Annotated in this window: 109 protein-coding genes and 1 tRNA gene (1 of these 110 only partly in view); 58 read left to right on the forward strand and 52 right to left on the reverse strand. The window is 61.8% G+C overall.

Annotated features, from left to right (window positions below; translation table 11 throughout):
* Positions 1-377: 377 nt before the first annotated feature.
* The 6 genes from AC3WP7_RS19320 to AC3WP7_RS19345 all read right to left on the reverse strand — a co-directional run bounded on the left by AC3WP7_RS19320 (position 378) and on the right by AC3WP7_RS19345 (position 9286).
* A complete protein-coding gene (locus AC3WP7_RS19320) occupies positions 378-3785 on the reverse strand; it encodes a YncE family protein (RefSeq protein ID WP_102592610.1) in 3408 nt (1135 codons plus the stop codon).
* A gap of 124 nt (positions 3786-3909) precedes the next feature.
* The gene (locus AC3WP7_RS19325) at positions 3910-4938 is read right to left on the reverse strand and encodes an AbrB family transcriptional regulator (RefSeq protein ID WP_092247189.1); all 1029 of its coding nucleotides are present in this window, start codon (positions 4936-4938) and stop codon (positions 3910-3912) included.
* Positions 4931-6445, reverse strand: coding sequence for a tripartite tricarboxylate transporter permease (locus AC3WP7_RS19330; protein WP_092247192.1), 1515 nt, complete (start codon positions 6443-6445; stop codon positions 4931-4933). The genes AC3WP7_RS19325 and AC3WP7_RS19330 overlap by 8 nt, the downstream gene beginning before the upstream one ends.
* Before the next feature lies 1 nt (position 6446).
* Positions 6447-6905 (reverse strand): tripartite tricarboxylate transporter TctB family protein, encoded by a 459-nt coding sequence (locus AC3WP7_RS19335; protein WP_071488927.1) that lies wholly within the window; start codon positions 6903-6905, stop codon positions 6447-6449.
* 59 nt (positions 6906-6964) lie between these two features.
* Positions 6965-7954, reverse strand: coding sequence for a Bug family tripartite tricarboxylate transporter substrate binding protein (locus AC3WP7_RS19340; RefSeq protein ID WP_172963340.1), 990 nt, complete (start codon positions 7952-7954; stop codon positions 6965-6967).
* 39 nt (positions 7955-7993) lie between these two features.
* The gene (locus tag AC3WP7_RS19345) at positions 7994-9286 is read right to left on the reverse strand and encodes an OprD family porin (RefSeq protein WP_093126040.1); all 1293 of its coding nucleotides are present in this window, start codon (positions 9284-9286) and stop codon (positions 7994-7996) included.
* Positions 9287-9521: 235 nt separating this feature from the next.
* Here AC3WP7_RS19345 and AC3WP7_RS19350 point away from each other — a divergent pair, with 235 nt between their 5' ends.
* Both AC3WP7_RS19350 and AC3WP7_RS19355 read left to right on the forward strand, forming a co-directional pair.
* Positions 9522-10193 carry a response regulator gene (locus AC3WP7_RS19350; protein WP_010212220.1) on the forward strand — a complete coding sequence of 224 codons (672 nt, stop codon included), beginning with the start codon at positions 9522-9524 and terminating at the stop codon, positions 10191-10193.
* Positions 10186-11571 (forward strand): sensor histidine kinase, encoded by a 1386-nt coding sequence (locus AC3WP7_RS19355; protein ID WP_102592612.1) that lies wholly within the window; start codon positions 10186-10188, stop codon positions 11569-11571. Before AC3WP7_RS19350 ends, AC3WP7_RS19355 begins: the two co-directional genes overlap by 8 nt.
* On the opposite strand, the gene AC3WP7_RS19360 is transcribed toward AC3WP7_RS19355, so the two are convergent.
* Both AC3WP7_RS19360 and ygfZ read right to left on the reverse strand, forming a co-directional pair.
* Positions 11572-12393 (reverse strand): HDOD domain-containing protein, encoded by an 822-nt coding sequence (locus tag AC3WP7_RS19360; protein ID WP_092247201.1) that lies wholly within the window; start codon positions 12391-12393, stop codon positions 11572-11574.
* A gap of 37 nt (positions 12394-12430) precedes the next feature.
* Complete coding sequence (gene ygfZ / locus AC3WP7_RS19365; protein ID WP_092247204.1) at positions 12431-13372, reverse strand: CAF17-like 4Fe-4S cluster assembly/insertion protein YgfZ; 942 nt, start codon at positions 13370-13372, stop codon at positions 12431-12433.
* A gap of 142 nt (positions 13373-13514) precedes the next feature.
* Between ygfZ and AC3WP7_RS19370 the strand changes: the two genes are divergently transcribed.
* Both AC3WP7_RS19370 and AC3WP7_RS19375 read left to right on the forward strand, forming a co-directional pair.
* Positions 13515-13769 (forward strand): FAD assembly factor SdhE, encoded by a 255-nt coding sequence (locus AC3WP7_RS19370; RefSeq protein WP_071488932.1) that lies wholly within the window; start codon positions 13515-13517, stop codon positions 13767-13769.
* Positions 13753-14199, forward strand: a complete 447-nt coding sequence (locus AC3WP7_RS19375; protein ID WP_102592613.1) for a hypothetical protein — start codon at positions 13753-13755, stop codon at positions 14197-14199. Before AC3WP7_RS19370 ends, AC3WP7_RS19375 begins: the two co-directional genes overlap by 17 nt.
* Here the strand turns inward: AC3WP7_RS19375 and nadB are convergent.
* A complete protein-coding gene (gene nadB, locus AC3WP7_RS19380; RefSeq protein ID WP_093126044.1) occupies positions 14168-15784 on the reverse strand; it encodes an L-aspartate oxidase in 1617 nt (538 codons plus the stop codon). The two genes, AC3WP7_RS19375 and nadB, sit on opposite strands and share 32 nt — an antisense overlap.
* A 462-nt stretch (positions 15785-16246) precedes the next feature.
* Here nadB and rpoE point away from each other — a divergent pair, with 462 nt between their 5' ends.
* The 3 genes from rpoE to AC3WP7_RS19395 are packed head-to-tail and all read left to right on the forward strand — an operon-like array spanning position 16247 to position 18426.
* Positions 16247-16828, forward strand: a complete 582-nt coding sequence (gene rpoE / locus AC3WP7_RS19385; protein WP_003172477.1) for an RNA polymerase sigma factor RpoE/AlgU — start codon at positions 16247-16249, stop codon at positions 16826-16828.
* 32 nt (positions 16829-16860) lie between these two features.
* Positions 16861-17448, forward strand: a complete 588-nt coding sequence (locus tag AC3WP7_RS19390) for a sigma-E factor negative regulatory protein (RefSeq protein WP_071488935.1) — start codon at positions 16861-16863, stop codon at positions 17446-17448.
* 15 nt (positions 17449-17463) lie between these two features.
* On the forward strand, positions 17464-18426 hold the full coding sequence (locus AC3WP7_RS19395; RefSeq protein ID WP_092247210.1) for a MucB/RseB C-terminal domain-containing protein: 963 nt from the start codon (positions 17464-17466) through the stop codon (positions 18424-18426).
* A gap of 29 nt (positions 18427-18455) precedes the next feature.
* On the opposite strand, the gene AC3WP7_RS19400 is transcribed toward AC3WP7_RS19395, so the two are convergent.
* Positions 18456-18635, reverse strand: a complete 180-nt coding sequence (locus tag AC3WP7_RS19400) for a hypothetical protein (protein ID WP_102592614.1) — start codon at positions 18633-18635, stop codon at positions 18456-18458.
* Positions 18636-18660: 25 nt separating this feature from the next.
* On the opposite strand from AC3WP7_RS19400, the gene AC3WP7_RS19405 reads away from it, so the two are divergent.
* Positions 18661-20097, forward strand: coding sequence for a DegQ family serine endoprotease (locus AC3WP7_RS19405; protein WP_092247213.1), 1437 nt, complete (start codon positions 18661-18663; stop codon positions 20095-20097).
* A gap of 65 nt (positions 20098-20162) precedes the next feature.
* Here AC3WP7_RS19405 and AC3WP7_RS19410 read toward each other — a convergent pair whose 3' ends face one another.
* Positions 20163-21596: a M48 family metalloprotease gene (locus AC3WP7_RS19410; protein WP_092247216.1), complete on the reverse strand. Its 1434-nt coding sequence runs from the start codon at positions 21594-21596 to the stop codon at positions 20163-20165.
* 94 nt (positions 21597-21690) lie between these two features.
* Between AC3WP7_RS19410 and AC3WP7_RS19415 the strand changes: the two genes are divergently transcribed.
* Together AC3WP7_RS19415 and AC3WP7_RS19420 are read left to right on the forward strand one after the other, a co-directional pair.
* Complete coding sequence (locus AC3WP7_RS19415; RefSeq protein ID WP_092247220.1) at positions 21691-21930, forward strand: sulfurtransferase TusA family protein; 240 nt, start codon at positions 21691-21693, stop codon at positions 21928-21930.
* 30 nt (positions 21931-21960) lie between these two features.
* A complete protein-coding gene (locus AC3WP7_RS19420) occupies positions 21961-23031 on the forward strand; it encodes an AI-2E family transporter (RefSeq protein WP_092247223.1) in 1071 nt (356 codons plus the stop codon).
* Positions 23032-23071: 40 nt separating this feature from the next.
* On the opposite strand, the gene AC3WP7_RS19425 is transcribed toward AC3WP7_RS19420, so the two are convergent.
* Both AC3WP7_RS19425 and AC3WP7_RS19430 read right to left on the reverse strand, forming a co-directional pair.
* Entirely contained in the window at positions 23072-23545 is a 474-nt protein-coding gene (locus AC3WP7_RS19425; RefSeq protein ID WP_102592615.1) for a peroxiredoxin, read from the reverse strand.
* Between the two features lie 10 nt (positions 23546-23555).
* Positions 23556-24116: a glycine cleavage system transcriptional repressor gene (locus AC3WP7_RS19430; RefSeq protein ID WP_003172487.1), complete on the reverse strand. Its 561-nt coding sequence runs from the start codon at positions 24114-24116 to the stop codon at positions 23556-23558.
* A 273-nt stretch (positions 24117-24389) separates the two neighbouring features.
* Between AC3WP7_RS19430 and dapA the strand changes: the two genes are divergently transcribed.
* The 5 genes from dapA to AC3WP7_RS19455 all read left to right on the forward strand — a co-directional run bounded on the left by dapA (position 24390) and on the right by AC3WP7_RS19455 (position 28078).
* Entirely contained in the window at positions 24390-25268 is an 879-nt protein-coding gene (gene dapA, locus AC3WP7_RS19435; RefSeq protein WP_092247226.1) for a 4-hydroxy-tetrahydrodipicolinate synthase, read from the forward strand.
* Positions 25269-25285: 17 nt separating this feature from the next.
* On the forward strand, positions 25286-26401 hold the full coding sequence (gene bamC / locus AC3WP7_RS19440) for an NlpB/DapX family lipoprotein (protein WP_058425138.1): 1116 nt from the start codon (positions 25286-25288) through the stop codon (positions 26399-26401).
* 4 nt (positions 26402-26405) lie between these two features.
* A complete protein-coding gene (locus AC3WP7_RS19445) occupies positions 26406-27164 on the forward strand; it encodes an MBL fold metallo-hydrolase (protein ID WP_012722776.1) in 759 nt (252 codons plus the stop codon).
* 27 nt (positions 27165-27191) lie between these two features.
* Positions 27192-27905: a phosphoribosylaminoimidazolesuccinocarboxamide synthase gene (gene purC / locus AC3WP7_RS19450; RefSeq protein ID WP_010212191.1), complete on the forward strand. Its 714-nt coding sequence runs from the start codon at positions 27192-27194 to the stop codon at positions 27903-27905.
* 83 nt (positions 27906-27988) lie between these two features.
* A tRNA-Ser gene (locus AC3WP7_RS19455) sits at positions 27989-28078 on the forward strand.
* 88 nt (positions 28079-28166) lie between these two features.
* Here AC3WP7_RS19455 and AC3WP7_RS19460 read toward each other — a convergent pair.
* The 10 genes from AC3WP7_RS19460 to AC3WP7_RS19505 form a co-directional block, all read right to left on the reverse strand.
* Complete coding sequence (locus AC3WP7_RS19460) at positions 28167-28307, reverse strand: multidrug transporter (protein ID WP_102592616.1); 141 nt, start codon at positions 28305-28307, stop codon at positions 28167-28169.
* A gap of 193 nt (positions 28308-28500) precedes the next feature.
* Positions 28501-29727, reverse strand: a complete 1227-nt coding sequence (locus AC3WP7_RS19465; protein WP_071488945.1) for an MFS transporter — start codon at positions 29725-29727, stop codon at positions 28501-28503.
* Between the two features lie 255 nt (positions 29728-29982).
* The gene (locus AC3WP7_RS19470) at positions 29983-30195 is read right to left on the reverse strand and encodes a cold-shock protein (protein WP_092247232.1); all 213 of its coding nucleotides are present in this window, start codon (positions 30193-30195) and stop codon (positions 29983-29985) included.
* Positions 30196-30263: 68 nt separating this feature from the next.
* Positions 30264-30476, reverse strand: a complete 213-nt coding sequence (locus AC3WP7_RS19475; RefSeq protein ID WP_092247236.1) for a cold-shock protein — start codon at positions 30474-30476, stop codon at positions 30264-30266.
* Positions 30477-30760: 284 nt separating this feature from the next.
* A complete protein-coding gene (locus AC3WP7_RS19480) occupies positions 30761-32686 on the reverse strand; it encodes a response regulator (RefSeq protein ID WP_102592617.1) in 1926 nt (641 codons plus the stop codon).
* Entirely contained in the window at positions 32676-33539 is an 864-nt protein-coding gene (locus AC3WP7_RS19485; RefSeq protein ID WP_071488947.1) for a sensor histidine kinase, read from the reverse strand. The genes AC3WP7_RS19480 and AC3WP7_RS19485 overlap by 11 nt, the downstream gene beginning before the upstream one ends.
* Entirely contained in the window at positions 33532-34539 is a 1008-nt protein-coding gene (locus AC3WP7_RS19490) for an ATP-binding protein (RefSeq protein ID WP_102592618.1), read from the reverse strand. The genes AC3WP7_RS19485 and AC3WP7_RS19490 overlap by 8 nt, the downstream gene beginning before the upstream one ends.
* Positions 34530-34934, reverse strand: coding sequence for an ATP-binding protein (locus AC3WP7_RS19495; RefSeq protein ID WP_071488948.1), 405 nt, complete (start codon positions 34932-34934; stop codon positions 34530-34532). Before AC3WP7_RS19495 ends, AC3WP7_RS19490 begins: the two co-directional genes overlap by 10 nt.
* Positions 34931-35293, reverse strand: a complete 363-nt coding sequence (locus AC3WP7_RS19500) for an STAS domain-containing protein (RefSeq protein ID WP_017254285.1) — start codon at positions 35291-35293, stop codon at positions 34931-34933. The genes AC3WP7_RS19495 and AC3WP7_RS19500 overlap by 4 nt, the downstream gene beginning before the upstream one ends.
* A 2-nt stretch (positions 35294-35295) precedes the next feature.
* A complete protein-coding gene (locus AC3WP7_RS19505) occupies positions 35296-36147 on the reverse strand; it encodes an STAS domain-containing protein (RefSeq protein WP_102592638.1) in 852 nt (283 codons plus the stop codon).
* A gap of 245 nt (positions 36148-36392) precedes the next feature.
* On the opposite strand from AC3WP7_RS19505, the gene AC3WP7_RS19510 reads away from it, so the two are divergent.
* Positions 36393-37295 carry a LysR family transcriptional regulator gene (locus AC3WP7_RS19510; RefSeq protein WP_092247636.1) on the forward strand — a complete coding sequence of 301 codons (903 nt, stop codon included), beginning with the start codon at positions 36393-36395 and terminating at the stop codon, positions 37293-37295.
* Here AC3WP7_RS19510 and AC3WP7_RS19515 read toward each other — a convergent pair.
* Positions 37287-38045 carry a substrate-binding domain-containing protein gene (locus AC3WP7_RS19515; RefSeq protein ID WP_092247250.1) on the reverse strand — a complete coding sequence of 253 codons (759 nt, stop codon included), beginning with the start codon at positions 38043-38045 and terminating at the stop codon, positions 37287-37289. The two genes, AC3WP7_RS19510 and AC3WP7_RS19515, sit on opposite strands and share 9 nt — an antisense overlap.
* Positions 38042-39349, reverse strand: a complete 1308-nt coding sequence (locus AC3WP7_RS19520; protein WP_071488951.1) for an MFS transporter — start codon at positions 39347-39349, stop codon at positions 38042-38044. Before AC3WP7_RS19520 ends, AC3WP7_RS19515 begins: the two co-directional genes overlap by 4 nt.
* 489 nt (positions 39350-39838) lie before the next feature.
* On the opposite strand from AC3WP7_RS19520, the gene AC3WP7_RS19525 reads away from it, so the two are divergent.
* The 8 genes from AC3WP7_RS19525 (at position 39839) to AC3WP7_RS19560 (ending at position 47457) form a co-directional block, all read left to right on the forward strand.
* Positions 39839-40561 carry a GntR family transcriptional regulator gene (locus tag AC3WP7_RS19525; RefSeq protein ID WP_092247252.1) on the forward strand — a complete coding sequence of 241 codons (723 nt, stop codon included), beginning with the start codon at positions 39839-39841 and terminating at the stop codon, positions 40559-40561.
* The gene (locus AC3WP7_RS19530; RefSeq protein WP_071488952.1) at positions 40558-41346 is read left to right on the forward strand and encodes an SDR family oxidoreductase; all 789 of its coding nucleotides are present in this window, start codon (positions 40558-40560) and stop codon (positions 41344-41346) included. Before AC3WP7_RS19525 ends, AC3WP7_RS19530 begins: the two co-directional genes overlap by 4 nt.
* Positions 41347-41413: 67 nt before the next feature.
* A complete protein-coding gene (gene kce / locus AC3WP7_RS19535; protein ID WP_071488953.1) occupies positions 41414-42346 on the forward strand; it encodes a 3,5-dioxohexanoate:acetyl-CoA acetone transferase in 933 nt (310 codons plus the stop codon).
* Between the two features lie 65 nt (positions 42347-42411).
* Positions 42412-43290 carry an SMP-30/gluconolactonase/LRE family protein gene (locus AC3WP7_RS19540; protein ID WP_102592619.1) on the forward strand — a complete coding sequence of 293 codons (879 nt, stop codon included), beginning with the start codon at positions 42412-42414 and terminating at the stop codon, positions 43288-43290.
* A gap of 73 nt (positions 43291-43363) precedes the next feature.
* Positions 43364-44686: an MFS transporter gene (locus tag AC3WP7_RS19545; protein WP_102592620.1), complete on the forward strand. Its 1323-nt coding sequence runs from the start codon at positions 43364-43366 to the stop codon at positions 44684-44686.
* Between the two features lie 55 nt (positions 44687-44741).
* Entirely contained in the window at positions 44742-46058 is a 1317-nt protein-coding gene (locus tag AC3WP7_RS19550; RefSeq protein WP_092247639.1) for an MFS transporter, read from the forward strand.
* A gap of 57 nt (positions 46059-46115) precedes the next feature.
* Entirely contained in the window at positions 46116-47039 is a 924-nt protein-coding gene (locus tag AC3WP7_RS19555; protein ID WP_071488956.1) for a LysR substrate-binding domain-containing protein, read from the forward strand.
* 55 nt (positions 47040-47094) lie between these two features.
* A complete protein-coding gene (locus tag AC3WP7_RS19560; RefSeq protein WP_092247261.1) occupies positions 47095-47457 on the forward strand; it encodes a 5-carboxymethyl-2-hydroxymuconate Delta-isomerase in 363 nt (120 codons plus the stop codon).
* 3 nt (positions 47458-47460) lie between these two features.
* Here the strand turns inward: AC3WP7_RS19560 and AC3WP7_RS19565 are convergent, their stop codons facing one another.
* The 4 genes from AC3WP7_RS19565 to AC3WP7_RS19580 form a co-directional block, all read right to left on the reverse strand.
* Complete coding sequence (locus tag AC3WP7_RS19565; protein WP_093512064.1) at positions 47461-48396, reverse strand: LysR family transcriptional regulator; 936 nt, start codon at positions 48394-48396, stop codon at positions 47461-47463.
* 137 nt (positions 48397-48533) lie between these two features.
* Complete coding sequence (locus tag AC3WP7_RS19570) at positions 48534-49721, reverse strand: cyanate transporter (RefSeq protein WP_102592621.1); 1188 nt, start codon at positions 49719-49721, stop codon at positions 48534-48536.
* 127 nt (positions 49722-49848) lie between these two features.
* A complete protein-coding gene (locus AC3WP7_RS19575; RefSeq protein WP_093512061.1) occupies positions 49849-51291 on the reverse strand; it encodes an aldehyde dehydrogenase family protein in 1443 nt (480 codons plus the stop codon).
* Positions 51288-52913: a 5-guanidino-2-oxopentanoate decarboxylase gene (locus AC3WP7_RS19580; RefSeq protein ID WP_102592622.1), complete on the reverse strand. Its 1626-nt coding sequence runs from the start codon at positions 52911-52913 to the stop codon at positions 51288-51290. The genes AC3WP7_RS19575 and AC3WP7_RS19580 overlap by 4 nt, the downstream gene beginning before the upstream one ends.
* Positions 52914-53024: 111 nt before the next feature.
* On the opposite strand from AC3WP7_RS19580, the gene AC3WP7_RS19585 reads away from it, so the two are divergent.
* On the forward strand, positions 53025-53897 hold the full coding sequence (locus AC3WP7_RS19585) for a LysR substrate-binding domain-containing protein (protein WP_092247273.1): 873 nt from the start codon (positions 53025-53027) through the stop codon (positions 53895-53897).
* A 106-nt stretch (positions 53898-54003) separates the two neighbouring features.
* Here AC3WP7_RS19585 and AC3WP7_RS19590 read toward each other — a convergent pair whose 3' ends face one another.
* Together AC3WP7_RS19590 and AC3WP7_RS19595 are read right to left on the reverse strand one after the other, a co-directional pair.
* The gene (locus AC3WP7_RS19590; RefSeq protein WP_102592623.1) at positions 54004-54618 is read right to left on the reverse strand and encodes an NAD(P)-dependent oxidoreductase; all 615 of its coding nucleotides are present in this window, start codon (positions 54616-54618) and stop codon (positions 54004-54006) included.
* A 34-nt stretch (positions 54619-54652) separates the two neighbouring features.
* The gene (locus AC3WP7_RS19595; protein WP_102592624.1) at positions 54653-55519 is read right to left on the reverse strand and encodes an MBL fold metallo-hydrolase; all 867 of its coding nucleotides are present in this window, start codon (positions 55517-55519) and stop codon (positions 54653-54655) included.
* Positions 55520-55623: 104 nt separating this feature from the next.
* Between AC3WP7_RS19595 and AC3WP7_RS19600 the strand changes: the two genes are divergently transcribed.
* Together AC3WP7_RS19600 and AC3WP7_RS19605 are read left to right on the forward strand one after the other, a co-directional pair.
* Positions 55624-56529: a LysR family transcriptional regulator gene (locus tag AC3WP7_RS19600; RefSeq protein WP_102592625.1), complete on the forward strand. Its 906-nt coding sequence runs from the start codon at positions 55624-55626 to the stop codon at positions 56527-56529.
* Between the two features lie 98 nt (positions 56530-56627).
* Complete coding sequence (locus AC3WP7_RS19605; RefSeq protein ID WP_165447907.1) at positions 56628-56804, forward strand: hypothetical protein; 177 nt, start codon at positions 56628-56630, stop codon at positions 56802-56804.
* Here the strand turns inward: AC3WP7_RS19605 and AC3WP7_RS19610 are convergent.
* Entirely contained in the window at positions 56797-57675 is an 879-nt protein-coding gene (locus AC3WP7_RS19610; RefSeq protein ID WP_093512050.1) for a helix-turn-helix domain-containing protein, read from the reverse strand. The genes AC3WP7_RS19605 and AC3WP7_RS19610 overlap by 8 nt on opposite strands.
* A gap of 189 nt (positions 57676-57864) precedes the next feature.
* Here AC3WP7_RS19610 and pobA point away from each other — a divergent pair, with 189 nt between their 5' ends.
* Together pobA and AC3WP7_RS19620 are read left to right on the forward strand one after the other, a co-directional pair.
* The gene (gene pobA / locus AC3WP7_RS19615) at positions 57865-59049 is read left to right on the forward strand and encodes a 4-hydroxybenzoate 3-monooxygenase (protein ID WP_172963341.1); all 1185 of its coding nucleotides are present in this window, start codon (positions 57865-57867) and stop codon (positions 59047-59049) included.
* A gap of 66 nt (positions 59050-59115) precedes the next feature.
* Positions 59116-60633 carry an MDR family MFS transporter gene (locus AC3WP7_RS19620; RefSeq protein WP_102592627.1) on the forward strand — a complete coding sequence of 506 codons (1518 nt, stop codon included), beginning with the start codon at positions 59116-59118 and terminating at the stop codon, positions 60631-60633.
* A gap of 15 nt (positions 60634-60648) precedes the next feature.
* On the opposite strand, the gene AC3WP7_RS19625 is transcribed toward AC3WP7_RS19620, so the two are convergent.
* Genes AC3WP7_RS19625 through AC3WP7_RS19635 form a run of 3 tightly spaced genes read right to left on the reverse strand, consistent with a single transcriptional unit; the run spans position 60649 to position 62670 of the window.
* On the reverse strand, positions 60649-61488 hold the full coding sequence (locus AC3WP7_RS19625; RefSeq protein WP_093512043.1) for a cache domain-containing protein: 840 nt from the start codon (positions 61486-61488) through the stop codon (positions 60649-60651).
* A 54-nt stretch (positions 61489-61542) separates the two neighbouring features.
* The gene (gene cynS / locus AC3WP7_RS19630) at positions 61543-62013 is read right to left on the reverse strand and encodes a cyanase (RefSeq protein ID WP_071488970.1); all 471 of its coding nucleotides are present in this window, start codon (positions 62011-62013) and stop codon (positions 61543-61545) included.
* Positions 62014-62040: 27 nt separating this feature from the next.
* On the reverse strand, positions 62041-62670 hold the full coding sequence (locus tag AC3WP7_RS19635) for a carbonic anhydrase (protein ID WP_102592628.1): 630 nt from the start codon (positions 62668-62670) through the stop codon (positions 62041-62043).
* A gap of 111 nt (positions 62671-62781) precedes the next feature.
* On the opposite strand from AC3WP7_RS19635, the gene cynR reads away from it, so the two are divergent.
* Positions 62782-63648 carry a transcriptional regulator CynR gene (gene cynR / locus AC3WP7_RS19640; protein WP_093512039.1) on the forward strand — a complete coding sequence of 289 codons (867 nt, stop codon included), beginning with the start codon at positions 62782-62784 and terminating at the stop codon, positions 63646-63648.
* On the opposite strand, the gene AC3WP7_RS19645 is transcribed toward cynR, so the two are convergent.
* Positions 63623-64393 (reverse strand): transporter substrate-binding domain-containing protein, encoded by a 771-nt coding sequence (locus AC3WP7_RS19645; protein ID WP_071488973.1) that lies wholly within the window; start codon positions 64391-64393, stop codon positions 63623-63625. The genes cynR and AC3WP7_RS19645 overlap by 26 nt on opposite strands.
* 345 nt (positions 64394-64738) lie before the next feature.
* On the opposite strand from AC3WP7_RS19645, the gene AC3WP7_RS19650 reads away from it, so the two are divergent.
* The 6 genes from AC3WP7_RS19650 to AC3WP7_RS19675 all read left to right on the forward strand — a co-directional run bounded on the left by AC3WP7_RS19650 (position 64739) and on the right by AC3WP7_RS19675 (position 72555).
* A complete protein-coding gene (locus tag AC3WP7_RS19650) occupies positions 64739-66109 on the forward strand; it encodes a glutamine synthetase family protein (protein ID WP_092247308.1) in 1371 nt (456 codons plus the stop codon).
* A 101-nt stretch (positions 66110-66210) separates the two neighbouring features.
* Positions 66211-66810, forward strand: a complete 600-nt coding sequence (locus AC3WP7_RS19655; protein ID WP_092247311.1) for a class I SAM-dependent methyltransferase — start codon at positions 66211-66213, stop codon at positions 66808-66810.
* A gap of 122 nt (positions 66811-66932) precedes the next feature.
* Positions 66933-68066 carry a ribonuclease D gene (rnd, locus tag AC3WP7_RS19660; RefSeq protein WP_092247314.1) on the forward strand — a complete coding sequence of 378 codons (1134 nt, stop codon included), beginning with the start codon at positions 66933-66935 and terminating at the stop codon, positions 68064-68066.
* A complete protein-coding gene (locus AC3WP7_RS19665; RefSeq protein ID WP_071488977.1) occupies positions 68063-68356 on the forward strand; it encodes a YcgL domain-containing protein in 294 nt (97 codons plus the stop codon). Before rnd ends, AC3WP7_RS19665 begins: the two co-directional genes overlap by 4 nt.
* 107 nt (positions 68357-68463) lie before the next feature.
* The gene (locus tag AC3WP7_RS19670; RefSeq protein WP_092247317.1) at positions 68464-69396 is read left to right on the forward strand and encodes a D-2-hydroxyacid dehydrogenase; all 933 of its coding nucleotides are present in this window, start codon (positions 68464-68466) and stop codon (positions 69394-69396) included.
* Positions 69397-69477: 81 nt separating this feature from the next.
* Positions 69478-72555 (forward strand): OspG family effector kinase, encoded by a 3078-nt coding sequence (locus tag AC3WP7_RS19675; RefSeq protein WP_102668394.1) that lies wholly within the window; start codon positions 69478-69480, stop codon positions 72553-72555.
* A 40-nt stretch (positions 72556-72595) separates the two neighbouring features.
* Here the strand turns inward: AC3WP7_RS19675 and AC3WP7_RS19680 are convergent, their stop codons facing one another.
* Complete coding sequence (locus AC3WP7_RS19680; RefSeq protein ID WP_102592630.1) at positions 72596-73180, reverse strand: nitroreductase family protein; 585 nt, start codon at positions 73178-73180, stop codon at positions 72596-72598.
* 154 nt (positions 73181-73334) lie between these two features.
* Here AC3WP7_RS19680 and AC3WP7_RS19685 point away from each other — a divergent pair, with 154 nt between their 5' ends.
* Positions 73335-73784, forward strand: a complete 450-nt coding sequence (locus AC3WP7_RS19685; protein WP_003172524.1) for a YcgN family cysteine cluster protein — start codon at positions 73335-73337, stop codon at positions 73782-73784.
* A 13-nt stretch (positions 73785-73797) separates the two neighbouring features.
* Positions 73798-75018, forward strand: a complete 1221-nt coding sequence (locus AC3WP7_RS19690) for a hypothetical protein (protein ID WP_093126137.1) — start codon at positions 73798-73800, stop codon at positions 75016-75018.
* On the opposite strand, the gene AC3WP7_RS19695 is transcribed toward AC3WP7_RS19690, so the two are convergent.
* The 3 genes from AC3WP7_RS19695 to AC3WP7_RS19705 all read right to left on the reverse strand — a co-directional run bounded on the left by AC3WP7_RS19695 (position 75015) and on the right by AC3WP7_RS19705 (position 76447).
* Complete coding sequence (locus tag AC3WP7_RS19695) at positions 75015-75365, reverse strand: YgaP family membrane protein (protein ID WP_092247328.1); 351 nt, start codon at positions 75363-75365, stop codon at positions 75015-75017. The genes AC3WP7_RS19690 and AC3WP7_RS19695 overlap by 4 nt on opposite strands.
* 68 nt (positions 75366-75433) lie before the next feature.
* On the reverse strand, positions 75434-75901 hold the full coding sequence (locus AC3WP7_RS19700) for an RNA methyltransferase (protein WP_003189607.1): 468 nt from the start codon (positions 75899-75901) through the stop codon (positions 75434-75436).
* Positions 75902-76072: 171 nt separating this feature from the next.
* Positions 76073-76447, reverse strand: a complete 375-nt coding sequence (locus AC3WP7_RS19705) for a YajD family HNH nuclease (protein ID WP_025858458.1) — start codon at positions 76445-76447, stop codon at positions 76073-76075.
* 98 nt (positions 76448-76545) lie between these two features.
* Between AC3WP7_RS19705 and AC3WP7_RS19710 the strand changes: the two genes are divergently transcribed.
* Complete coding sequence (locus AC3WP7_RS19710; protein WP_102592632.1) at positions 76546-77466, forward strand: ParB/Srx family N-terminal domain-containing protein; 921 nt, start codon at positions 76546-76548, stop codon at positions 77464-77466.
* 4 nt (positions 77467-77470) lie between these two features.
* Here AC3WP7_RS19710 and AC3WP7_RS19715 read toward each other — a convergent pair whose 3' ends face one another.
* Positions 77471-78151 carry a spermidine synthase gene (locus tag AC3WP7_RS19715; protein WP_071488984.1) on the reverse strand — a complete coding sequence of 227 codons (681 nt, stop codon included), beginning with the start codon at positions 78149-78151 and terminating at the stop codon, positions 77471-77473.
* A 78-nt stretch (positions 78152-78229) separates the two neighbouring features.
* Here AC3WP7_RS19715 and AC3WP7_RS19720 point away from each other — a divergent pair, with 78 nt between their 5' ends.
* Positions 78230-78508, forward strand: coding sequence for a hypothetical protein (locus AC3WP7_RS19720; protein ID WP_071488985.1), 279 nt, complete (start codon positions 78230-78232; stop codon positions 78506-78508).
* Here AC3WP7_RS19720 and AC3WP7_RS19725 read toward each other — a convergent pair.
* Both AC3WP7_RS19725 and AC3WP7_RS19730 read right to left on the reverse strand, forming a co-directional pair.
* Complete coding sequence (locus AC3WP7_RS19725; protein WP_071488986.1) at positions 78505-78978, reverse strand: cyclic nucleotide-binding domain-containing protein; 474 nt, start codon at positions 78976-78978, stop codon at positions 78505-78507. The two genes, AC3WP7_RS19720 and AC3WP7_RS19725, sit on opposite strands and share 4 nt — an antisense overlap.
* 68 nt (positions 78979-79046) lie before the next feature.
* The gene (locus AC3WP7_RS19730) at positions 79047-81089 is read right to left on the reverse strand and encodes a S9 family peptidase (RefSeq protein WP_093126145.1); all 2043 of its coding nucleotides are present in this window, start codon (positions 81087-81089) and stop codon (positions 79047-79049) included.
* 25 nt (positions 81090-81114) lie between these two features.
* Here AC3WP7_RS19730 and AC3WP7_RS19735 point away from each other — a divergent pair, with 25 nt between their 5' ends.
* The 3 genes from AC3WP7_RS19735 to AC3WP7_RS19745 are packed head-to-tail and all read left to right on the forward strand — an operon-like array spanning position 81115 to position 83012.
* Complete coding sequence (locus tag AC3WP7_RS19735; protein ID WP_058425328.1) at positions 81115-81651, forward strand: hypothetical protein; 537 nt, start codon at positions 81115-81117, stop codon at positions 81649-81651.
* Positions 81652-81681: 30 nt separating this feature from the next.
* Positions 81682-82458, forward strand: coding sequence for a class II glutamine amidotransferase (locus AC3WP7_RS19740; protein WP_071488988.1), 777 nt, complete (start codon positions 81682-81684; stop codon positions 82456-82458).
* A gap of 11 nt (positions 82459-82469) precedes the next feature.
* Positions 82470-83012 (forward strand): DUF2937 family protein, encoded by a 543-nt coding sequence (locus tag AC3WP7_RS19745; RefSeq protein ID WP_071488989.1) that lies wholly within the window; start codon positions 82470-82472, stop codon positions 83010-83012.
* Positions 83013-83061: 49 nt separating this feature from the next.
* Here AC3WP7_RS19745 and AC3WP7_RS19750 read toward each other — a convergent pair whose 3' ends face one another.
* On the reverse strand, positions 83062-83985 hold the full coding sequence (locus AC3WP7_RS19750) for a LysR family transcriptional regulator (protein ID WP_093126149.1): 924 nt from the start codon (positions 83983-83985) through the stop codon (positions 83062-83064).
* A gap of 176 nt (positions 83986-84161) precedes the next feature.
* Here AC3WP7_RS19750 and AC3WP7_RS19755 point away from each other — a divergent pair, with 176 nt between their 5' ends.
* The 3 genes from AC3WP7_RS19755 to AC3WP7_RS19765 are packed head-to-tail and all read left to right on the forward strand — an operon-like array spanning position 84162 to position 86514.
* Positions 84162-84902, forward strand: coding sequence for a 5-oxoprolinase subunit PxpA (locus AC3WP7_RS19755; protein WP_093126152.1), 741 nt, complete (start codon positions 84162-84164; stop codon positions 84900-84902).
* Positions 84899-85603 carry a 5-oxoprolinase subunit B family protein gene (locus AC3WP7_RS19760; protein ID WP_102592633.1) on the forward strand — a complete coding sequence of 235 codons (705 nt, stop codon included), beginning with the start codon at positions 84899-84901 and terminating at the stop codon, positions 85601-85603. The genes AC3WP7_RS19755 and AC3WP7_RS19760 overlap by 4 nt, the downstream gene beginning before the upstream one ends.
* Entirely contained in the window at positions 85600-86514 is a 915-nt protein-coding gene (locus AC3WP7_RS19765; protein WP_093126158.1) for a 5-oxoprolinase subunit C family protein, read from the forward strand. Before AC3WP7_RS19760 ends, AC3WP7_RS19765 begins: the two co-directional genes overlap by 4 nt.
* 137 nt (positions 86515-86651) lie before the next feature.
* Here AC3WP7_RS19765 and AC3WP7_RS19770 read toward each other — a convergent pair whose 3' ends face one another.
* The 3 genes from AC3WP7_RS19770 to AC3WP7_RS19780 all read right to left on the reverse strand — a co-directional run bounded on the left by AC3WP7_RS19770 (position 86652) and on the right by AC3WP7_RS19780 (position 89851).
* The gene (locus AC3WP7_RS19770; protein ID WP_071488994.1) at positions 86652-87830 is read right to left on the reverse strand and encodes a vWA domain-containing protein; all 1179 of its coding nucleotides are present in this window, start codon (positions 87828-87830) and stop codon (positions 86652-86654) included.
* Positions 87830-88675, reverse strand: a complete 846-nt coding sequence (locus tag AC3WP7_RS19775) for an AAA family ATPase (RefSeq protein ID WP_003189627.1) — start codon at positions 88673-88675, stop codon at positions 87830-87832. The genes AC3WP7_RS19770 and AC3WP7_RS19775 overlap by 1 nt, the downstream gene beginning before the upstream one ends.
* A gap of 99 nt (positions 88676-88774) precedes the next feature.
* Positions 88775-89851, reverse strand: a complete 1077-nt coding sequence (locus AC3WP7_RS19780) for a DUF748 domain-containing protein (RefSeq protein WP_092247348.1) — start codon at positions 89849-89851, stop codon at positions 88775-88777.
* A gap of 126 nt (positions 89852-89977) precedes the next feature.
* On the opposite strand from AC3WP7_RS19780, the gene cysK reads away from it, so the two are divergent.
* Together cysK and AC3WP7_RS19790 are read left to right on the forward strand one after the other, a co-directional pair.
* Positions 89978-90952, forward strand: coding sequence for a cysteine synthase A (gene cysK / locus AC3WP7_RS19785; RefSeq protein WP_071488996.1), 975 nt, complete (start codon positions 89978-89980; stop codon positions 90950-90952).
* Between the two features lie 109 nt (positions 90953-91061).
* Positions 91062-92000 (forward strand): aspartyl/asparaginyl beta-hydroxylase domain-containing protein, encoded by a 939-nt coding sequence (locus AC3WP7_RS19790; RefSeq protein WP_102592634.1) that lies wholly within the window; start codon positions 91062-91064, stop codon positions 91998-92000.
* A 132-nt stretch (positions 92001-92132) separates the two neighbouring features.
* Here the strand turns inward: AC3WP7_RS19790 and acnA are convergent, their stop codons facing one another.
* Positions 92133-94874: an aconitate hydratase AcnA gene (gene acnA / locus AC3WP7_RS19795; RefSeq protein ID WP_092247351.1), complete on the reverse strand. Its 2742-nt coding sequence runs from the start codon at positions 94872-94874 to the stop codon at positions 92133-92135.
* Positions 94875-95064: 190 nt separating this feature from the next.
* Here acnA and rlmM point away from each other — a divergent pair, with 190 nt between their 5' ends.
* Together rlmM and tusA are read left to right on the forward strand one after the other, a co-directional pair.
* Complete coding sequence (gene rlmM / locus AC3WP7_RS19800; protein ID WP_071488999.1) at positions 95065-96141, forward strand: 23S rRNA (cytidine(2498)-2'-O)-methyltransferase RlmM; 1077 nt, start codon at positions 95065-95067, stop codon at positions 96139-96141.
* Between the two features lie 146 nt (positions 96142-96287).
* On the forward strand, positions 96288-96533 hold the full coding sequence (gene tusA, locus AC3WP7_RS19805) for a sulfurtransferase TusA (RefSeq protein ID WP_058425075.1): 246 nt from the start codon (positions 96288-96290) through the stop codon (positions 96531-96533).
* Here the strand turns inward: tusA and AC3WP7_RS19810 are convergent.
* A complete protein-coding gene (locus AC3WP7_RS19810; RefSeq protein WP_102630104.1) occupies positions 96530-97924 on the reverse strand; it encodes an MATE family efflux transporter in 1395 nt (464 codons plus the stop codon). The genes tusA and AC3WP7_RS19810 overlap by 4 nt on opposite strands.
* 139 nt (positions 97925-98063) lie before the next feature.
* On the opposite strand from AC3WP7_RS19810, the gene pdxB reads away from it, so the two are divergent.
* Complete coding sequence (pdxB, locus tag AC3WP7_RS19815; RefSeq protein ID WP_102592636.1) at positions 98064-99206, forward strand: 4-phosphoerythronate dehydrogenase PdxB; 1143 nt, start codon at positions 98064-98066, stop codon at positions 99204-99206.
* 54 nt (positions 99207-99260) lie between these two features.
* On the opposite strand, the gene AC3WP7_RS19820 is transcribed toward pdxB, so the two are convergent.
* The gene (locus tag AC3WP7_RS19820; protein ID WP_172963338.1) at positions 99261-99437 is read right to left on the reverse strand and encodes a PA1571 family protein; all 177 of its coding nucleotides are present in this window, start codon (positions 99435-99437) and stop codon (positions 99261-99263) included.
* Positions 99438-99673: 236 nt separating this feature from the next.
* Here AC3WP7_RS19820 and AC3WP7_RS19825 point away from each other — a divergent pair, with 236 nt between their 5' ends.
* Entirely contained in the window at positions 99674-101455 is a 1782-nt protein-coding gene (locus AC3WP7_RS19825) for an ABC transporter transmembrane domain-containing protein (protein ID WP_172963339.1), read from the forward strand.
* A gap of 197 nt (positions 101456-101652) precedes the next feature.
* On the opposite strand, the gene AC3WP7_RS19830 is transcribed toward AC3WP7_RS19825, so the two are convergent.
* Positions 101653-103581: a transglycosylase SLT domain-containing protein gene (locus AC3WP7_RS19830; protein ID WP_092247363.1), complete on the reverse strand. Its 1929-nt coding sequence runs from the start codon at positions 103579-103581 to the stop codon at positions 101653-101655.
* 212 nt (positions 103582-103793) lie between these two features.
* Between AC3WP7_RS19830 and AC3WP7_RS19835 the strand changes: the two genes are divergently transcribed.
* Positions 103794-105716: an ATP-binding cassette domain-containing protein gene (locus AC3WP7_RS19835; protein WP_102593050.1), complete on the forward strand. Its 1923-nt coding sequence runs from the start codon at positions 103794-103796 to the stop codon at positions 105714-105716.
* A 105-nt stretch (positions 105717-105821) separates the two neighbouring features.
* Here the strand turns inward: AC3WP7_RS19835 and AC3WP7_RS19840 are convergent, their stop codons facing one another.
* Positions 105822-106262 (reverse strand): universal stress protein, encoded by a 441-nt coding sequence (locus AC3WP7_RS19840; protein ID WP_092247369.1) that lies wholly within the window; start codon positions 106260-106262, stop codon positions 105822-105824.
* A 106-nt stretch (positions 106263-106368) separates the two neighbouring features.
* Here AC3WP7_RS19840 and AC3WP7_RS19845 point away from each other — a divergent pair, with 106 nt between their 5' ends.
* The 5 genes from AC3WP7_RS19845 to topA all read left to right on the forward strand — a co-directional run.
* Positions 106369-106806 (forward strand): hypothetical protein, encoded by a 438-nt coding sequence (locus tag AC3WP7_RS19845; protein WP_071489006.1) that lies wholly within the window; start codon positions 106369-106371, stop codon positions 106804-106806.
* A 448-nt stretch (positions 106807-107254) separates the two neighbouring features.
* The gene (gene fadB, locus AC3WP7_RS19850; protein ID WP_034102543.1) at positions 107255-109402 is read left to right on the forward strand and encodes a fatty acid oxidation complex subunit alpha FadB; all 2148 of its coding nucleotides are present in this window, start codon (positions 107255-107257) and stop codon (positions 109400-109402) included.
* Positions 109403-109431: 29 nt separating this feature from the next.
* Positions 109432-110607 (forward strand): acetyl-CoA C-acyltransferase FadA, encoded by a 1176-nt coding sequence (fadA, locus tag AC3WP7_RS19855; protein WP_016975260.1) that lies wholly within the window; start codon positions 109432-109434, stop codon positions 110605-110607.
* Between the two features lie 98 nt (positions 110608-110705).
* Entirely contained in the window at positions 110706-110942 is a 237-nt protein-coding gene (locus AC3WP7_RS19860) for a DUF1653 domain-containing protein (RefSeq protein ID WP_092247372.1), read from the forward strand.
* Between the two features lie 114 nt (positions 110943-111056).
* On the forward strand, positions 111057-111279 hold the 5' end (the start) of the coding sequence (topA, locus tag AC3WP7_RS19865) for a type I DNA topoisomerase (RefSeq protein WP_092247375.1). The gene runs 2399 nt beyond the window's last position; the window shows 223 of its 2622 coding nt (coding positions 1-223); its start codon is at positions 111057-111059; its stop codon lies off the right edge, out of view.

Below are 111279 nucleotides of genomic sequence, written 5' to 3' on the forward strand. Positions count from 1 at the left end.
ATATAGGGGATCAGATCCGCGAATGGCAGCTGAGTTGAAGGTAACCTTTGCGCCCCGGGAGGGCAGCCGCCCATCGGGCGGCGGTCAGGTAGGCGTCCTACAGGTGTTTTGTTGGGTTTTTTGCGCGGTACCGTTGCCACGCAGCCGTGGGGCAAGGCGGGGGGAGGGTTATGATCCTCTCCTGTAGGCAGGCAGTGATAGGGGAGGGACGACGGGGGATTTTGATCATAGGTCATGACGGGATACCTGTCTGGTTTTCAATCAAGGGTGCGACGCGTGATCCACTGTTGAATGAAGTCGCTGCCTCGATTCAACGCTCCCTCTCCCTCGGTGCCTAGCTGTGAGAAATGACAGTGCCGACCAGCGGTATTCTCGGCTCACAGCACCACCACCGACACCGTGTTATTACGCGCATTGGCCACATAGGCATAGGTGCCGTCCGGTGACACCACCACGTCTCGTGGCTGGCTGAACCCCGCATAGGTGCCGATCACGTTCTGGGCTCGCGTATCCATGAGGGTCAGCAAGTCGGCGCCGCTTTGTGTGATGTAGGCGCGCTCCAGTCTTGGGTGAAAGGCTACCCCATATGGTCGTTGCAGACCGCTCAAGGTCTGGCTGATTTGCAGCGTTGCGGTATTGCCGATCAATACTGTGCCTCGGTCGGGCTGGGTGATATAGATGCGTTGTAGCAGGGGGCTGTGGGCGATTTGCTGGGGATGCGAGACGGTGTTCACTTGGCTGAGCTGGGCGTTGTTTGCCAGGTTGATGGCCCGCCAGTCAAACGCGCCGGCGATATGCGCGCGGGTGCCATCCGGGCTGATGGCGATGGCGCTGGGCCGGGTGGTTGTCACGCGGCTTACCACGTCGTGGTTGGTCGTATCGAAAATCACCATCTCTGAGGCGCCGTTGTCCGCTACATACAGGCGTGTGCCCGTCTTGTTCAGCGTGAGCCCGTGCGCCGTGGTGAAGCCTGTGAGTGTGTGAATCGTCGAGTAGTCCTGCGTGCTGATCACGCGAACCGGTGTATTGGCTGCACTGCTGTTATCCGATACGTACAGGCGGCTGCCGTTGGGGTGCAGGGCCAGCCAGAGCGGTGAGCCCATGTTCGTAATCGTGTGGATGACCCGGTAGTTCTGTGTATCGATCACCGCCACGGATTTGGGTGTGGTGGCTTGGGTCACGTAAAGTCGCGTGCCGTCGGCACTGAGTGCCAGGTTTGTGGGCGTTCCGGCTGCGCGGATATTGGCCATGACCCCCTTGGTATTTTCGATGCGGTAGCTGACGGTTCCCAGCTTGACCGCGAAATCTTTATGCGCGCTGCCATTGAGTGAAACGCGGGTCTCCACTGTCAGCGTACTGCGGTTAGGGAGCGAGCGCAGATAGGCCGCGGGCAAGCTATGTTCCACGCGCTTGGCCGCGAACTCTGGCGCACTCAGTGGCGTGCCCTCCCGTAAAGGCAGGTTGGCGACGCCATTGATGTCTATCCACACCGGTTGCCCGCTGCGCATGAAGGGCCACTCCAGCACCCGCACGCTGTGGGCTTTGCTGACATCAATCGCACCCACCAGCGCCTGCGGCACGCTGACCCGGTCGAGGTGTTGAGCCGGCAGTGTTTCTACCGTGAGGCTCAAGATTTGCGATGAAGTGCTCGCACCGCCTCGAGTGACGATATAGGACACGCTGGCCTGCCGACCGAGGTTGGCGGCAATCACTTGGTTGGACAGTGAGAAGTCGACATGACCGAGCGCTGGGTCGGCAGGTTTTGGCGCGATCACCGGCGTGCCCAGGCCGAAGGTCCCCTTGAATATCGGCTGGATATCGTCTCCCGGCAACATCGGGTAGCGTACGCGCAGGGTGGCTATCGGTGCCAAGGGCGGTAGCACATGCAGGGGGTTTAACGTTGCTGTCGCGGGGCCGGTGACAGTGCTTTGCAGGATCAATGGCACGTCCAGTTGCAAAACGCTCCCGACCTTCATCACCAGCGGTTGTGAATACAGCGTGCGCAGCCCGGGCCGTTCGACGATGTAGTAGATCCGGGCAGAACGGTTGAGGTTGGCAAGTACGTAGATGCGCGGGACTACAAACATCAAATCCTCGCCGGGCCAGACGTCGGTGATCAGCCGCCGCATGGGGGGGGCACTGCCGCCCAGTGCGCTGCCTTCGAAGTACAGCACCACCGTTGCGCCCCGTACAAATGCCGCGTGCCACCTGACAGTGACATTGGCATTGGCGCGGAAGATCTCTGGGTCAAAGGTCGGGTCGGGTTCCGGCGCCTGGAGCACCTGGACCTTGGGCAACGCCACCATCGGCTCGCCGACAAGTAGGTTCAGGTCCTTTGAGGGTGGACGCTGTCCGGGCAGGTTAATGTAGTAATAGAGGCGCAGCGTGCCGCTTTCCAACTGGCGAATGTCACCGTCCTGACCGTTGGCAAGATCGAAACTGATGTCCCCTGTGCCCGCTGGCAGGCGATGTTCCTGATAATACCCGTGGCCGTTGGCATACTTGCCGTCCAATACCAGGGTTACGCAATCGTCAGGGTGCTGGCCCATGTAAGAGCGGATTATCACTCTGACGGGATCGGTCAGTGGGTTGAGGACGCCATCGTTGGCTGCCGGCACTTGAGGCGCGTCCAGCCCGCTATCAACCGGCGTACCCGTTACCTGGATGAAGGCGTTCTCCGAAGGTACGCCAGGTTGACCGGGGCGAAGGCGCTCATAACTGAGTTGAATCAAGGCGCCTATCAGTAAACTCAAGTCTGCGTTTGGCCATGCAATATCGAGGTACTGGATAGCGGTTGAACTAACCGGGGCGCTGTAGATTTGTTCCACTTCCACCCCGGTCAGGGTGCGCCCCCTGAGGCTGGCCCGAAGCGTGTCGCCGCTGGCCCAGCCTTTACCGGCAATGGGGAATCGCAAGGTTGCGCTCTTACCTGCGAGCTTGTCCGCATCCAGTGTGCCGCTGGGCGCCTCGACGATATGCCCTGAGTCCAGTAGTTTTTCGTTTGGATTAAGAAGTACCTCGAGCATTTGTGTCGGCGAGCGGCCGGGCGCGTAGTTACCCGCTTCGTCCAGTACGTCATAAGCGCAGGCATGGCGGCCGCTGCCAATCTTCAGCCAGGTGCCGTAATTCACCGTCAGCGTGATCGGGTTGCGATGGCTGGCCTGGCCTTCGGTGACAGGGTGCTCGACGATTTCACTGCCGATGATCAGCCGGATTCGATCGCGCACTGCGCGGTGGGTATTGGCGGGCAAGGTGGTGTCGAGCGGGTAAAAACCGATGCTGACCGCAACACCACGCTGGGCTGTCGTCGAATCAATGAAAGTCTGGGCGGGTTGTGGGCGCGGCAGGCGCTCGTTGACCCAGGGCGGTGCCACGATGGGTTCGTTACCGGTCGGTGCCACCCGGTCGACCTTGAGGTTCAGGCGCTGGGTTTCCTCGCGGCTTGAATCCAGGTGTGTGACAACAATGTAAACAGGCCCTACCGTTCCATCCGGCAGGCGTGCCAAGGGGGTGCGCAAGACAATCGCTTTCTCCTCACGGGCTTCCTGTGCCGTGACCGTATGGGTATCGACTGGTATGTCGGGGTTGGCGCAGATCAGCGCGATGAAGTCGCCTTCGGCCTGGCTGGCATAGCTTCTCAAGATGCAAATAAGTCCGTCGTTGCCATGGGACTCGAGCAAGGCTGTGTTGACGCCGCCGCTAAAGCCGACCACCGGGACTTTTAACCCGGGAATATACGGTGCCAGTTGAGCAACGCAAGGGCGGGCATTTCGTACTGGGCGCATGATGATTATCTCGGGCTAGAGGGCGCGAGATGAGTTAGAGCACGTAGGAGGGGAGCGCAACAACTGTGAGATTTGACAGTTCAGACCAGCGGCCGTCGCGCGTTGTCAGCCACGCTCGCCTCGGTCAGGGTTGACGGTTCCAATGTCGAAACAACGGTTCTGCCAGAAACAACACAAACAACAACCGCATCACCTGCATCGCCGTCACCAACGGTACCGACAGTTGCAGGGTCTCGGCCGTGAGACTCATCTCGGCAATGCCACCGGGCATCATGCCCAGGGTCAGCGAGCGTAAATCCAAGTGAGTCACTGCACTCAGCCCCACCGCCGCCAACGTCGCCAGCGCCATGGTCAACGCCGTGCCAATCAAGGTGCGCCCCATGAACGACGGCGCCCGACGAAAGAACTGCCGGTTGAAGTGGCAACCCAGGCCACTACCGATCAACCACTGGCCAATCTGGCTGCCGCCATCGGGCAGGCCGATATGCAGGTCCCAGACCACGCTGGCTGTGGCACTCACCAGCAACGGCCCGAACAACCAAGGGTTGGGCTGGCGCAAGCGCTGCCAACCCCAGGCGACCAAGGCGCCCAGCGGAAACAGCGCCAGCAGCCACGGCCAGCTCACCGGCGCCGGATGAAACTGCGGTGTACCGCCTTCCAGCAAGTACTTGAAAATCGCCGGCACACACAACACCACCATCAGCACCCGCAGACTCTGCCCCGCCGCAACACGGCTGAGCACCGCACCATTACGCGCGCCGAGGTTGACCATCTCACCGGAACCGCCCGGCATGCTCGAGAAGAACGCCGTGGCGCGGTCTTCACCGCTGCGGCGCATCAGCCACACACCCACCACGCTCGACAGGCTGGTGACCAGCGCGCCGAAGAAGATCAGCCCGAAGTGGCTCATCACCTGTTCGATCACCACCGGGGTGAAGTGCAGGCCGATGCCGATGCCCACCACCCATTGGCCGCATTTGCGCCCGCCGGGGATCTCCGCCAGCTGCCACGGCGTGAGGCAGCGCACCAGGATGATCGCCAGCAGCGAACCGACCATGTACGGCAAAGGCCAGCCAACCAGGCTGGCCAGGTAACCGCCGGCCAGGCCGACCAGCGGTGTCCCCCACCAATGTCTGAAGGTGACCTCAGACATCGGCCACGGCACGACGCTGCAGGGCACGTTTGCGGTAGATGCGCAGCAACGGGAAAGCCAGCATCAGCGCGGTCAGTACCCACACACCAAAGGTGATCGGGCTCGACCACAGGATCTGCAAGTCACCGTTGGAGATCGACAGCGCACGGCGCAGGTTCTGCTCCATCAGGCCGCCAAGGATAAAACCCAGCAGCACCGGCGACAGCGGGAAGTCGAGCTTGCGCAGGATGTAGCCGAAGATGCCGATACCGACCATCAGGAACAGGTCGAAGGTGGTGGCGTGCACCGCGTATACCCCGATGGCGGTGATGATTGCGATCACCGGTACCAGCGCCCAGTTCGGCACGGCGAGGATGCGCGTGAAGATGCGGATCATCGGGATGTTGAGGATCACCAGCATGATGTTGGCGATGAACAACGAGGCGATCAGGCCCCAGACGATGTCCGGTTGCTGTTGGAACAGCAGCGGGCCCGGGGTGATGTTGTACAGCGACAGCGCGCCGATCATCACCGCGGTGGTGCCCGAACCGGGGACGCCGAGGGTCAGCATCGGCACCAGGGCGCCGCAGGCGGACGCGCCGATGGCGGTTTCCGGAGCGGCGAGGCCGCGCATGTCGCCCTGGCCGAATTTACCGCTGGCACCGGCCAGGCGTTTTTCGGTCATGTAGGCAACGGCCGAGGCCAAGGTAGCGCCGGCACCCGGCAATACGCCCATGATGAAGCCGAGCAGGCCGCAGCGGATATTCACCACGAAGACCGCGCCCGCTTCTTTCAGGTTGAACATCATGCGCCCGGTGGCTTTGACTGCCTCCTGCCCACGGTGGGTTTTCTCCAGCAGCAACAGGATCTCGCTGATGGAGAACAGGCCCAGTACCAGCACGACGAACTGGATGCCGTCGGTGAGGTGGATGTTGTCGCCGGTGAAGCGATACACACCGCTGTTGGCGTCGATGCCGACCGCCGAGAGGAACAGGCCGATCAGTGCTGCCACAAAAGTCTTCAGCGGTTTGTCGCCAGCCATGCCGCCGAGACAGACAATTGCGAACACCATCAGTACGAAATATTCCGCCGGGCCGAAGGCAATCGCCCATTTGGCCAGCAACGGCGCAAACAGCACCATGCCGCAGGTGGCGATAAACGCGCCGATGAACGAACTCCAGGCCGACAGCGACAGCGCCACACCGGCGAGGCCTTTGCGGGCCATGGGGTAGCCGTCGAGAGTGGTCATCACGGTGGACGCTTCGCCCGGGATGTTCAGCAGGATCGAGCTGATGCGCCCACCGTATTCGCAGCCCAGGTACACGGCTGCCAGCAGGATCAGCGCCGATTCAGGCGGCAGGCCCAGGGCGAAGGCGATGGGGATCAACAGCGCCACGCCGTTGATCGGGCCCAGGCCCGGCAACAGGCCGACCACGGTGCCGATCAGGGTGCCGCACAACGCGGTCACCAGGTTGTAAGGGGACAGTGCAACGCCGAAGCCCTGGCCCAGGTAGCCGAAAGTATCCATGTCAGTTCTCCAGTACGTCGAGCAGGCCGAGGGGCAGCGGTACATCCATGGCTTTGTCGAACAGCAGGTACAAGCCGATGGCCATCAACGTGACGATCACCACGCTGGGCAACCAGCGACCACCGTACAAGCGCGCCATGGGAATGCCGATCAGCATGCTGCTGAGGATGAAGCCCAGGGGTTCGAAGGTGCCGGCGAACACGATCAACAGCGCGACGCACACGCCGATCTTGATCAGGGTTTCGCGGTCCAGCGCGGGTTCTTCTTCGGTGTGTTTGGTCGGCTGTGGACGAAACAGCATGTAGATCAGTGCCAGGCTCATCAGCCCGAGCATCAGCAGCGGGTAGGCGCGCGGCCCCACCGGCTCGTAGGAAAACGACGCCTGGTACGGCCAGGCCATCAGCGCGAGGCCGGCGCAGGCCAGCAGCAGCGCGGCGGCGAAAATGCGTTGTAAGAGCATGTGGAACTCCTGGGCCACGCCGCTTGGCTAAAGGGCGTGGCCACACAAAAGAGGGGCGATTACTGGATCAGGCCAAACTCTTTGGCCAGCACTTTGTAGTCAGCCACCTGTTTCTTCACGTAAGTGTCCAGTTCCGGCCCGGTCATGGCGAACGGGAACAGCTCGCGTTGGTCACGCAGCTTGGCGAACTCCTCGGAGGCCAGCAGTTTGTCGAACGCCTCTTTCCACCAGGCGTAGTCGGCATCGCTGACTTTTGGCCCGAGGTAGAAGCCACGCACCACTGGCCAGACGATGTCGTAGCCTTGCTCTTTGGCGGTCGGAATGTTCTTCATTTCCGGCTCGTCCAGGCGCTTTTCGGAGAACACCGCCAGCAGGCGCATATCGCCGCTCAGGATGTGCGGCATGGAGTCGGAAATATCGGTACTGCCCACCTGGATATGGCCGCCGAGCAGGGCGGTGGCAATTTCACCGCCGCCTTCAAGGGCGACATAACGCAGTTCGCGCGGGTTGATTCCGGCAGCCTTGGCGATCAGCGCGGTTTGCATCCAGTCCTGGCTGCCGACGGTGCCACCGGAACCGATTACCACGCTGCCCGGATCTTTCTTCAAGGCTTTGACCAGATCGTCGAGGGTTTTGTAGGGCGAATCGGCTTTCACCGCGATAGCCCCGTAGCTGGTGCCGACCGCCGCCAGCCAGCGCACGGCGCTTTCATCGAAGCGGCCGAACTTGCCCTGGGCCAGGTTCAACAGCGAACCGCTGGACCAGGCGACCAGCGTGCCGCCGTCCGCAGGACGCTGGGCGACCACGGCGTTGTAGGCCACCGCGCCCACCCCACCGGGCATGTAGGTCACGCGCATCGGCTTGCTCAGCAGCTTCTCGTTGACCAGCGCGCTTTGCGCCAGTTTGCAGGTCAGGTCAAAACCACCACCCGGCGAGGCCGGGGCGATGCACTCTGGGCGCTTGGGTTCGTCAGCGGCCAGCAGTTGGCCGGCGAACAGCATGCAGCCGGCGGCGAGGGCCAGTTTACGCAGTGAAAGGGTCATGGTTATCTCCGTCGTTGTTGTTATGAATGGCTTACCAGGCACTACTTACCAAAGTGCAACGCTGTAGCTGACCAGCAGACGCACTTCGTCCGCATCACGGGCCGAGTAGTTGGAGCGGTACGTGGCGTTGCGCAGGCGCACGGCCACGTCCTTGAACGTGCCGGCTTGCACCACATACTTGATCTCGGTGTTGCGCTCCCACTCCTTGCCGGTCTCGCCGTTCTTGAGCTTGATGTTGTCACCTGACAGGTAACGGCTCATGAAGCTCAGGCCGGGTATACCCAGCTTGGCGAAGTCGTAGTCGTAGCGTGCCTGCCAGGAACGCTCTTGGGCGCCGGCAAAGTCGTTGATCTGCACGAAGTTGACCAGGTACGGGTCGCTGCCATCCACATAGGGGAAGGCGCTATCACCGGACATGTGCTGGTAACCGGCGCTGAGCTTGTGGCCGTTGAGGGCATAGCTGAACAGGCCGTTGAGGGAGGTATTGTCGATCTTGCCGCCACGGGCGGCGCCAGTGTCATCGCTGATGGCCAAACGCAGGTCGGTGCCGAACGTACCGGGACCCATCGGGCGCGCAGCCACCAGGCCGAGGAAGTGCTGGCGGTACACATCGTCGAGTTGGGCGAAGTGGTAGCTGCCGGTGATCTTGTCGGCGAACTTGTAGTCGGCCCCGCCAAAATTGAAATGCTTGCCGGTGGCGCCGCTGACGAAGCGGCTGTTCTTGTTGTTGAGGGCAATGTCCTCGTAATTGGTGTCGTCACGGTCCTTGGCTTTGTCCAGGCGCCCGCCGGTGAACACCAGGTTCTTGAACTCCTTGGAGGTGATCAGGCCGCCGTTGAAGGTTTGCGGCAGGATGCGCCCGTCGTTGGGCTTGAGGATCGGCAGCTCGGGGATCAGCGAACCGATCTTCAGCTCGGTGGCCGAGATCTTCACTTTGCCGGTCAGGCCCAGCTTGGAATATTCGTCGGCGGCGCGGCCATCGTCATGGGTGGGCAGCAGGCCGGTGCCGGTGCGGTCGGGGCTGGAGTCGAGCTTGACCCCGAGCATGCCCAGCGCATCCACGCCGAAGCCCACGGTGCCGTCGGTGTAGCCCGATTGCAGGTTGAGCATGAAGCCCTGGGCCCACTCGTCGCGCTTGGATTGCTGCGCGCTGGTGCCATCGCGAAAGTCGCGGTTGAAGTACATGTTGCGGGTTTCCAGGGTCGCGCTACTGTCTTCGAAGAAGGCAGCCTGGCTAAGCGGCGAAAAGCCGGCAAGGGTAGCAGCACTGGCGAGGGCGGTCTGGGTCAGGCGAGAAAAACGAACAGGCGAGGAGGCCTGGGGCTGTGTCGACAGCATCGTTGTGTACTCCGTTATTGTTCTTATTTTGGCGAAAACGCTTCGAGGCGTTTTTCGGGCGCTGCGGATAAGGCAGCTTGGCGGGCATAGACCACCGAGACTGGATGCTAAAGGGCGAAGCTTTCACTAACCTTTCAGTCGGCTTTCAATGTTTTCGGGCTTCACAGGCCGGTCGGCGCCTGTAAACTGCCCGCCAAAGCGTGGCACCGACCACCCCTGAATGAGGTAGCAATCCATGCGTGTCTTGCTGGTTGAAGACCATCTGCAACTCGCCGAAAGTGTTGCGCAAGCGCTCAAGAGCACGGGTCTGACCGTTGACGTGCTGCACGATGGCGTGGCGGCGGACCTGGCCCTGAGCAGCGAGGAGTACGCGGCGGCGATCCTCGATGTGGGGCTGCCACGCATGGATGGTTTCGAGGTGCTCGCACGTCTGCGTGCCCGTGGGAAAAATCTGCCGGTGCTGATGCTGACGGCACGCAGTGATGTGAAAGACCGCGTGCACGGCCTCAATCTTGGGGCGGACGACTATCTCGCCAAACCGTTCGAACTCACGGAGTTGGAAGCGCGGGTCAAGGCGCTGCTGCGGCGTAGCGTGCTGGGCGGAGAGCGTCAGCAGGCCTGCGGCGTGCTGGTGTACGACCTCGACACCCGGCGCTTTACCGTAGGGGGTGAACTGATGACACTCACCTCCCGCGAGCAAGCCGTACTCGAAGCGCTGATTGCCCGCCCGGGCCGGGTGATGAGCAAGGAACAACTGGCTTCCCAGGTGTTCGGCCTGGACGAGGAGGCCAGCCCCGATGCCATCGAAATCTATGTGCATCGCCTGCGCAAGAAACTCGATGGCCAGCCCATCGCAATCGTGACCTTCCGTGGCCTCGGTTACCTGTTGGAAGCCCGCGATGCATAAGCCCAGCAGCCTGCGCTGGCGCTTGCTGTGGAACCTGGCGCTGTTGCTGGTGCTGTTGATGCTGGCCAGTGGCATGAGCGCCTACTGGAACGGTCGCGAGGCCGCCGATACCGCCTACGACCGCACGCTGCTGGCCTCTGCGCGTACCATCGCCGCCGGCTTGACCCAGGTGGATGGCACCCTGAGCGCCAACGTGCCCTACGTGGCCCTGGACACCTTTGCCTATGACAGTGCCGGGCGCATTTACTACCAGGTCAACGACATCGACCAGAAGCTGATCTCCGGCTACGAAAACCTTCCCGGCCCACCGCCGGATACGCCACGCACCGATGACTATCCGGCATTGGCGCGCTTCTACGACGCCATCTACCAGGGCCAGCAGGTACGCGTGGTGAGCCTGCTCAAGGCCGTTTCCGAACCGAACATGAACGGCATGGCCGAAATCCGCGTTGCCGAGACCGATGAAGCGCGCGTGAGCATGGCCCGCAGCCTCATGGCCGATACCCTGCTGCGCCTGGGCATGCTCGCCGTCGGCGCACTGTTGCTGGTGTGGTTTGCCGTGAGTGCGGCGTTGCGGCCGCTCGAGCGCCTGCGTACGGCAGTGGAGGAGCGTCAGCCTGACGACCTGCGGCCGTTGCCCCTGGTGGAAGTGCAGCATGAGTTCGGCCCATTGGTGCGTTCCCTCAACCATTTCACCGAACGCCTGCGCCGCCAGTTCGAACGCCAGGCGCAGTTCATTGCCGATGCGGCCCATGAACTGCGCACGCCACTGGCAGCCCTCAAGGCCCGGCTGGAACTGGGCTTGCGCGCCGAGGACCCCGCCACCTGGCGCAGCACCCTCGAAGCCTCCGCCCAGGGCACTGACCGCCTGACCCACCTGGCCAATCAACTGTTGTCCCTGGCGCGCATCGAAAATGGGGCGCGTGCCATTGCCGAAGGCGGCGCGCAGTTGCTCGACCTCAGCCAACTGGCCCGTGAGTTGGGCATGGCCATGGCACCGCTGGCCCATGCGCGCGGTGTGGCATTGGCGCTGGAAGCCGACGAGCCGGTGTGGCTGCGCGGCGAGCCTACCCTATTGAACGAGTTGTTGAGCAACCTGGTGGACAACGCCCTGGCCCACACGCCACCGGGCGGCAATGTGATCCTGCGGGTGACGGCGCCGGCGGTGCTGGAAGTGGAAGATGATGGGCCGGGCATCCCGCTGGATGAACGGGACCGGGTGTTCGAGCGTTTCTACCGGCGCAGCCAGCAGGGCATGGGCTCAGGCCTGGGGCTGGCGATCGTCGGCGAAATCTGCCGGGCGCACCTGGCGCAGATCAGCCTGCACGATGGTGACCACGCCGGCTTGAAGGTGCGCGTGAGTTTTATCGCGGGTTGATCAATAGAACATCGAGCGCGCTTCATCCAACTCGGCGCGCAAGGCGTCGCTGTAAGGGTCGACCCGCAGTTTCTTGATCGCCGGCAAGGTGGAGACCGCAACGTTTGCCAAAGGATGATCGGTGCCGCGATGGCAATACAGCACGGCGACCTGTACCAGGTCGATGTAGTCGAGGCGGGCTGAATCGCGCTCCAGGTCCAGGTATTGGCCCGGCAGTTTCGCCAGCATTTCCGGAAAGTCCCAGCCGCCCAGCAGTTTGTCGCCCAGCAGCGGGTGGATGCTCTCGATGACGTGGTTGAGGCTGACCGGGTCGGCGAGCAGCTCATAGTGGTCTTCGGCGTACGTCAGGATCGGCAGCACACCGATCTGGTGCACCAGGCCGCCAAGGGCCGCCTGGTCCGGCTTGAGTTGGGAATGGCTGCGACACAGGGCATAACTCACACCCGCGACCTCCAGGCTGCGGCGCCACACATCACGCATCTTTTGTTCGACCACGTCGGAGCGCGCGTGGAAGATCTGCTCCATGACCAGGCCGATCGCCAGGTTGCTACTGTAGTTGGTACCCAGCCGGGTGATGGCGGTGTGCAGGTCGGTGACTTCCTGGGTCGCGCGCAGCAACGGGCTGTTGACCACTTTGATCAGGCGTGCCGACAGTGCGGTGTCGCGACCGATTACTTTGCTCAAGTGGCTGATGCTGATCTCCGGGTCTTCGGCGGCCTGACGAATATTCAGGGCCACTTCCGGCAATGTCGGCAGAACCAGGTCATCGTTATCGATGGCCCTCACCAAAGCCTGTTGGACTTTTTCCGCCAGCTTGTTCATTCATGCTCTCTAGGGTGTTGCGACAAAGGTACGGCGATCAGCGCTGGATCTCTCGATCGCGGTCGAGCGTGTAAGGCAGGTCGAGCAGTTGCAAGCGGGGACCCTCCAGCGCGCCCAGGTGCACATCTTCACTATCGGCAGCTTCGGCTTGCAATACGGCCAGAAGTTCAACGGTCTGGTCAGCTTTTGCGGCGATCACCACTTCGCCGATCGAGCTGTTATGGCTGGGAGAAAACAACGGAGTGCCTGGCGCGGGCATTTCAGACGTATCGAGACTCAGGCGGTACAGGCGACGTTTGAGTTTGCCCAGGTACTGCATGCGCGCGACGATTTCCTGGCCGGTGTAGCAGCCTTTCTTGAAGCTGACGCCGCCCACGGCCTGCAGGTTGAGCATCTGTGGAATGAACAGTTCGCGGGTCTGGGGCATGACCTGGCCGATGCCGGCGCGGATCTGTCCCAGCAGCCATTCATTCAGATCGGTTTGTTCAAGGGTTGCAGCCAATTGACTGCGTACGGCGTCGCCTTGCTCGGCAGGTACCCAAAGTTCAGCGCGGCCAGGGGAGACGCGGATGGCGATCAACGTATCGTTGCGCACGACGCTGTCGGTCTCGGCAGGCAGCTCAAGGCCAAGACCCGTCAGGGCCGGGTCGGCATTCATCAGGCCGAAGCGCACCCAGGCGGCGCTTTCATCGGTGAGTTTGGACTTGGAAAACACGGCGTATTTTTTCAGGTCCGCCAGTTGCGGCTCCAGCAGCTCGCTGGCCATGGCCAGCAACACGCCGTCACCTTGCAGCAGGATGCGGAAGCTCGACTGCATGCGCCCTTTTTGCGTGCAGCGCGCGCCGAGGCTGGCCTGGGTGTCGCTCAGGTAATTGAGGTTGCAGGTCAGTTGGCCCTGAAGGAATTTGGCAGCGTCGGAACCGCGGACGGCGAGAACGCCTTCGTGGGACAGGGGGCAGAAGAAAGCAGAGTCGGCCATGGGTCATCGCAGGTCAAAAAAAGTCATGGGTGCATCATAGAGGGGCGCCCGGCAAATGGATAGTTTCCGTATGGGGCGACCAAAGCCGACTGTTCCGGTGCCGTCGGGTCTGTATACTTGCCGCCTATTTGAGGAGCGCTCCATGGTCGAAGATGTAGAAATCAATCGCCTCTACTGGCACAGCCGTCGCGGCATGCTGGAGTTGGATGTGTTGCTGGTACCTTTCACCAAAGAGGTCTACGCGACGCTCAATCAAGTGGATCGCGACCTCTATGTGCGGCTGCTGACGTGCGAAGACCAGGACATGTTCGGCTGGTTCATGGAGCGCGCCGAGTCGCAAGACCCGGAGCTGCAGCGCATGGTCCGCATGATCCTGGATCGTGTCCAGCCCAAGTAATAGCTTTGAATGCCGCTGGCAGGCCTCGCGGCTGTTGCTGGCGGCGTACCTGCTTGCCCAGCTGTTTGCGCTGGGCGCCTTGATGTTTATGCAACTTCCTTTTTCGAGCCTGGGCATGCTGGTGTGCCTGGCGCACGCCGCCTGGGTTTTGCCGCGTTCTATCTTGCTGACTCACCGTTCGTCGATTCGTGGCCTGCGACGCGATGAAGATAGTTGGCAGCTATGGAGCGCCGCACGGGGCTGGCACGCCGTGCAATTGCGTCCCGACAGCCTGGCGTTGCCGTTGATCGTGGTGCTGCGTTATCGGGTGCAGGGCGAATGGCGGGTACGTTCAGCCTGTGTGCCCAGGGACGCGCAGGCCGCCGATGTGCATCGGCGCCTGCGTGTGCGCCTGAAGTTCAGCCGCCGTAGGTGGTTGGCACCAGGATAGTGTCGCGGGCCTCGGGCAGCATCTGCGGGTAGTCGAGGGTGTAATGCAGGCCCCGGCTCTCCTTGCGTTCCATGGCCGAGCGGATCATCAGTTCGGCGACCTGGGCCAGGTTGCGCAGCTCGATCAGGTCGCGGCTGACTTTGTAGTTGCTGTAGAACTCATCGATCTCGTCCAGCAGCAGCCGCACCCGGTGCTGCGCCCGTTGCAGGCGCTTGTTGGTGCGCACGATCCCCACGTAGTCCCACATGAAACGGCGCAGCTCGTCCCAGTTGTGCGCGATGATCACATCTTCGTCCGAGTCGGTCACCTGGCTGGCGTCCCAGCGGGGCAGGGCGGCGGGCACCGGAATGCGCGGCAGTTGTTCAAGGATGTCCGCCGCTGCAGAGCGCGCATAGACGAAGCATTCGAGCAGCGAGTTGCTGGCCATGCGGTTGGCACCGTGCAGGCCGGTGAAGCTGGTTTCGCCAATCGCATAAAGGCCGGGTACGTCGGTACGTCCGTGCTGGTCGACCATCACGCCGCCGCAGGTGTAGTGCGCGGCCGGTACTACGGGGATTGGGCCTTTGGTGATGTCGATATTGAAGGCCAGGCAGCGCTCGTAGACGGTGGGGAAGTGGGTCTTGATGAAGGCTTCGGGCTTGTGGCTGATGTCGAGATACACGCAGTCGATGCCCAGGCGCTTCATTTCATGGTCGATCGCGCGGGCGACGATATCGCGCGGGGCCAGTTCGGCACGGGGGTCGAAACGCTGCATGAAGCGCTCGCCATTGGGCAGTTTCAGGAGCGCGCCTTCGCCACGCAGCGCTTCGGTGATCAGGAAACTCTTGGCCTGTGGGTGATACAGGCAGGTGGGGTGGAACTGGTTGAATTCCAGGTTGGCCACCCGGCAGCCGGAGCGCCAGGCCATGGCGATGCCATCACCGCAGGCGCCATCGGGGTTGCTGGTATAGAGGTAGACTTTGGCCGCGCCACCGGAGGCGAGGATGGTGAAGCGTGCGCCGTAGGTGTCCACCTCGCCGCTGCCGCGATTGAGCACGTAGGCGCCGAGGCAGCGCTCGCCGTCCAGGCCCAGGCGTTTTTCGGTGATCAGGTCGACGGCGACGCGTTGCTCCAGCAATTCGATGTTGGGGCGTTGGCGGGCCTGGTCGAGGAGTGTCCTGAAAATAGCCGCGCCGGTGGCATCGGCGGCATGGATGATGCGGCGGTGACTGTGGCCGCCCTCGCGGGTCAGGTGGAACTCGAAACCACCGTCGTCGCTGCCTGCGTGTTCATCGCGGGTAAAGGGGACGCCCTGGTCTATCAGCCATTGGATGGCCTCGCGGCTGTGCTCGACGGTGAAACGCACCGCTTCTTCATTGCACAGGCCGCCGCCGGCGTTGAGGGTGTCTTCGACGTGGGATTGCACGGTGTCGGTGTCGTCCAGCACCGCGGCGACACCGCCCTGGGCCCAGAACGTAGAGCCGTTGGCCAGGTCGCCTTTGCTCAGAACCGCAATGCGCAGGTGGCTGGGAAGGGTCAGCGCAAGGCTCAAGCCGGCCGCACCGCTGCCGATCACCAGGACATCGTGTTGAAACTGTTGGCTCATTTGAAGGATTCCGCAAAAAGCGATCCGAAGAGGTGGCGCAAACAGGACGCCTGGATCGGCGAATCAAAGGGTCACACGGGCTACTAGTATATAGAGGGGTGGAGCGGCACAATAGCCGGGCATTCGTGGCAATGTGAGATTACGGTGCACGGCTCGGGTAAAATCAGCTGGTTATTGAGGCGGGAACTTTTTGCATGGCCCCCGACTCAATAGCAGGTTGCCCGAAAGCTGGGAAAACGTTGAGTTTATTGGCCCGTCGGGAGCATTGGACGCGTCAGAAAACGACGACAAGATTATTCGCGCAGTCGGCGTTGCCCGTGCTGCGTTTTTCGTGTGTGCCAAATCAGTGCGTGCCGGAAACTTGCTTGAAGGGGGAGAACTTTTGCGAAAAGACCGAGTCTATGTTTGCAAGCCTGATCGTTTAGTTATGCAAGCCTCCTTCAAGTACTACGAGGAGTGTTCATGCTAACCCAGGAAGAGGATCAGCAGCTGGTCGAGCGCGTTCAACGCGGCGACAAGCGAGCTTTTGATCTGCTAGTGCTGAAATACCAGCACAAAATTCTCGGGTTGATCGTGCGGTTTGTGCACGACACCCATGAAGCGCAGGACGTTGCACAGGAAGCCTTTATCAAGGCGTACCGTGCACTTGGTAACTTTCGCGGTGATAGTGCGTTTTACACGTGGCTATACCGAATCGCCATCAACACGGCGAAGAACTATCTGGTGTCTCGCGGACGCCGCCCACCGGATAGCGATGTAAGTTCAGAAGATGCGGAATTTTACGATGGTGATCACGGCCTCAAGGATCTCGAGTCGCCGGAGCGTGCATTGCTGCGCGACGAGATCGAAGGCACCGTTCATCGCACAATTCAGCAACTGCCAGAAGATTTGCGTACGGCGTTAACTTTACGTGAATTCGATGGTCTGAGTTACGAAGACATTGCGAGCGTCATGCAGTGTCCGGTGGGGACTGTAAGGTCACGGATTTTCCGGGCCCGGGAAGCCATCGATAAAGCCTTGCAACCGTTGTTGCAAGAGAACTAAAGACAGCGGCGACAGCCAAGAGAGGAACCGCCATGAGTCGTGATGCCCTGCAGGAATCGCTGTCCGCAGTGATGGATAACGAAGCGGATGAACTGGAACTTCGTCGAGTGCTCAACGCATTTGATGACGCCGAAACCCGTGATACCTGGTCTCGTTACCAAGTCGCTCGGGCGGTGATGCACAAGGATCTTCTAATCCCTCGTCTGGATATTGCTGCGGCCGTTTCTGCTGCACTGGCTGATGAAGCCGTTCCGGCAAAGGCTGCTCGTGGTCCATGGCGTAGCCTGGGTCGCCTGGCGGTTGCTGCCTCGGTGACTGTCGCCGTGCTGGCGGGTGTTCGCCTGTACAACCAGGACGAGATCGCCGGTGCCGAACTGGCTCAGCAGACCCAGCAGCCGGTAATGGCGGGTCCGCAGGTCAAAGGCCCAGCGGTATTGGCCGGCTACAAGGAAAGCGCTGACACCACCGGCCCGATGGCCAACGGTGTACTGCAAGGGCAATCCGGCTGGCAAGACCAGCGTCTTCCAGGCTACCTGCGCCAACACGCACAGGAATCGGCTCTGAAGGGCACTGAAAGCGCTCTGCCTTATGCTCGTGCAGCAAGCCTGGAAAACCGCTAATCCGTAAGGAGCTCTATGCGAGCCATACCGCTCCTTACGCTTTTGCTCAGTGGTTGGTTTGCACTCCCCGCCCACGCCGATGAAGCCCAAGACTGGCTGACTCGACTTGGGCGTGCTGAGCAACAGCAAAGCTTTCAAGGTACGTTCGTCTACGAACGCAACGGTAGTTTTTCTACTCATGACATCTGGCATCGTGTCCAGGACGGTCAGGTCCGTGAGCGGCTCTTGCAGCTCGATGGTTCTGCCCAGGAAGTCGTGCGGTTGAATGGCCGGACGCAATGCGTCAGCGGCACTCTTGTCGCAGGCCTTGGCAATTCGCGTGATGCACCATCACGTGCGCTTGATCCGCAAAAACTCAATCAATTCTACGAACTGGCCGTCATTGGCAAGTCCCGCGTGGCCGGTCGAAATGCGGTCATCGTATCGATCACGCCGCGTGACCAGTACCGTTATGGCTTTGAACTGCACCTGGATCGGGAAACCGCGCTGCCGCTCAAGTCCCTGTTGCTCAATGATCAAGGGCAATTGCTGGAGCGCTTCCAGTTCACGCGGTTGAATACTTCCGTCGTGCCTGATGACCGGGAACTGCAACCCAGCAACGACTGCACACCTATCGCCGTCGTTAATAGCAAAGCGCCCGAGGTGCAATCTACCGAGACTTGGCATATGGAATGGTTGCCACCGGGTTTTCAATTGACCAACACCAGTGCCCGCAAAGATACCCAAACCAAGGCGACCGTCGACAGCCTGATGTATGAAGACGGGCTGGCGCGGTTCTCGGTATTCCTGGAGCCGATCAGCGATGCAAGCATGACGGAGACCCGCACTCAGTTGGGCCCTACAGTCGCGGTATCGCGTCGGCTGAATACGGTAGACGGTGAGATGATGGTAACGGTGGTGGGTGAAATACCCATCGGCACCGCAGAGCGTATCGCCCTGTCGGTGCGCGGTGAAAAAAAGCCAGCCGCCCAACCGTGAGTCGTTAATCCTATGTTCATCCTGACGTTTCACTGTATTCCCATGCCAGGTTGGCTGCCGAGAGCATGAAATGTCTGGATCAGCATTTTCACTTGCAAAAATCCCCCATGTTTTTTATAGGTCAGGGCTTGTCGGCTCTGGCCTTGTTTTATTCGCGGAACAAAGATGTCGGTCGCGGTTTCCGGCGTTTCTTGAACCCTGTCGCTCAACCCTGCTCGTCGTAACGGGAGCTGTATGTCGATACCACGTTTGAAGTCTTACCTATCCATAGTCGCCACGGTGTTGGTGCTGGGTCAGGCCCTGCCTGCGCAAGCAGTCGAGCTGCCTGACTTCACCCAATTGGTCGAGCAAGCCTCACCTGCCGTGGTGAACATCAGTACCACGCAGAAACTGCCGGATCGCAAAGTCTCCAACCAGCAGATGCCGGACCTGGAAGGCCTGCCGCCGATGCTGCGCGAGTTCTTCGAGCGCGGCATGCCGCAACAGCGCGCACCCCGTGGTGGCGGTGGTCAGCGCGAGGCCCAGTCCCTGGGCTCGGGTTTCATCATTTCGTCGGACGGCTACATCCTTACCAACAACCACGTGATTGCCGACGCTGACGAGATTCTCGTGCGCCTGGCCGATCGCAGTGAGCTGAAAGCCAAGCTCGTCGGTACCGACCCACGTTCCGACGTGGCCTTGCTGAAGATCGACGGCAAGGACCTGCCTGTGCTCAAGCTGGGCAAATCCCAGGACCTGAAAGCCGGCCAGTGGGTGGTCGCCATCGGTTCGCCGTTTGGTTTTGACCATACCGTGACCCAAGGCATCGTCAGCGCCATCGGCCGCAGCCTGCCGAACGAAAACTACGTACCGTTCATCCAGACCGACGTGCCGATCAACCCGGGTAACTCCGGTGGTCCGCTGTTCAACCTGGCGGGCGAAGTGGTCGGCATCAACTCGCAGATCTACACCCGTTCCGGTGGCTTCATGGGGGTGTCGTTCGCGATCCCGATCGACGTGGCCATGGACGTTTCCAACCAGTTGAAAAGCGGTGGCAAGGTCAGCCGCGGCTGGTTGGGTGTAGTGATCCAGGAAGTGAATAAAGACCTGGCTGAGTCCTTCGGCCTCGACAAGCCGGCCGGCGCACTGGTTGCACAGATCCAGGACGACGGCCCGGCTGCCAAAGGCGGCCTGCAAGTTGGCGATGTGATCCTGAGCATGAACGGCCAGCCAATCGTCATGTCGGCCGACCTGCCGCATCTCGTAGGTGCGCTCAAGGCGGGTAGCAAAGCCAAGCTGGAAGTGATCCGCGAAGGCAAGCGCCAGACTGTTGAGCTGACCGTGGGCGCAATCCCTGAAGAAGGCGCCACCCTGGATGCCCTGGGCAATACCAAGCCGGGCGCCGAGCGCAGCAGCAACCGCCTGGGCATCGCCGTGGCCGAGCTGACCGCTGAGCAGAAAAAGAGCTTTGACCTCAAGAGCGGCGTCGTGATCAAGGAAGTGCAGGATGGCCCGGCGTCTCTGATCGGCCTACAGCCGGGTGACGTCATCACCCACCTGAACAACCAGGCGATCGAGACCACCAAGCAGTTCACCGACATCGCCAAGGCGTTGCCGAAGAACCGCTCGGTGTCGATGCGTGTGTTGCGTCAGGGCCGCGCCAGCTTCATTACCTTCAAACTGGCTGAGTAATTCGGTAATAACAAAAAGCCCCGTCTTCGTTTAACGAGGGCGGGGCTTTTTTGTGCCTGATCGGTTTAGCTCATCATCCCTTTGACCAGGCGTTCCTGTTCGATCAACTCACGCTGGCGTGCATCGATGCGCGACGACAGCGGGAAGTTGCTGCCGGCGCGACGCTTGGCAAAATCCAATTGCTGGATGGCCTGCTGGAAATCACCGACCAGCGCAAAGTACTCGGCGCGGGCCTGATGCAAACCGATGATGTTGCCCGACAAACCGCGTGTCTCAGCGACCTGGTACCACACGTCCGGGTCATCCGGGCGAGACTTGAGCAAACCGTCCAGTGCCTTTTCTGCATCCGCCGTGCGGTTCTGCTTGAGCAGCAGGTCCACGCGCACCTGATTCAACGGATAGTTGCCTGGGTACTGGGTGAGCATCCGATCCGTGCGTTGCTGGGCATCCGGCAGGCGGCTGTTGTCGATGTCCAGCTGGATCTGCGCCAGGTTGTAGGTGATGTCGTTGGGCGCCTTGGCCAGCAGCGGCGAGAGGTTTTCCCGAGCCTGCTTGAATTGGGAGCCTTTGATCTGGGCGATAGCCAAGCCGTAGCGCGCCACATCGTTCTTCGGGTTTTCGTCCAACTGCGCCTGGAAACGCTTGGCGGCGAGGCCAGGGGTGTCTTCGTATTGCAATTGCACCCGCGCGCGGATGAGCTGATAACGCAGGCTGTCTTCCTTGCCGCCAGGCTTGGATTGCTCGGCGCGGTTGCGGGTGTCGGCGATCCGCGATTCGGTGACCGGGTGCGTCAACAGGAACTCCGGCGGTTTGGCGTCGAAGCGGTATTGGCGCATCAGGCGTTCGAACATGGTCGGCATGGAGCGCGGGTCATATCCGGCTTTTTCCAGGTTGAGGATGCCGATACGGTCTGCCTCTTGTTCGTTCTGGCGAGAGAACCGACGTTGTTCCTGGATCGCCGCGGCCTGGGTGCCGGCAATCGCGGCAATGCCTGCATCGCCTGCACCCGCCGCAGCAGCAATGATGCCGCCGAGCAGGGCGGCCATCATCGGAATCTGCATGCGCTGTTGCGCTTCAACGCCACGGGCGAAGTGGCGTTGGGACAAATGCGCCAGTTCGTGAGCCAGTACCGAGGCATATTCCCCTTCGGTCTGGGCGTTGAGGAACAGGCCGCCGTTGACCCCGACGATGCCACCCGGTGCGGCAAAAGCGTTCAGTTGCGGGCTGTTGATCAGGATGAATTCCAGCCGCCGGTCATTGACCTGGCTGGTCTCCACCAGCTTGTACACGCTGGTTTCGACGTAGTCCTTGAGCTGCGGGTCGTTGAGTTGCGAGACCTGGCCCCGCAGGTAGGCCAGCCACGCGCGGCCCAGTTGGTATTCCTGTTGCGGCGAGACAATGGCAGAACTGGCGTCGCCAAGTGACGGCAGGTCGTCGGCGAAGCCTGGGGAGGCCAGCAGGCAAGCCAGCGTCAGCAGGGTGGGGCGCAAAAAAGTCATGCACAGAGCCTTTCGACAAAGAGCTTACTGTAGCCGGACACTGAGCTTCGGACCAGATATTCTAAGCACTCTCAACGCTTGCCCGGAGTAAACCATGACCAACGCTGTAGCCTTTGATGCCGAACTCGATGCCAGCGGCCTCAATTGCCCGCTGCCTTTGCTCAAGGCCAAGCTGGAACTCAACCGTCTGAGCAGTGGCGCAGTGCTCAAGGTGATCGCTACGGACGCCGGCTCCCAGCGTGATTTCCGTACGTTTGCCAAGCTGGCCGGCCACACGCTGCTGCATGAAGAAGACGCCGCCGGTGTGTACCGTTACTGGTTGCGCAAGGCCTGAATCGTTTGCCCTATCACCCGAGGTTGATTGATGTTCAAAGTGTTACGAGACTGGATCCAGCGCTACTTCTCCGATGAGGAGGCGGTGGTGCTGGCAGTCCTGCTGTTTCTGGCCTTTACGGCCGTACTCACCTTGGGCGGCATGCTGGCGCCGGTATTGGCGGGGATGGTGCTGGCTTACCTGATGCAGGGCCTGGTCACTACGCTAGAGCGCCTGCACCTGCCGGGTGGGGCGGCGGTAGGGCTGGTGTTCGCCTTGTTCATGAGCTTGTTGGTGCTGTTTATCGTGGTGGTATTGCCGTTGCTATGGCATCAGTTGATCACCCTGTTCAATGAACTGCCCGGCATGCTCGCCAAGTGGCAGTCGCTGTTGCTGTTGTTGCCGGAGCGCTACCCGCATTTGGTGTCGGACGAACAGGTGCTGCAAGCCATCGAAGTGGCGCGCGGCGAGATCGGAAAGTTCGGGCAATGGGCGCTGACCTTTTCTCTGTCCAGCCTGCCGCTGCTGGTCAACATCATGATCTACCTGGTGCTGGTGCCGATCCTGGTGTTCTTCTTCCTCAAGGACCGCGCCATGATCGGTCGCTGGGTGCGAGGCTACCTGCCGCGCGAGCGCGCGCTGATCACCCGGGTGGCGGAGGAAATGAACCGGCAGATCGCCAACTACATTCGCGGCAAGGTCATCGAGATCATTATCTGCGGGGGCGTGACCTACATCGCCTTCATCGCCCTGGACCTGAACTACGCAGCCTTGTTGGCCTTGCTGGTGGGGATTTCGGTGGTAGTGCCCTACGTCGGCGCCGTGGTGGTGACGGTGCCCGTGACCTTGATCGCCTTGTTCCAGTGGGGCTGGAGCGACCAGTTCATCTACCTGATGGCGGTTTACGGGATTATCCAGACCCTGGATGGCAATGTGCTGGTGCCGCTGTTGTTCTCAGAGGCAGTCAACCTGCACCCGGTGGCGATCATCTGCGCGGTGCTGTTGTTCGGTGGGTTATGGGGATTCTGGGGCGTGTTTTTTGCGATCCCGCTGGCAACGCTGTTCAAGGCGGTGCTGGACGCGTGGCCGCGGCAGGAGCCTGTCGTGGCGCCGCTTCTGTAGTGAGCGGGACAAGCCCGCTCATACAAAAGTCTGCTGCGTCTCAGGCTTTGTTCAAGGCCTGCGCCGCCGCCAGCACGGCATCCACATGGCCCGGCACCTTCACACCACGCCATTCCTGGCGCAGCACGCCATCCTTGTCGATCAGGAAGGTGCTGCGATCCACGCCGAGGTATTCCTTGCCGTACAGCTTCTTCAACTTGATCACATCAAACAGCTGGCAAACCGCTTCATCCTTGTCACTGATCAGCTCGAAGGGAAACTCCTGTTTGCCCTTGAAGTTCTCGTGGGACTTCACGTTGTCACGCGACACGCCAAACACCTCGGTATTGGCCGCCTTGAACGCTGCGTACTGATCACGAAAGCCCTGGCCTTCGGTGGTGCAGCCCGGCGTGCTGTCCTTCGGGTAGAAGTAGATCACCACTTGCCTGCCCTTGAGGGCGGCGAGGCTGAAGGTCTGGCCGCTGGTGGCCTGGGCTTCGAAATCGGCTACGGGTTTGTCGATGACTACCGCCATGAAAACTTCCTTACATTGGGTTCTGTGGGCGCCATGGCTCGATCAAGGCGTCGAGGTTCAAGGCATCGGCGAAATCCAGGAACTGGTCGCGCAACCAGCTGATCTGCACGCCGGCCGGCAGGGTCACGGTAAACGTGGCGTTCAGCATGGTGCCGCCGGTTTGCGGGGCCTGGTAGGTGTCGCAGGTCAGGTTCTCCAGCTCGACGTTGTGGTCGATGAAGAACTGGCACAGCTCATTGACGATGTCCGAGCGGTAGGCGGAGCTGACGTAAGCCACATACGGCAGGGCCTGGGGACGATTCTCCAGGGCTGCGCTGCGCACCACGTTGACGGTGAAGTCATGCTTCTTGGCCAGGCCTGGCAGGCCGGTCTCCAGGCGCGCCAGGGCATCCCAGGTGCCGGAGATCTGCAGGACCAGCGCGCTGCACTCGCCGTGGCGGGTCAGGCGGGAGGTCACGACGGCGCAGCGGTTTTCATGGCTGGCGCGGCACAGGACGTTGGTCAGCTCCATGGGGTTGGCGCCGAGGGCACTGATAACAAGGAATTGTTCGCGAACTGTGGGGGTGGACATGCAGCCTTCCTAAAACGATGAGCGGTCGATACCGTGTGGGCTGTATCGATCAAAGGATGAAGGGTAGCGAAAACCGTCGCCAAGGGATAGGAGGTGGCGTTTTCATTGCGTGATCAGTCCGATTTCAGCGTGCTTCAGGGCATGCTTTCGTCCAATGATGGCATTGCCCGTCGTTTAGTTGCGGCAGAACGCATCCTCAGGCGGTACTTCGCTTGTGCAAGCATCTTGGCGCCAGTACCATTACGGCTCTCTTTTTCCGGCAGGAGCGGTTGCATGATTGCGGGCAGTATGGTGGCACTGGTCACACCCATGGATGCACAAGGTCATCTCGACTGGGACAGCCTGGGCAAACTGGTGGACTTCCACCTGCAAGAAGGCACCAATGCCATCGTGGCGGTCGGCACCACCGGTGAATCGGCTACCCTCGACGTGGAAGAACATATCCAGGTCATCGAATTCGTGGTCAAGCGTGTTGCCGGCCGTATTGCCGTGATCGCCGGTACGGGCGCCAACTCGACGCGTGAAGCCATCGAGCTGACCAAAAACGCCAAGAAGGCCGGCGCCGACGCCTGCCTGCTGGTGACCCCGTACTACAACAAGCCGACCCAGGAAGGCCTGTACCAGCATTTCCGCGCCATTGCCGAAGCGGTCGATATCCCGCAGATCCTCTATAACGTACCGGGTCGCACCGCGTGCGACATGAAGGCCGAGACCGTGATCCGCCTGTCGACCGTGCCGAACATCATCGGTATCAAGGAAGCCACCGGTGACCTGCAGCGCGCCAAGGACATCCTGGCCGGCGTGAGCAGCGATTTCCTGGTGTATTCCGGTGACGACGCCACCGCTGTCGAGCTGATCCTGCTGGGCGGCAAGGGCAACATCTCCGTGACCGCCAACGTGGCCCCCCGCGCCATGAGCGAAATGTGTGCCGCCGCCATCGCAGGCGACGCCGTGACCGCCCGCGCGATCCACGAGAAGCTGATGCCGCTCAACAAGACACTGTTTATCGAATCCAACCCTATTCCCGTGAAATGGGCACTGACTGAAATGGGCATGATGCCGGGCGGTATACGTCTGCCGCTCACCCGTCTCAGCGAAGCCTGTCACGAACCGCTGCGACAGGCCCTGCGCCAGTCCGGCGTCCTGGTTTAATTGAGGAAGCACTACGCATGAAGCGATTGGCCGGACTTTCCGCACTTGCCTTGATTATCTCCAGCACCAGTGGCTGCGGTTGGATCTGGGGCCCGGAAGGCTACTTCCGTGACCGCGGCAGCGATTACCTGGAAGCACAACCCACCAAACCGATGGAATTGCCGCCGGGCGTCAACGTCGCCAAGCGCCTTGACCCGTTGCTGCCGATCCCGCGCAACGTCGCCGACGACACCACCAAGGGTGAATACGTGGTGCCGCGTCCACAGCCGATCTCGGCGGTGGCGGATGCCAGCGACTACAGCCTGCAGAAGAGCGGCGACTCGCGCTGGATCGTGGCACAACGCCCACCTGCCGAAGTCTGGCCGGTGGCCGTGCAGTTCTTCCAGGACAACGGTTTCCGCCTGGACGAGCAGCGCCCGCAGACCGGTGAGTTCACCACCGCATGGCAGCAGGGCAGCGAGCTGTCCGCCACCATGGCCAAGCGCTTGCAGGCCGGTGGCGTAGCCGCCGACAGCGAAGCCCGCGTGCGTGTGCGCATCGAGCCAGGCGTACAGCGCAATACCAGTGAGGTCTACGTGGTCAGCGCCGAGCGCCCGGCCGGCAGCACCGCCAACGTTGACTTCACCAACCGCTCGGTTAACACCGGTGTCGACTCGGCGCTGGTCGACGAGATGCTGGCCAGCATGAGCCGTATCTCCGAGAAGGGTGGTTCGGTTTCCCTGCTCGCCGCCCGTGATTACGACACCCCGAGCCGCGTCAGCCTCACCGAAGACGGCAGCGGCAACGTGGTGCTGAACCTGGGTGAAGACCTCGACCGTGCATGGGCCAGTGTTGGCCGCGCGTTGGAGCAGGGCCCTTGGCGCGTTGAAGACATCAACCGCAGCCTGGGCCTGTACTACATCAACGTGGCGGAAAAGGCCGAGCGTAAAGACGACGAGCCTGGTTTCTTCGGCAAACTGTTCGGCAGCAAGCCGACCAAGGAAGAGATCGAGACCCGCGCCGAGCGTTACCAGGTTCGTTTGAGCAAGGTGGGCGACAGCGTGCAGGTCACCGTCGAGAAGAACATCAATACCGTTGCGCCAGCTGAAACAGCGCGCAAAGTGTTGGGCGTGATTCAGGACAACCTGGGCTGATCCGATGCGTTTTGCCGTTCTCGGCAGCGGTAGCCAAGGGAACGGCACGCTGGTCGCACATGACGACACGTATGTGCTGGTGGATTGTGGTTTCTCGTTAAAAGAAACCGAGCGGCGCCTGCTGCGCCTGGGGGTTCACCCCGCGCAGCTGAGCGCGATTCTGGTAACCCACGAACATGCCGACCACGTGCATGGCGTGGGTTTGCTGTCTCGGCGCTACAATCTCCCGGTGTACCTCAGTCGCGGCACCTTGCGCGGGATGCGCAAACCCATTGAACCCGCAGGTTTCCTGGCCGGTGGCGAGCAGTTGCAAATCGGCGCCTTGAGCATCGACGTGATTGCCGTGGCGCATGACGCCCAGGAGCCGACGCAGTATGTCTTCAGTGACGGTGAGCGGCGCTTCGGCGTACTGACCGACCTGGGCTCCTACTGCGCCAAGGTGCTGGACGGCTACCGGAACCTCGATGCCTTGATGATCGAGTCCAACCATTGCCGAGACCTGCTGGCCCGTGGTCATTACCCCTACTTCCTCAAGCAGCGGGTGGGCGGCGAACTGGGACATTTGAACAACCACCAGGCGGCGTACCTGGTGTATGAGTTGGGCTGGCAAGACTTGCAACACCTGGTCCTGGCCCACCTGAGCAGCAAGAACAACCTGCCGCAGCTGGCCCGGCAATGTTTTGTCGACACCCTCGGGTGCGACCCGGACTGGCTGCAACTGGCCGATCAAGATTCAGGGCTCGACTGGCGACACATCGCCTAGCCCACCATTTAGCAAGCGGAGCCCATCATGGAAAAACGTGAAGAACTCTACCGCGGCAAAGCCAAGTCGGTGTACAAGACCGACGACGCCAACCGCCTGATCCTGCTGTTTCGCAACGACACCTCGGCGTTCGACGGCAAACGCATCGAACAACTTGATCGCAAAGGCATGGTGAACAACAAGTTCAACGCCTTCATCATGCAGAAGCTCGAAGCGGCCGGCATCCCGACCCAATTCGACAAACTGCTGGGCGACAACGAGTGCCTGGTCAAGAAGCTCGACATGATCCCGGTTGAATGCGTCGTGCGTAACTACGCCGCCGGCAGCCTGGTCAAGCGCCTGGGCGTTGAAGAGGGCCTCAAGCTCAATCCGTACACCTTCGAACTGTTCCTGAAGGACGACGCCAAGGGCGACCCGTTCATCAACGAATCCCACGTCGTGGCATTCGGCTGGGGTACCGCTGAGCAACTGGCGCGCATGAAGGAGCTGTCCCTCAAGGTCAACGACGTGCTGAGCAAGCTGTTCGACGACGCCGGCCTGCTGCTGGTGGACTTCAAGCTCGAGTTCGGCGTGTTCCACGACGGCTCCATCGTCCTGGGCGACGAATTCAGTCCGGACGGCTGCCGCCTGTGGGACAAGGACACCAAGAAGAAGATGGACAAAGACCGCTTCCGCCAGGGCCTCGGTGACGTGATCGAAGCCTACGAAGAAGTCGCCAATCGTCTCGGCGTACCGCTTTAATCGACGCAAGCATCTGATAGCACGGAAAAAAATCGCTTCGGCGCTTTGCATCCACGAATCATGCTGTTATGATGCGCGCCGTTGGAGAGATGCCAGAGTGGCCGAATGGGACGGATTCGAAATCCGTTGTACCTTCACCGGTACCTAGGGTTCGAATCCCTATCTCTCCGCCATTACATAGAAAAAGCCCCGTAGCCGAGTAAGCTACGGGGCTTTTTCATTTTGGAATGTAATCGTTCCTTCGCTGTAGCCAGCAAGCCTTCAAGCGTGACCCTGCTTCTTGCCCTTGGGCTTTGACGGCGGCTTTTTATCCGTCTCCTTCACCGTCTCCCTAGGCCTCTTCTTTGCCTCAGCCTCTGTCACGTACTCCCCTGTGACCGCATCACGATATCTAGCTGGCATATAACCTCCTTGGCAGTCTGTCGCCACGGCGGCGACTTTTTCAGGCTAGCCCAGGTGCCCGGGGGCACAAGATTCATTGTGCGAATTCTCATTACCAGGCTTTTCCATCGCTGTGACGGTCGTTGCGACATTGAAAATAAAAAAGCCTGCTGGGCTTAAGGCTCAGCAGGCTTTTTGGGTGGGCACTCTTCGCTCAGGCGGGTTGGGCCGCCAGGCTATTGCTTACATTCCGCCCCAGCACCAGCACGGTCATAAAACCGACGCCGACCAAGGCCGTGGCCAGGCTCAACAACACCGAGCTGCCCATCTGGTCGACGATCCGCCCGCCAAAGAACGAACCCAGGGCAATGATCACCTGGAACAAGGCGACGAACAGCGGCATGCCGCGTTCGACATCCTTGGGCGCGACCACGAACATCCAGATACTTGCACAGGCCGGGAAGGCGCCGAAGGCAAAGCCCCACAGGCCGATCAGCATCGCTGCGCCGGTCATGCCGGTGGCGAAGTAAGGGAAAAGGGCGGTGCTGGTGCCGATCATCAGTGCAACCAGCATCAAGGTGTGGCGTACGCTGCGGTTGGCGGCAAAACCGGCAAAAATATTTCCGAATACCCCAGCCACGCCAAAGAGCAGCAACAGTGAACCAATCGTTGGGCCGTCGAAACCGGAGCTGTATTTAAAGAACGGTGCGACATAGGTGTACGCAGCAAAGTGTGCCAACCCGATCAGCAATACCGCGATCAACCCGACCCGAGCCCGTGGGTTGATGAACAAGGCGGGCAGGTCGCGCACGAGAATGGCTTTCTCCGGGTCCAGCCGGGGCAGCAGGAGGACCTGCGCCAACAACACCGGGATACCCACCAGCGCGGTGACCAGGAACGTCATGCGCCAACCCATCAAGCCACTGAGCCAGGTACCGACCGGCACGCCCAGTACGGTGGCCAGGGTCACGCCCATCATGATGATCGAGGTGGCCTTGGCGACGTCCACACCCTTGGGCGCCAGGCGGCCGCTGAGGGCGATGGCCGTCGCCCAGAAGCCGCCGATACTGATGCCCAGCAAGACGCGGCCGAACAGCAGCAGGCTGAAGTCACTGGCGAACGCCACGACCATGTTGGCAATGATCATGATCAGCGTCAGGCCGATCAGCAGGTAGCGGCGGTCCATGGCGCCAATGATCACCGACAGCAATGGGGCGGCGAGGGCCGCCATGATGCCGGGCAGGGTCACCATCAGACCGGCGTGGCCGGCACTGATGCCGAGGTCGGCAGCGACGTCGTTGAGCACGCCCACCGGGAGAAACTCACTGGTGACCAGGGCGAAGGCACCGACGGCGACCGAGAGAATCGCCAGCCACTGCTGTTTGACGCTCTGTTGATTATGTTCGGGGAGGCCGCTGGGGGCTTGGCTGGCACTTGGCATGGTGTTGGGTTCCAGGGTGAACGACGCCTGCAGTCAGGCGAGGGGGAGGGGATCTGGAGGCGATTATAGGAATCAGTGTTGAAAATCGGGCAGGCGCTCGTTTCGATAGTAATCATCAGTGCTATCGATGCGACGCTCTGGCACGCACTGCATGACGAGGCAGCAGTCCGTGCGCAGGTGGGGCGTTGGCCGTACGGGGGAGGAAAGAGTGAAAGGCGTGCCGCGAACGCGGTTCATGGCACGCCGTAGGCTGCACTAATGCGTACTGGGTTCTTCCTCAACGCGAATGTTGAATGCCTCCAGCACACCGTCGCTTCTTCTTCTCAACTCGTAGGTCACGGTTTGCCCTTCGCGTAGCAACTGGCCTCCCCTGGCGAAGGACGGGCTGTGGAAGAAGATATCCTGGTCATCGTAGGTCGCTGTCTCGCTGCTGGTGGTGATTGCAGTCCGCGGAGCTTTACAGGGCATGGCCGTTCTCCTTTTTCAGTGCAACATAGCGACTTCAGTGAGGGCCTCAAACGTTGATCCGAAGGGGATCAGACCTGCACGGCCACTTCATCCGCCTGCATGCCCTTCTGACCTTGCACGGCTACGAAAGTGACTTTCTGCCCCTCTTTCAATTCTTTGTATCCATCCCCCTGAATCGCTCTGAAATGAACGAAAAGGTCAGGCCCGCTCTCCGGAGTAATGAACCCATACCCTTTTTCGCTGTTGAACCACTTCACCGTACCGTTTTGTCTTCCGCTCATTCTTCGTATCCTCGCAAACCCATGTCTCCCGCTGTACGCCGACACATTGCCGGTAGCGGTATGCCTAAGCAAAGTCCCGAAGCGGCCACCCGTCAACGCGTCGCAAGACCAGCGGTACTGTCATTCCTGACAGGTTCGCGGCTCGATCAATTGAGTGATACTGCGCAGTTTTACGGTGAAAATTTCTGAGGCCCGGGCACGCGTGCGTTCCAGCACCGGATCGCTGCCGCCTTCCGCCAGCAGATAGGCTTCCTGCCCTGTTAGGTGTCCCGGTCTATCGGCGCCTAGCCCTGCTCCCCTACGCCCTGCCTGATCTTTTCCAGCAGCTCATCGATATGAAAAGGCTTGGTGATCAGGTCCATGCGTTCGCCCAGGAAGTTCTGGCGGTTGGCCGCATTCTCGGCGTAGCCGGTCATGAACAGGATCGGCAGGTTGGGGTTCAGGGCTCGCGCGTGGTCGGCCAGCTCCCGGCCAGTCATGTACGGCAAGCCGACATCCGTCAGCAGCAGGTCGATGCCCGCATTGGCTTTCAGGATGACGATGGCTTCGTCACCATCGGCCGCCAGGCTGCAGCGGTAGCCGGCATCCGCCAGTACCTCGGCGACAAAACTGCGGACCGAGGGCATGTCTTCCACGATCAGTATGTGTTCGCCCTTGCTGTTGCCCGGCACCGCCACGGTCTTGGTGGCAAAGGTGGCGGGGCCGTCGGCGGCGGGGAGCATGAGGGTCACCTCGGTGCCCTGGCGGGTCACGCTGCGAATCTGTGCATCACCGCCGGACTGGCGGGCAAAGCCATAGATGGTCGACAGACCCAGGCCGGTGCCCTGGCCGACGGGTTTGGTGGTGAAGAAGGGGTCGAACACCTTATCGATCACGCTGTGCTCGATGCCCACACCGTTGTCCCGTACCGACAGTGCAACGTACGGGCCATCTTCCAGCTTGAGGTTGCCGTTGGAATACGACGGGTAAGTCGTCACCCAGATAATCCCGCCCTGGGGCAGTGCATCCCGCGCGTTGATCACCAGGTTCAGTACCGCACTTTCCAGTTGGATCGGGTCCACCATCGCCACGGCGGGGTTGGTGGTCAGCTCCAGTTTCAGGGCAATGTGTTCGCCGATGGTGCGCACCAGCAACTCTTCCAGCGAGCGGATATGTGCGTTGATATCGGTCGGCCGGGTGTCCAGCGGCTGCTGGCGGGCGAAGGCGAGCAGACGGTTGGTCAGGCCGGCGGCGCTCAGGGCTGAACTGAGCGCCGCGTCGGCATAACCCAGGACCTTGTCGGTGCGCTGGCTTTCGATACGCTTCTTGATCAGTTCCAGGCTGGTGATGATGCCCGTCAGCAGGTTGTTGAAGTCGTGGGCGATACCGCCGGTGAGCTTGCCCAAGGCATCCATTTTCTGGGCCTGGAGCAGTTGCGCTTCCGTACGTGCCAACTGGGTGGCGGCGTTGGCCAGCTCGGCCTGTTGGTGGCGTTCACGATGGCGGTGTTCGGTCACGTCCTCGACAAACACCAGGCTCAATTCGGCGCGGTCATAGGGCGAAATCTGCCATTCGGTTTCGCGCAGTTGCCCATCGACCTTCATCTGCAGCGTGCCCTTCCAGCGTTCACCCGCCGCGAGGCGCAGGCACAGCTCCTGGATGACGCTGTATTGATCGCTGGCGAAGCATTCGAGCAGGGCGTCCGGGTTGAGGTTGTCGTGGATCAGTTGGGCGAAGGCGTGGTTGCACTCGTGAACCTTCAACTGCGCGTCCATCACCGCAATCGGTGCGCTGATATTGAAGAAGATTTCCCGGAAGCGCGCCTCGCTTTCGCGCAGTGCGTATTCGGTGTCGCGTACCCGCAGCAAGGTGCGCAGGGTCGCCAGGAGCACCTCGGGGTCTACCGGGTGGATCAGGTAGGCATCGGCGCCTGCGTCCAGGCCGGTGATGATGTCGCCGGTCTCGATGGACGCCGCCGAAACGTGCACCACCGGCAGCAAGGCCGTGGCCGGGTTGGCACGCAAACCACGCACGATGTCGAAGCCGCTCATGTCCGGCAGGTTGACGTCCAGGATCAGTGCGTCGATCTTGCCCCTCGCGATCAGGTCGAGCCCTTCCTGGCCCGTGCCGGCTTCCAGTACCAGGTAATGATGGCGCTCCAGGCGTCGGCGCAGGGCATAGCGCGTGGCAGCGTTGTCGTCGACGATCAGCAGTTGTATGTCACGTTTCATCGACGGTCTCGCTGGCGATGGAAAAGGGAATGACCACAAAAAACAGCGAGCCCACACCGGGTGTGCTTTCCACGCCTACCCGGCCACCGAGCAGTTCGGCGAAACGCTTGCACAAGGACAGGCCCAGGCCGGTGCCGCGCAGGCGCTTTTGCAACGGCGAATCGATCTGGGAAAAGTCTTCGAACAGATTGCTGTGCAATTCACCCGGTATACCCAGGCCGGTGTCCTGCACCGCAAAGCGTATCTCGTGTTCATTCTCCATGCGCGCCGACACCCGCACTTCGCCCTGCGCGGTGAACTTCAGCGCGTTGGAGATAAAGTTGCGCAGGATCTGCGCCAGTTTCTTGTCATCGGTGTAGAGCTTGGGCAAGCCGGAGGGCTCTTCGAAGATCAGGTCCACCGAGGACGCATCGACAATCGGCCGGAACATGCCGCGCAACGCCGAGAACAGGTCGAACATATCGAACCAGGCCGGGGAAATGCTGATACGTCCGGCCTCGATCTTCGCCAGGTCCAACAGGTCATCGACCATCTCGCGCAGTTCGCGGGCCGAGTTGCGAATGAAGCCGACCTGGGTGTGCTGTTCCTCGCTCAACGGGCCATCCAGCTCATCGGCCAGCAGGCTGGTGATGCTCAGGATCGAGCCCAGCGGTGTGCGGAACTCATGGCTCATGTAGGACAGGAAGCGGCTCTTGAGGTCCGACGCCTGGCGCAGTTGGTCGGCCTGGGTGTCCAGTTCGGCATACAGTGCCAGCACGCCCTGGTTGGTTTCGTCCAGCTCGGAACGCAGGGCGTCCGCCTCCAGGCGAAGGCGTTGGATTTCAGCGGCGAGCGCGGCAGGGGTGTCAGCCATCAATGGCCTCCAGGGCAATCACGAAGACCGTGACGTCATCCCGGCCGCGACAGAAGTCACGGTGCAGGACGGCGGCGATCAGGGCAGGGTGGCGGTGGACGAGCCCGGGGTAGTCCGACAGGTTCCAGCGTGACTGCAGGCCGTCGCTGTAGAGGATCAGCAACTGGCCGCCCACTTGAGCGTAGTCGAAGGCATGTGCCTTGCGAAACTGCACGCCGACGATCCCGGGATGGGAGGCCAGGCCACGGGACTTTTCCGGCCCGATCAGGCTGGCGCCAATATTGCCCACGCCGGTAAACCTCAGGTTATCGGCCTGGGCATCGTATTGGGCCACGGCGAGGGCGCCACCGCGGGTGCCGTTCATGGCAATGTGCAGATCGTTCATCAGCACCGTCGAATCCAGGAAGGCATTCTGGGCAAATACCACCTCACCTGCCCGGGCGGCTTGCTCGGCATATTCGCCATGGCCCAGTCCATCGGCCACCATCACACTGAAACCACCGGGTTCGATTGCCAGGTGCCAGGCATCGCCGCAATGCGGATCATCATGCAGTGAGTGCTGGCTGACCCCGTAGCGAATGTCCTTTGCCACTGAGCCGCGTGGATACAGCCTGGCCAGGATCGCCGTTCCGCGTGGATTGGCGTAGGCATCGAATACCTGGGCCAGGCGCGAAATCGCACCCAGGCCAATGCCTTGGGTGCCCCCGGTAGAGTAACCGTCCACCAGGCAGCTGTTCAGGTCGAAGCCTTGGCCACGGTCGATGGCGATCAGTTCGAGGCCGCCATTACCGGTGGTGCGCAGGTGCAGTTGGCCATGTTCGGCATGCTTGAGGACATTGCTGGCCAGTTCGGTGGCCACCAGGGCCACGCGCCCGGCATCGGTGTCGTCGAAGCCCAACTGCTCGGCGAGTTGCTGCGCCGTGCGGCGGGCGTGGCCGACCTGGCTGGTGTCTTCAATCAGCAGCACATGCGTCAAGGCACTGGGAATGTTCAGGCCCATCGGGTGATCGTCACGCGGGTGCCCTGGCCTGGCGCGGTCTCCAGTTCAAATTCATCCACCAGGCGCTTGGCCCCGGTGAGCCCCAGGCCCAGGCCGCTGCCGGAGGTCCAGCCGTCGGTCATTGCCAGTTTCAGGTCGGGAATGCCCGGGCCTTCATCGCGAAAGGTCAGGCGCAGGCCGGGTCGGTGGTCTTTTTCGACCACCGCCCAGTCCATGTAGCCACCCTTGCCATAGACCACTGTGTTGCGCGCCAACTCGCTGACCGCCGTGACCAGCTTGGTCAGGTCGATCAGGCGCATGCCGCAATCCTGGGCCAGTTTGCGTACGAGTTGTCGAGCCAGCACGACGTCCTGTTCGATCAGCACCGGGTGGGTGCCATTGCTGGCTTGGGTCATGAGTGTTCTACCCGGTCGCGCAGCAGTTTCATGCCGCGCTCGACATTCAACGCCGTCGCCACGCCAGGCAGGGTCATGCCCAGTTCCACCAGCGTAATGGCTACGGCGGGTTGCATGCCGACCAATACCGTCTGGGCATCCATGATGCGCGACAGGCCGGAGATGGTGCCGATCATGCGTCCGATGAACGAGTCGACCATGTCCAGCGCCGAGATATCGATCAGCACACCGCGGGCGGAGGTACGGCTGATGCGCTCGGACAGGTCGTCCTGCAGGGTCAGCGCGAGTTGGTCGTGCATGTCCACCTGGATGGTCACGAGCAGGAACTCGCCCATCTGCAAAATAGGGATGCGTTCCATGCTTAAACGGCCTTGGTGACGGTAACGCCTAAGCGTTTGAGGGAGAGTGCCAGCGCATCGGCCAGGTTGGCCTTGGTGACCACGCCTTGCAGGTCGAGACCCAGGTGCACGATGGTCTGCGCGATTTGCGGGCGTACGCCACTGATGATGCAGTCGGCACCCATCAAGCGGATGGCCGTGACAGTTTTGAGCAGGTGCTGGGCGACCAGGGTGTCGACGGTCGGTACGCCGGTAATGTCGATGATCGCGATTTCCGCGCCGGTGTCGACGATGCGTTGCAGCAGCGATTCCATCACCACCTGGGTGCGTTGCGAATCCAGGGTGCCGATCATCGGCAGGGCCAGGACGCCTTCCCACAACTTGACCACCGGCGTGGACAGCTCCAGCAACTCTTCCTGCTGGCGCTTGATCACCGACTCGCGGGATTTCTGGAAGGTGCGGATGGTGTGCATGCCCAGGGCGTCGAGCAGCTCGGAGACTGTCAGCAGTTGTTCGGCCAATTGTGCCGGTTGGTCGGCATATTCACGCTGCAACAGCGTGAACAGCGGGCCCTTGAGGACAAAAATGAAGCTGGCGGTCTGCTGGGAGTCCTGGCCGGCGAGGGCGCGGCTGTGGGAGAGCTTTTCCAGGAATAGGCGGGTTTGTGCCCAGTTTTCATGATCGATGTGCTGCGAACCGCCATTTTGCAGGGCTTCAGTCAGCAGAACCAGGAACTCGGCGGTCTGTGTTTGCACGTCGTCAGGCTTGATATTGCGCGTGGCCCCCGAGGCTTCGAGACGGGCTTTCCATTGGTCAAGGAGAGAGCTGTGATTAGCTTGCAGGGCCTGGATTGTGTTCGTTTGCAGAGTTGCCACGGTAACCTCCTTGAATGCCATTGATGCGGTGCGCGCAATCTATACTAAATTGAGCTGTTTGGAATTGTTTCAAGCGGATTCGTTCAGGGGTGCCGTCACTTTAAAAGTGCCCTGGGGGACTATAGTTTGGACCTCCTGTTTGGCCAGTGACGCGGGTCATTTAACGGCCTGCCGGTCACCCACATATGGCGACGCTGCGACTCGCGTACGATAATGCCCGCCACTTCGACCACATTGGCCCTCCCGTGATCATCAACTTCGACCTCAACGACCTCCAGGCCTTCCGCGCCGTGGTAGACAAGGGCAGTTTCCGTGGCGCCGCCGAGGCCATCCGCATCTCGCAACCGGCCCTCAGCCGGCGCATCGAAAAGCTCGAAACCGCCCTTGATGTGAAGCTGTTCGAACGCACTACCCGGCGGGTCAGCCTGACCATGGTGGGCCGTACGTTTTTGCCACAAGTCGAACGCATGCTTGACGACCTCGACGTGGCGCTGATGGGCATCAGTAACGTCGCGTCCACGCGCATGGGCAATGTCACTGTCGCCTGCGTGCCGTCCACCGCGTACTACTTCATGCCCCACGTGATCTCCGAATTCCGCAAGCTGTACCCGAAGATCCGCTTGCGGGTGCTGGATACCAGTGCCGGCGAGGTGTGCAGCGCGGTGGAGAGTGGCGAAGCGGATTTCGGCTTGAGTTTCAGCGGCAGCCTGGCCGAGGAAGTGGAATTCGAACTGTTGTTGCAGGAGCGCTACGTGCTGGCCTGTCGCCGCGATCACCCGCTGGCCCAGCGCGACAGCGTGAGCTGGGCCGAGGCCTGCGAACATGATTACATCACCCTGGACAAGACCTCCGGCAACCGCCTCCTGCTTGACCAGGCCTTGCGCGGCATACGGGTGAAAAAGCCGAGTGTCTGCGAAACGCACCATGTGACTACCATGATCGGCCTGGTGGAGGCGGGATTGGGCGTGGCGATGGTGCCATCGATTGCGATGCCGGCCCTGGAGCACCCGATCCTGGTCGGCGTGCCGCTGGTGGAACCGCAGGTGATGCGCAACGTGGGCTTGATAAAACGCCGCGGGCGGACATTGCCGCCAGCGGCGCTGGAGTTGGAGCGGTTATTGCGGGAGATGCCGTTTCGCTCAGCGTGACACCGAGTCCAGGCCGGTGGATTGCACCACCGGTTGCGCCTGGGGTGAGGCCAGGAATTGCAACAACGCCTTGGCCTGCTCCGGGTGTTGCGCGTTGACCGGAATGCCGGCGGCAAAGCGCGTCACCGATTGCACATCTTCCGGGATCTTGCCGACGAAGGTCACACCTGGCACCGGCAACAATTCCGCCACCTGTTGCAGGCCGACTTCGTAGTCACCCTTGGCCACCTGTTCGGCCACCGGCTGGCGTTCGATCATGGTGCCTTTGGCGGGCATGCCGAGCTTCTTGAACAACTCTTTCTCGACGTATACACCGCTGGCGCTGTCCGAATAGGCGACCGACTTGGCTTTGCTCAGGGTGGCTTTCAATTCGGCATCGGTGCCGATGGCCGGTTTGACGGCGCCGGCTTTTACCACCAGGCCGATGCGCGAGTCTGCCAGTTCCACGCGGGAGGCCGGGTCGACCTTGCCTTGCTTGATCAAGTCATCCAGGGCGTAGCCGACCATGATCACCACGTCAGCGGGTTCGCCTCGGGCCAGGCGGTTGGGAATCGCTTCCGGCGCCTTGCCCATCGACGGGCCGAGGATGGTGTCGAGGGTATCGCCGCTTTGCTTGGCATATTGCGGGCCAAGCAGTTTATAGGCGGCAGTGAAGCCACCCGATGTCATTACCTTCAACTGCTCGGCCTGGGCCGACAATGCCAGTGCGCCCAGGGCCAGGGCCGTCAGGGTCTTGAGCAGAGCCTTCATTGTGCGGCCCCCTGCATCACTTGCCCACGGGCGTTGGCACGACGATACAGCGCGAGGGTCGAGCACAGCGCGCATGCTGCGGCGAACATCATCCAGTAGGCCGGCGAGGCCTTGTCTTCGGTGATGTGGATGAACCAGGTGGAGATCGCCGGGGTGAAACCTCCGAAGATCGCGGTGGCCAGGCTATAGGCCAGGGAGAAGCCCGCCACGCGCACTTCCACCGGCATGATTTCGGTGAGGGCCGGGATCATCGCGCCGTTGTACATGCCATAGAGGAAGGAGAACCACAGCAGGGTTTCCAGCATATGGGCGAAGCTTGGCGCGTTCACCACGTAGGACAGCGCTGGGTAAGCCGTGAGAACGGTCAGTACGGTCATCGCGATCAGCACCGGCTTGCGACCGAAACGATCGCTCAAGGTGCCGCCGATCGGCAGCCAGACAAAGTTCGAAACGGCTACCAGCAAGGTCACCAGCAGCGCATCGGACGTGCTCAATTGCAGCACGGTCTTGCCGAAAGTCGGCGCATACACGGTGATCAGGTAGAACGCGGTAGTGGTCATGGCCACCATCAGCATGCCGCCGATGACCACGGTCCAGTTTTTCACCAGGGTCGCCATCACTTCGCGCATGGTCGGGCGATGCTTGCGGTTGGCGAACTCTTCGGTTTCCTGCAGGTTGCGGCGCAGGATGAAAATGAACGGGATGATCACGCAGCCGAGGGCGAACGGGATGCGCCAGCCCCAATCGGCCACCACGGCCGGCTCCATCCACACGTTCAGGCCATAACCCAGTGCGGCGGCGACCACGATGGAGATCTGCTGGCTGCCGGATTGCCAGCTGGTGTAGAAGCCTTTGCGGCCTGGCGTGGCCATTTCGGACAGGTACACCGACACACCGCCCAGTTCCGCACCGGCCGAGAAGCCTTGCAGTAAGCGACCGAGCAGCACCAGCAGCGGTGCCCACAAACCGATGGTGTGATAACCGGGCACCAGCACGATCAGCAGGGTGCCGCTGGCCATGATCGACAAGGTCACGATCAGCCCTTTGCGGCGACCGACGTCATCGATATAGGCACCCAGGATGACCGCGCCCAACGGACGCATCAGAAACCCTGCGCCGAATACGGCGAAGGTCATCATTAATGACGCAAACTCATTAGCGGCGGGGAAGAAGGCGGCAGCGATGTAGGTGGCGTAGAAACCGAACAGAAAAAAGTCGAACTGTTCGAGGAAGTTGCCCGAAGTAACGCGAAATACCGCCCCCACTTTCGAACGGGTAGAGTCGGGCCGGGTAGGGCTAGTCATGGTTTTATGTCTCCAGCGTTCTTTTTGAATGTGCTTGTTTCGCTTAAGACCTGGAATAGTGGCTGACACATTTAGAAATGTTAAGTGACAATTTTGGATAGATTGATGTTCGTTGGCTATCAATCGGTAATGCAGTCGGAAATGCGTTCGCTGTCTATGCTGAAGATGTGACCAATTCTTACGGATGGGAGGTGGCAATGACGGATCAACAGAAACGGCGCGACGAGCCGGAACGTGAGCAGCCCCAGCGGCGGTAGGAAGAAAAACCGCAGACCTGGAAACATCCCGATGATGGCACCGAGCTTTCAGAGCGGGATCAGGAGCGTCCGCTAAAACCCTGATATCAGGTTAAATGCGCTGCAAATGTGGGAGTGGGCAATCCCACTCCCACAGTTGTATGTGCAACTCCCAAAATCAGGAAACTATTTGACATATTTGATTTGTGATCACATATTGAGGCCATAAGAACGACAACACAGGTTTTGCCTCATGACAGATGGTCCGCTCCTCCTGCCCACCCTGCGCCAGGTGTCCCGCGATACCTTGCAAGATCAGGTCTACCGCCAGATCCGCGAAGCGCTGATGAGTGGCCGTTTCCAGCCTGGCCAGAAACTCACCATCCGCGGCCTTGCCGAAGCCCTCGGTTCCAGCCCGATGCCGGTGCGCGAAGCCCTGCAACGCCTCAGCGCCGAAAACGCCTTTGAAGTCACCGAGACCTCTCGTCTGCGCGTGCGCTTGATGACGGTCGAACGCCTGCGTGAAATTCGTGATGCACGGGTCGCCCTCGAAGGGCTGCTGGCGGAAAAAGCCGTGCTGCGCCTGCAAAAGGCCGACCTCGACGAAATCACCGACCTCTGCCAGCAAATGCAGCACGCCGCCGACGAAGTCGACGTGTCGCGCTACCTGTGGACCAACTTTGCGTTTCACCGGCGGATCTACGCCGTGGCCCAGGCCGAGTTGACCATGGCCGCCGTGGAAAACTTCTGGCTGCACATGGGCCCGTGCTTTGCGCTGGTCGCCCCGGATAAAGCTCACCTGCAACGCTCGATGGAGGCGCACACGCGCATCGTCGAAGCCCTGGCGGCCCGCGATGGCGCCGGTGCACGCGCAGCGGTGACCGATGACATCATGCAGGCCGCCGATTCCCTGGCGCGCCTGCTCGTCAAGAACGACCGTTCGCGGCCGTCTGCTTCAGGAGGTAAACGTGCATGAGTGTCTTACAGCGGCTGCAGCCCTATCCTGGGTTACGTGTGTTGATTTCCGGCGGGGCTGCCGGCATTGGTGAAGTGCTGGCGGCGGCGTATCTGGAAGCCGGTGCCCAGGTGCATGTGTGTGACGTCAGCGAGCCGGCCCTGGCCGCGTTTCGCGACAAGTACCCGGGCACCGTCGCCACCCGCGCCGACGTCAGCGATGCCGTGCAGATCGAGGCGGTATTCAAGGTGCAGCGCGAGCACTTCGGCGGTCTCGATGTGCTGGTCAACAACGCCGGGATCGCCGGGCCTACCGGCGGCATCGATGCGATCAGCGACGCCGAGTGGCAGGCCACCATCAACATCAATCTCACCGCGCAATACCGCTTTGCCCACCATGCGGTGCCGATGCTCAAGGCGTCGTCCCACGGCCACCTGCTGCATATCGCCTCGGTGGCGGGGCGCCTGGGCTACGCGTGGCGCACGCCGTACGCGGCGACCAAATGGGCGATTGTCGGCCTGATGAAATCCCTGGCCTCGGAGCTGGGCGAGAGCGATATCCGCGTCAACGCCTTGCTGCCCGGCATTGTCGAAGGCCCACGCATGGACGGCGTGATTCGTGCCCGTGCCGAGCAGGTCGGCGTGCCCGAAGCCGAGATGCGCCAGGAATACCTCAACAAAATTTCCCTCAAACGCATGGTCACCGCCGAAGACGTGGCTGCCATGGCGTTGTTCCTCTGTTCGCCCGCCGCACGCAACGTGACCGGCCAGGCGATCAGCGTCGACGGTAACGTCGAGTACCTGTAAGCCACGCAAGAACACAGCGCGCTGCACCCAGGATTTTTTTCATAAGAATAAAAGTCGGAGAGTCGTCATGCCCAAAAATCGTCCTGTCATCATCACCTGCGCCGTTACCGGTGCGATTCATACGCCGTCGATGTCGCCGCATTTGCCGATCACTGCGCAGGAAATCGCCGATGCCGCCATCGGTGCCGCCGAAGCCGGCGCCGCGATTGTCCACCTGCATGCCCGCGATCCCAACGATGGTCGCCCAAGCCAGGACCCGGCGCTGTTCGCCGAATTCCTGCCGCAGATCAAGGCCGCCAGCGACGTGGTAATCAACATCACCACCGGCGGCGCGCCGACCATGGGCGTGGAAGAGCGCCTGCAACCGGTGATGCAGTTCAAGCCGGAACTGGCCTCGCTGAACATGGGCTCGATGAACTTCGGCCTGTATGAAATGCTCAACCGCTTCACCGACTTCAAGCACGACTGGGAGCGGCCGTACCTGGAAGAAAGTGACGACCGGATCTTCCGCAACACCTTCCGTGACATCACCCATATCCTCAATTCCTGTGCCGAGAACCGCACGCGGTTCGAGATCGAGTGCTACGACATCGGCCACCTGTACACCGCCGCGCATTTCCTGGAACGCGGCCTGCTCAAGCCGCCGTTGTTTATCCAGTCAGTGTTCGGCTTGCGTGGTGGCATCGGCGGGCACCCCGAAGACCTGGCGCACATGCGGCGTACTGCCGACCGCCTGTTTGGCGACGACTATGTGTGGTCGATCCTCGGCGCCGGGCGTGGGCAGATTCCGCTGGCGACCATGGGCCTGTCCATGGGCAGCAATGCGCGTGTCGGTCTGGAGGATTCGCTGTGGGACGGCCCGGGCAAATTGGCCGCGTCCAACGCCGACCAGGTGCGACGTATTCGTACGGTGATCGAGGCGCTCGGCCATCGCGTCGCCACGCCGGATGAAGCGCGGGAAATCCTCGGGCTCAAGGGGCGCGATCAGGTCAATTTCTAACCCGACCAACTGCCGCGTCACGGCGCGGCCTGCATCCCGCACAACAACAATAAGGGGATCACACCATGCGTATCGAAGTGCTTGTCGACGTCAAGACCACCCTGGGCGAAGGCCCGGTGTGGGACGTCGAACAACAACGCTTGTATTGGATCGACAGCGCCGACGGCCGCGTCCTGCGCTGCACCGACGACGGCCGCGAACTGCGTGCCTGGGAGGTCGGCCAGAAAATCGGCTCCATGGCCCTGCGCCATAACGGTGAGTCGGCGATTGTCGCCCTGCAAAACGGCGTACACACCCTCGACCTCAACAGCGGTGAGCTCAACCTGGTCATCGACCCGGAACCGCACCTGCCGGATAACCGCCTCAACGACGGCAAGGTCGACCGCCAGGGCCGCTTCATCTTCGGCTCCATGGACACCTTGGAGGACAACGCCAGCGCCAGGCTTTACCGCCTGGACGCCGACCTGAGTCTGCTCACCCTGGACGAAGGCATCATCGTGTCCAACGGCCCGTGCTGGAGCCCGTCCGGTGACACCTTCTATTTCTGCGACACCTGGTCCGGCGAGATCTGGGCCTACGACTATGACCTGGCCACCGGCAATGTGAGCAACCGCCGCACCTTCGCCAGGGTCGACACCTCGGGCGGCGGCGCTGCCGACGGCTGCACGGTGGATGCCGAGGGCTGCCTGTGGCAAGCCTTGGTCTACGCCGGGAAACTGGTGCGCTACACCCCCGACGGTCACGTCGACCGCATCATCCAGATGCCGGTGAAAAAGGTCACCAGCCTGACCTTTGGCGGGCCGAACCTGGACACCCTGTTTGTGACTTCCATGGCCAAGCCGCCGCTGCCGCGTTTTCCGGCGGACGGCCAGCAGCGCGGAGCGTTGTTCGCCATTACCGGGTTGGGCGTGCAAGGAATAGCCGAGCGACGGTTCGCCAGCTAGCGCGTGTGTGTGACAAGGCATATTCCTTCGCAACCTTGTGTCAGTGCGCGCCCTCGCGCGCCTGGAGAGGCCCATGGCAACTATCAAAAAAGCGTCGCTGCGCAGCATTCACCGGCATTCCTGGGTGTCGCTGCTGGTCTGTTGGATGATCTGGATTCTCAACGCCTACGACCGTGAGATCGTGTTGCGCCTGGGGCCGACCATCTCCAAGCACTTCGATTTATCCGCCGACCAATGGGGCACCGTGGCCACGGTGGTCATGCTGGCCCTGGCGTTGCTGGATATACCCGGCTCCATGTGGAGCGACCGCTACGGCGGCGGCTGGAAACGTGCACGTTTCCAGGTGCCGCTGGTGCTGGGCTACACGGCGATCTCGTTTCTGTCCGGCTTCAAGGCCCTGAGCGGCAACCTCGCCACTTTCATTGCCCTGCGCGTCGGGGTCAACCTCGGCGCCGGCTGGGGTGAGCCGGTGGGGGTGAGCAACACCGCCGAATGGTGGCCGGTGGAGCGGCGCGGCTTCGCCCTGGGTGCGCACCATACGGGCTATCCGATTGGTGCGATGCTCAGCGGTATCGTCGCCAGTTTCGTCATCACCGTGTTTGGCGAGGACAACTGGCGCTACGTGTTCTTCTTCGCCTTCGTGGTGGCGTTGCCGCTGATGATTTTCTGGGCGCGTTATTCCACCGCCGAACGCATCACCGCGTTGTACGTCGACATCGCCGCCAAGGGCATGACGCCACCGGACAACGCGCCGGCCAGTTCGGTGAAGGGCGAGGCCTGGCGCACTTTCGTCGCCACCTTGCGCAACCGCAATATCGCCCTCACGGCGGGCAATACGATGCTCACCCAGGTGGTGTACATGGGCGTCAACATCGTGTTGCCGGCCTACCTCTACAACATCGTCGGACTGTCACTGGCCGAGTCGGCGGGGATGAGCGTGGTGTTCACCCTCACCGGCATCCTCGGGCAACTGGTGTGGCCGTCGCTGTCGGACATCATCGGCCGACGCACCACCCTGATCATCTGCGGGGTGTGGATGGCGGCGAGTGTCGGCGCGTTCTACTTCGCCAACACCCTGACCCTGATCATCGTCGTGCAACTGCTGTTCGGCCTGGTGGCCAACGCGGTGTGGCCGATCTACTACGCGGTGGCCTGCGACTCGGCCGAGCCGTCGGCGACGTCCACCGCCAACGGCATCATCACCACCGCGATGTTTATCGGCGGCGGCCTGGCGCCGGTGCTGATGGGCAGCCTGATCGCCATGGGCGGCGGCTGGACCACGCTGCACGGCTACACCGTGTGTTTCTTCGTGATGGCCGGCTGTGCCCTCGGCGGCGCGCTGCTGCAACTGTTTTCCCATCGCCCCCAGGCGTTGGCGCTGCAACTCGACTCCTAGAACAACACCGATGCGCCCCCCAGCCCGCCTGGCGGGGCGCCAAGAGGAACTGCCGATGACTACCGCCACCGCCGCCCGCACACCGCAGGCGTTGAACAAACTGATGTTCGTCAAGCTGATGCCCTTGCTGATCATCGCCTACATCCTGAGCTTCCTGGACCGCACCAACATCGCCCTGGCCAAGCATCACCTGGACGTCGACCTGGGCATTTCAGCCGCCGCCTATGGCTTGGGCGCGGGGTTGTTTTTCCTGACGTATGCGCTGTCGGAAATCCCCAGCAACCTGATAATGCACAAGGTCGGCGCGCGATTCTGGATCGCGCGGATCATGGTGACCTGGGGCCTGATCTCGGCGGCCATGGCCTTTGTGCAGGGCGAAACCTCGTTCTACGTGTTGCGCCTGTTGCTGGGCATCGCCGAAGCGGGGCTGTTTCCTGGGGTCATGCTGTACCTGACCTACTGGTTCAACCGTGAGCAACGGGCGCGGGCCACCGGGTATTTCCTGCTCGGCGTGTGCTTTGCCAACATCATCGGTGGCCCGGTGGGTGCGGCCCTGATGCGCATGGACGGCCTGCTCGGCTGGCACGGCTGGCAGTGGATGTTCCTGCTCGAAGGCTTGCCAGCCGTGGCGTTTGCCTGGGTGGTCTGGCGCAAACTGCCGGATCGTCCGAGCAAGGCGCCGTGGCTGTCGGCCGAGGAAGCGCGCGGTATCGAGCAGCGCATTGCCCGGGAAGTCGAGGAGGGCGCGGGCGAGGACGGTCACTCGTTGAAAAACTGGCTGACCCCGCAGATCCTGCTGGCGATTTTCGTGTACTTCTGTCACCAGATCACCCTCTACACCGTGATCTTTTTCCTGCCGAGCATCATCAGCAAGTATGGCGAACTGAGCACCATGAACGTCGGCCTGCTGACTTCATTACCGTGGATCGCGGCGGCACTCGGGGCATTGTTTATTCCGCGTTTTGCCACCACACCCGGGCGCTGCCGTCGCTTGCTGGTCACCGGCCTGCTGACCATGGCGTTGGGCCTGGGCATTGCCTCGGTGTCGGGGCCGGTGTTCAGCCTGCTGGGTTTTTGCCTGTCGGCGGTGATGTTCTTTGTGGTGCAGTCGATCATCTTCCTGTACCCGGCTTCGCGCCTCAAGGGCGTTGCGCTGGCCGGCGGGCTGGGATTTGTCAACGCCTGCGGGCTGTTGGGCGGCTTTGTCGGGCCGTCGGTGATGGGCGCGATCGAGATGAGCACCGGCAATGCAATGAACGGCTTGAAAGTCATTGCGCTGGTGCTGGTGGTGGCGGCCGTGGCGGCCCTGCGCTTGCGCATGGGGCACGAACCTGAGCGTGGTGCGCAGGCCAGCGAAGCGTCCTACACGTAGACGCCGGCTACGGGGCTTTCTAAACTGCGGCTTGTCTTGGGAAAAGGGCAGGCGCCGATGAATCGCAATGAACTACGCAAAGCCGACATCAACCTGATGGTGGTGTTCGAAGCGTTGATGCTGGAGCGCAACGTGACGCGGGTGGCGGAGAAGCTGTTTCTCGGCCAGCCGACCATCAGCTCGGCCCTCAACCGCTTGCGTACCTTGTTCAACGACCCGCTGTTCATCCGCGTCGGCCACCGCATGGAGCCCACCGCGCGGGCCGAGGAGATCATTCAGCACCTGTCGCCGGCCCTGGATTCGTTGTCATCGGCCTTGAGCCTGACCCACGATTTCGACCCCTCGATCAGCACCATGACCTTTCGCATCGGCCTCTCCGATGACGTGGAGTTCGGCCTGTTGCCGCCCTTGCTGCGCGCCTTGCGCCAGGAAGCGCCGCAAGTGGTATTCGTGGTGCAGCATGTGGACTACTGGCGCATTCCCGACCTGCTGGCCTCCGGCGATATCACCGTCGGCATCACCCAGACCCGTGGCCTGCCGGCGAATGCCAAGCGTAAGCTGCTGCGCCATATCCGTCCGCGTATCCTGCGCGCCGATGCGTCTGAAACGCCGCTGACCCTTGATGAATATTGCTCACGGCCCCACGTGCTGGTTTCCCATACCGCCAACGTGTCGGGGTTTGCCGATGAGTGGCTGGCGGAGATCGGCCGCAAACGCCATGTGGTGCTGTCGGTGCCGCAATACAGCGCGCTGCCGGCCTTGCTCGCCGGCACTGACCTGATCGCCAGCCTGCCGGACTACACCGCCGAGGCCATGGCAGTGTCGGGCCACCTGTTCTGTGAGCCGTTCCCGTTCGAAACGCCAACCCTGGATTTGTCGATGGTCTGGCTCAGCCACGTGGACACCGACCCGGCTGAGCGCTGGGTACGTTCCCGGCTCGAAGCGTTTATGAGCGACAGAGGGCTGGCCAGCAAAGCCTGATGCTTTTATCCGTGGTATATCTAGGAATCTTCCTACCAATGACTCGGAGCCATCCATGCCACACCTGCACCTGGAATACACCGCCAACCTGACGGGCCTTGCTGTCGAGAAGACCCTGTTGCGGCTCAACAACGTGCTGATGGCGTCCGGGCAGTTCAGTTCCGAGTTGGACATCAAAAGTCGTGTGGTCAAGGTCGAGACGTTCCAGGTGGGCACCTCCCTCGAAGCACGCGGGTTTATCGCGGTGAAGCTGTCGCTGCTCAGCGGGCGCCCACCCCAGGTCAAGAAACAGCTGTCGGACAGCCTGCTGGCAGCCCTGCAGGACATGGGCGATTGGCCGGAGGGTATCCAGGTTCAACTCAGCGTCCAACTGGTCGACATGGATCGCGACTGCTACAGCAAAGTCGCCATCGGCTGAGGTTTACAACAAACCCTGATCCGCGCACACCTTCACCACCTGCTCACGAAACCAGGTATTGGCACTGTCCTGTTCGCTGGTTTCGTTCCACTGCATCTCCAGGGTGAATCCCGGCAACCCGTTGGGCACTTCGCAGTGGCCGAACGTCGTGGCGGGCGCCAGCAACTTTTGTACGCGACGCGGCAGGGTGACGATGAAGTCGGTGCCGGTGATCATCTTCAACGCTGCGCTGTAGCTGTTGGCGCGGGCGATCACCTGGCGCTTGTGGGCCTGGCGCGCCAGCCAGCCGTCGATCATGTTGGTGTCGGAGGTCCACGGCGTGGGGAACACGTGGCGCCGTTCGACGAAGGACTGCAGGCTGAACGCCGGTTCCCGTGGCGCCGAGCGTTTATCGAACACGCACACCAGGTCGTCTTCGAGCAGCATCTGGGTACGCAAGTCCTTGTGGGCGCGGTGGAAGTTGGGGCCGAAACAGATCACCAGGTCGAGGCGGCCTTCGCGCAGGTCGTCCGCGGGGATGTCGGTTTCCAGCTTTTGCACGTTGACGATCACCGGCAGGTCGGCACGGTCGAAGTGCTTCAACAGGCGCGGCAGGATCAACTGTTCGAAGTATTCCGGCGCGCACACGTTGAAGGTCACGGCCTTCTGGGTCGGGTCGAAGGCCTGGCCACCGGCGTGGCACAGGTTGATGCATTCGAGGATCTTCTGCACATGCCCGTACATGGTGGTGGCCTTGTACGTTGGGCGCATGCCCGCCCGGGTGTTGATGAACAACTCGTCTTCAAAGCTGGTGCGCAGCTTCTTCAGGCTGTAGCTCACGGTGGACTGGCTGACAAACAGCGTTTCGGACACCTCGGTAACACTGCTCTGGTCGTAGACGGCGATAAACACCATCAAGTCCTGCATATCGAGCTTTCTGAGCAAGTTACTGTTTAGCATCGGTTTCGTCCGTAAACCCTTTGTACCGAACTCAGTACAAGACAGCACAAAAGCTTAACGGAACGAACGTGCCATTAGAAAGCTCTGTAGGGCGTTTCTATGTTTGGCTTGAGACAAATACTGTTTGCAATACGACGTCAGCGGATATGTCGTGCGTAATGCCTGGGGTTGAAGCGCGTCACGATCAGCAGCATTACCCCAATCACCGCTGTCAGCGACCACCAGGCCCATTCGAAGCTGCCCAGTTGATCGCGGATCATCCCGGCGATCAGCGGCGACAGCCCGGCGATCAGGTAGCCGATACCCTGCACAAAGGCGGTGAGACCACCGGCGCGGCGCGGGTTGTCCAAATGGTCAAGGGACAGGATCAGGCTCATCGGGAACAGACCGCCAATGCCCAGGCCCAGCAGGCACGGCCACAACAGGCTCAGGTGGTGCGGGCTGAGAATCAGGCCGCAGAAACCGAGGATGATCAGCACCAGCAGCACCGCCACCACACCGCGTTTATCCTGGAGGCGGTTAGCGATGGCGGGAGTGACCAGGCCGGACACCACTTCCATGGCCGTCAAGAAGCCCAGCAGCAGGCCGGCATTCTGCTCGCTCCAGCCTTGCTCCACGTAGTACGGCGCGAGCCACGCCAGTACGCAGGTGTAGGACGCGGTACCCAGGCCGAAAAACACCGCCAGCAACCAGGCCCGGCCATTGCCGAAAAATGACGCCTGTTGAGCTGTGCCGGCTTGCGGCAACGGTGGCAGTACCGAGCGTTGCGCGTACCAGAACACCAACGCCAGCACTGCCAACACCGCCCAGATTGACAGGCCGATGCGCCAACTGCCGGTCTGCACTTGCACGAACGGCGAGAACGACGCCGCCAGTGCTGCGCCGCCCATGATCGCGGTGACGTAAACACCCATGAACAGCGCAACATTGTCACTGAACCGCGACTTGATCAGCGCCGGCATCAACGCCTGGATCATCGCGATCCCCACCCCGGCCGCGATGGCGCTGACGATCAACTCCAGCGCCGAATCGAGGAACAACCGCGACAGCGTAGCCACGCCGATCACCAGCAGGGACACCACGATGCTGCGGTGCTCGCCAAAGCGTTTGGCCAGGCCCATGCCGAAGAACATCGCCAAGCCCATGGCCATCATCGGCAACATGGTCAGCAACGCGGCGCTGCTGAAACTCAGCGACACATCACCGCGAATCGATGACAACAACGGGCCGACCGCCGCCATCGACGGACGCAGGTTGAGGGCGACCAGCACGACGCTGGTCATCAGCCAGAGGGCGGTGGTGGGTTTTGCGTGAACGGTTTCCATGGGAGGCCCTTGAGTGATCAAGGGCGAATCAGGCCACGGGTGGGAGCAGGGGGCAAATGAGAAAGTCGCTAGGTCTATCTAAAAATTGCGCTGGTCAAAATGTGAGAGGGGTCAGGCCCCTCCCACATTAGATAGACCGGATCACATGCTTGATCTCCTGGAAAGCCGCCAGCCCCCACGGTCCCAGCTCGCGGCCGATGCTGCTCTGCTTGTAACCGCCCCACGCGGTCTGCGGGAAGATCACTTGCGGCGCGTTGATCCACACCAGCCCGGCCTGCAAGGCATTCGCCACACGCTCGGCGGTTTCGGCATGGCCGCTGACCACACTCGCCACCAGGCCGAAGTCGCTGTCGTTGGCCAGGGCGATCGCTTCTGCCTCGCAGGTAAAACGCCGGACACAGAGCACCGGACCAAAGATCTCTGCGTTCCACAACGCACTGTCCAGCGGCACGTCGGTGAACACTGTGGGGCGAATGAAAAAGCCCTTGGGCAAGTCCGCCGGGCGTTCACCGCCGCACAGCAAGCGGGCGCCGTCCGCGATTGCGCGCTGGATATGTCCCAGCACCCGCTGATACTGGGTACGGTTGATCAGCGCACCCATTTCCACGTCATCGGCAAACGGGTCCGCCACGCGAATCGCTTCGGCCCGCGCCTGCACACGCACCAGGAATTCATCGGCAAGCGTGTCAGCCACCAACACGCGACTGGTGGCTGAACACATCTGCCCGGCGTTGAAAAAACCGCCACCACAGGCCAGTTCCACCGCCAGGTCCAGGTCGGCATCCGCCATTACCAGCAGCGAAGACTTGCCGCCCAGTTCCAGGCTCACGCCCTTGATGGTTTCGGCCGCGCGCTGCATCACCTGCACGCCAACGGCGTTACTGCCGGTAAAGGAAATCTTCGCTACTCGACGGTCCGCCGCCAACGGCGCGCCGACATCCAGGCCTGTGCCGCACACCAGGTTGAACACGCCAGCGGGCAAGCCTGCCTCGGCGATGATCCGCGCCAACTGCAACTCGGCCAACGGCGTGACTTCCGAGGGCTTGAGCACCACGCAGCAACCGGCGGCCAGGGCCGGGGCGAGTTTCCAGGCGGTGGTCACCATCGGGAAATTCCACGGCACGATCAGCCCCACCACGCCGCAGGGCTCGCGGCGCATACGTGCGCTGAAGTCATCGCCGGGCAACGCCACCGGCTGGTCCTGAGCGGCGTCCATTTCTTCGGCAACGCTGGCGTAGTACTCGAACGTGGCGATCACATCGTCCACATCAATTGCGGCTTCAAACAGTGGCTTGCCGTTGTTGCTCGATTGCAGGTGCATCAGCTGTTCGCGCTGCTCGCTCACGCCCTGGGCGATCTTGCGCAGCAGGGCGGCGCGATCACGGCCGGTGCTGTTCGACCATTCGCTGAAGGCCGCGCTGGCGGCGTCGACCGCCTGGGTCACCGCCGTCGCATCGCCGACGCTGACCCGGGCCAATACCGCCTCGGTGGCCGGGTTGATCACCTCGAGTACGGCTTGGCCGGCTTGCCACGCGCCGTCGATGTAGATCCCGTTCGACACCGCGCTCATACCGCCACCTCCTTCATCCACAGGCCTTGGTCGATTTCGATCAGCGTCGGCCCTTGGCGATCAGCGGCGCTGCGCAGTGCCGTCCGCAGATGCGCGATGCCCTGGATGCTTTCAGCGGCACAGCCCAACGCCTTGGCTACGCCGATAAAGTCCGGCGTATAGATGTCCACACCCACCGGCTCGATGGCGCGGTTGACCATGTATTTCTTGATCTCTTCATAGCCCTGGTTATTCCACAGCAGCACGATGATCGGCGTGCGCGCCTCCACGGCGCTGGCCAGTTCCGGCAGGCTGAATTGCAGGCCGCCGTCACCGATCAGGCACACCACCGGTTGCCCGTCGCCACGCCCCAGCCACGCCCCGATAGCGGCGGGCAGGGCGTAGCCCAGGGTGCCGTAGCCGGTGGACGAGTTGAACCAGCGGCGCGGGTGGTCGAGGTTCAGGGTCAGGTTGCCGCTGTACACCGGTTGGGTCGAGTCGCCGACCAGCACAGCGTTGGGCAACTCCTCCAGGACGGTGTCGAGGAACCGGGTTTGTGCGCGGGTGGCGGCGTCCCAGCCGGGGTTCAGTTCGGCCCACAAGCGTGCCACACGCGCAGCGCCCCACGCGCGATTGCGGGGCGGCAAGGGTTTGCTGTTCAACTCGACCAGCAGCGCTTCGGCGGCGATTTGTGCATCGGCCACCAAGGCAACCTGCGGCGGATAGTTGCGCACGGTCTGGTCCGGGTCGATGTCGATGCGCAGCAACGCACCGGGAATCCCGAAGCCGCCGGCGAAGGTGACGTCGTAGTCGGTTTCCGCCAGCTCGGTGCCGATGGCCAACACCACGTCCGCTTCGGCGACCAAGGCGCGGGTGGCGACAAGGGTCTGGGTCGAGCCGATCAACAGCGGATGGTTGGCAGGCAGCATGCCCTTGGCATTGATCGTCAGGGCCACCGGCGCGCCGAGGGCTTCGGCCAGTTGCGTGAGTTCTGCGGATGCATCGATGGCGCCGCCACCGGCCAGGATCAAGGGCTGCCTGGCCGCTGCGAGCAACTGGCTCATCTGCTTGATCGCCGATGGCGCGGCACCGGCGCGCGCCACGCTGACCGGTTCACTGCCCAGCAGTGCGTCGGCGTTTTCTACCAGTACATCCAACGGGATTTCGATATGCACCGGGCGTGGTCGTCCGGCCTGGAACAACGCAAAGGCACGCGCCAACACGCCGGGCAACTCGGCCGCCGACATCAGCGTATGGGAGAACGCCGCCACGCCGGCGATCATCGCGCCCTGGTTCGGCAGCTCATGCAACTTCCCGCGCCCGCCGCCCAATTGGCTGCGCGACTGTACGCTGGAGATCACCAGCATCGGGATCGAGTCAGCGTAGGCCTGGCCCATGGCGGTGGTGATATTGGTCATGCCGGGGCCGGTGATGATGAAGCACACGCCGGGCTTGCCGCTGGTGCGCGCATAACCGTCGGCCATGAAGCCGGCGCCCTGTTCGTGGCGCGGGGTGACGTGGCGGATGCTGGAACGGGCCAGGCCGCGATACAACTCCACGGTATGCACGCCGGGGATGCCAAACACCTGGTCCACGCCATAGCCTTCCAGGAGGTTGACCAATACTTCGCCGCAGGTCGCCATAAACGTCGCTCTTGTTGTTGAGATAAGGCGTTATTGGACCGGCTGGCCGGTAGCGGCAACAATCGATAAAAAGTCATACTAGCCATGTCCTCACGTCATGGCTGCGCCCCGATGAAACGCCTCCCGCCGCTGTCCGCGTTGCACACCTTCTGGGTCACGGCCCAATGCTGCAACTTCACCCGCGCCGCCGAGCAACTGCACATCACCCAGGGTGCCGTGAGCCGGCAGGTTGCCGGGCTGGAAAGCCACCTGGGCTACGCGCTGTTCCAACGCCAGGCGCGGGGCTTGAGCCTGACCGAGGAGGGGCGTGAGTGGTCGTTGCGCGCCCAGCAGGTCTTCGGTCTGATCGGCGAGGCGGTGGAGCAGATCGGCAGTCGCCGCCAGGTCCTGCAACTCAAGGCCTCCACCTGTGTGATGCGCTGGTTGTTGCCACGCCTGATGCAGTGGCAGAAGGAGCGTCCGGATGTGCCGGTAGCGCTCACTACCACCGTGGCCTACACCGTGGACTTTCGCCGCGAGCAATTCGATGCGGCGGTGATCTATGCGCCCATCGCCGAGCAGTCGGCCGAGGCGCGGCATCTGTTCGATGAACAACTCACCCCGGTCTGCACGCCCGCGCTGCTCGGTGTGCTGCACAGCCCGGCAGACTTGCAGCAACAGGTGCTGCTGCACCCCACGCGGGATGAACGGGACTGGGCGTTGTGGCTGAAAGCGGCGAAGACGCGACTGAGTAACCTGAGCCAGGGGCATCATTTTGAGACGCTGGATTTGGCGATGACGGTGGCGTCGCAAGGCTCCGGTGTGGCGATAGGCGACCGCGCGTTGATTGGCGACGATTTGAAGGCCGGGCGGTTGGCGACGCCGTTTGAGCTGCGGGTGCCGACGGGGATGGGCTATTACCTGGTGTATCCACCGGGCACCGAGCCTTCGGCGGGGCTTGAAGCGTTGATGGATTGGTTGGTCACCCAAGCCAAAATCTCCTGACATTCATCTATCAAATGTGGGAGGGGGCTTGCCCCCGATTGCAGTGTGCCAGTCAATACAGGTGTGACTGATCGACCGGTATCGGGGGCAAGCCCCCTCCCACATGTTAGTAGCCGACAGTGAAACGCTGGCGCGGGTGCTTGGGTGTTTCGACTTCGTCGATCAAGGCGATGGCGTAGTCGGCAAAGCTGATCCAGCTGCGACCTTCACTGCTCACCAGCAGATCGTCCTGGCCCACGCGGAATTGACCGGTGCGCTCGGTCTCGACGAACTCCGCCGAAGGCGACAGGAACGTCCAGTCCAGTTCCTTTTCCTGACGCAGCGTGTCGAGAAACGCGGTACCTGCACTGGCTTCGGCTTTGTACTCAGCCGGGAAACCTGCGCTGTCGATCACCCGACCGCCACCCGGCAACAACAGCGAACCGGCACCGCCCACCACCAGCAGGCGTTTCACCCCGGCTTTCTTTACCGGCCCGATCACGGCGCTGGCCGGTAGGGTGGCGAAGTGCGCGGCGCTGATTACCACGTCACTGCCGCTGATGGCCTGTTGCAGGGCCTCTGCGTCCAGGGCATCAACCTGCTTGACGGCGACGCCAGGGCGCGCCGCCAGCGTGTCGGTGTTACGTGCAATGGCCACAACGCTATGCCCGCGACGCAGGGCTTCTTCCAGCAGTTGGCTACCGGCACGGCCGGTGGCCCCAATGATTGCGATCTTGCTCATGACGTTCTCCAGTACGGTTAAGGTTTGAAACGGTTCACCACTTCATTTCGCCCTTGGCGACTTTGGCGCTGAGTTCCAGCGAGCTTTCGTCGGCGAGGGTCGGGTAACGCTGTTTCATGGCCGCGATCAGGGCCGCGGAATCCTTGGCCTTGGCGGTTTCGGCGTCGAAGGCCTTGATGTAGTCGGCGGTAAATTTCACGGATTGAACAGATGGCGTACCCAGGTAATGGCCCGGGATCACGGTGCGCGGTTGCAGGTCTTCAATGCGTTGCAGGGTGGCCAGCCAGTCTTTGTGGGACTGCGCGCTCTGGGTGTCGGCCATCCACACATGAATGTTTTCGGCGACGACCACGCCACCGACCACGGCCTTGATCGAAGGGATCCACACAAAACTGCGATCCGGCTGTGGGCCGTCCAGGCCGATTACCTCCAGTTGCTGGCCTTCCAGGCTCAAGCTGTGGCCTTCGAGGACCTGCGGCACGATAGTTTTGGCCGGCTTGTCCGCACCCATTTTCGGGCCCCAGAACTCAAGCTTGCCGGCGACGGTGGCCTTGATGTGATCGACCACCGGTTGCGGCGCCAGTACCTTGGCGTCGGGGAAGGCGGTGGTGAGGGTGTCGAGGCCGAAGTAGTAGTCCGGGTCGCCGTGGCTGATGTAGATGGTGGTCAGGTGTTTGCCGCTGGCGTGGATCTTCTGCACCAGTTGTTCGGCCTGGCCTTTGCCGAACTGGGCGTCGATCAGGACCGCATCCTTGGCGCCGCTGACTAGCACCGAGGTGACCGGGAAGATCGCGGCGTCGCCAGGGTTGTACACGTCCAGCTTCAGCTCGGCGGCGGCCGCGTGGGCGGCGAAGGCCAAGGCGGCGGTGGCCAGGGTCAGGCGCTTGAGGGGGGAGAACATCGGGCAGCTCCAGCATCGGTAAAGGATGCACAGAGCTTAGTTGCACAAAACCAGACTAAAAATGCGATGCTGGGACATAGTTTGTTTCTGAAATCGGGCAAATCATGGACCGTCTCCAAGCAATGCGCGTGTTTGTCACCGTGGTGGACCTGGGCAGCCAGTCCGCCGCCGCCGATCATCTGGACCTGTCGCGCCCGGTGGTGTCGCGCTACCTGGCCGAGCTGGAAGACTGGGTCGGCGCACGCCTGCTGCACCGCACCACGCGCAAGCTCAGCCTTACGGCGGCCGGCGGCGAAACCTTGCCGCGCTGCCGACAATTGCTGGAACTGTGCTGCGATATGCAAGCTGCCGTCAGCGAGCCGGATGACGCGCCCCGTGGCCTGCTGCGCCTGAGCGTCAGCACCTCGTTCGGCCAGGCGCAATTGGCCGCAGCCATCGCCGAGTACGTCAAGCGTTACCCGTTTGTAACCGTCGATCTGCAAATGCTCGACCGCACGGTGAACCTGGTGGATGAGCGCATCGACCTGGCCATCCGCACCAGTAACGACCTGGACCCCAATCTCATTGCGCGCCGCCTGACCCTGTGTCGCTCGGTGGTGTGCGCCTCGCCGGCGTATCTGCTGGAGCATCCAGCCCCGCAGAAAGTCGAAGACCTGGCCGGGCACAACTGCCTCACCCATTCCTATTTCGGCAAGAGCCTGTGGCATTTCGAAGAGCGGGGCGAGCACGTCTCGGTGCCCATCACCGGCAACATCACGTCCAACGAGGCCAGCACCTTGTTGCGCGTGACGCTGGCCGGGGCCGGCGTGTCGATGCTGCCTACTTACCAGGCCGGCGATTACATCCGCCGTGGCGAACTGGTGCGCCTGCTGCCCGACGCCGAGCCCCGGCAGATGAACATCTACGCGGTGTACGCCTCGCGCAAGCACATGCCATCGGCGCTGCGCAGCCTGTTGGATTTTCTGGTGCTGAGGTTCCCGGAGGAGCCTGCGTGGGACGTCGGTCTGTAGGGCGACATAAACCTGTTGAATGTCGCCCGATAATGGCAACTCGCCCTGGTTGACCTATGCTTTAAACAGCACCGTTTAGATCCGCAGAGGTCTGTGCCATGAGCATTAAAACCAGAAAGTACCTGATGATTGTCACCCTGTGCGCCATCGCCAGCGCGCTTTACGGGACCGCTGCCTACCGTGTTGAACTGACCCGCATGCAGCCGACTTTTGCGATCAGCTGCCATCAGGACCAATGCGTGCCGCATACCGGCAGTTTCAGTGCGCTCAGGTAATCGGCTGTTGAGCCTTGAGTTGCTCGCGAAACGCCTTGGGTGAGAACCCGACCCGTCGGCGGAACAGCCGCGAGAAGTTGGTCGGGTCGGAAAAACCCAGCACTTCCGACATTTCATTGATGGTCATGCTGGTGTAGGTCAGCAGGCGCTTGGCTTCCAGCAATTGGCGGTCGTGCATGATCTGCAGCGCAGGCTGCCCACCCAGTTCCCGGCATGTGCCGTTGAGGTGTGACACCGAGATGCCCAGCTTGTGGGCCAGATCCTCGATCTTCGGGTGTTCACGGTAATGCTGCTCGACCAGTTGGGTGAAGCGGCGGAAGTATTCACGCCCCCTCGGCGCCCGTGGGTGGCGCTTCTGGATGGCCTGGCGGCTGATCCACACCAGCAGCACGCTGACCAGCGCGTGCATCATCATGTCCCTGGCCGGTTGTGCGTCGGCGTATTCATCCTGCAAGCGGGCGAACTGGCTGTTCAGGTAATCACTGTCCTTGCCCGCCGGGTAACTGCCCAGGGACTGCAAACCGTCCACCGTCGCCCCCAGTTGTGTCTGCAGGTGGCTGACCAGCGGCGCCGCGAGGGTTACCACGTAGCCTTCGACATCCTCGGGAAACCGAAAACCGTGCACACACAGCGGCGGCAGGACTTGCAGCGTCGCTTCGTTCAGCGTGGTGCGCTGCCCTTCGATTTCCAATTGTGCCTGACCTTTGTGCACATACAGCAACTGGCACAGATCCGCGTGCCGGTGGGGCTGGATTTCCCACTGGTATTCCCGACTGCGCCGGGAAATGGTTTCGCAGTGCAACAAATCGGGGGTTGGCCATTGCTGGTTTTCCCCGTAAAGCTTGAAGACCGGAATCGCGGTTTTGATCATGGTTTCAATCCGATACTCAGGAGAGTGGTGCGGTAATCGCCCCGATTGGCAAAAAGCGCAGGCTTTGGCTCAGTTTTCACCTTCTTATGCCGGCCACTCAAGTGAAAAATGTCAGCAACAAGACCAATGACAACTCTTTCACTCAATCCGTTCGAGTGGAACTTGCGGACCATAAAAATAATGAAAACGCTGAAAACCCAAGTCGCCATTATTGGCGCCGGTCCCTCCGGACTGTTGCTCGGCCAACTGCTGCACAACGCCGGTATCCAGACTCTGATCCTGGAGCGCCAGAGCGCCGATTACGTACAAGGCCGCATCCGTGCCGGGGTGCTGGAACAAGGCATGGTCGACCTGCTGCGGCAGGCGGGCGTCAGCCAGCGCATGGACAACGAAGGCCTGGTGCATGAGGGCTTCGAGCTGGCGCTCAATGGCCAGCTGACCCACATCGACCTGAAGGCGCTGACCGGCGGCCAGACGGTCATGATCTACGGCCAGACCGAAGTCACCCGCGACCTGATGGCCGCCCGTGCTGCCGCGGGCGCCATCACCCTGTATGAAGCCCATGACGTGCAACCGCACGACCTCAAAAGTGATCGACCCTGGCTGACTTTCGAACATCAGGGCGAAGCCTTTCGCCTGGAGTGCGACTATATCGCCGGTTGCGATGGTTACCACGGTGTTGCGCGCCAATCGATCCCGGCTCAATCACTGAACGTCTTCGAACGGGTCTACCCTTTCGGCTGGCTCGGTATCCTCGCCGATACGCCGCCGGTTCACCCTGAACTGGTGTACGCCAAACATCCGCGTGGCTTCGCCTTGTGCAGCATGCGATCGCCGACGCGCAGCCGTTATTACCTGCAAGTGCCGGTGCAAGAGCCGCTTGATGAATGGTCCGATGCGCGCTTCTGGGACGAACTGAAAACCCGTCTGCCCAGCCACCTCGCAGCCGACCTGGTGAGCGGTCCGTCGATCGAGAAGAGCATCGCGCCGCTGCGCAGCTTTGTGGTGGAGCCGATGCAGTACGGGCGTCTGTTCCTGCTCGGCGATGCCGCGCATATCGTGCCGCCCACCGGGGCCAAGGGCTTGAACCTGGCGGCCAGTGACGTGAGCACCCTCTATCGGATTCTGCTGAAGGTCTACGGTGAAGGACGGGTGGATTTGCTGGAGCGCTATTCCGCCATCTGCCTGCGGCGGGTGTGGAAGGCCGAGCGGTTTTCCTGGTGGATGACCTCGATGCTGCATCAGTTTCCCGAGGCGGATGGCTTCAGCCAGCGCATCGCCGAGAGTGAACTCGATTACTTCATCCACTCCGAGGCCGGGCGCAAGACCATCGCCGAAAATTACGTCGGGCTTCCTTACGAAGCTATCGAATAGCCTGCTATCGTATCGAGCATTCCCGCGGGCCGCCTTTTCCCGCGGGCCCTGCTCGAAGGTCTTGCCGTGACGCACCTCAATCAGCCCGTTCCGCCGCTGCCCGCCGTGCGCAGCATCCTCGCCTCACTGATGATGGCGATCTTCCTGGGGGCCTTGGACCAGACGATTGTCGCCGTGTCCATGCCCGCGATCTCCGCCCGATTCCATGACGTCAACCTGCTGGCCTGGGTCATCTCCGGCTACATGGTGGCGATGACCGTGGCGGTGCCGATCTACGGCAAGCTGGGCGACCTGTACGGGCGGCGGCCGATGATGCTGATCGGCATGGGCCTGTTTACGCTGGCCTCGCTGTTCTGCGGCATGGCGCAAAGCATGGAGCAACTGGTGCTGGCGCGGATCCTCCAGGGCATCGGCGCGGGCGGCATGATCTCGGTGAGCCAGGCGATCATCGGTGACATCATCCCGCCCCGCGAACGCGGGCGCTACCAGGGCTATTTCAGCAGCATGTACGCGGTGGCCAGCGTGGCCGGGCCGGTGCTCGGCGGCTACATGACCGAGTACCTGTCGTGGCGCTGGGTATTCCTGATCAACCTGCCATTGGGCGCCGGCGCCTGGTACGTGGCCTATCGCACGCTGGTGGGGCTGCCGGTGCCGCAGCGCAAGCCGATCATCGATTACCTCGGCACGTTGCTGATGATCATCGGCCTGACCGCGTTGTTGCTGGGCATTACCGAAATCGGTCAGGGCCATCATTGGCGCGACGATCAGGTGCTCGGCTTGCTGGCGTGTGCGCTAGTGGCGTTAACGGTGTTTGTCTGGCATGAACGGCGCGCCCGGGAGCCGTTGTTGCCGATGCATCTGTTCGCCAACCGCAGCGCGGTGTTGTGCTGGTGCACGATTTTCTTCACCAGCTTCCAGGCGATTTCCCTGACGGTGCTGATGCCGCTGCGCTATCAGACGGTGACAGGCTCAGGCGCTGACAGCGCGGCCCTGCACCTGCTGCCCCTGGCGATGGGCTTGCCGATGGGCGCCTATTTTGCCGGGCGCATGACCTCGGTGACCGGCCGCTATAAACCGATGATCCTCAGTGGCGCCTTGCTGAGCCCCTTTGCGATTCTTGGCATGGCCTTGAGCGCGCCCCAGGCGGTGGGGCTGACGGCGATGTTCATGTTGCTGTGCGGGATTGCGGCCGGCATGCAATTCCCCACTTCGCTGGTGGGCACGCAGAACTCGGTGGAACAACGCGACATCGGCGTCGCCACCAGCACCACCAACCTGTTCCGTTCCCTGGGCGGGGCGGTAGGGGTGGCGTGCATGTCGGCGCTGTTGCTGGCGCTATTGCAGGACTCCAGCTTCGCCCACCTGGCCAGCGGTGCGCTGGTGGCCGAGGGCAGTTCCGGCAACGTGCTGCTCGACGGTCTCAACGCAGCCCCCGGCCCGGCGCAGGACGCCCTGCGCGGGGAACTGGCGGTGACCTTCCGGCATTTGTTGATGGTGAGCGCAGCGGTGTCGCTGCTGGGGCTCGCGGCCGCTGTCGCAATGCCTAACCGGGTACTGCGCGGCCGTGAAGACAAAGCTAAATAGCCGGCAGGACACCATTCACGGGCTGTAGTAACCCACCGCCACCATGAAATGCCCGGCCTTGCGCACATACGCATGCTTGTTCTCGACCTTGTCGGTCACCGGGTTTTTCCAGCGGTACTTGTATTCGCCCTGGTCCTGCTCGGCCATCAGCTTCAGGATCGGCTCGCCCACCGGCCTGCCATCGGGGTCCTTGATCTTGCTGAAGTCGGTGTTGATCAGGCGCAGGTTGGTGCCATGGGCCACATAGCGCTGGGTATCGAGGTCGACCACGAACACGTAGAGGTCATCCTGCAGGAAACCGCCCTGCAAGGAATTGATGGCCTGGAGCGTGCCGGTTTCATCCTTGAGCAGTGCGTTCACCGCCTTGTTGCGCAGGGCGCGGGCCTGTTCCGGAGTGGCCCGGGGCAGGTAGTAACCCACCGCCAGGATGCGTTCGCCCACGCGTTGATAAAACACGTGCTTGTGCTCGACCTTGCCGTCGTTCCAGTTCTGCCAGCGGTAATCGGCCTGTTGGATGCCCTGGCCTTCCGGCACCTTGAGCGCGTCCTTGAATGACTGGCGCAACTCCGGCCCGAGCACCTCGGACACGTCGCGGCCGATCAAGGCGGAAGAGGGCCCGCCACTGGCCAGCAGCACGCCCCGGGTGTCGACCACGAACACATAGCGGTCATGGTCGACAAACTCGCCCTGGCGACTGAAGGCGGCAAACGCCTTGTCGCCATTGCCCTGGTAGTAAGCCAAGGCTTTTTCCAGCAGCGCCTTGGCGGCCTGGGCGTCCTCATCCTGAGCCGTCGCGGCGTGCACCTGGCTGAAACACAACAGCAGCAGCCAGGTGGTTCGAAGCAGTGCCTTCATTACCCGTCCCTCGATCTTGTTGGTGTGACAAGAGCGTAGACGGTCGCGGGCCACTCAGAAGGGTTTGGTCGGCAGGTACTTGCCATCCAGGGTGATCACAGCGCGCGAGCCGCCGTCCGGGTCCTCGACCTTCTTGATGTCCAGCTTGAAATTGATCGCACTGATGATGCCGTCACCGAATTGCTCGTGGACCAGCGCCTTGAGGGTCGAGCCGTAGACCTGGAGCATTTCGTAGAAGCGATACATCGTCGGGTCCGTCGGCACACCGCCGGGGAAGCTGCCGCGCAGGGGCACGCTTTGCAGCAGGCGGCTGGCGTCCTGGTCCAGGCCGAGTTTGTCGCACACTACATCAGCCGCCTCCTTGGGCAACGGGTGCTGGCCGAGCAGGGCGGCGGTGACAAATGCCAGGCTCAGCCCGGTGCCGTCGGTGAGGTCCTGCCAGGACAGGTTCTTGCGCGCCTTGAGTTCGATCACGGTATCGGCCAGGGCCAGGCGTGGGGTTTGGGCGAAGTGGGATTGCAACATGGTGGTGTCCTCTTTGGTTGGAATAGGTCAGGCAGCGTGAATCTGATCCAGCAGCGACACAAAGCCACCGCTGCGTTCGTCCAGGGCGTCGATGGCACCGCTCTCGATGTCGTACACCCAGCCATGCAGGTTCAGCCGGCCTTGCCCGAGCGCCAGGGCGACCGAAGGGTGGGTCTTGAGGTTGGCCAGTTGCGCGATCACGTTTTCGCGCACCAATGAATTCAGGCGGGCGGCGTCCGAGGCATGCTCGCGGGCGGCGTTGATCAGCCTGGCCGACTCGGCGTGGCGCAGCCAGTTGGCCACGGCCGGCAGGTGGTCCAGGCATTTGCAGGTGGAGATCGCGGTCATGGCGCCGCAGTCGGAATGGCCGCAGATCACGATGTCGCGCACCCCCAGCACCGCCACTGCGTACTCGACCGTGGCCGACACACCGCCAGGTTCCGGGCCGTAGGACGGCACGATGTTGCCGGCGTTGCGGATCACGAACAGATCGCCGGGTTCCTGCTGGGTCAGCAGTTCCGGGACCACCCGGCTGTCGGAACAGGACACGAACAACGTGCCGGGGTTCTGGGTGGTGGCCAGGTGTTTGAACAGGTCGCTGCGTTGGCCGAAGGCTTCTGACTGGAACTTGCGAAAGCCGTTGATGAGGTCTTGCATGGGGTTCTCCTTGCGTCACTGATGGGGCAAGGATGGAAGTTTTCAGCTATAGCGTCCAAGACCGGCTTATTATGGTTTCTATAAGTCATGCCTATAGCTGGAGGGCCGCCGATGCTGTTGCGCCATATCCGTTACCTGCTGGCCGTTGCCGAGCACCGTAATTTCACCCGCGCTGCCGAGGCGCTGCACGTGTCGCAGCCGACCTTGTCGCAACAGATCAAACAGCTGGAAGACACCCTCGGCGCGCCGTTGCTGGACCGCTCCGGGCGCAGTGTCAGCCTCACCGATGCCGGCGCCGCCTATGTGCGCTTTGCGCGCCTGGCCTTGCAGGACCTGCAGGCCGGCACGCGGGCCATGCATGACGTACAGGACTTGAGCCGGGGCAGCCTGCGCCTGGCGATGACGCCGACCTTCACCGCGTACCTGATCGGCCCTTTGTTGGCGCGGTTCAACGCCCTGTATCCGGGAATCACCCTGAGCATCGAAGAATTGACCCAGGATCGCATGGAAACCGCGCTCACCGAGGACCTGCTGGATATCGGCATCGGTTTTACCGGCGAGCATCTGCCGGACATCGAGTGCGAAGGGCTGTTTGCCGAAGCGTTGAGCGTGGTGGTGGGGGCTGGCCATCCAGGGGTGGAAGACCGGCAGTGGCTGGAGCAGCCGATGGTATTGCTCAACTCAGGCTTTGCGACGCGGCGCTACATCGATGGCTATTGCCGCGAGCAAGGGGTAAAGCCGTTGATTGCGATGGAGGCCAACTCCATCAGTGCGATCATTGAAATCGTGCGCAACACCCACCTGGTAACCATCCTGCCCAGTGCGATTGCCCAGGCCCAGCCGGAGTTGCGCGCGGTCGCCCTTGAACCTGCGTTACCGCAACGCAACGTGGCACTGCTCAGTCGCCGGGGCGCCTATCGCAGCGCCGCGTGCCGGACCTTTGTCGCGTTGATCAAGGCGCCGCCAGCCACTGATTGACGATGCCGTCGTACACGCCGGTGGCGACGCTCAGGTGCAGCCATTGGTCGACATAGCTCTTCCACGCCACGTCATCGCGGGGCAGCAGGAAGGCTTTCTCGCTGTATTGCATCTGCCGTTCCGGGTTGACCGCGCATAGCCCGGGCTTGAGCTTTTGCTGGTAACGCGCTTCGCTGGCGTCGGTGATCATCACGTCGGCCTTGCCGGCCAGCAGTTCGTCAAAGATGGTCACGTTGTCGTGCAAACGGATTTGCGCCTGGCCCAGATGGGCACGGGCAAACACTTCGTTGGTGCCGCCCGCCGGTTCGATCACGCGCACATTCGGCTGGTTGATCTGCTCGACACTCTGGTAACGCTGCACGTCGGCACAGCGCACCAGGGGGATCTTGCCGTCGACGCCGAGGGCCTGGCTGAAGAAGGCTTTTTTCTGGCGCTCCAGGGACACCGAAATGCCGCCTACGGCGATGTCGCAGCGCTGGGCTAGGAAGTCCGGCATCAAGCTTTTCCAGGTGGTGGGCACCCAGTGGATCTTGGCGTTGAGGCTCTTGGCCAGGGATTCGGCCATGGCAATGTCGATGCCTTCATAGGTGCCGTCGGCGCGTAGCGAGGTGTAGGGCTTGTAGTCACCGGTGGTGCAGACGGTGAGTGTGCCGCGCTCAAGCACCTGGTCAAGGCGCGAGGGCGCGGTGTCGGCCACGGCGCTGGTGGCCAGGCCGAGTACACACAGGGCGAAAAGAGCTTTCATGCGGTCGAGTCCTTGGGGCATGGTCGGGGCGGCCATTATTTCCAGCGTGGGGCAGGGTGGCAAGGCACGCTGAATGTTTAGCCAAGTTGCAACCAAACTCCGTCAACCCTGAATTTAATTGCCCTGCGCCGGCGTGTGACGCTGGTAGTTATCTCTTGCACTGTGACCCCCGCATGGACGGCTCCTCCGACACTCACTCCGCGATACTGCCGTCCGCCCTCGCGTTCTGGGCCCTGTTCCACTGCCGGCACGCCCGCCCACCAGATACCGCATTCCTACGTTGATCCATCGTGTTCGATGGCGTGCACCTGCGCGCCTGCCCGACCCCTACGTATGAGAATGCCCATGAGTGTTTTTGCCTGCCTGCAGGAAGCCCAGTCTTTCCTTGAACAACACCCGGACATCGAGATGTTCGAGCTGTTTATCCTCGACAACAATGGCGTGCCACGCGGCAAGTGGCTGCACCGCGACGAACTGCTGGCGGTGTACGAGAGCGGGCGGCCTTTGCCCAGCACCATCCTCGGCCTGACCATCAACGGCGACGATGTGGAAAACTCCGGCCTGGTCTGGGAGGTGGGCGATATCGACTGCCGCGCCTACCCGATCGGTGGCAGTCTGCAGCGCATGCCGTGGCGGCTGATCCCCACTGCGGCGGTGCAAGTCAGCATGCACCCCACCGAAGGTCTGCCTGCCACCGTGGCCGACCCACGGCACCTGCTGGCCAAGGTGATCGACGGGCTCAAGGCCGACGGTTACTACCCGGTGATGGCGGCCGAGTTGGAGTTCTACCTGCTGGACCAGAAGCCTGACGCCAATGGCCATCCGCAACCGGCACGCGATGTGGACGGCGGGCGACCGCGCTCGACCCAGGTCTATGGCCTGCGCGAACTGGAGCAGATCGAGCCATTCCTGGCCGACCTCTACAGCGCCTGCAAGCTGCAAGGTATTCCGGCGCGCACCGCCATTTCCGAATACGCGCCGGGCCAGGTGGAGATCACCCTGGAACATCGCACCGATGCCCTGCAAGCCATGGACGAAGCGGTGCGCTACAAACGCCTGGTCAAGGGCGTGGCGCATAGACACGGGATGACCGCGTGCTTCATGGCCAAGCCGTTCGACGACCTGGCTGGCACCGGTATGCACATGCACGTGAGCCTGGCGGACGCCGAGGGCCATAACCTGTTCGCCAGCGAGGCCGCTGATGGTACGCCGCTGTTGCGCCAGGCAGTGGGCGGCATGCTCAGTACCTTGCTCGACTCATTGCTGATGTTCTGTCCCAACGCCAACTCCTACCGGCGTTTCCAGACCAACAGCTACGCGCCGCTGGCCGCCACCTGGGGAGTGGACAACCGCACCGTCAGCCTGCGGGTGCCGGGCGGGCCGGCCAATTCGCGGCATATCGAACACCGTATCTGCGGTGCCGACGCCAATCCCTACCTGGCGGCTGCCGCGATCCTGGCCGGGATCCATCGCGGCATCCGCGAGCAACGTGACCCCGGCGCCCCGGTGGAAGGCAACGGCTATGCCCAAGCCAAGACGCTGCTGCCCACCGACTGGCTGACCACCCTGCGCGCACTGGAGGCTTCCAGTTGGGCACGGGAAGCGTTTGGCAGTGAGTTCCTTGGCGTGTACCTGGCGGTAAAACGCGCCGAATACCGCCAGTTCATGGGCGAGGTCGGGGAGCAAGACTGGCGGTGGTATTTGCATCAGGCGTGATCGATTGGGTGGCAATCACGGTTTCGACCTTTTTTTCACGTTGCGCTGGTTAAGCTGCAAATCAAGGTCGTTCACAGCCGTTTCACCCATATGAGCCCGCGATGTCGCCACACACGCCTTCCTCCATCGAGATTGAATACGCCGAGCGCTGCGGTCGTGAGCACGCCAGGGTCTGCGGCGACACGCGCCCGCCCGGGCTGACGCAGCGCCTGGCGGCCTGGCGCAGCGAGTGGTTGGTGCGTCAGGCCTTGAAGGTTGCGGGTGAGCCGGGCCTTATCCTCGACCTGGCCTGCGGGTCGGGGCGCTTCTGGCCGGTGCTGGCCGAACACGTCAACCGGGTTATCCTGGCGTCGGACAACTCCCAGGACATGCTCGACCACGCGCTTACCCACCACGCGGCGGCGTTGCTCAAGCGGGTCAAGACATTCCAGGGGTCGGCGTTTTCCATCGGCTTGTCGGCGAATGCGGTGGACTGCATTTTCTGCCTGGAATTGTTTCGCCATGTGCCCGGCAGTGAAGAGCGCCAGGCGTTGCTGCGCGAGTTTCATCGGGTCAGCCGCGACTCGGTGATTGTCTCTGTGCCTTCTCGTACAAGCGTTGAGGACGAGTTCCGCCAGGCCGGTTTCAAGGTCCTGAGCCATCACGAGTTCATGCCGGGCTCCAACCTGTGGCGGGTCTACGTTCTTCGTAAGAGAGGATAACTCCCGCCTGTCGGACTATTCTTCATCTCCTGTCTGAGTTTTCATGGTCGGCTGTGCACTGCGGATGCTCGCTAGCCCCTTTCGCGATATATACTGCGCGCCATTCTTCAAGGGAGAGCCGTGTGGCCATCGATATTCACTGGATCTGCGACAACGATAGCCTCGGCCAGCATTGCGCCGAATGGCAGCAGTTGCCATTCGTCGCCCTCGACACCGAATTCATGCGGGTCGACACCTTTTACCCCATTGCCGGGCTGATCCAGATCGGTGATGGCGTGCGCGCTTACCTGATCGATCCCCTGACCATCGACAACTGGCAACCCCTGGCTGCGCTGCTGGAGAACCCGGCGGTGATCAAGGTGCTGCATGCCTGCAGCGAAGACCTCGAAGTATTGCTGCGCCTGACCGGCAGCCTGCCCGCGCCGTTGTTCGACACCCAATTGGCGGCGGCTTACCTGAACCTCGGTTTCTCCATGGGCTACTCGCGCCTGGTGCAAGCCGTGCTGGACATTGAGCTGCCCAAGGGCGAGACCCGTTCGGACTGGCTGCAGCGGCCGTTGTCCGAGACCCAGGTCAGCTACGCCGCCGAAGACGCGGTGCATTTGGCCGAGGTCTATACGCGGCTGCGTCCGCAACTGTCCGACGACAAGTACGCCTGGGTCCTGGAAGACGGTGCCGAGCTGGTCGCCAACCTGCGCCGCGAAGTCGACCCGTACGAGGTGTACCGCGACGCCAAGCTGGCGTGGAAACTGTCCCGCGCCCAGCTCGCCGTGCTGCGTGAACTGTGCGCCTGGCGCGAGCAGCAAGCCCGCGCGCGTGACTTGCCGCGCAACCGTATCATTCGCGAACACTCGTTGTGGCCCCTGGCCAAATCCCAGCCGGATAACCTCGCCGCCCTGGGCAAGATCGAAGACATGCACCCGCGTACCGTGCGTCAGGACGGCCAGTTCCTGCTGGACCTTATCAAGCGTGCCGGCAGCGTGCCCATGGACCAATGGCCGCCCGCCGTTGCCGAGCCTTTGCCGGTGGATGCCGCCGCACTGATCAAGCAACTGCGCGCCCTTGGCCAGGCTGAGGCCGAACGCCTGGACATGGCGCCGGAACTGATGCTGCGCAAGAAAACCCTCGAAGCCCTGGTCAAGAGTGGCTACCCCGATGGGCCTTACCAATTGCCAGACTCGCTGCGTGGCTGGCGCCGCGAGTTGATGGGCCAGGCGCTGCTCGACAGCCTGGCCACCGCCGGAGAACAGCCTTGAAACGTATTTGCTCCATCTACCGCAGCTCCAAACGCACCGGTATGTACCTCTATGTACTCAAGAGCGATGCCCTTGAACGTGTGCCTGAAGCGCTGATCACGATTTTCGGCAAGCCGGCCCACGCGTTTGACCTGGTGCTGACGCCCGAGCGCAAGCTGCAACAGGAAGACATCGTGCAAGTCCTGGAAAACCTCGACAAACAGGGCTACCACCTGCAAATGCCGCCGGCCGAGGACGAGTACATCGAACACTTGCCCGAAGAGCTGCTGCGCCGCAACGACCCGATGTGATCGACCGGTGCCCCATCCGGGGCACTCGCTTCAATGGAATCGTATAAGTGGGCGGTGGCCGTAAGGATGCGGGCGGCCGTCCGTACTGTTTTTGAAAGGTTTTATGCATGCGTGTTCTGATTGCTGAACAGGATCACCCGCTCTACGCCCAATTGCTCGGCGAAGTGGCACCGGACCTTGAAGTGCTGACCAGCGGCGACTCGGCCGAGTTGTCGCGCCTGGCCGCCGATTGCCCGGTATGGCTGGGCCAGCCGGACCTGTTGGCGACGCTGCTGCGCCAGGGCCATCACCCGCAATGGCTGCAATCGACCTGGGCCGGTATCACCCCGCTGCTGGCCGAGGGCCTGCCGCGGGATTATCGACTGACCCGTGCCGTGGGTATCTTTGGCCAGGTCATGGCTGAATTCGTGCTCACCTACATGCTCGGCCATGAGCGCGAAGTACTGGCGCGCCTGGTGAGTCAGGTCGAGCGCAAATGGGACAACCGCATGGGCCAGAGCCTGGCCGGGCGCAAGGCGTTGATTGTCGGCACCGGCGATATCGGCCAGCGTGTTGCCGAGTTTCTCGTGCCGTTTGGCGTGAAACTGTACGGTATCGCCAGTACTGCACGTGAGCAGGCGCCGTTTATCGAGGTGGCCGGGCTCGACCAGTTGGGCCGTCTGGTGGGCGAGGTGGACTACGTGATCAACCTGCTGCCCAACACGCCGAGCACCCACGACCTGTACGACGCGTCGCTGTTCAAGCAATTCAAGCCGACCGGGCTGTTTATCAACGTCGGACGCGGGGTGGCGGTGGTGGATGCCGACCTGGTCGAAGCCTTGAAGGAAGGGCACCTGGCCGGTGCAGTGATCGATGTTTGCCGCCAGGAGCCATTGCCGCAACGGCATCCGTTCTGGACCGCCTGGGGGCTGTTGCTGACCGGGCACAGTTCCGCGCCGACCTCGCCGGAATTGATGGTGGAACTGTTTGTGCAAAACCTGCGGGCGTACCAGGCCAAGAACGCATTGCGCGGGGAAGTGGATTTCGACCGCGGTTACTGATCACGCCTCACCGTCCCGCTGGAACCGTTTTGCCGGGTTCCAGCACCAAGAGTGACTCCTTGGCCACGGACGCTGAACACCATGACCGCTATCGACGCTGCTCACCGCGTTTCCGCCCCGCTTGTTCAAGCGGGCAATGCGAATACTCCCCTCCCGGCCGTCACCGGTCCAAGTGAAACAGCCACGGTCGCACCGGCACCTGCTCCCGTACTGGGTAATTTCGGCGGGGCGCTGTCCTGGCCGGTTCCGCTGACTGAATCGCAGCGGCAAGCCATCCTCGACCTGATGCCGGACAGTCGCAAAGGCGTGCTGAGGGATTTGCTCAGCGGTAGCGCGGTGACCGACGCAGACTTGAAAACCCTGGCACTTGCCCTGCAAAAACTGCTGGCTTCACCCAAAGCTCAGGCACTGAAGCAGGTCATCCAGAGTGAACTCGGTGGTTTGCCGACAGACGCGAGCAACCAGGATTACGTGATCGCCGCTCTCCAGCTAGGGCTGGATCCGCTGAACTCGATCCACGGATTTATCCGGGGGCAAAGCGGCTACCGGGGGCAGCCAGCTTCAGTGGTGATCGAAGGCGTGGGTGCCCATCTGGTCGAACAAGGGCGGGCCACGCCTCAAACCGCGACATTTGCGGCGCGCTTGCTCCTTGCCTTGAGGGCTCCCGAGTTTCTGGTCAAGGACATCCCCGCCAATGTGACTTACGGCAGCCTCATCTGGGCGCAACTGGCGATGGCGGTCGCCAGGGTCGAAGCCGATTCGCCTGGGGCCACGCCCGCTATGAGTTATACCGAAGTCCTGGCGAAGGCCGGCCAGACCGGTTCTGACGGCCTGGATACCCAGCATGTGCAGCGTAAAGCGTTGACCGACTGGGCACTGGCCAACGGCGTGCTCGATGCCTCATCGACGTTGACCGACAGTGACCTGGAACGCGCGCGCAACGCCTACAACAGCCAATTGAGCACGCTGATGAAAGCCAGCGCCGCCGTGCAGACCGAGATTCCCAGTCGCCGGGCGATGGCCCTGGCCCGACTCCAGGAATGTTTTCCCGGTGTGGACCCGAGTGTGTTCGAGATCCGTGATATCCAGAAAGCCTGGCTGAGGCCGGGACGTCCTGGGCTCTTTCCGGGCATGCATTCCATGCTCGATATCGTGATGGAGGGTGCGCCGCTGGGCCACGAAGAGCATTGGATTTCCAAGGATGCCCGCATCCCGGTCAAACGGTTCTGCCACCTGTATGAAGGCGGTACCTTCAAGGTGGCCGAGGATTTCAAGCGCCAGTATGACCTGGCTATCCAAGCCCATGAAGACGGGCACAAGGGCCTGGCCAGTTACCTCGTTTCCACCTTGGCGCAGGAAGACAGGAACAACTTCAAGCACGGCAAGCTCGAGTTCTTCCATACCAACGAATACACCATGGCCACGGATTTCCTTACCCCGCTGGCCCTCAAGACGCGCGGGCATACCCTGCATGTCAAGACAACGCGGGGTGGGGAGGTCAACGTCTATGAGATTGATACGCGCAGCGGCACGATACAAAAACAGAACCACTTGAGGGGGCGCTATACGGAGCCCTACACCGCCAGGAACATGGAGTCCAGGACCGCGAACGTCGTCAGTAAAACCGTGCTCTTTGACACCTTGAGTCCGGGACAAGGGACCAGTGGCAACCGATTCGATGCCATCGGCGAAGTGTTCGCCAGGTCCCTGGACTTGAAAAACGAAGACGTGTTGGCGTATGCCAGAGGTGTCACCTCCTACGATGAAAACCGCGTCACCAACCAGGCTGTCGGGGAGTTCTTCTTGAACCTGATCCCGTTCAGGTCGGCCATCGCCAACTTCATCAAGGGTAACTATGGTGAGGGAGCCGTTGACCTGGCGCTGGATGTGGTCGGTCTGTTGACCTTGGGGGCCGGCAAGGCCGCCCAGGCCGGCAAAGCTTTTTCCAAGGGGGTGACCAGCATTCGCGGACTATCGAAAGCGCTGCGTTTTGTTGGCCTGACAGCCATTGAAGCCTTCAACCCGGTGGCGGGGCTTGGGGATCTGGTGGTGGGAAGCGGCTGGCTGTTGTACAAAGGCGGCCGCGTGGGATTACGGGGCCTCAATAAGCTTACGGGGCGCAGCGCAAGCTATGACGTGCTGAAGGCCGCGAGCCAACAGCATGGCGTGGCCGCCACCGGGACATTCAAGGTGGCCGGCCAGACAGTGGAAGGCGGCGCGGTGCTCAAGGACGGCAAGTGGTATAGCTTTGATGCGGACCGGATGCAGGCCTATGGCAGCCCGCTGGAAGACTTCGCCGCCAAAGCGCGCGCTGTGGACGGTGCTATTGTCACCGTTGAAGTTGCGCCTGGCCGTGAGCTGAGCAACACGCTGTTTCGCGAGTACAGGGTGTCTGAATCCAACCTTGCCGGGCGCACGCGCAACAGCCAGGGCGTGTATAGGGCGGCGGATGGGCACACCGCGCATATCCGGCATATCGACAGCAGTGGCCAGGCGGCGGTCTATGAAGTGCGTGAGGTCACCCGCACGCCTGAAGGCGTGGTCCAGGCGCGCATCTACAGTGCCAATCGGCAGACCCCGCTGCTGGTGCAGCATGTGCAGGGCGACCAGTGGATGCGCTTGGGGGCAAGGGGTGGGAACTCGCCCAGCGTTGCATCGGACCTGGGGCGGATGATGGGCGGGGGCTCCGAGAGCCGTCTTTATGAAAGTCTCGACGGCATTCATGTCTATAAGGAAACCCGGGAGCCGGGTCATGTAAAAGTGCCTGATTACTTCGAGCAGCAAGCGGCTTGCCTGAATGAGTATTACGGCGAAGGGTTTGCCATGACGCTGTTCGAGAACGGCCGCGGCTATATAAAAATGAAAAAGATCGACGGAGTCGCGCTGGATGCCATTGCGCCGCGCAGTTTGCCGAAAAAAGCACAGCAGGCACTCGATGAGATGTTGGCGGACCTGCAGAAGAAAGAGATGTTTCCCAACGATGTGCAGTTGTCCAACTTCATGTATTCGGCGAAGGAAAACAAAGTCTACCCGGTGGATTTCGACTTTCCGCCCAAGGATGTCCTGCACTTTGATGAGTCGACGTTTGCGATACACCGGGATGACTTCCTGCGTGACGCCGACAAGCTCAGGGCGCAGTTCCGTCAGCTGATCGCGTAGATCGCACAACTGCCCCCTCGGGGGCAGTGTTCACCGGGCGCTACAGGCTGAAGTCACCTTCGGACACCAACTCGCTCAGTGGCTTGCGTGGGCTCGGTGCTTCACGGCCTTGCAGGTACTCCGGCAGGCTCGATTTGTCCCCCAGCTTGCCAACCGCCACGGCAGCATGCAGCGCATAGCCCTCCGGGATCTTCAGCTCTTTGCGTGTCAGTTCCTGATCGAAGCCGGCCATGCCGTGGGTGTGCCAACCGCTGAGGCTGGCCTGCAGCGCCAGGTGGCCCCAGGCGGAACCGGTGTCGAAGGTGTGCCACAGCGCCGGGGTTTCTTCCGTGGCGCCGGGGGCGGTGAAGTCGGTTTTCGAGGCGATGATCACCAGGGCCGACGCATGTTGCGCCCAGCCACGGTTGAATTCATTCAGCAAACCCAGGAAGCGCTCCCAGTCCGGTGTGTCGCGGCGCGCATAGAGAAAACGCCAGGGTTGCGAGTTGTAGGCGGAAGGGGCCCAGCGTGCGGCTTCGAAGAAGCTCAGCAGGGTTTCCTTGGAGATGCTCTCGCCGTTGAAGGCGCGAGGCGACCAGCGGTCGGTGAACTGGGTGTGGATCGGATAGTCGGCAACACGTGTCATGGAGCAGTTCCTGATCGTCAATTCGGCCCTCAAAGCTACTGCGCAGCCACTAGACTGACAAGTGTTGTAACGCCGCCAGTCGTAAGCGCTTGGATCCCGCAGCCGTGGGCACTAGACTGGCGGCCTTTTCACCTACCGATACTGATGTAGAGCCATGGCCGCCAAAGTCGAACCTTTCTGGATACGCAAAACCCTCGAACACCTCGACCAGGAGGAGTGGGAGTCGTTGTGCGACGGCTGTGGCCTGTGCTGCCTGCAAAAGCTTGAAGATGAAGACGACAACAGCGTCTATTACACGCGTATCGCCTGCAAACTGCTCGATCTCAAGACCTGCCAGTGCACCGACTACCCCAACCGTCGTGCATCGGTGCCCGATTGCATCCAGCTCACCCCGGGCCAGGCCGACCAGTTCAAATGGCTGCCACCCACCTGTGGTTACCGCCTGGTCAGCGAGCGCAAGGACTTGCCGCTGTGGCACCACCTGGTGTGCGGCGACCGTGATGCCGTGCACCATGAACGCATTTCCCAGTCCGGGCGCATGCTCAGCGAAGGCAGCGTGCCCGAGGACGACTGGGAGGATTACCTGATTTTCCGCGCGGGCTGAAAGGGGAGTATGTATGAGGGTGGGAACCAAGCTGGCGGCGAGCCTGGTGTTGTTGCTACTGAGTCAGCCTGGGTGGTGCGCGAAGAAAGTCGACCTGGATTATCACGTCAAACTGCTGCCCCAGAGCGATCAGGCCGAGGTACGCCTGAGCCTGTCCCAGGGCTCGGCGGTGCGCAGCCTGAACTTCGACCTGGGTCGCGACGGTGACTACAGCGACTTCAAGGCCGACGGCCAGTGGAGCGTCAAGGAACACCGTGGCCTGTGGCAACCCAGCGCCGACAAGGCCAGCCTGACCTACCGCGTGCGCCTCACCCACGCGCGCAAGCCGGGTATCTATGAAGCGCGGATGACACCAAGCTGGGCGCTGTTTCGCGGCGATGACCTGGTGCCGACGGCGCGGCTTGACCAGCAGGACGGCGTTGAGTTGGTCTCGCGCCTGGTGTTTGAACTGCCGGCCGGCTGGAAAAGCGTCGAAACCGCCTGGCCCCGGATCGGCAAGAACAAGTTCCGCATCGACAATGTGTCGCGCCTGTTCGACCGGCCCACCGGCTGGATGCTTGCCGGCAACCTTGGCAGTCGTCGCGTACGCCTGGGCGAAACCGACGTCACCGTGGCTTCGCCCAAGGGCCAGGCCATGCGCCGTATGGATGTGCTGACGTTGCTGACCTTCGTCTGGCCGCAGGTGGAAACGGCGTTCCCGCGTCACCCGGCCAAGCTGCTGGTGGTGGGTGCCAGCGACCCGATGCGCCGTGGTGCGTTTTCGGCGCATGACTCGATCTACCTCAACAGCCGCACGCCGCTGGTCAGCGAAAACGGCGGCAGCCCGCTGATTCGTGAAGTGGTGCAGGCGGTAGGGCGTTTCAACGATCACGATACCAGTGATTGGATCAGCGAGGGCTTGGGCGAATATTACGCAATCGAGTTGCTGCGCCGCGCCGGCGGCATCACCGATGAGCGTTACCAGGCGATACAGGCGCGCTTGGCGAAGGAAGGCAAGGACGTGACCAGCCTGCGTGGCGAGCACGTCAGCGGCGCGACAGTGTCACGGGCGGTGGTGCTGCTGCAGGAGCTGGATCGCGAGATCCGCGTGAAGACTCATAACAAGCGGTCGCTGGATGACCTGACGCAAGCGGTGATGCGGGCCAGCCGCATCACCACGGCGGAGTTTGTGCAGTTGGCTGAAAGCATCATCGGCGAGTCGTCGGTGGTGCTGGACAGCAAGCTGCTACGTTAGACGCTGGTTTTGGTGGCCTTCTCGGCCGCCACTTCGGCCTTGGTCTTCAAGTTCTTCAACTCTGCGCCGGCGCGCTCGATCTTCGTACGCACGCTGTTCATTTCCTGGCGGCCCTGTTCCAGCTTGTCCTTGAGCGAGCTGTGCCCGGTAAAGCCACGGGCCAGCGCCACGCCGCCGATCGCCACCTGGATCAGGCCGAAAATCCCACCCCGGCGCAGGCCTTTGCCCACCATCATCACACCACCGGCCACCGAGCCGATGCGTTCCCAACCGTGCACGTTCTGCCTTGGCTGAGTCTCGAAGGGGGTGTGTTCGATGATAGGTCGCAAGGTTTTGCTGTCGCTCATGATCTGTCTCCAACAAGGGCTATTGATAATCAGCTGACTGCCCGCAGACGCCGGATGTTCCCGAAATATCAGTACTTGGGGCCTGAACGGGTGTTGTTGCCCTTGGCCAGGCGGTCGTAAAGGACCACGTTGACCGTGGCGGCGAGGTTCATGCAACCGGTGGTCGGGATGTAGACCACGTCTTCGCACCAGTCGCGGATCTCTTTATCCAGCGAGCCGTCTTCGGGGCCGAAAATGTACAGCGCACGGTCGGGGTGGGTGTACTCAGGCAGCGGGCGGGCGCCTTCCACCAGCTCCACGGCGACGGGGATGCAACCCAGGGGCAGAATCTTTTTCAGGTCATCGATGCCGATCAGCGGAATGTCGTGATGGACCTTCTTGGTGTCGGTGATGAAATCCCGGGCGCGCTCGTAGCGCACGCCGGTGTAGAACACCGAGGCCACGCCGTAGCAACCGGCGGCGCGCATGACCGAGCCGACGTTTTCGGGGGATTTGGGGTTGTACAGACCGATGCAGCTGTAGCGTTTATTGCCCACGGGGAAGGGTGCCTTGGAGAAAAACGGCGATTATACGGCCTTGGGGGGATGTGTTGCTTGGACGATCACCATCGGGGGGCAAGCCCCCTCCCACACTAGGCCTGCGTACGCCGGTCAGAATGTGGGAGGGGGCCTGCCCCCGATGAGGCCGGTGCTAACAACAATGGACTATCAGTCGTCTTTCTTCATCAACCCCGCCAACGCCGCAAACGGGTTATGCGTGGCTTTGGCAATCGTCGGGCTGCTGGTGGAGCCTTCGCCAAAGTACTGCTGGTCGGTGTAGCGCGAGTGTTCGTTGTCGTGGCAGTACAGGCACAGCAATTCCCAGTTGGAACCGTCCTGGGGATTGTCATCATGATTGTGGTTGCGGTGGTGTACCGTCAGTTCGCTCAGGCGTTTGCCCGAGAATTCACGGGCGCAGCGGCCGCACACGTGGGGGTACATCTTCAAGGCTTTGTCGCGGTAGCCCATTTCCCGGTCGCGCTGGGCATCGGCAAGGATGCGATCCAGCTTGGCGGTGTGGGAGGGCGGGTTGGTCGAGCTCATCATGGCTCCTGGCTATTTGGTGGTTCACGGATAGGGTTGATTCTAGCCGCTCGCGACGTAAATAACCGCTTCACTTTACTCATAAGGATCTGAAACTCATGCGTCTGCATCCATGGACTGTTGCACTGTTGTTGTGTGGGGTAGTTGCCCACGCCCAAGCGTTCTCCACGCCAAAACCCGGACAAGTGATCGAGGTGGCCCTCGAACAACTGCACCCGACCCAGGCCGTGGTGGGCTTCGACCAGATTTACTACAGCCTGGGGCTGTTCGCGGACAAACCCGCCAAGGTCTTCGATGAATACTGCGAGACCAACGGCCAGGGCGAAGCCGACAAGGTGCCCAAGGGCGCGGACTTGCACCAGCCGTCGAGTTTTACCTGCCAGGACCCGGTCGGCACCCATCCCGACGACATGAAAACCGTGGTAGTCGGCCCCGGCGGCCAGTTGTACCTGACCGATGGTCACCATAGCTTCACCACCTTGTGGGAAGTCCCTGGTGGCGGCCCTCGCTTGAACATGTGGGTCAAGGTCACGGATGACTTCAGCAACAGCCCGGATATGAAGAGCTTCTGGCTGCGCATGCAAGCGGCGCGCAAGGTCTGGCTCAAGGACAGCCAGGGCCAGACCCTGCCGCCCGAGCAGTTGCCGGCACACCTGGGTTTCAAGAACCTGCAGGACGACACGTTCCGCAGCCTGGTGTATTTCACCCGCAAGGCCGCCTATGGCAAACCTGAGGCTGGCGAGGTCGCACCGGAGTTCCTGGAGTTCTACTGGGGCAATTGGCTGCGCACTCAAATTGACTTGGGCAAGTACAACCTGAACAAGAAGGGTGGTTACAAGGACGCGATCGAAGCCGTCGCCAAGCGCATGGTCAGCCTGGCGCCCGGCTCACAGGTCGGCGACAGCGGCTTTACCGCCCATCAACTGGGCGGCATGACCAGGCTCGACCGTAACGAACTGGAAAAGACCTTCGACAAAAAAGTGCCGTACGTGATCGATTACCGCAATTCCCTGCGCTGACCGATCACACCTTCTGTGCAATCCAGATGGTGTGCCGCGTGCCCTTGTTGCCATGGGCAAACACCTGGACTTCCTCGGCCTTGAAACCGGCCTTGCGCAGTTTGTCGCTGAACAGCTTGTCGGCGCTGGCCGACCACACGGCCAGCACGCCCTTGGGGCGCAGGGCCTTGGCGCAGGCGGCCAGGCCACCGGCGGAGTAAAGCCAGCTGTTGGCCTTTTGCGTAAGGCCTTCGGGGCCGTTGTCCACGTCCAGCATGATCGCGTCAAAACCCTGGGGTTCGGCCTGCAGCACCTTGGCGACATCCTCCAGGCGGATCACCGTGCGCGGGTCCAGCAGCGGCCGGCCGGATTTTTCTCCCAGCGGCCCACGGTTCCATTCCACGACCCCCGGCACCAGTTCTGCCACGACCACCTCGGCGGTCTTGCCCAGGTGTTTGAGCGCCGAGGCCAGGGTGAACCCCATGCCCAGGCCACCGATCAGCACCCGCGAATCCGGACGCCCGGCAACTTTGCGGCAGGGAATTTCCGCCAGCGCATCTTCGGAACCGTGCATGCGCGTGTTCATCAATTGGCCGCCGTCACCGCCCTGGATCTTGATGACAAAATCTTCACCGTATTCGAAGAGGCACAAGGCACCGCCGTTGTCGGGGATCGGGGTGGTGTCGAGCAGAACGAAACGTTTCATGGAAATCTCATTGGGAAGGGCATTCTTGCGCGGTTGGGAGTAGCCTTGTGACATTCCGGTCAGGCCATGGAGCCATCGATGAAGTGCAGCATTCTAACGGTCATTGTGTTGAGCGCGCTCGCCTGTGGTGCGACGCAGGCTCAGGAGTTGCAAACCGTACCGGTCGCGCCCGCCCCGACGCCAGGCGCGCCGGGCACCCCGACGCCGACGTTGTACCCGCAAGTCACCCCGCCTGCCGTGCCCAAGACCAACGGTTCGCCACCACTGGTGCCTATCGTGCTGCCCACGCCGCCGAAGGACCAGACGGTGCCCGGCCTGTTGCAGAACGACAGCAAGCCGAAGTCGCCGGGCGGTTAGAACTGCTGGGACAGTAACTGCCCGTCGGCCATGCGCAGGCGCTTGGACAAGGCGATGGCAATCGCGCGGATGATCTTGGCGGCGATCCTGGGCGCTTCGTTGAGCATCTTTTCCAGGGAATCCCGGCCCAGGTTCAGCAGCACGCAGTCACTGGCCGCCACGCAACTGGCGGAACGCCGCTCGCCGTCAAGTACCGCCATTTCACCAAAGGCCCGGCCGCTGCGCAGGGTAGCGATGGTCAGGCGCTGGCCGTCATGATTGGTTTTCTGCACCGCCACCTGGCCACTGTGGATGATGCACATGAAGGTGCCGGCGTCCCCTTCGAGGAAGATCGCTTCGTCACGGGCAATGCTGCTGATGTTGAAGTAGCCGGCAGCGACGTAAAAGTCTTCCGGCAACAGCGGGTCGAACAGGCCGCAATCCATGAGCATGTCGCGGATTTCGGTATTCATTAATGTCGGTAGTGCCATGGCTGCAATCTTGATCCATCAATCAGTAGGCGGTCCTGTGGTCAGACAGGGCCGCCCGGCTAAGTTCCTTAAACCAGCCCCAGCGCCTTGAACACAAATCCATATTCGAGCGCTACGTCACGTAATCCCTGGTAACGACCGCTCATGCCACCGTGGCCGGCGCCCAGTTCGGTCTTGAGCAGCAGCAGGTTGTCGTCGGTCTTGGTGTCGCGCAACTTGGCGACCCATTTGGCGGCCTCCCAGTATTGCACGCGGCTGTCGTTGTAGCCGGCGATCACCAGCAGGTGCGGGTAGGCCTGGGCGCTGACGTTTTCGTAAGGCGCGTAGGCCTTGATGCGCTCATATACTTCGGGCTCTTGCGGATTGCCCCACTCGTCGTACTCGGTGATGGTCAGCGGCAGCTCGGGGTCGAGCATGGTGTTGAGCACGTCGACGAACGGCACTTCGGCAATCGCCGCCTGGAACAGCGCCGGGCGCTGGTTGAGCACGGCGCCGATCAACAGGCCGCCGGCGCTGCCGCCGCTGATCACCAGTTGCCTGGATGTTGTCAGGCCCTCGGCGATCAAGTGTTCGGCACAGGCGATAAAGTCGCTGAAGGTGTTTTGCTTGTGTTCCTGCTTGCCGTTGCGATACCAGGCCTCGCCCAGCTCGCCACCACCGCGCACGTGGGCGATGGCAAACGCTACGCCCCGGTCCAGCAGGCTCAGGCGGGCGTGGGAGAACCAAGGGTCGAGGCTCGAACCGTAGGCGCCGTAGCCGTACAGGTACAGCGGTGTGGGCTTGCCGAGCTGGTCGCGCTTGACCACCAGGCTGATCGGCACCTGGGTGCCGTCCGCGGAGGTGGCCCACAGGCGCTGGCTCACGTAGTCGTCGGCGTTGAACACGCCCAGTACCGGGGTCTCCTTGAGCACCTGTTGTGCACCGTTGGCCAGTTCCAACTGGCGGACCTGGGCCGGGCGGTTCAGGGCTTCGTAGCGCAGGCGGATTTTGTCGCTGACAAACTCCAGGCTGTTCTGTACGTAGAGGCTATAGGCTGCGTCGGGCAATTCCACGCGATACACCGGCAATCCTTCCGGGTGCACCTCGATCACCGGCAGGCCGCCGATGCGCAGGCTCAGGGTCATGGCGCTGGTGTTGAGACTGACGCCGTCGAGCATCACGTCATCACGATGAGGGATCAGGTTCTGCCATTCGCCTTCGGTCGGCACGTCGCCAATGTCGGTGGCCACGAACAGCGCGTAGTTGATGCCATCCCGGTTGCTGCGGATAAACCAGGTCCACGCGCCATTCAGCTGACCGTGATCGACATCGTACTCATGGTCCTCGACCCGTGGTGCCAGGCAGGTGAACGCCAGCTGCGGTTGGTCGGCATCCAGCGCCCAGACTTCGCTGGTGGTCTTGCTGCCCAGCGACAGCAGCAACTGGCGTTCGGAGCTGGAGCGGTAGCAATGCAGGAAGAAACGCCCGTCGGGCTCGTGGAACACTTCCTGCGCCGCCGTGCCATCCAGGCGATAGCGATAGAGTTTGTGCGGGCGGTGCGTGTCGTCCAGTTCGCCGAAGAACAGCGTCAGGCTGTCATTGGCCCAGGTCATGCTGCCGTCGCAGTCTTCAAACTCCAGCTCGCTGACCTTGCCGGTGGCCAGTTCCTTCACGTACAGGGTGTAGATCTCTTCGCCACTGGTATCGAGGCTGTAGGCCAGGCGCTGGTGGTCGGGGCTGATGCTGAACGCGCCGAGGGAGAAGAAACCGCCATTGGCCAGTACGTTCGGGTCCAGCAACAGCTCTTCGCTGTTGTCATCCACCTGGTTGCTGTCATCCGCCGGGCGGCGGCAGCGGTAGTGGCGGGCGTACTCGTCACCGGCGGTGGTGCGGGTGTAATACAAGTACGGCCCCCACGGCGAGGGCAGGGACAGGTCGGTTTCGAGGATGCGGCCCTTGATCTCTTCGAACAGGCTGTCGCGCAGCGCCTTCTGGTCGGCGAGTTGCGCTTCCTGCCAGGCATTCTCGGCCTTGAGGTAATCGAGCACCTCGGCGCTGTCGCGCTCTTGCAGCCAGGCGTACGGATCGGGGCCTTGGGCCTTGCGGGCAATCGGAGCAGTCGATACAGGCATAGGATTGATCTCTATCTGGCAGACGGTGGCAGGCATTGCAGCCGCGACACGCAAAAGCCGTTATCATAGCCGCCTGTTTGCCAACCTTGCCATGGACACCATGACCGAGAACGACTATCTGACCGCTTGGGGCCTTTACGCCTTCGCCGCTTTGGGCTGCCTGTTGGTGTGGTGGCGCATGACCCGCTGGATCTGGCGCTGGTTGCGCGAGCCGCTGCAATTGCTGATGGCGGTGCTGCTGTTGAGCCCGACCATCGTCGACCCGGTCAAGACCCAGTTCGCGCCGGCGGTGGCCATCACCGCCCTCGATCTGGTGCTCAAGGTCGGCAATAACGCCTGGCGGGCCATCTCCGATCTGTTCATGTACACCATGATCGCCTTTGGCGTGTACCTCGTGTTCGTGTTGATCCGCTGGCCCATCGAGCGTGCCGCCAAGGCCCGTCGCGAGCGCAAGGCCGCCGCCGATGCGGCCCTGGCCGCCGAGCCGGATCAAGATGAAGACGACGTGCCCTTCCGCCGTCCTGCACCCGTGAGCGGTATGCGCGTCGAACCGCGCCTTTAACGTCGTCCGCCCTGCAGCGAGAGCCCTGGCATGTGTGAATTATTGGGCATGAGTGCCAACGTCCCCACCGACATCGTGTTCAGCTTCACCGGGCTGATGCAGCGCGGTGGGCGCACCGGCCCCCACCGTGACGGTTGGGGCATCGCGTTCTACGAAGGCCGTGGCCTGCGTCTGTTCCAGGACCCGGCCGCCAGCAGTGAGTCGGAAGTCGCGCTGCTGGTGCAGCGTTATCCCATCAAAAGCGAAGTGGTCATCGGCCATATCCGCCAGGCCAATGTCGGCAAGGTCAGCCTGGCCAATACCCACCCGTTCGTGCGCGAACTGTGGGGCCGCAACTGGTGCTTCGCCCATAACGGCCAGTTGGCGGACTTCAATCCCCGCGCCACGTTCTACCGCCCGGTGGGCGACACCGACAGTGAAGCGGCCTTCTGCGACCTGCTCAACCGCGTGCGTGAAGCCTTCCCCGAGCCGGTAGACATCGAAAAAGTGCTGCCGGACCTGATCGCCGCCTGTGCCGAATACCGCAGCAAGGGCGTGTTCAACTGCCTGCTCAGCGATGGTGACTGGCTGTTCTGCTACTGTTCGACCAAATTGGCACAGATTACCCGGCGTGCGCCGTTCGGCCCGGCGCGCCTGAAAGATGTCGACGTGATCGTCGACTTTCAGGCCGAAACCACACCTAACGATGTGGTGACGGTGATTGCCACTGAACCTTTGACCGACAACGAAAACTGGACCCGCTACGAACCGGGCCAATGGAGCCTGTGGCGACGCGGTGAATGCGTCAGCCAGGGCATTACCGAGTAAGGATATCGCCCATGTTGCTCAGTTATCTGCGGTTGGTGCTGTTTGCGATTGGCCTGCTGATCGGCGTGCAAGTCCCGGGGTTTATCAACGACTATGCCAAGCGCGTCGAAGCGCACCTGATCGAGGCCCAGACCGGCCTCAGCGGGTTTGAGAACACCGCACGCCAGTTCTTCAACGGCGATTTGAAAGCGTTGGTGGCGCATTACCGCGCCAGTGATGACCCGGTGTTCCAGAGCGATGCCAACAGCCTGGGCGCCATGCTTGACCGCCAGGTGGCGTTGGACAAGCAATTCCAGGCCATGCAAGGCCCGTGGTACATCCGCGCCCTGCAGGTGGCGGTGGCGGCTGACCCGGATATCCGCCTGGAAACCTGGAACGGCTACAGCTACCAGATCCTGCTGACGCCCGAGGCCATGGGTTGGGGGCTGGGCGGGGCGATGCTGCTGTCGTTTGGTCTGGAATGCCTGTTCCGCCTGATCGACTGGGTGGTGCTGGGCGGCAAGCGCCTGCGCCAGAGCCGGCCGATCGAAGAGCGCGACCTCAAGGGCCTCTGAGACAAAATGTGGGGGGCTTGCCCCCTCCCACAGTTTTAATCCTGTGTCTTCAGTGAGGTTGTGTGCTCAGTAGCATCCGCTCTACGCCAACCTCTTCGGCATACCGTGCAACCACCTTCTGGCACAGCCCCACAATCTCTTCCACCAACTCCACCCCCACGCGCCACGACACCACCACTTGCAAGTTCGGCAGCTTCTGCGCCATCGGCAACATCACCAACTCCCCACGCGCCAGTTCCTCGCTGACCAGCACCGGCGGCAGTGCGCCGATGCCGAAGCCATCGCGCAGCAGGCGGGTGATGGCCGACACCGAGTTCACACAGTTCATGCGTGGCGCGGCCACGCCGTTGGCTTGCATCAGGCTGATCACGTCCTGGTGCGGGTGGGAGTTTTTCGAGTAGGTGATGATGCGCTCCTGGGCCAGTTCGGCGAGGGAAGCGTAGTCGCGGTTGTAGATCGACTGGCTGGCGACGATCCAGGCCATGGGGTGGCTGGCCAGTTCCAGGCTGCGCACGGTTTCCAGGCGCAGCAGGTCGGTTTGCAGGATCAGGTCGAGGAAGCCTTTTTGCAGCTGATCGCTGAGGTTCAGTGCAGTATCGGCGACCAATTCGATTTCCACGAGGGGGAAGTGGTCCATCAATTCCGCCACCAAGGGGCTGAGCCAGGTATGGATCACCGTGTCCATCGCACCGATGCGGATGCGCCCGACCTTGCTGCTGGTGGTCTCCAGGGACTGCTTCAGGCCCTGCATGGTCACCATCATCTGCTCGGCGTAATCCAGCACCTTCAAGCCTTCCGGGGTCAGGCTCACGCCCCGTGAGTCACGCAGAAACAACTTCACCCCCAACTCGCTTTCCAGCACCGCGATGCGGCTGGAGATCGAGGCCTGGGTGGTGAACAGCTTCTCGGCGGTCAGGCGGAAACTCTTGAGCTTGGCCACCCAGACGAAGGTTTCGAGGAACTTCAAATTCATGGGATCAACTTTTTCTTATGCATGGATCGGTTTTTATTAGTTGGACGCCGCACCGGGCCAGCGCCAAAAATCGAGCCATTGCACGATAAGCGCCGTTGGGGTGTCAGGACAAGTTGCGAGTTCTGCGTAAAAAATCCCACACTACAAGCAAACAAAGCCTACAGGAGCGACAGTCCGTGAGCCGTCTTTTACTCAATTGCGACATCGGCGAAAGCTTTGGCAACTGGACCATGGGTCTGGACGCCGAGGTCATGCCGTTCATCGATTGCGCCAACGTGGCCTGCGGTTTCCATGCCGGTGACCCGAGCATCATGCGCAAGACCGTCAGCCTGGCGCTCAAGCATGGCGTGCAAATCGGTGCACACCCGGCGTACCAGGACCTGCAAGGCTTTGGCCGTCGCTCCATGGCTTATACCCCGCAGGAAATCCAGGACCTGTTGCACTACCAGATCGGTGCGCTCGATGGTCTCTGCCGTGCCCAGGGCGGGCGGGTCAGCTACGTCAAGCCCCATGGCGCGATGTACAACGACATGATGGTCAACCCCGTGCAATTGCGCGCAGTGATCCAGGCCGTGGCGGCGTACGGCGAACTGCCGCTGATGCTGCTCGCTACCCGTGACAACAGCGCGGCCCAGGCCTTGGGCGCCGAATACGGTGTCACCCTGTGGTTCGAAGCCTTCGCCGACCGCGCCTATGACAACAAAGGGCACCTGGTGTCGCGGCAGTTGCCGGGCGCCGTGCACCATGATTCCGACACCATCGTGCAGCAAGCCCTGACCCTTGCCCGTGGTGAGGCGCTGATTGCCAGCGACGGCAGCCCGCTGCTCCTGCAAGCCAATACCCTGTGCGTGCACGGCGACAATGCAAGCTCGGTCGCGGCGGTACAGCGTATCCGCGAGGCATTGAAGCCAGCATGAAGCCACGGATTGAAGTGGTCGCCATCGACTGCCTGATGGTGCGCCTGTTTGATGCTATCGCCGAAACCAACATGCCGTGGATGCTCGCCGCTACCCAGCGCCTGCGCAGTGGCTTCGGCGCGGCGTTGGTGGACCTGGTGCCGTCCTATACCACTTTGATGGTGCATTACGACCTCGGCGGCGTGAACCCGGCCCAGGCGCGAGCACTGATCGAGCAGGCCCTTGCCGACCTGCAGCCGCAAGCCCAGGGCGGCGGCCAGTGCCATGTGCTGCCGGTGTGGTACGACTTGAGCGTCGGCCCGGAATTGACCTTGCTCAGCCAGCGCAGCGGTTTGGCTATAGACGAAGTGATCCGCCGCCACAGTGCCCACGAATACCAGGTGTTTGCCCTCGGTTTCGCCCCTGGTTTTGCCTTTACGGGTCTGGTGGATGAATTGCTCGCCACTCCGCGCCTCAACACCCCACGCAAACGCGTAGCAGCTGGCAGCGTCGGCATCGCCGAACGACAAACCGCCGCCTACCCGGTGGTGTCGCCGGGCGGCTGGAATCTGATCGGCCGCACGCCGGCCAGGCTCTTCGACCGCGGGCGCGACGGCTACAGCCTGATGCAGCCCGGCGACACGGTGCGCTTCGAAGCGGTCGAGCGTGCTGAATTCATCAAGTTGGGTGGCGATGACACGCCGTTGGAGGCGCAGGCATGAGTCGCTTACTGATCGAGGCCAGCACGCCGTTGTGCCTGTTGCAGGACGCCGGTCGCTTTGGCGTACGCCACCTGGGCGTGACCCAGGGCGGGGCGCTGGACTGGGTGTCGATGTCCTGGGCCAACTGGCTGCTGGGCAATGCACTGGACGCCCCGGTGGTGGAAATCACCCTGGGCGGTTTCACCGTGCAGGCCGAGGATTATTGCCTGCTGGCCCTGGCCGGTGCAGACCTGGGCGCGTACATCGATGAACGCGCCATCAGCCCGGGCCGCAGTTTTATCCTGCAAAAGGGCCAGCGTTTGCGCTTCACCCAGCCGTTCAGCGGTGCGCGGGCCTATCTTGCGGCACCGGGCGGCTTTGATGCGCCGGCTGTGCTTGGCAGTTGCGCCACGGTTGTGCGTGAAGAGTTGGGCGGGGTGGACGGTTTCGGCAAGGCGTTGGCCGAGGGAGGGCGCTTGGTCTACTCCGGTACAGGTGGTGCAATGAAGGTGCTGAGTGCACCGGATTTGCAATCCGGTAAACCGTTGGATGTGATCGTTGGCGCACAGATTGGCCAATTCAGCGGCCAGAGCCTATTCGACGCCTTCAACACCGCATGGGCCCTCGACAGCCGCGCCGACCGCATGGGGATGCGCCTGCTGGGCGCGCCGTTGCAATACCAGGGACAGTCGCTGATTTCCGAAGGCATTCCGCTGGGCGCGATCCAGGTTCCGCCGGATGGGCAGCCGATCGTGTTGCTCAATGATCGACAGACCATCGGTGGCTATCCGCGCCTGGGTGCATTGACGCCGTTGTCGCTGGCGCGGCTGGCGCAATGCTTGCCGGGGGAGACGGTGCGGTTGGCGCCGGTGGTGCAGGAGACGGCGCACCAGCAGCACATCGACTTTCTGAAGCGGTTCACCACGACCTGAAAAACACTGAGGTCAAAATGTGGGAGGGGGCTTGCCCCCGATGGCAGTGTCTCAGTCAACACATCAGTGACTGGGCCTCTGCTATCGGGGGCAAGCCCCCTCCCACATTGGATCTCCTACAGTATTAGGGGGGGCGTTTATTTGGAGAGGAAACGCATCCCTTCTTCAAGCCCGCGCAAGGTCAGCGGATACATCTGATCCTCCACCAACTCCCGCACAATCCCCGTTGACGCCGTATACCCCCAAGTGTCCTTGGGATACGGGTTGATCCAGATCAGCTTCTTGTACTTGGCCATGAAGCGCTGCATCCACACATACCCAGGCTCCTCGTTCCAATGCTCGACGCTGCCGCCGGCCTGGGTGATCTCATACGGTGCCATCGAGGCATCGCCGATAAAGATCACTTTGTAATCCGCGCCGTATTTGTGCAGCAGGTCCTGGGTCGAGGTGCGTTCCGAGGTGCGGCGCTGGTTGTTCTTCCACACTGATTCGTACACGAAGTTGTGGAAGTAGAAGTACTCCAGGTGCTTGAACTCGGTCTTGCACGCAGAGAACAGTTCTTCGCAGATCTTCACATGGGCGTCCATCGAACCGCCGATATCGAACAGCAACAGCAGCTTGATGGTGTTGCGCCGCTCCGGGCGCATCTGGATATTCAGCAAGCCGGCGTCGCGGGCGGTGTGGTCGATGGTGCCGTCGATATCCAGCTCTTCCGCCGCGCCCTGGCGCGCAAACTTGCGCAGGCGGCGCAGGGCGACCTTGATGTTGCGCGTGCCCAGTTCCACTTGGTCATCGAGGTTCTTGTACTCGCGCTGGTCCCACACCTTGACGGCCTTGCCCTGGCGCTTGCCGGCATCGCCGACGCGAATGCCTTCGGGGTTATAGCCGCCGGAACCAAACGGGCTGGTGCCACCGGTGCCGATCCACTTGTTGCCGCCGGCATGGCGTTCTTTCTGTTCTTCCAGGCGCTTCTTGAATTCCTCGATCAGCTTGTCGAGGCCGCCGAGGGACTGGATCTGCGCACGTTCCTCATCGGTCAGCGAGCGTTCGAACTCCTTGCGCAGCCACTCTTCGGGGATCAACGCCTGCAGGTGGTCGTCGAGCTTTTCCAGGCCGTTGAAATAGGCACCGAAGGCCCGGTCGAACTTGTCGAAATGCCGTTCATCCTTGACCAGGATCGCCCGGGCCAGGTAGTAGAACTCGTCCATGTCGGCAAAGGTCACGCGCTGCTTCAGCGCATTGATCAGGTCAAGCAGCTCGCGCACCGACACCGGCACCTTGGCGGCGCGCATCTCGTTGAACAGGTTGAGCAACATCAGCGATTACCGCGACGGCTCATGAACGCCAGACGTTCCAGCAACTGCACGTCTTGCTCGTTCTTCACTAACGCACCGGCCAGCGGCGGGATGGCCTTGGTCGGGTCGCGCTCGCGCAGCACCGCTTCGCCGATGTTGTCGGCCATCAGCAGCTTGAGCCAGTCGACCAGTTCGGAGGTGGAGGGCTTTTTCTTCAGGCCGGGCACTTTGCGCACGTCGAAGAACACGTCGAGCGCTTCGCTGACCAGGTCTTTCTTGATGTCCGGGTAGTGCACATCCACGATCTTCTGCAGGGTGGTGCGGTCGGGGAAGGCGATGTAGTGGAAGAAGCAGCGGCGCAGGAACGCGTCCGGCAGTTCTTTTTCGTTGTTGGAGGTAATGATGATGATCGGGCGTTTCTTGGCCTTGATGGTCTCGTCGATTTCGTAGACGTAGAACTCCATCTTGTCGAGTTCTTGCAGCAGGTCGTTGGGGAACTCGATGTCGGCCTTGTCGATTTCGTCGATCAGCAGGATCACTCGTTCTTCGGACTCGAAGGCCTCCCAGAGCTTGCCCTTCTTCAGGTAGTTGCGCACGTCGTGCACCTTGTCCACGCCCAGTTGCGAGTCGCGCAGGCGGCTCACCGCGTCGTACTCGTACAGGCCCTGGTGGGCCTTGGTGGTGGACTTGATGTGCCAGGTAATCAGCCTGGCACCGAAGGACTCGGCCAGTTGCTCGGCGAGCATGGTCTTGCCGGTGCCCGGTTCGCCCTTGACCAGCAGCGGCCGTTCCAGGGTGATGGCGGCGTTGACGGCCAGTTTCAGGTCATCGGTAGCCACATAGGCCTGGGTGCCTTCGAACTTCATCGGTGCTTCCTCGCATTCATCAATGCCGGGACTATACCGCGCAGCCCCGGCGACTGTGAACGCAGGTGGAATATTCAGTCTCTGAATGACCGGTCACATTCAATCCGCCGAAGGTTTGGGCTGTTCATACCGCGCATTGAACGCCTGGATAAACCCATTGCGCAAAATCGCCAAAAACGCCGAGAACGCGCTGACATTCTGCTGGTGCACGCTGCCACTGAGTTCGACACGGGTAGCAAACTGGTTTTTGTGCTGGTTTTTCAGCACGGTTTCGCTGGCGCCGACCACGGCTTCCCAGATCGAGCGGAAGATGTTCTTGTCTTTGTTTTCCACGTCCTGCTGCCAGTCGAACACTTCGACATCGCGCAGCAGCGGCTTGATATAGCCGGTCAACTGGCCGTTTTCCGCCTGGGCTTCGATCACCACATCACCGGTGCCGGCCTTGAAGTCGAACTTGCCATAGGCCGAAGCGAAGTCATTCATGCGCTTGAGCTGCAGGTCCTTGGCGCGGAAGCGGAATTCGAAGTTTTCAAAGTTGCTCAGCGGGTCGAAAGTGGCGCTGGCTTCCAGCGGCGCCTGGCCCTGGAGCAGGGCCTTGCCGTCGAAGCGGGCATCGCGCTTGCCCTTGACGTCGACCACATTGGTCAGGTTATAGAAGCTGGCGTTGACCGACGTTGCATTGAGATTGACCGGTGGTTTGGAGCTGAAGTTGTGGAAGGCAATCTTGCCCTCTTCGATGCGCACTTCATCGAGGGTGATGGGCGCCAGCTTGCTCAACTGCTCGCGCCAGTCAGTGCCTTTACCGGTCTGGGAGGCCTGCTGGTTGGCGCCGCCGTCGACGAAGTTCACCTCAGGGTTGATGAACAGCACCTTGGCCACTACCGCATGGTCGTACCACAATGAGTGCCAGCTCACTGCCAGGTCGATCAGCGGCGCCTTGACGAACGGTACTGGCACCTTGCCGTCGACCTTGATGATCTCCAAACCGTTGATCTTGTAGGCGCCACGCCACAGGGCCAGGTCGACGTCGGTGACGTGGCCGCGATAGTCGCCCATGTCAGCGAGCTTGTCATTCAGGTAGTTGCGCACCAGATAGGGCAGGGCAATGCTCAAGGCGACCAGTACCACCAGTACTCCGGCAACGGTCCATAGTGGCCAGCTGTAGCGACGTTTCATGAGAGGGGTCCTCTGTCCGTATAGGGGATGGACTCTTGCGATGGGCGCAACGTTCCTCCGACTGGACGCTTTGCAGCACGAGGCATACCCTTGTTGCCTTCCTGAATACCGCCAATAGGACCCGTCATGAGCCGCATCTTTGCAGACAACGCGCACTCCATCGGTAATACGCCCCTGGTGCAGATCAACCGGATCGCACCGCGTGGCGTGACCATCCTGGCCAAGATCGAAGGACGTAACCCGGGCTACTCGGTGAAGTGCCGCATTGGCGCCAACATGATCTGGGACGCCGAAAGCACCGGCAAACTCAAGCCGGGCATGACCATCGTCGAACCTACCTCCGGCAACACTGGCATCGGCCTGGCATTTGTCGCCGCTGCCCGTGGCTACAAGTTGCTGCTGACCATGCCGGCATCCATGAGCATCGAGCGTCGCAAGGTACTCAAGGCCCTCGGCGCTGAATTGGTGCTGACCGAGCCGGCCAAGGGCATGAAGGGTGCAATCGAAAAGGCCGGCGAAATCGTCGCCAGCGATCCGGCCACCTACTTTATGCCGGCTCAGTTCGAAAACCCGGCGAATCCGGCGATCCACGAGAAAACCACCGGTCCGGAAATCTGGAATGACACCGATGGCGCCGTGGACGTGCTGGTGGCGGGCGTGGGCACCGGTGGCACCATCACCGGGGTGTCGCGCTATATCAAGAACATCGCGGGCAAGCCGATCCTGTCGGTGGCGGTCGAGCCGATGGTCTCCCCGGTGATCACCCAGGCCCTGGCCGGTGAAGAGATCAAGCCCAGCCCGCACAAGATCCAGGGCATCGGCGCCGGGTTTGTGCCGAAGAACCTTGACCTGTCGATGGTTGACCGTGTGGAGCTGGTGACCGACGACGAATCCAAGGCCATGGCCCTGCGCCTGATGCAGGAGGAGGGGATTCTGTGCGGTATCTCCTGCGGCGCGGCGATGGCCGTGGCCGTGCGCCTGGCCGAGAAGCCGGAAATGCAGGGCAAGACCATCGTGGTGATCCTGCCGGACTCCGGTGAGCGTTACCTGTCGAGCATGCTGTTCAGCGATTTGTTTACCGAGCAGGAAAACCAGGCTTGATGTATGTCAGCGCCAATACCTTAGGCCTTCTGCATACTGGCCCAACTGTTTATCATGGCCGGCTGCTACGTCTGCTGTTGGCCAGGCGCTTATTTCCAGGAGTTGCTGCATGACCTTTTCTTTGGCCGCCAAGCTGTCGGTGCTGGCGTTGTTTATCGGCAGCACGCTGTATGTGCACCTGCGCGGCAAGGCGCGTTTGCCGCTGTTGCGCCAGTTCGTCAACCATTCGGCGCTGTTCGCCCCCTATAACGCCCTGATGTATCTGTTTTCGGCCGTGCCGTCCAAGCCGTACCTGGATCGCAGCAAGTTCCCGGAACTGGACGTGCTCAAGGACAACTGGGAAGTGATTCGCGAAGAGGCCATGCACCTGTTCGACGAGGGCTACATCCGCGCCGCCGAAAAGAACAACGACGCCGGTTTTGGCTCGTTTTTCAAGAAGGGCTGGAAGCGTTTCTACCTTAAGTGGTACGACAAACCCCTGCCATCGGCCGAGGCGCTGTGCCCCAGAACCGTGGCCTTGGTGAGCAGCATTCCCAATGTGAAAGGCGCGATGTTCGCGCTGTTGCCGGGCGGCAGCCACCTCAACCCGCACCGCGACCCGTTTGCCGGTTCCCTGCGTTACCACCTGGGCCTGTCCACGCCGAACTCCGACGACTGCCGCATCTTCGTCGACGGCCAGGTCTATGCCTGGCGCGACGGTGAAGACGTGATGTTCGACGAGACCTACGTGCACTGGGTCAAGAACGAAACCGAACAGACCCGCGTGATCCTGTTCTGCGACATCGAGCGACCGCTGAGTAACCGCCTGATGACCCGGGTCAATCGCTGGGTCAGCAAGCAGTTGGGCCGCGCGACTGCGCCGCAGAACCTGGATGACGAGCGCGTGGGCGGGATCAACCAGGCGTATGCCTGGAGCAAGACCTTCAGCGACAAGTTCAGTGGCGTGGTCAAGCAGTGGAAGCGCAAGCATCCGAAGGCTTACCGCATTGCGCGGCCGGTGTTGGCTGTAGTCGTGCTGGTGCTGCTGTGGAAGTGGTTGTTCGGCTGATTTGAAACGTTAAACGTGGTCGAAATGTGGGAGGGGGCTTGCCCCCGATAGCGGTGGATCAGGCAAAAATGCTTAGCCTGACACACTGCCATCGGGGGCAAGCCCCCTCCCACATTTGATCACCTTTGATCTTTAGCTGGCGATCAACTGGCGCAGCACATAGTGCAGGATGCCACCCGACTTGAAGTACTCCACTTCATTCAACGTATCGATCCGGCACAACACTTCAACCTTCTCCGTACTGCCATCCTCCCGCGTAATCACCAGCGTCAGGTTCATGCGCGGAACGATCTCCACATCGCTCAGCCCGAGAATGTCGATTTTCTCCTTGCCGGTCAGCTTGAGCGACTTGCGGTTCTGGTCCAGCTTGAACTGCAATGGCAGCACGCCCATGCCCACCAGGTTGGAGCGGTGGATACGCTCGAAACTCTCGGCGATCACCGCCTTCACCCCCAGCAGGTTGGTGCCCTTGGCCGCCCAGTCGCGGCTGGAGCCGGTGCCGTATTCCTGGCCGGCGATCACCACCAGCGGCGTGCCCGACGCCTGGTATTTCATCGAGGCGTCGTAGATCGGCATTTTCTCGCCGGTTGGGATGTACAGCGTATTGCCGCCTTCCTCACCGCCGAGCATTTCATTGCGGATACGGATGTTGGCAAAGGTGCCGCGCATCATCACTTCATGGTTGCCACGGCGTGAGCCGTAGGAGTTGAAGTCGCGAGGCTCAACGCCTTGTTCGCGCAGGTAACGGCCGGCGGGGCTGTCGGTCTTGATATTGCCGGCGGGGGAGATGTGGTCGGTGGTCACCGAATCGCCCAACAGGGCCAGCACGTTGGCGCCCTTGACGTCTTTGATCACCGGCAGGGGGCCGGCAATATCATCGAAGAACGGCGGATGCTGGATGTAGGTGGAGTCCTTCTGCCACACGTAGGTGGCGGCCTGTGGCACTTCAATCGCTTGCCATTGCGCGTCACCGGCAAACACCTCGGCGTATTCCTTGTGGAACATGCCGGTGCTGACCTGGGCCACGGCGTCGGCGATTTCTTTGCTGCTTGGCCAGATGTCCTTGAGGTACACCGGGTTGCCTTGTTGGTCGTTACCCAGCGGTTCGCTGCTGATATCGATGCGCACGGTGCCGGCCAGGGCATAAGCGACGACCAGTGGTGGCGACGCCAACCAGTTGGTTTTCACCAGTGGGTGCACCCGGCCCTCGAAGTTGCGGTTGCCGGACAGCACCGATGCCACCGCGAGGTCCGCCTTCTGGATGGCTTTTTCAATTGGCTCCGGTAATGGTCCGGAGTTGCCGATGCAGGTGGTGCAGCCATAGCCGACCAGGTCGAAGCCGAGCTTGTCCAGGTACTGGGTCAGGCCGGCGGCCTTGTAGTAGTCGGTGACCACCTTGGAGCCGGGGGCCAGCGAGGTTTTCACCCACGGCTTGCGGGTCAGGCCCTTTTCCACGGCCTTTTTCGCCACCAGCCCGGCGGCCATCATCACGCTGGGGTTGGAGGTGTTGGTGCAGGAGGTGATCGCGGCGATCACCACCGCGCCGTTTTTCAGGCGATAGGTCTGGCCCTCGTATTCGTAGTCGGCTTCTCCCTCCAGGTCGGCATTACCCACGGCCACGCCGCCGCCGCCTTCGCTTTCCAGGCGACCTTCTTCCTTGGTAGTGGGTTTGAATTGCAGGTCGAGGAAGTCGCTGAAGGCCTGGCCCACATTCGGCAGGGCTACGCGGTCCTGTGGGCGCTTCGGCCCGGCCAGGCTGGCTTCGACGCTGCCCATGTCGAGGGCCAGGCTGTCGGTGAATACCGGTTCCTGGCCGGCGTTGCGCCACAGGCCCTGGGCTTTGGTGTACGCCTCGACCAACTTCACGGTTTCTGTCGGGCGCCCGGACAGGCGCAGGTAGTCCAGTGTCACCTCATCCACCGGGAAAAAGCCGCAGGTGGCGCCGTATTCCGGGGCCATGTTGGCGATGGTGGCGCGGTCGGCCAACGGCAGGTCGGCCAGGCCGTCGCCGTAGAACTCGACGAACTTGCCCACCACGCCCTTTTTGCGCAGCATCTGGGTCACGGTCAGCACCAGGTCGGTGGCGGTGATGCCTTCCTTCAATTTGCCGGTGAGCTTGAAGCCGATCACTTCCGGGATCAGCATCGACACCGGTTGGCCGAGCATCGCCGCTTCCGCCTCGATCCCGCCCACGCCCCAGCCGAGTACGCCAAGGCCGTTGATCATGGTGGTGTGGGAGTCGGTGCCGACCAGGGTGTCCGGGAAGGCATAGGTGCGGCCGTTTTCGTCTTTGGTCCACACCGTGCGGCCCAGGTATTCGAGGTTGACCTGGTGGCAGATGCCGGTGCCCGGCGGCACCACGCTGAAGTTGTCGAATGCGCTCTGGCCCCAGCGCAGGAAGGCGTAGCGTTCGCCGTTGCGCTGCATCTCGATGTCGACGTTCTGCTCAAAGGCACTGGTGCTGCCGAACTTGTCGACCATCACCGAGTGGTCGATCACCAGGTCCACCGGGGACAGCGGGTTGATGCGCTGCGGGTCGCCCCCGGCCTTGGCCACGGCGGCGCGCATGGCGGCCAGGTCGACCACGGCGGGTACGCCGGTGAAGTCTTGCATCAATACCCGGGCCGGGCGGTACTGGATCTCGCGGTCGGACTGGCGTTCCTTGAGCCACGCGGCAATGGCCTTGAGGTCGGCGCCGGTGACGGTCTTGTCGTCTTCCCAGCGCAGCAGGTTTTCCAGCAGCACCTTGAGCGACATCGGCAGCTTGTCGAGGTCACCCAGGCTCTTGGCGGCCTCGGGCAAACTGAAGTAGTGATAGGTCTTGTTGTCGATTTGCAGTGTTTTAAGGGTTCTCAGGCTATCAAGCGATGACATGACACAACTCCTTATGGTCCGCACGGCTACGGACCCGACGGGACGAACAGAGCTATCAACTTAGCCCTGTTTTCATTAGCAGGCTAATAACTGGACTCTATCGTTAAGTCCAAGGTTCCGAACTCCGTTATCATGCGCGGGTTTTCATGACAGGTATTGCGATAGCGCAAGCCAGTTGCCAGGAGATTCAATGAACACCCTTTTTATGCACTGCCGCCCGGGTTTTGAAGGCGAAGTCTGTTCCGAGATCGCGGAACACGCCGCGCGCCTGAACGTTTCCGGCTACGCCAAGGCCAAGACCGGCAGCGCCTGCGCCGAATTCGTCTGCACCGAAGAAGACGGCGCCCAGCGCTTGATGCACGGCCAGCGCTTTGCCGAGCTGATCTTCCCCAGGCAGTGGGCGCGCGGGGTATTCATCGACCTGCCGGAAACCGACCGCATCAGCGTGATCCTCGCCCACCTGCGCGACTTTCCGGTGTGCGGCAGCCTGTGGCTGGAGATGGTCGATACCAACGACGGCAAGGAGCTGTCGAACTTCTGCAAGAAATTCGAAGTGCACTTGCGCAAGGCGTTGCTCAACGCTGGCAAGCTGGTGGACGACCCGAGCAAACCGCGCCTGCTACTGACCTTCAAGAGCGGCCGCGAAGTGTTCATGGGCCTGGCCGAGTCGAATAACTCGGCGATGTGGCCGATGGGCATCCCGCGCCTCAAGTTCCCCCGCGAGGCGCCCAGCCGCTCGACCCTGAAGCTGGAAGAGGCCTGGCACCACTTCATCCCCCGCGACCAGTGGGACGAGCGCCTGCACGGCGACATGACCGGTGTCGACCTCGGCGCGGCGCCAGGCGGCTGGACCTGGCAACTGGTCAACCGCGGCATGCTGGTGACCGCCATCGACAACGGCCCCATGGCCGAAAGCCTGATGGACACCGGCCTGGTCCAGCACCTGATGGCCGACGGCTTCACCTTCGTGCCCAAACAGCCGGTGGACTGGATGGTCTGCGACATCGTCGAGAAGCCGGCGCGTAATGCCGCGCTGCTGGAAACCTGGATCGGCGAAGGGCATTGCCGCGAGGCGGTGGTCAACCTGAAGTTGCCGATGAAGCAGCGCTACGCCGAAGTGAAGCGTTTGCTGGAGCGCATCGAGGACGGCTTCAAGGCGCGTGGCATTCGCGTGGAGATCGGCTGCAAGCAGCTGTACCACGACCGTGAGGAAGTGACCTGCCATTTGCGTCGATTGGAAACAGCGAAGAAACCCAAGGCTCGCTGAACAGTTGAAATCACCACAGGACCCCTGTGGGAGCGGGCTTGCCCGCGAAAGCGGTATAACAGTCGAAACTAATGTTGAATGTGCCCGTGTCTTCGCGGGCAAGCCCGCTCCCACCTTTGGAGCGGCATCCGTTTCAGGAGTGATGTATGAACCTCGATTTGCCCGTCGATGCCACCCTCGACGCCACCGGCCTCAACTGCCCGGAGCCGGTGATGATGCTGCACCAGCATATCCGCGACCTGCCGCCCGGCGGCCTGCTCAAGGTGATCGCGACCGACCCGTCCACGCGTCGCGATATCCCCAAGTTCTGCGTGTTCCTGGACCACGAACTGGTGGATCAGCAGGAACAGGCGGGTACGTACCTGTACTGGATCCGCAAGAAGTCTGCTTAACCCTGCGCTTTTTCTGCGCGGATGCGCCGGCGTGCACTGCGCGCCAGACGCACCAGCAGCATCCCCGCGGCGCAGCTCAGGCCCACGATCAGCCCCTGCCACAAGCCGCTCGGGCCGCTTGGTTCGCCGAGCCAGTCGGTCAGGCCCAGGGCGTAACCCACCGGCAGGCCCACTCCCCAGTAGGCGAACAAGGTCAGCACCATGGTGACACGGGTGTCCTGGTAGCCACGCAAGGCACCGGCAGCAGTGACCTGGATCGAATCACTGAATTGGAACAGCGCTGAAAACACGATCAGCGTGGAGGCCAGGTGGATGACGATCGGGTCCGGGGTGTAGATCGCGGCAATCTGTTCGCGAAGCAGCAACATCAGGCTGCAGGACAGGCAGGCGTAGGCCAGCGCCGTGCCCATGCCGACCCCTGCGGCAAAACGCGCTTCACGCGGTTCCCCACGGCCCAGGGCCTGGCCGACACGCACTGTCACGGCCATGCTCAGGGAGTAGGGAATCATGAAAACCAGCGAGCTGACGTTCAGCGCGATCTGATGGCCCGAGACCACCGTGGCGCCGAGGCTGCCGATCAGCAGGGCGATGACCGCAAAAATGCTCGATTCGGCAAAGATCGCGATGCCAATCGGCAAGCCAATCCCAAGCACGCGCTTGATCACCGCCCACTGCGGCCAGTCGAAACGCTTGAACAGTTCGCTGCTCTGGTAGGCCGGTCCCCAGCGGGTCCATCCGGCCAGGCCGAGCATCATCACCCACATCGCAATGGCCGTGGCCCAGCCGCAGCCCACGCCGCCCATGGCCGGTACGCCCAGGTGGCCGTAGATGAAGATGTAGTTCAGTGGAATGTTCAGCGCCAAACCACACAGGCCCATGACCATGCTGGGCCGGGTGCGGCCCAGGCCATCACTGAAGCAGCGCAATACGTAGTAGAACGCGATGGCCGGCATGCCCGCGGCGATGCCGTGCAGGTAGCCCATGGACGGTTTGATCAGGTCGGGTTCGACTTTCATGGCATGCAGGATGGGCTCGGCGCAGAGCAGCAACAGCGCTGCCGTGATACCCACCACCAGCGCCAGCCACAGTGATTGGCGCACCAGCGGGCCGATCTCGCTGAACTGCCCGGCACCGTAGCGCTGGGCGACTTTGGGCGTGGTGGCCAGCAGTGTGCCGGTCATCAAGAGGTACACCGGAATCCAGATCGAGTTGCCCAGGCCCTCCGCCGCCAGGTCTTGGGGGCTGACGCGTCCGGCCATCACCGCATCGACAAAGCTCATCGCCGTGGTGGCCAGTTGGCCGATCATGATCGGCAGGGCGAGCGTCAGCAGGCCGCGCACTTCCCGGCGGATGCGGGCGGGGCGGGTAAGGGGGGCGGCGGCAGTGTTCACGTGCAGGTGTCCAGTCGAAGCAAGCGCAGGACGGCGGATTCTACGCGCTGACGCATCGGTCAGGAAAAAACCTGTGTTAGCGATTTGTAAGCGAGGGCTGCGATCCCTGTACACTGCGGGTCCGCCTAAGGAGCCTGCCATGCTGATTGTTGCCGACGAAAATATTCCGCTGCTCGATGCCTTCTTCCAGGGTTTCGGCGAGATTCGCCGTGTGCCTGGCCGTTCCATCGACCGTGCGACGGTCGAGCAGGCCGACGTGTTGTTGGTGCGCTCGGTGACCAACGTCAACCGTGCCTTGCTCGATGGCACCAACGTGCGCTTTGTCGGCACTTGCACCATCGGCACCGATCACCTGGACCTCGACTACTTCCAGCAGGCCGGCATCCAATGGTCCAGCGCCCCCGGCTGTAACGCCCGCGGTGTGGTGGACTATGTGCTGGGCAGCCTGCAGACCCTGGCCGAGATCGAGGGCGCTGACCTCAACCAGCGCACCTATGGCGTAGTGGGTGCCGGTGAAGTCGGCGGGCGACTGGTCAAGGTGCTCAGGGGCCTGGGCTGGAACGTGCTGGTCTGCGACCCGCCCCGGCAAATCGCCGAAGACGGCGATTACGTCAGCCTGGCGCAGATCATCGAGCAATGCGACGTGATCAGCCTGCACACCCCGCTGACCAAGTCCGGCAACGGCTCCACCTGGCACCTGTTCGACCGCCAGCGTCTTGAGCAGCTCAAGCCTGGCACCTGGCTGATCAACGCCAGCCGTGGCCCGGTGGTCGACAATGCCGCCCTGCGCGAAGTGCTGCTGGACCGCGAAGACCTGCAAGCGGTGCTGGATGTGTGGGAGGGCGAGCCGCAGGTGGACGTCGACCTGGCTGACCTGTGTGTATTGGCCACGCCGCATATCGCCGGCTACAGCCTGGACGGCAAGCAGCGCGGCACGGCGCAGGTCTATCAGGCGTTCTGCGCGCACCTGGGCCAGGAACCGAGCATTCACTTGAGTGACCTGCTGCCGCCACCGTGGTTGGCCGAGGTGCAGTTGAATGCTTCCACCGACCCCGCGTGGGCACTGGCGACCCTGTGCCGCAGCGTGTACGACCCACGCCGGGATGATGCGGATTTCCGCCGCAGCCTCGTAGGAACGGTGGACGAGCAGCGCAAGGCGTTTGACCTGCTGCGCAAGCACTACCCCGAGCGCCGCGAGATCGATGGTTTGAAGGTGCGCATCCAGGGTGAGTCGGCGGTGTTGTCCAACATCGTGTCCGCGTTGGGCGCAGTAGCGGTTTAGATACCCGATAAAAAACCCGGCCACCAGGGCCGGGTTTGAACGAGCGTGGGCGCTTCAGCCTTGCTGTGCAGGCTTGACCAGTCGCTGTTCCAGTTCGCTGCACGCTTGCTGGATCATCTTTTCGGTGATCTGCACTTCGCGGCCCTGGGCATCGATGTACGAGCAAGGCAACTGCTGCTGCTGCTGGCGGATCACTTCAATCTTGGCATCGCTGCTGTTCTGCAAGGTCATGGCCTGTCTCCTCATCAAGTTGTGTACCTATTCTAAAACCCGCGCGTGACCAGGCTGTTACAACTCCCTGCCAGGTCAGCGGTTCGAACACCCAGTCCACCAGAAACCGATACATATTTCCAGCCGGGGGTTAGACCGATAGCCTCTAGGGATCAGCATCGGCGGGCATAATTAACCTGACTCATTGCTATTCGCCCAAGTTCCCCCCATGTAGGTATACAGACTCCTTATCGGTGATGCCCTCCATGTTCTCAGTCCGCCAACGCCGTGCCATTCGCCTGGCCAGTCGCTTCATCGCGCCCTACCGCTGGCAGGCGCTTGGCGCCCTGTTGGCGCTGATCGTCACGGCTGGCATCACCTTGTCCATGGGGCAGGGCATCCGCCTGCTGGTGGACCAGGGGTTCATGACGCAGTCACCGCACCTGCTCAATCAGTCCATCGGGCTGTTCATGATCCTGGTGCTGGGCCTGGCGGTCGGCACCTTTGCGCGGTTCTACCTGGTGTCGTGGATCGGCGAACGGGTGGTCGCGGATATTCGCCGGCAGGTGTTCAACCACCTGATCTACCTGCATCCGGGCTTCTATGAGAACAACCGCAGTTCGGAAATCCAGTCGCGGCTGACCACTGATACCACGCTGCTGCAATCGGTGATCGGTTCCTCGCTGTCGTTGTTCCTGCGCAATGCCTTGATGGTCATCGGCGGTATCGTGCTGCTGTTTGTCACCAATCCCAAGCTCACCAGCATCGTGGTGGTGGCGCTGCCGCTGGTGCTGGCGCCGATCCTGATCTTCGGCCGCCGGGTGCGCAGTCTGTCGCGTCAGAGCCAGGACCGCATCGCCGATGTGGGCAGCTATGTGTCCGAGACCCTCGGCCAGATCAAGACCGTGCAGGCGTACAACCACCAGGTGCAGGACGAACAGCGCTTCGCCGTGACCGTGGAAGACGCCTTCACCACCGCACGCAAGCGCATCACCCAGCGGGCCTGGCTGATTACCCTGGTGATCATGCTGGTACTCGGTGCCGTGGGCGTGATGTTGTGGGTCGGCGGCATGGACGTGATCAGCGGGCGCATTTCCGGCGGTGAACTGGCGGCGTTTGTGTTCTACAGCCTGATCGTCGGCAGCGCGGTCGGCACCCTCAGCGAGGTGCTCGGCGAACTGCAACGTGCCGCCGGAGCCGCCGAGCGCATTGGCGAGTTGCTGCAGTCGAGCAACGACATCCAGGCGCCGGTCGCCGGTACTGTCCGACTGCCGGCCCGGGTCAGCGGGCGCATGGAACTGCAGGACCTGCGCTTTTCCTACCCTTCACGGCCGGACAGCTACGCCATCGACGGCCTGAACCTGACCATCAATCCTGGTGAAACCCTGGCGTTGGTCGGCCCATCCGGTGCGGGCAAATCGACGATCTTCGACCTGCTGTTGCGCTTCTACGACCCCCAGCAAGGCCGCATCCTGATTGAAGGCCACCCGCTGACCGAACTCGACCCCATGGACCTGCGCCGCCACTTCGCCCTGGTGTCCCAGAGCCCGGCGCTGTTCTTTGGCAGCGTCGAAGAGAACATCCGCTACGGCAACCCGACGGCCACCCAGGAACAGGTCGAAGCGGCGGCGCGCATTGCCCACGCCCACGATTTCATCCTGCAAATGCCCGACGGCTACCAGACCCACCTGGGCGACGGCGGCATGGGCCTCTCCGGCGGTCAACGCCAGCGCCTGGCCATCGCCCGCGCCTTGCTGGTGGACGCACCGATCCTGCTGCTGGACGAAGCCACCAGCGCCCTCGATGCCCAGAGTGAACACCTGATCCAGCAAGCGCTGCCGCAACTGATGCAAGGGCGCACCACCCTCGTGATCGCCCATCGACTGGCCACGGTGAAGAACGCCGACCGCATTGCCGTGATGGACCAGGGCAAGCTGGTGGCAGTGGGGACGCATCAGCAGTTGATTGCGAGCAATGCGTTGTATGCAAGGTTGGCGGCGTTGCAGTTCAATGATGAGGTCGCGAAAAGCGACAGCTAGCGCGGCCTATGTGGTGAACGGGCTTATTGTGATGAACAGGCTTGTTGTGGCCAGCGGGCTTGTTGTGGCGAGCGGGCTTGCCCCGCGTTGGGCTGCGTAGCAGCCCCCAAACGTCGCCTGGATTGGGAGCGCTGCGCACTCCAACGCGGGGCAAGCCCGCTCGCCACAAATGCCCGCTCACCCCTCAGGCGATGGTGTCACTGATCATCAAAGTACCGCTCATGCCAATCCACCAGCGGTTGCGGTGAGTTGAGCTTCTGCCCGTAGATCACCGAATAAGACAGCACGTTCTGCACATACTGACGGGTTTCGTCGAACGGGATGCTCTCCACCCACACATCGAAACTCAGGTGATCGGCGCCGCGCAGCCACTGGCGTACGCGACCCGGTCCGGCGTTGTAGGCGGCGGAGGCGAGCACGCGGTTGCCGTTGAACTGGCTGTGCACCTGGCTCAGGTAGGCGGCGCCGAGCTGGATGTTTTTATCCGGGTCCAGCACCTGGGCCGGGGAGGCCAGGGGGATGCTGAACTTGCGTGCGGTTTCCTTGGCGGTGCCGGGCATCAGTTGCATCAGGCCGCTGGCGCCGACGCCGGAGCGGGCGTCGTCCATGAAGGCGCTTTCCTGGCGAGTGATTGCGAACACCCAGCTGGAATGCAGGCCGCGCACCTTGGCTTCACGCACCAGGGTATCGCGGTGGGCCATCGGGAAGCGGATGTCCAGGTCGTCCCAGTACTGCGCCTGGCTGATGGTGCGGATGGCCGGGAAGTACCACTTCATGTCGTAGGCCAGCTTGGCCTGGGCGACCATTTCGTCACGGTTGAAGTGACGGCTGACGTGGTACCACTCACGGCGGCCATCCACCACCTGGCCACGTGCGTAGAACTCCAGTGCACGACGCACGCCCGGGGTATTGCGCACCTTGTTGACCAGCGCCTGGCTCATCAGCAACGGTTTGTTCTTCAACTGGTACGGCGCCTTGGAGCGATCAGCGGCCAGGAACCCATAGAAGTCACGCTCCTGCGCCAGGTGCTTGTACAGGACCAGCGCTTGCGGGTTCTTCGGCTCGGCCAGTTCCAGGCTGCGGGCCTGCCAGTAGCGCCAGCGGTTGGTGGTGGCCAGGTCTTGTGGCAGTTTGCGGGTCAACTGGTAGGCGTCTTCCCAGCGGGCCAGGCGCAGCAGCAGGCGCAGGCGCCACTCGGACACAGTGTTGTCGCGCAATTCGGGATCGTACTTGGTCATCACCTCCAGCGCGCGTGGGTCATAGCGCTTGGCCAGGGTGAGACCGATTTCCCGGGCGATCGACACTTTTTCGTCACGGGAGAAGTGCATGCTGCTGGCGTAGCCATCGAGCAGGGCCATGGCCTTGTCCGGATCCTGGCGTGCCAGGCGACGCAGGCCCAGGCCCACGGCGTCAGACATGGCCTCGGTGGCCGGCAGGAAGCGCGATGGGTCACTGAGCATGTCGGGCTTTTGCGCCACGTCCACCATCAGGCGGCCTTGAGGGCCCAGCGTGCGCAGGGTTTTTACCAGGCTGTTGGCCAGCGCGTAGTTGCGTGCTTCGGCGGCGAGTTTGGCGCGGTCCCAGATCTTCTGTTCGGTGAGTTGGCCGTCAGCCGCCCATTGGCCAAAGGTGACATCGCAGGCAGCCGGTTGGGACTTGCCGGTCATCCAGAGTTTTTCGGCGGTCTTGTAGCCTTCGGCCTTCAGATTATGGGTGAGCTGGTACTGGCCGTGCAGGCAGTCCAGTTCGACGAAATTGAGCTTGGGGTCGTAGTACTTTTCAAAGGTCTGCCAGTCGCCGCGCTCGGCCAACCAGCGCAACCAGCGCAGTTTCATCCAGTTGGCCTGGGGCAGGTCGCCGTTTTTGGCGAGGAATTGCTCGATTTCCTGGTTGCTCGCGGTTTTCAGGCGAGCGGTCAGTTCGTCGTAGGCCAGGTAGGGCGTCAGCGGGTAGTCGGCCAAGGCCTGGCTGTATTGCATGTACGGGCCTGTATCGCCCTTGGCCAGAGCGCGTTTGGCTTCATCGTAATATTGACGTTGGGTGGTGAGGTCCACGGCCTGGGCGGATTGGACGGCGGTGGCGGAAAGAAGCAGACAAGATAAAAAGTTGAAAAGGCGACTGCGCATGAGACGTCCGTGCAGAGGAATCTGGACAAGTGCCGGCGCCGCCGACACTGATTGCCCCTAGCTTAGCCTTTTGCCTGACGCCGATGAAAGCTTTGACCGCCGCTTCGTTCAAGTTACTCGGAAATGTCTCTCAGAGTATGTCGACTGAGAAAATCCCGGCCGCCTCAGCCCCTAACTCAGGTAGAATGCGCGCCCAGTTTTTGGAGAAGCGTATGACCCTGCTCAAATTCAGCGATGTGTCCCTTGCTTTCGGCGCCATGCCGTTGTTGGACAAGGTGTCCTGGCAGATCGCCCGTGGTGAGCGGGTGTGCATCATCGGCCGCAACGGCACCGGCAAATCCAGCATGATGAAGCTGGTCAAGGGCGATCAGAAGCCCGATGACGGCTCCGTATGGCGCGCGCCGGGCCTCAAGATCGGCGAATTGCCGCAAGAATTGCCGGTGGCCGACGGACGGACAGTGTTCGACGTGGTTGCCGAAGGCCTCGACGGCGTTGGCGCACTGCTCGCCGAATACCATCACCTGGCACAGAACTGTGTCACCGAAGATGACCTGAACAAGCTGATGCACGTCCAGCAAGACCTGGAAGCTCGTGATGGCTGGCGTTTGCAGCAGTTGGTCGACAGTACCCTGAGTCGCCTGCAACTGCCGGCGGACAAGACCCTCGCCGAGTTGTCCGGCGGCTGGCGTCGTCGCGTATTGCTGGCCCAGGCGTTGGTGTCCGAGCCGGACCTGCTGCTGCTCGACGAACCGACCAACCACTTGGACATCGGCGCGATTGCCTGGCTGGAAGAAGCCCTCAAGGAATTCCAGGGCGCCGTGCTGTTCATCACGCACGACCGTTCCTTCCTGCAGAACCTGGCAACGCGCATCCTGGAACTGGACCGTGGCGGCCTGATCGACTGGAACGGCGACTACGCCAGCTTCCTGGTGCACAAGGAAGCCGCGCTGGCCGCCGAAGAAACCGCCAACGCGCTGTTCGACAAGAAACTGGCCCAGGAAGAAGTCTGGATCCGCCAGGGCATCAAGGCCCGCCGCACCCGTAACGAAGGTCGCGTACGCGCCCTCAAAGCCCTGCGTGTCGAGCGCAGCGAGCGTCGCGAGCGTACCGGCAAGGCCAATATCCAGCTGGACACCGCCGACAAGTCGGGCAAGCAGGTGATGGTGCTGGAGAGCGTCAGTTTCCACCACCCGGACGGCCCGTTCCTGATCAAGGACTTCTCCATGGTCCTGCAGCGCGGTGACCGTATCGGCCTGCTGGGCGCCAACGGCACCGGCAAGACCACCTTGCTCAAGCTGATGCTCAACGGCCTGCAGCCGACCAGCGGTAAAGTGGAGGAGGGCACGCGGATCGACGTGGCCTACTTCGACCAGTTGCGCCATCAGTTGGACCTGGAAAAGACCGTGATCGACAACGTCGCCGAAGGCCGCGACTTTATCGATATCGACGGCCAGAGCCGTCACGTGCTCAGCTACCTGGGCGACTTCCTGTTCAGCCCGCAGCGTGCGCGTACCCCGGTGAAAGCCTTGTCCGGTGGTGAGCGTGCGCGCCTGCTGCTGGCCAAGCTGTTCAGCAAGCCGGCCAACCTGCTGGTCCTCGACGAACCGACCAACGACCTCGACGTGGAAACCCTCGAGCTGTTGGAAGAAGTGCTGCTGACCTTCAACGGCACCGTGCTGATGGTGAGCCACGACCGGGCATTCCTCGACAACGTGGTCACCAGCACCCTGGTCTTCGAAGGTGAGGGCAAGGTGCGTGAATACGTCGGTGGTTACCAGGACTGGCTGCGCCAGGGCGGTTCCCCGCGATTGCTGGGCGTGACCGAGAGCAAGTCCGGCAAAGCCGACTTGACCTCCGCCGTCGTGACCCCGGTGGTCGCTGCTGCTGCACCGGCCCAGGACGCTGCGCCGGCGACCAGGAAGAAACTCAGCTACAAGCTGCAGCGTGAGCTGGAAGCCTTGCCGGGTGATATCGACGCCAAGGAACAGCAGATTGCCGCGGTAGAAGCGCAAATGGCTGACGCGGGGTTCTACCTGCGTCCGGCGGCGGAAACCGCCGAGGTCATCGCTTCCCTGGAGAAACTGAACCAGGAGCTGGAAGTGTTGGTCGAGCGTTGGGCTGAGTTGGATGCCTGATTGATCCAAATGCATTGAAAAACCCGGTGTTCATTTGGATGAACACCGGGTTTTTCATATGAAATGCGATTCAAAATGTGGGAGGGGGCAAGCCCCCTCCTGGTCTTACGAGCTTTTGAGCAGCTTCACCGCCAGCACATCGCATGGCGCACCATGCAGTACATCGTTGGCCGTGGAGCCTAGCAGCAATGCGAGCCCATGACGGCCATGGCTGCCGACCACGATCAGATCACAACCTTTTTCCTTGGCCAGGTGGTGGATTTCCTGGCGCGGTTGGCCGTATGTCAGGTGGCAGTCTTCCTTTTTCAGGTGCGGGTACTTGAGAATCAAGCGGTCCAGACGCTCCTTGGCCTGGTCGAATTGTTGTTGCTGCAACTGGGAAAGGTCCATCGGAACGTCACCGCCAAAGGCCATGGCCATGGGCTCGACGATATGCACCAGCGACAGCACCGCACCATTGGCCAATGCAGATTCCTGCGCGCGCTTGATCACTGGATCGCACTCTTCGGTCAGATCGACAGCGACCAGAATATGTTGGTAGGGCATGAGGCGTTCCTCCAGGGGGACTGCAATAGATTCAGTATGGCTGCTTTCAAGCGGATGGGGTTGCGTCAGATCAAATCCGCTCATCTGTAAATTCGGGAGTACACATATGACGGTCTGGATAGTGGTGTCAATCCTTGTGGTGCTGCTGAGCCCCCTGGCATGGTTGCGCCCGTCGCGCCACCAGAGCGGGCGCATGGCCCTGCGCATGGAGGCGCGCCGTATCGGCCTGGCCATGCAATTGGCGCCCCAGGAGTGGCCGCACTGGCTCAAGCAGGAGCCGCCGAGCCCTTGCGCGCAGTACTGTCGGCCACGACGCGGCAGCACGCCGGCGATATGGTGTTATTGGCAGTTGGATCCAGGTGTGTGGGTCAATCAATGGCGCGAAGTGTGCGTCGATGAAAAGTTGTTGCCGCATTTTGCGACGCTGCCGGCCAACGTCTACAAGGTCGAGGCAGACAAGCAGATGATCGCCTTGTACTGGGGCGAGAAGGGCGAGGCGAGCGTGTTGAAGGATATCGATGCGCTGCTCAAGGCGTTGGCCTGAATCGCAGGCAATAAAAAGCCCGACAGTCATCATCGGGCTGGAGTTGGCCAGGCAGGCCGGTAAATCGTTGGTTGCGGCTAGCCTAGCCGCATATCCCATTCTGTACAGCCTTTTCCCACATCTTTTCTATTATTGATTTCGTGAATATTCAGATATTGATAATGCGCGGGCGTGGGCGTGAGGTTCTGAACTGACTGGAAAGTCGCGTTTTTCCTAGCCTTTGGAGCGATTGACAATTGCCCGGAATTGGATGAAGGTGGCGTACCCAAATCAAACGGGCGTATGAATTGAGCGTTTGTCTGTCAGACGACTCATACAGAATCCCGACTATCGCATTGGCGGGTGTGCCTGGCGGATTGGCGTGAACATTGACGATTTCATCAATGTCCAACCCATAGGCCAGCGTCCAATGTGTACTGTTCAGCTTCCATATCGTGGAGATCAGTTGATGATTTACGAAGGTAAAGCCATCACGGTTAAGGCTCTTGAAAGTGGCATCGTCGAACTGAAATTCGACCTCAAGGGTGAGTCCGTCAACAAGTTCAACCGTCTAACCCTGAATGAATTGCGTCAGGCCGTAGACACCATCAAAGCAGATGCTTCGGTCAAGGGCGTGATCGTTTCCAGCGGCAAGGACGTGTTCATCGTCGGCGCTGATATCACCGAATTCGTCGACAACTTCAAGCTGCCCGATGCCGAGCTGGTGGCTGGCAACCTCGAAGCCAACAAGATTTTCAGCGATTTCGAAGACCTCAACGTACCGACCGTCGCTGCCATCAACGGCATCGCGTTGGGCGGCGGCCTGGAAATGTGCCTGGCGGCAGACTTCCGCGTCATGTCCGCCACCGCCAAGATCGGCCTGCCCGAAGTCAAGCTGGGCATCTACCCAGGTTTTGGCGGCACCGTACGTTTGCCGCGCCTGATCGGTGCCGACAATGCCATCGAGTGGATCGCCGCCGGTAAGGAAAACAAGGCTGAAGACGCCCTGAAAGTCGGTGCCGTCGACGCAGTTGTCGCTCCGGACAAGCTGGCCGAAGCCGCACTGAACCTGATCAAGGGCGCCATCAGCGGCGAGTTTGACTACAAGGCCAAGCGTCAGCCGAAACTGGAAAAACTCAAGCTCAACGCCATCGAACAGATGATGTCGTTCGAAACCGCCAAGGGTTTCGTGGCTGGCCAGGCCGGCCCGAACTACCCAGCGCCGGTTGAAGCGATCAAGACCATCCAGAAAGCCGCGAACTTCGGGCGCGACAAGGCCCTGGAAGTGGAAGCGGCGGGCTTCGTCAAACTGGCGAAGACCTCGGCGGCCCAGAGCCTGATCGGCCTGTTCCTGAACGATCAGGAACTGAAGAAAAAGGCCAAGGCCTACGACGAAATTGCTCGCGACGTGAAACAGGCTGCCGTACTCGGCGCCGGTATCATGGGCGGCGGTATCGCCTATCAGTCGGCGTCCAAAGGCACGCCGATCCTGATGAAAGACATCAACGAGCACGGCATCGAACAAGGTCTGGCGGAAGCCGCCAAGCTGCTGGTCGGTCGTGTGGACAAAGGTCGCATGACCGCAGCGAAGATGGCTGAAGTGCTCAACGGCATTCGTCCTACGCTGTCCTACGGTGATTTCGGCCATGTCGACCTGGTGGTCGAAGCGGTTGTCGAGAACCCGAAGGTCAAGCAAGCCGTACTGGCTGAAGTGGAAGCCCAGGTCAAAGACGACACTATCCTGGCGTCCAACACTTCGACCATTTCCATCTCGCTGCTGGCCAAGGCCCTCAAGCGTCCGGAAAACTTCGTCGGCATGCACTTCTTCAACCCGGTGCACATGATGCCGCTGGTGGAAGTGATCCGTGGCGAGAAGTCCAGCGAGCTGGCCGTGGCCACTACCGTTGCCTACGCCAAGAAAATGGGCAAGAACCCGATCGTAGTCAATGACTGCCCGGGCTTCCTGGTCAACCGCGTGCTGTTCCCGTACTTCGGTGGTTTCGCCAAGTTGGTCAGCGCTGGCGTGGACTTCGTGCGCATCGACAAGGTCATGGAAAAATTCGGCTGGCCGATGGGCCCGGCGTACCTGATGGACGTGGTCGGCATCGACACCGGCCACCACGGCCGCGACGTGATGGCTGAAGGCTTCCCGGACCGCATGAAAGACGACCGCCGCTCGGCGATCGACGCGCTGTACGAGGCCAAGCGCCTGGGCCAGAAGAACGGCAAGGGCTTCTACGCCTACGAGGCGGACAAGAAGGGCAAGCAGAAGAAAGTGGCCGACCCGTCCGTGCACGAAGTGCTGGCACCGGTCATCTACGAGCAGCGTGAGGTGTCCGACGAAGACATCATCAACTGGATGATGATCGCCCTGTGCCTGGAAACCGTGCGTTGCCTGGAAGACGGTATCGTAGAAACCGCCGCCGAAGCCGATATGGGCCTGGTGTACGGTATTGGTTTCCCTCCATTCCGTGGTGGTGCACTGCGCTACATCGATTCCATCGGTGTGGCCGAGTTCGTTGCCCTGGCTGACAAATACGCTGATCTGGGCCCGCTGTACCACCCGACCGCGAAGCTGCGTGAAATGGCCAAGAACGGCCAGAGCTTCTTCGGTTAAGCGCCCAGACGACTAGAGCGAGAATATTTATGAGCTTGAATCCAAGAGACGTGGTGATTGTCGACTTCGGTCGCACACCGATGGGCCGCTCCAAGGGCGGCATGCACCGCAACACCCGTGCCGAAGACATGTCGGCGCACCTGATCAGCAAATTGCTGGAACGCAACGTCAAGGTCGACCCGAACGAAGTCGAGGACGTGATCTGGGGCTGCGTCAACCAGACCCTGGAGCAGGGCTGGAACATCGCGCGCATGGCGTCGTTGATGACCCAGATCCCGCATACTGCTGCCGGCCAGACCGTCAGCCGCCTGTGCGGTTCGTCGATGAGCGCGCTGCACACCGCCGCCCAGGCGATCATGACCGGCAACGGTGATGTGTTCGTAGTCGGTGGCGTGGAGCACATGGGCCACGTCAGCATGATGCACGGCGTCGACCCTAACCCGCACATGTCGCTGTACGCGGCAAAAGCCTCGGGCATGATGGGCCTGACCGCGGAAATGCTCGGCAAAATGCACGGCATTACCCGCGAAGCCCAGGACGCGTTCGGCCTGCGCTCCCACCAGTTGGCCCACAAGGCGACCGTGGAAGGCAAGTTCAAGGATGAAATCATCCCGATGAACGGCTACGACGAGAACGGTTTCCTCAAACTGTTCGACTACGACGAAACCATTCGTCCGGACACCACCCTGGAAAGCCTGGCGGCGCTCAAGCCGGCCTTCAATCCAAAGGGCGGCACCGTGACAGCCGGTACCTCGTCGCAAATCACTGACGGTGCCTCATGCATGATCGTGATGTCGGCGCAGCGTGCCCAGGACCTGGGTATCCAGCCGCTGGCCGTGATCCGTTCGATGGCGGTGGCGGGTGTGGACCCGGCAATCATGGGCTATGGTCCAGTACCGGCCACACAAAAAGCCTTGAAGCGCGCGGGCCTGACCATCAACGACATCGACTTCTTCGAGCTCAACGAAGCTTTCGCTGCACAGGCCCTGCCGGTGCTGAAAGATTTGAAAGTACTCGACAAGATGAATGAGAAGGTTAACCTGCACGGCGGCGCGATTGCCCTGGGCCACCCATTCGGTTGCTCCGGTGCGCGGATTTCTGGCACTTTGCTTAACGTGATGAAGCAAAATGGCGGCAACCTCGGGGTTGCAACCATGTGCATTGGTCTCGGCCAAGGCATTTCCACCGTCTTCGAACGCGTCTAAGCGTTGGGGTGACGGAAGCCGGGGCCCAGTGCCCCGGTTTTTTGTTTTTTGGAATTTTTAATATTTTTTTTCAACAAATTTTGTAAGAGGGCCAGAGCATGAAAGTCGAACCAGGGCTCTATCAACATTATAAAGGTCCGCAGTACCGTGTTTTCAGTGTGGCGCGCCACTCCGAGACCGCAGAAGAAGTCGTGTTCTATCAAGCTCTGTATGGCGATTACGGCTTTTGGGTGCGCCCGTTGAGCATGTTCCTGGAGACCGTCGAAGTTGACGGCGAGCAGGTCCCGCGCTTTGCTTTGGTCCAGGCCGAACCCAGTCTTTTTTCAGGGCAATAACGGCAGGTCGCGCAGACTGCTGCGCTTGACCTCACCTTGTTGCCACTATATATAGCGTTGCCGCGACAGGCGCCAACTGCCTTTCACTTCTCGAATTCAGGAATTTTCCGATCCATGGGCAAATCGCTGGTCATTGTGGAATCCCCGGCTAAGGCCAAGACCATCAACAAGTACTTGGGCAACGAGTACGTGGTGAAGTCGAGTATCGGCCATATCCGAGACCTGCCCACCAGCGGTTCGGCTAGCGCCAGCAAGGAGCCAGCCGCCAAGCGCGGCAAGGCGGCTGCGGGCGAAGGTCCGGTGCTCACCCCTAAAGAGAAAGCGCGCAAGCAGCTGG

The sequence above is a fragment of the Pseudomonas sp. FW305-3-2-15-C-LB1 genome (genome assembly GCF_058787615.1).

What these genes read in the sequence shown, in the direction of transcription:
- AC3WP7_RS19320 (WP_102592610.1), bottom strand. Translation starts at nt 3,785, where the DNA reads ATGCGCCCAGTACGAAATGCCCGCCCTTGCGTTGCTCAACTGGCACCG.
- AC3WP7_RS19325 (WP_092247189.1), bottom strand. Translation starts at nt 4,938, where the DNA reads ATGTCTGAGGTCACCTTCAGACATTGGTGGGGGACACCGCTGGTCGGC.
- AC3WP7_RS19330 (WP_092247192.1), bottom strand. Translation starts at nt 6,445, where the DNA reads ATGGATACTTTCGGCTACCTGGGCCAGGGCTTCGGCGTTGCACTGTCC.
- AC3WP7_RS19335 (WP_071488927.1), bottom strand. Translation starts at nt 6,905, where the DNA reads ATGCTCTTACAACGCATTTTCGCCGCCGCGCTGCTGCTGGCCTGCGCC.
- AC3WP7_RS19345 (WP_093126040.1), bottom strand. Translation starts at nt 9,286, where the DNA reads ATGCTGTCGACACAGCCCCAGGCCTCCTCGCCTGTTCGTTTTTCTCGC.
- AC3WP7_RS19350 (WP_010212220.1), top strand. Translation starts at nt 9,522, where the DNA reads ATGCGTGTCTTGCTGGTTGAAGACCATCTGCAACTCGCCGAAAGTGTT.
- AC3WP7_RS19355 (WP_102592612.1), top strand. Translation starts at nt 10,186, where the DNA reads ATGCATAAGCCCAGCAGCCTGCGCTGGCGCTTGCTGTGGAACCTGGCG.
- AC3WP7_RS19360 (WP_092247201.1), bottom strand. Translation starts at nt 12,393, where the DNA reads ATGAACAAGCTGGCGGAAAAAGTCCAACAGGCTTTGGTGAGGGCCATC.
- ygfZ (WP_092247204.1), bottom strand. Translation starts at nt 13,372, where the DNA reads ATGGCCGACTCTGCTTTCTTCTGCCCCCTGTCCCACGAAGGCGTTCTC.
- AC3WP7_RS19370 (WP_071488932.1), top strand. Translation starts at nt 13,515, where the DNA reads ATGGTCGAAGATGTAGAAATCAATCGCCTCTACTGGCACAGCCGTCGC.
- nadB (WP_093126044.1), bottom strand. Translation starts at nt 15,784, where the DNA reads ATGAGCCAACAGTTTCAACACGATGTCCTGGTGATCGGCAGCGGTGCG.
- rpoE (WP_003172477.1), top strand. Translation starts at nt 16,247, where the DNA reads ATGCTAACCCAGGAAGAGGATCAGCAGCTGGTCGAGCGCGTTCAACGC.
- AC3WP7_RS19390 (WP_071488935.1), top strand. Translation starts at nt 16,861, where the DNA reads ATGAGTCGTGATGCCCTGCAGGAATCGCTGTCCGCAGTGATGGATAAC.
- AC3WP7_RS19395 (WP_092247210.1), top strand. Translation starts at nt 17,464, where the DNA reads ATGCGAGCCATACCGCTCCTTACGCTTTTGCTCAGTGGTTGGTTTGCA.
- AC3WP7_RS19405 (WP_092247213.1), top strand. Translation starts at nt 18,661, where the DNA reads ATGTCGATACCACGTTTGAAGTCTTACCTATCCATAGTCGCCACGGTG.
- AC3WP7_RS19410 (WP_092247216.1), bottom strand. Translation starts at nt 21,596, where the DNA reads ATGACTTTTTTGCGCCCCACCCTGCTGACGCTGGCTTGCCTGCTGGCC.
- AC3WP7_RS19415 (WP_092247220.1), top strand. Translation starts at nt 21,691, where the DNA reads ATGACCAACGCTGTAGCCTTTGATGCCGAACTCGATGCCAGCGGCCTC.
- AC3WP7_RS19420 (WP_092247223.1), top strand. Translation starts at nt 21,961, where the DNA reads ATGTTCAAAGTGTTACGAGACTGGATCCAGCGCTACTTCTCCGATGAG.
- AC3WP7_RS19425 (WP_102592615.1), bottom strand. Translation starts at nt 23,545, where the DNA reads ATGGCGGTAGTCATCGACAAACCCGTAGCCGATTTCGAAGCCCAGGCC.
- AC3WP7_RS19430 (WP_003172487.1), bottom strand. Translation starts at nt 24,116, where the DNA reads ATGTCCACCCCCACAGTTCGCGAACAATTCCTTGTTATCAGTGCCCTC.
- dapA (WP_092247226.1), top strand. Translation starts at nt 24,390, where the DNA reads ATGATTGCGGGCAGTATGGTGGCACTGGTCACACCCATGGATGCACAA.
- bamC (WP_058425138.1), top strand. Translation starts at nt 25,286, where the DNA reads ATGAAGCGATTGGCCGGACTTTCCGCACTTGCCTTGATTATCTCCAGC.
- AC3WP7_RS19445 (WP_012722776.1), top strand. Translation starts at nt 26,406, where the DNA reads ATGCGTTTTGCCGTTCTCGGCAGCGGTAGCCAAGGGAACGGCACGCTG.
- purC (WP_010212191.1), top strand. Translation starts at nt 27,192, where the DNA reads ATGGAAAAACGTGAAGAACTCTACCGCGGCAAAGCCAAGTCGGTGTAC.
- AC3WP7_RS19460 (WP_102592616.1), bottom strand. Translation starts at nt 28,307, where the DNA reads ATGCCAGCTAGATATCGTGATGCGGTCACAGGGGAGTACGTGACAGAG.
- AC3WP7_RS19465 (WP_071488945.1), bottom strand. Translation starts at nt 29,727, where the DNA reads ATGCCAAGTGCCAGCCAAGCCCCCAGCGGCCTCCCCGAACATAATCAA.
- AC3WP7_RS19470 (WP_092247232.1), bottom strand. Translation starts at nt 30,195, where the DNA reads ATGCCCTGTAAAGCTCCGCGGACTGCAATCACCACCAGCAGCGAGACA.
- AC3WP7_RS19475 (WP_092247236.1), bottom strand. Translation starts at nt 30,476, where the DNA reads ATGAGCGGAAGACAAAACGGTACGGTGAAGTGGTTCAACAGCGAAAAA.
- AC3WP7_RS19480 (WP_102592617.1), bottom strand. Translation starts at nt 32,686, where the DNA reads ATGAAACGTGACATACAACTGCTGATCGTCGACGACAACGCTGCCACG.
- AC3WP7_RS19485 (WP_071488947.1), bottom strand. Translation starts at nt 33,539, where the DNA reads ATGGCTGACACCCCTGCCGCGCTCGCCGCTGAAATCCAACGCCTTCGC.
- AC3WP7_RS19490 (WP_102592618.1), bottom strand. Translation starts at nt 34,539, where the DNA reads ATGGGCCTGAACATTCCCAGTGCCTTGACGCATGTGCTGCTGATTGAA.
- AC3WP7_RS19495 (WP_071488948.1), bottom strand. Translation starts at nt 34,934, where the DNA reads ATGACCCAAGCCAGCAATGGCACCCACCCGGTGCTGATCGAACAGGAC.
- AC3WP7_RS19500 (WP_017254285.1), bottom strand. Translation starts at nt 35,293, where the DNA reads ATGGAACGCATCCCTATTTTGCAGATGGGCGAGTTCCTGCTCGTGACC.
- AC3WP7_RS19515 (WP_092247250.1), bottom strand. Translation starts at nt 38,045, where the DNA reads ATGAAGGCTCTGCTCAAGACCCTGACGGCCCTGGCCCTGGGCGCACTG.
- AC3WP7_RS19520 (WP_071488951.1), bottom strand. Translation starts at nt 39,349, where the DNA reads ATGACTAGCCCTACCCGGCCCGACTCTACCCGTTCGAAAGTGGGGGCG.
- AC3WP7_RS19525 (WP_092247252.1), top strand. Translation starts at nt 39,839, where the DNA reads ATGACAGATGGTCCGCTCCTCCTGCCCACCCTGCGCCAGGTGTCCCGC.
- AC3WP7_RS19530 (WP_071488952.1), top strand. Translation starts at nt 40,558, where the DNA reads ATGAGTGTCTTACAGCGGCTGCAGCCCTATCCTGGGTTACGTGTGTTG.
- kce (WP_071488953.1), top strand. Translation starts at nt 41,414, where the DNA reads ATGCCCAAAAATCGTCCTGTCATCATCACCTGCGCCGTTACCGGTGCG.
- AC3WP7_RS19540 (WP_102592619.1), top strand. Translation starts at nt 42,412, where the DNA reads ATGCGTATCGAAGTGCTTGTCGACGTCAAGACCACCCTGGGCGAAGGC.
- AC3WP7_RS19545 (WP_102592620.1), top strand. Translation starts at nt 43,364, where the DNA reads ATGGCAACTATCAAAAAAGCGTCGCTGCGCAGCATTCACCGGCATTCC.
- AC3WP7_RS19550 (WP_092247639.1), top strand. Translation starts at nt 44,742, where the DNA reads ATGACTACCGCCACCGCCGCCCGCACACCGCAGGCGTTGAACAAACTG.
- AC3WP7_RS19555 (WP_071488956.1), top strand. Translation starts at nt 46,116, where the DNA reads ATGAATCGCAATGAACTACGCAAAGCCGACATCAACCTGATGGTGGTG.
- AC3WP7_RS19560 (WP_092247261.1), top strand. Translation starts at nt 47,095, where the DNA reads ATGCCACACCTGCACCTGGAATACACCGCCAACCTGACGGGCCTTGCT.
- AC3WP7_RS19565 (WP_093512064.1), bottom strand. Translation starts at nt 48,396, where the DNA reads ATGCTAAACAGTAACTTGCTCAGAAAGCTCGATATGCAGGACTTGATG.
- AC3WP7_RS19570 (WP_102592621.1), bottom strand. Translation starts at nt 49,721, where the DNA reads ATGGAAACCGTTCACGCAAAACCCACCACCGCCCTCTGGCTGATGACC.
- AC3WP7_RS19575 (WP_093512061.1), bottom strand. Translation starts at nt 51,291, where the DNA reads ATGAGCGCGGTGTCGAACGGGATCTACATCGACGGCGCGTGGCAAGCC.
- AC3WP7_RS19580 (WP_102592622.1), bottom strand. Translation starts at nt 52,913, where the DNA reads ATGGCGACCTGCGGCGAAGTATTGGTCAACCTCCTGGAAGGCTATGGC.
- AC3WP7_RS19585 (WP_092247273.1), top strand. Translation starts at nt 53,025, where the DNA reads ATGAAACGCCTCCCGCCGCTGTCCGCGTTGCACACCTTCTGGGTCACG.
- AC3WP7_RS19590 (WP_102592623.1), bottom strand. Translation starts at nt 54,618, where the DNA reads ATGAGCAAGATCGCAATCATTGGGGCCACCGGCCGTGCCGGTAGCCAA.
- AC3WP7_RS19595 (WP_102592624.1), bottom strand. Translation starts at nt 55,519, where the DNA reads ATGTTCTCCCCCCTCAAGCGCCTGACCCTGGCCACCGCCGCCTTGGCC.
- AC3WP7_RS19600 (WP_102592625.1), top strand. Translation starts at nt 55,624, where the DNA reads ATGGACCGTCTCCAAGCAATGCGCGTGTTTGTCACCGTGGTGGACCTG.
- AC3WP7_RS19605 (WP_165447907.1), top strand. Translation starts at nt 56,628, where the DNA reads ATGAGCATTAAAACCAGAAAGTACCTGATGATTGTCACCCTGTGCGCC.
- AC3WP7_RS19610 (WP_093512050.1), bottom strand. Translation starts at nt 57,675, where the DNA reads ATGATCAAAACCGCGATTCCGGTCTTCAAGCTTTACGGGGAAAACCAG.
- AC3WP7_RS19625 (WP_093512043.1), bottom strand. Translation starts at nt 61,488, where the DNA reads ATGAAGGCACTGCTTCGAACCACCTGGCTGCTGCTGTTGTGTTTCAGC.
- cynS (WP_071488970.1), bottom strand. Translation starts at nt 62,013, where the DNA reads ATGTTGCAATCCCACTTCGCCCAAACCCCACGCCTGGCCCTGGCCGAT.
- AC3WP7_RS19635 (WP_102592628.1), bottom strand. Translation starts at nt 62,670, where the DNA reads ATGCAAGACCTCATCAACGGCTTTCGCAAGTTCCAGTCAGAAGCCTTC.
- cynR (WP_093512039.1), top strand. Translation starts at nt 62,782, where the DNA reads ATGCTGTTGCGCCATATCCGTTACCTGCTGGCCGTTGCCGAGCACCGT.
- AC3WP7_RS19645 (WP_071488973.1), bottom strand. Translation starts at nt 64,393, where the DNA reads ATGAAAGCTCTTTTCGCCCTGTGTGTACTCGGCCTGGCCACCAGCGCC.
- AC3WP7_RS19650 (WP_092247308.1), top strand. Translation starts at nt 64,739, where the DNA reads ATGAGTGTTTTTGCCTGCCTGCAGGAAGCCCAGTCTTTCCTTGAACAA.
- AC3WP7_RS19655 (WP_092247311.1), top strand. Translation starts at nt 66,211, where the DNA reads ATGTCGCCACACACGCCTTCCTCCATCGAGATTGAATACGCCGAGCGC.
- AC3WP7_RS19670 (WP_092247317.1), top strand. Translation starts at nt 68,464, where the DNA reads ATGCGTGTTCTGATTGCTGAACAGGATCACCCGCTCTACGCCCAATTG.
- AC3WP7_RS19675 (WP_102668394.1), top strand. Translation starts at nt 69,478, where the DNA reads ATGACCGCTATCGACGCTGCTCACCGCGTTTCCGCCCCGCTTGTTCAA.
- AC3WP7_RS19680 (WP_102592630.1), bottom strand. Translation starts at nt 73,180, where the DNA reads ATGACACGTGTTGCCGACTATCCGATCCACACCCAGTTCACCGACCGC.
- AC3WP7_RS19685 (WP_003172524.1), top strand. Translation starts at nt 73,335, where the DNA reads ATGGCCGCCAAAGTCGAACCTTTCTGGATACGCAAAACCCTCGAACAC.
- AC3WP7_RS19690 (WP_093126137.1), top strand. Translation starts at nt 73,798, where the DNA reads ATGAGGGTGGGAACCAAGCTGGCGGCGAGCCTGGTGTTGTTGCTACTG.
- AC3WP7_RS19695 (WP_092247328.1), bottom strand. Translation starts at nt 75,365, where the DNA reads ATGAGCGACAGCAAAACCTTGCGACCTATCATCGAACACACCCCCTTC.
- AC3WP7_RS19705 (WP_025858458.1), bottom strand. Translation starts at nt 76,447, where the DNA reads ATGAGCTCGACCAACCCGCCCTCCCACACCGCCAAGCTGGATCGCATC.
- AC3WP7_RS19710 (WP_102592632.1), top strand. Translation starts at nt 76,546, where the DNA reads ATGCGTCTGCATCCATGGACTGTTGCACTGTTGTTGTGTGGGGTAGTT.
- AC3WP7_RS19715 (WP_071488984.1), bottom strand. Translation starts at nt 78,151, where the DNA reads ATGAAACGTTTCGTTCTGCTCGACACCACCCCGATCCCCGACAACGGC.
- AC3WP7_RS19720 (WP_071488985.1), top strand. Translation starts at nt 78,230, where the DNA reads ATGAAGTGCAGCATTCTAACGGTCATTGTGTTGAGCGCGCTCGCCTGT.
- AC3WP7_RS19725 (WP_071488986.1), bottom strand. Translation starts at nt 78,978, where the DNA reads ATGGCACTACCGACATTAATGAATACCGAAATCCGCGACATGCTCATG.
- AC3WP7_RS19730 (WP_093126145.1), bottom strand. Translation starts at nt 81,089, where the DNA reads ATGCCTGTATCGACTGCTCCGATTGCCCGCAAGGCCCAAGGCCCCGAT.
- AC3WP7_RS19740 (WP_071488988.1), top strand. Translation starts at nt 81,682, where the DNA reads ATGTGTGAATTATTGGGCATGAGTGCCAACGTCCCCACCGACATCGTG.
- AC3WP7_RS19745 (WP_071488989.1), top strand. Translation starts at nt 82,470, where the DNA reads ATGTTGCTCAGTTATCTGCGGTTGGTGCTGTTTGCGATTGGCCTGCTG.
- AC3WP7_RS19750 (WP_093126149.1), bottom strand. Translation starts at nt 83,985, where the DNA reads ATGAATTTGAAGTTCCTCGAAACCTTCGTCTGGGTGGCCAAGCTCAAG.
- AC3WP7_RS19760 (WP_102592633.1), top strand. Translation starts at nt 84,899, where the DNA reads ATGAAGCCACGGATTGAAGTGGTCGCCATCGACTGCCTGATGGTGCGC.
- AC3WP7_RS19765 (WP_093126158.1), top strand. Translation starts at nt 85,600, where the DNA reads ATGAGTCGCTTACTGATCGAGGCCAGCACGCCGTTGTGCCTGTTGCAG.
- AC3WP7_RS19770 (WP_071488994.1), bottom strand. Translation starts at nt 87,830, where the DNA reads ATGTTGCTCAACCTGTTCAACGAGATGCGCGCCGCCAAGGTGCCGGTG.
- AC3WP7_RS19775 (WP_003189627.1), bottom strand. Translation starts at nt 88,675, where the DNA reads ATGAAGTTCGAAGGCACCCAGGCCTATGTGGCTACCGATGACCTGAAA.
- AC3WP7_RS19780 (WP_092247348.1), bottom strand. Translation starts at nt 89,851, where the DNA reads ATGAAACGTCGCTACAGCTGGCCACTATGGACCGTTGCCGGAGTACTG.
- cysK (WP_071488996.1), top strand. Translation starts at nt 89,978, where the DNA reads ATGAGCCGCATCTTTGCAGACAACGCGCACTCCATCGGTAATACGCCC.
- AC3WP7_RS19790 (WP_102592634.1), top strand. Translation starts at nt 91,062, where the DNA reads ATGACCTTTTCTTTGGCCGCCAAGCTGTCGGTGCTGGCGTTGTTTATC.
- acnA (WP_092247351.1), bottom strand. Translation starts at nt 94,874, where the DNA reads ATGTCATCGCTTGATAGCCTGAGAACCCTTAAAACACTGCAAATCGAC.
- rlmM (WP_071488999.1), top strand. Translation starts at nt 95,065, where the DNA reads ATGAACACCCTTTTTATGCACTGCCGCCCGGGTTTTGAAGGCGAAGTC.
- tusA (WP_058425075.1), top strand. Translation starts at nt 96,288, where the DNA reads ATGAACCTCGATTTGCCCGTCGATGCCACCCTCGACGCCACCGGCCTC.
- pdxB (WP_102592636.1), top strand. Translation starts at nt 98,064, where the DNA reads ATGCTGATTGTTGCCGACGAAAATATTCCGCTGCTCGATGCCTTCTTC.
- AC3WP7_RS19820 (WP_172963338.1), bottom strand. Translation starts at nt 99,437, where the DNA reads ATGACCTTGCAGAACAGCAGCGATGCCAAGATTGAAGTGATCCGCCAG.
- AC3WP7_RS19825 (WP_172963339.1), top strand. Translation starts at nt 99,674, where the DNA reads ATGCCCTCCATGTTCTCAGTCCGCCAACGCCGTGCCATTCGCCTGGCC.
- AC3WP7_RS19830 (WP_092247363.1), bottom strand. Translation starts at nt 103,581, where the DNA reads ATGCGCAGTCGCCTTTTCAACTTTTTATCTTGTCTGCTTCTTTCCGCC.
- AC3WP7_RS19835 (WP_102593050.1), top strand. Translation starts at nt 103,794, where the DNA reads ATGACCCTGCTCAAATTCAGCGATGTGTCCCTTGCTTTCGGCGCCATG.
- AC3WP7_RS19840 (WP_092247369.1), bottom strand. Translation starts at nt 106,262, where the DNA reads ATGCCCTACCAACATATTCTGGTCGCTGTCGATCTGACCGAAGAGTGC.
- AC3WP7_RS19845 (WP_071489006.1), top strand. Translation starts at nt 106,369, where the DNA reads ATGACGGTCTGGATAGTGGTGTCAATCCTTGTGGTGCTGCTGAGCCCC.
- fadB (WP_034102543.1), top strand. Translation starts at nt 107,255, where the DNA reads ATGATTTACGAAGGTAAAGCCATCACGGTTAAGGCTCTTGAAAGTGGC.
- fadA (WP_016975260.1), top strand. Translation starts at nt 109,432, where the DNA reads ATGAGCTTGAATCCAAGAGACGTGGTGATTGTCGACTTCGGTCGCACA.
- AC3WP7_RS19860 (WP_092247372.1), top strand. Translation starts at nt 110,706, where the DNA reads ATGAAAGTCGAACCAGGGCTCTATCAACATTATAAAGGTCCGCAGTAC.